Annotated in this window: 103 protein-coding genes (2 of these 103 cut by a window edge); 53 read left to right on the forward strand and 50 right to left on the reverse strand. The window is 72.8% G+C overall.

Features of this window, described 5'->3' with window-relative positions; genetic code table 11:
• A protein-coding gene (locus tag ACZ7LV_RS12275; RefSeq protein ID WP_471939200.1) for a magnesium and cobalt transport protein CorA crosses the window boundary here: on the reverse strand, positions 1 to 719 show its 5' portion. The gene continues 412 nt to the left of window position 1, outside the view; the window shows 719 of its 1131 coding nt (coding positions 1–719); the start codon lies at positions 717 to 719; its stop codon lies beyond the left edge, outside the window.
• Positions 720 to 889: 170 nt separating this feature from the next.
• Between ACZ7LV_RS12275 and ACZ7LV_RS12280 the strand changes: the two genes are divergently transcribed.
• Positions 890 to 1984, forward strand: a complete 1095-nt coding sequence (locus ACZ7LV_RS12280; RefSeq protein ID WP_471938448.1) for a winged helix DNA-binding domain-containing protein — start codon at positions 890 to 892, stop codon at positions 1982 to 1984.
• 125 nt (positions 1985 to 2109) lie between these two features.
• Here the strand turns inward: ACZ7LV_RS12280 and ACZ7LV_RS12285 are convergent, their stop codons facing one another.
• Both ACZ7LV_RS12285 and ACZ7LV_RS12290 read right to left on the reverse strand, forming a co-directional pair.
• Positions 2110 to 2901, reverse strand: coding sequence for a S1 family peptidase (locus tag ACZ7LV_RS12285; protein ID WP_471938450.1), 792 nt, complete (start codon positions 2899 to 2901; stop codon positions 2110 to 2112).
• Positions 2902 to 3126: 225 nt separating this feature from the next.
• Positions 3127 to 5943 carry a helix-turn-helix transcriptional regulator gene (locus ACZ7LV_RS12290; RefSeq protein ID WP_471938452.1) on the reverse strand — a complete coding sequence of 939 codons (2817 nt, stop codon included), beginning with the start codon at positions 5941 to 5943 and terminating at the stop codon, positions 3127 to 3129.
• A gap of 254 nt (positions 5944 to 6197) precedes the next feature.
• On the opposite strand from ACZ7LV_RS12290, the gene ACZ7LV_RS12295 reads away from it, so the two are divergent.
• A complete protein-coding gene (locus ACZ7LV_RS12295; protein ID WP_471938454.1) occupies positions 6198 to 7868 on the forward strand; it encodes an AMP-binding protein in 1671 nt (556 codons plus the stop codon).
• Between the two features lie 25 nt (positions 7869 to 7893).
• Here the strand turns inward: ACZ7LV_RS12295 and ACZ7LV_RS12300 are convergent, their stop codons facing one another.
• Positions 7894 to 8820: an AraC family transcriptional regulator gene (locus ACZ7LV_RS12300; protein WP_471938456.1), complete on the reverse strand. Its 927-nt coding sequence runs from the start codon at positions 8818 to 8820 to the stop codon at positions 7894 to 7896.
• Positions 8821 to 8968: 148 nt separating this feature from the next.
• Between ACZ7LV_RS12300 and ACZ7LV_RS12305 the strand changes: the two genes are divergently transcribed.
• Complete coding sequence (locus ACZ7LV_RS12305) at positions 8969 to 9730, forward strand: SDR family NAD(P)-dependent oxidoreductase (protein WP_471938458.1); 762 nt, start codon at positions 8969 to 8971, stop codon at positions 9728 to 9730.
• Between the two features lie 21 nt (positions 9731 to 9751).
• Here the strand turns inward: ACZ7LV_RS12305 and ACZ7LV_RS12310 are convergent, their stop codons facing one another.
• Entirely contained in the window at positions 9752 to 10399 is a 648-nt protein-coding gene (locus tag ACZ7LV_RS12310) for a hypothetical protein (protein WP_471938460.1), read from the reverse strand.
• A gap of 167 nt (positions 10400 to 10566) precedes the next feature.
• On the opposite strand from ACZ7LV_RS12310, the gene gcl reads away from it, so the two are divergent.
• Positions 10567 to 12351 (forward strand): glyoxylate carboligase, encoded by a 1785-nt coding sequence (gcl, locus tag ACZ7LV_RS12315; protein ID WP_471938462.1) that lies wholly within the window; start codon positions 10567 to 10569, stop codon positions 12349 to 12351.
• Between the two features lie 349 nt (positions 12352 to 12700).
• On the opposite strand, the gene ACZ7LV_RS12320 is transcribed toward gcl, so the two are convergent.
• From ACZ7LV_RS12320 to ACZ7LV_RS12340, 5 genes are all read right to left on the reverse strand, one after another.
• The gene (locus tag ACZ7LV_RS12320) at positions 12701 to 13336 is read right to left on the reverse strand and encodes a TIGR04222 domain-containing membrane protein (protein ID WP_471938464.1); all 636 of its coding nucleotides are present in this window, start codon (positions 13334 to 13336) and stop codon (positions 12701 to 12703) included.
• A gap of 113 nt (positions 13337 to 13449) precedes the next feature.
• On the reverse strand, positions 13450 to 13716 hold the full coding sequence (locus ACZ7LV_RS12325; protein ID WP_401665362.1) for a hypothetical protein: 267 nt from the start codon (positions 13714 to 13716) through the stop codon (positions 13450 to 13452).
• Between the two features lie 402 nt (positions 13717 to 14118).
• Complete coding sequence (locus ACZ7LV_RS12330; protein WP_471938466.1) at positions 14119 to 15576, reverse strand: catalase; 1458 nt, start codon at positions 15574 to 15576, stop codon at positions 14119 to 14121.
• A 191-nt stretch (positions 15577 to 15767) separates the two neighbouring features.
• Complete coding sequence (locus ACZ7LV_RS12335) at positions 15768 to 16661, reverse strand: 2-hydroxy-3-oxopropionate reductase (RefSeq protein WP_471938468.1); 894 nt, start codon at positions 16659 to 16661, stop codon at positions 15768 to 15770.
• Positions 16662 to 16686: 25 nt separating this feature from the next.
• The gene (locus ACZ7LV_RS12340) at positions 16687 to 17508 is read right to left on the reverse strand and encodes a TIM barrel protein (protein ID WP_471938470.1); all 822 of its coding nucleotides are present in this window, start codon (positions 17506 to 17508) and stop codon (positions 16687 to 16689) included.
• 162 nt (positions 17509 to 17670) lie between these two features.
• Here ACZ7LV_RS12340 and ACZ7LV_RS12345 point away from each other — a divergent pair, with 162 nt between their 5' ends.
• The 7 genes from ACZ7LV_RS12345 (at position 17671) to ACZ7LV_RS12375 (ending at position 23461) form a co-directional block, all read left to right on the forward strand.
• The gene (locus tag ACZ7LV_RS12345; RefSeq protein ID WP_471938472.1) at positions 17671 to 17922 is read left to right on the forward strand and encodes a YkoF family thiamine-binding protein; all 252 of its coding nucleotides are present in this window, start codon (positions 17671 to 17673) and stop codon (positions 17920 to 17922) included.
• Positions 17919 to 18281, forward strand: a complete 363-nt coding sequence (locus tag ACZ7LV_RS12350) for a helix-turn-helix domain-containing protein (RefSeq protein ID WP_471938474.1) — start codon at positions 17919 to 17921, stop codon at positions 18279 to 18281. The genes ACZ7LV_RS12345 and ACZ7LV_RS12350 overlap by 4 nt, the downstream gene beginning before the upstream one ends.
• A 164-nt stretch (positions 18282 to 18445) precedes the next feature.
• The gene (gene uraD, locus ACZ7LV_RS12355) at positions 18446 to 18958 is read left to right on the forward strand and encodes a 2-oxo-4-hydroxy-4-carboxy-5-ureidoimidazoline decarboxylase (protein WP_471938476.1); all 513 of its coding nucleotides are present in this window, start codon (positions 18446 to 18448) and stop codon (positions 18956 to 18958) included.
• Positions 18959 to 18962: 4 nt separating this feature from the next.
• Positions 18963 to 19358, forward strand: coding sequence for a hydroxyisourate hydrolase (uraH, locus tag ACZ7LV_RS12360; RefSeq protein WP_471938478.1), 396 nt, complete (start codon positions 18963 to 18965; stop codon positions 19356 to 19358).
• Between the two features lie 5 nt (positions 19359 to 19363).
• Positions 19364 to 20311, forward strand: coding sequence for a factor-independent urate hydroxylase (pucL, locus tag ACZ7LV_RS12365; protein WP_471938480.1), 948 nt, complete (start codon positions 19364 to 19366; stop codon positions 20309 to 20311).
• A gap of 126 nt (positions 20312 to 20437) precedes the next feature.
• Positions 20438 to 21817 carry an 8-oxoguanine deaminase gene (locus tag ACZ7LV_RS12370; RefSeq protein ID WP_471938482.1) on the forward strand — a complete coding sequence of 460 codons (1380 nt, stop codon included), beginning with the start codon at positions 20438 to 20440 and terminating at the stop codon, positions 21815 to 21817.
• 297 nt (positions 21818 to 22114) lie between these two features.
• Complete coding sequence (locus ACZ7LV_RS12375; RefSeq protein ID WP_471939202.1) at positions 22115 to 23461, forward strand: nucleobase:cation symporter-2 family protein; 1347 nt, start codon at positions 22115 to 22117, stop codon at positions 23459 to 23461.
• 233 nt (positions 23462 to 23694) lie between these two features.
• Here ACZ7LV_RS12375 and ACZ7LV_RS12380 read toward each other — a convergent pair whose 3' ends face one another.
• The 4 genes from ACZ7LV_RS12380 to ACZ7LV_RS12395 form a co-directional block, all read right to left on the reverse strand.
• Entirely contained in the window at positions 23695 to 24117 is a 423-nt protein-coding gene (locus ACZ7LV_RS12380) for an acyl-CoA thioesterase (RefSeq protein WP_401665386.1), read from the reverse strand.
• A gap of 62 nt (positions 24118 to 24179) precedes the next feature.
• Positions 24180 to 24797, reverse strand: a complete 618-nt coding sequence (locus ACZ7LV_RS12385; RefSeq protein ID WP_471938484.1) for a hypothetical protein — start codon at positions 24795 to 24797, stop codon at positions 24180 to 24182.
• 47 nt (positions 24798 to 24844) lie between these two features.
• On the reverse strand, positions 24845 to 25447 hold the full coding sequence (locus ACZ7LV_RS12390) for a histidine phosphatase family protein (RefSeq protein ID WP_471938486.1): 603 nt from the start codon (positions 25445 to 25447) through the stop codon (positions 24845 to 24847).
• 21 nt (positions 25448 to 25468) lie between these two features.
• On the reverse strand, positions 25469 to 26677 hold the full coding sequence (locus ACZ7LV_RS12395) for a pyridoxal phosphate-dependent aminotransferase (protein ID WP_471938488.1): 1209 nt from the start codon (positions 26675 to 26677) through the stop codon (positions 25469 to 25471).
• Between the two features lie 85 nt (positions 26678 to 26762).
• On the opposite strand from ACZ7LV_RS12395, the gene ACZ7LV_RS12400 reads away from it, so the two are divergent.
• Positions 26763 to 27389 carry a winged helix-turn-helix transcriptional regulator gene (locus ACZ7LV_RS12400; RefSeq protein ID WP_471938490.1) on the forward strand — a complete coding sequence of 209 codons (627 nt, stop codon included), beginning with the start codon at positions 26763 to 26765 and terminating at the stop codon, positions 27387 to 27389.
• Between the two features lie 73 nt (positions 27390 to 27462).
• Here the strand turns inward: ACZ7LV_RS12400 and ACZ7LV_RS12405 are convergent, their stop codons facing one another.
• The 3 genes from ACZ7LV_RS12405 to ACZ7LV_RS12415 all read right to left on the reverse strand — a co-directional run bounded on the left by ACZ7LV_RS12405 (position 27463) and on the right by ACZ7LV_RS12415 (position 31111).
• Positions 27463 to 28245 carry a hypothetical protein gene (locus ACZ7LV_RS12405; RefSeq protein WP_471938492.1) on the reverse strand — a complete coding sequence of 261 codons (783 nt, stop codon included), beginning with the start codon at positions 28243 to 28245 and terminating at the stop codon, positions 27463 to 27465.
• Positions 28245 to 29507: a VWA domain-containing protein gene (locus ACZ7LV_RS12410; protein ID WP_471938494.1), complete on the reverse strand. Its 1263-nt coding sequence runs from the start codon at positions 29505 to 29507 to the stop codon at positions 28245 to 28247. The genes ACZ7LV_RS12405 and ACZ7LV_RS12410 overlap by 1 nt, the downstream gene beginning before the upstream one ends.
• 110 nt (positions 29508 to 29617) lie before the next feature.
• On the reverse strand, positions 29618 to 31111 hold the full coding sequence (locus ACZ7LV_RS12415; protein WP_471938496.1) for an IucA/IucC family protein: 1494 nt from the start codon (positions 31109 to 31111) through the stop codon (positions 29618 to 29620).
• Between the two features lie 113 nt (positions 31112 to 31224).
• On the opposite strand from ACZ7LV_RS12415, the gene ACZ7LV_RS12420 reads away from it, so the two are divergent.
• Both ACZ7LV_RS12420 and ACZ7LV_RS12425 read left to right on the forward strand, forming a co-directional pair.
• Positions 31225 to 32739: an IucA/IucC family protein gene (locus ACZ7LV_RS12420; RefSeq protein ID WP_471938498.1), complete on the forward strand. Its 1515-nt coding sequence runs from the start codon at positions 31225 to 31227 to the stop codon at positions 32737 to 32739.
• 81 nt (positions 32740 to 32820) lie between these two features.
• Entirely contained in the window at positions 32821 to 33822 is a 1002-nt protein-coding gene (locus tag ACZ7LV_RS12425; RefSeq protein ID WP_471938500.1) for a helix-turn-helix domain-containing protein, read from the forward strand.
• Between the two features lie 37 nt (positions 33823 to 33859).
• On the opposite strand, the gene ACZ7LV_RS12430 is transcribed toward ACZ7LV_RS12425, so the two are convergent.
• From ACZ7LV_RS12430 to ACZ7LV_RS12465, 8 genes are read right to left on the reverse strand one after another with little or no spacing between them, the layout of a single operon-like run.
• Positions 33860 to 34687, reverse strand: a complete 828-nt coding sequence (locus ACZ7LV_RS12430; RefSeq protein WP_471938502.1) for an SDR family NAD(P)-dependent oxidoreductase — start codon at positions 34685 to 34687, stop codon at positions 33860 to 33862.
• 14 nt (positions 34688 to 34701) lie between these two features.
• Positions 34702 to 35328 carry an SDR family oxidoreductase gene (locus ACZ7LV_RS12435; RefSeq protein ID WP_471938504.1) on the reverse strand — a complete coding sequence of 209 codons (627 nt, stop codon included), beginning with the start codon at positions 35326 to 35328 and terminating at the stop codon, positions 34702 to 34704.
• Positions 35329 to 35351: 23 nt separating this feature from the next.
• Positions 35352 to 36494 carry a thiolase family protein gene (locus ACZ7LV_RS12440; RefSeq protein WP_471938506.1) on the reverse strand — a complete coding sequence of 381 codons (1143 nt, stop codon included), beginning with the start codon at positions 36492 to 36494 and terminating at the stop codon, positions 35352 to 35354.
• The gene (locus tag ACZ7LV_RS12445; RefSeq protein WP_471938507.1) at positions 36491 to 36931 is read right to left on the reverse strand and encodes a Zn-ribbon domain-containing OB-fold protein; all 441 of its coding nucleotides are present in this window, start codon (positions 36929 to 36931) and stop codon (positions 36491 to 36493) included. Before ACZ7LV_RS12445 ends, ACZ7LV_RS12440 begins: the two co-directional genes overlap by 4 nt.
• 28 nt (positions 36932 to 36959) lie before the next feature.
• A complete protein-coding gene (locus ACZ7LV_RS12450; RefSeq protein WP_471938509.1) occupies positions 36960 to 37763 on the reverse strand; it encodes an enoyl-CoA hydratase/isomerase family protein in 804 nt (267 codons plus the stop codon).
• Positions 37764 to 37765: 2 nt separating this feature from the next.
• The gene (locus ACZ7LV_RS12455; protein WP_471938511.1) at positions 37766 to 38983 is read right to left on the reverse strand and encodes a CaiB/BaiF CoA transferase family protein; all 1218 of its coding nucleotides are present in this window, start codon (positions 38981 to 38983) and stop codon (positions 37766 to 37768) included.
• Between the two features lie 7 nt (positions 38984 to 38990).
• Complete coding sequence (locus ACZ7LV_RS12460; RefSeq protein WP_471938513.1) at positions 38991 to 40217, reverse strand: CaiB/BaiF CoA transferase family protein; 1227 nt, start codon at positions 40215 to 40217, stop codon at positions 38991 to 38993.
• Between the two features lie 2 nt (positions 40218 to 40219).
• The gene (locus tag ACZ7LV_RS12465) at positions 40220 to 41548 is read right to left on the reverse strand and encodes an SLC13 family permease (RefSeq protein ID WP_471938515.1); all 1329 of its coding nucleotides are present in this window, start codon (positions 41546 to 41548) and stop codon (positions 40220 to 40222) included.
• A 270-nt stretch (positions 41549 to 41818) separates the two neighbouring features.
• Here ACZ7LV_RS12465 and ACZ7LV_RS12470 point away from each other — a divergent pair, with 270 nt between their 5' ends.
• The gene (locus tag ACZ7LV_RS12470) at positions 41819 to 42637 is read left to right on the forward strand and encodes an IclR family transcriptional regulator (RefSeq protein ID WP_471938517.1); all 819 of its coding nucleotides are present in this window, start codon (positions 41819 to 41821) and stop codon (positions 42635 to 42637) included.
• 138 nt (positions 42638 to 42775) lie between these two features.
• On the opposite strand, the gene ACZ7LV_RS12475 is transcribed toward ACZ7LV_RS12470, so the two are convergent.
• From ACZ7LV_RS12475 to ACZ7LV_RS12485, 3 genes are all read right to left on the reverse strand, one after another.
• Positions 42776 to 42949 (reverse strand): hypothetical protein, encoded by a 174-nt coding sequence (locus tag ACZ7LV_RS12475; protein WP_471938519.1) that lies wholly within the window; start codon positions 42947 to 42949, stop codon positions 42776 to 42778.
• 184 nt (positions 42950 to 43133) lie between these two features.
• A complete protein-coding gene (locus ACZ7LV_RS12480; protein WP_471938521.1) occupies positions 43134 to 43775 on the reverse strand; it encodes a TetR/AcrR family transcriptional regulator in 642 nt (213 codons plus the stop codon).
• A 431-nt stretch (positions 43776 to 44206) separates the two neighbouring features.
• Positions 44207 to 44560, reverse strand: coding sequence for a DoxX family protein (locus tag ACZ7LV_RS12485; RefSeq protein ID WP_471938523.1), 354 nt, complete (start codon positions 44558 to 44560; stop codon positions 44207 to 44209).
• 123 nt (positions 44561 to 44683) lie between these two features.
• Here ACZ7LV_RS12485 and ACZ7LV_RS12490 point away from each other — a divergent pair, with 123 nt between their 5' ends.
• A complete protein-coding gene (locus ACZ7LV_RS12490; RefSeq protein WP_471938525.1) occupies positions 44684 to 45160 on the forward strand; it encodes a MarR family winged helix-turn-helix transcriptional regulator in 477 nt (158 codons plus the stop codon).
• A gap of 37 nt (positions 45161 to 45197) precedes the next feature.
• Here the strand turns inward: ACZ7LV_RS12490 and ACZ7LV_RS12495 are convergent, their stop codons facing one another.
• Positions 45198 to 45671 (reverse strand): MarR family winged helix-turn-helix transcriptional regulator, encoded by a 474-nt coding sequence (locus tag ACZ7LV_RS12495; RefSeq protein ID WP_471938527.1) that lies wholly within the window; start codon positions 45669 to 45671, stop codon positions 45198 to 45200.
• A gap of 183 nt (positions 45672 to 45854) precedes the next feature.
• Here ACZ7LV_RS12495 and ACZ7LV_RS12500 point away from each other — a divergent pair, with 183 nt between their 5' ends.
• The 3 genes from ACZ7LV_RS12500 to ACZ7LV_RS12510 all read left to right on the forward strand — a co-directional run bounded on the left by ACZ7LV_RS12500 (position 45855) and on the right by ACZ7LV_RS12510 (position 50659).
• Positions 45855 to 46535 carry an alpha/beta fold hydrolase gene (locus tag ACZ7LV_RS12500; protein WP_471938529.1) on the forward strand — a complete coding sequence of 227 codons (681 nt, stop codon included), beginning with the start codon at positions 45855 to 45857 and terminating at the stop codon, positions 46533 to 46535.
• Complete coding sequence (locus ACZ7LV_RS12505; protein ID WP_471938531.1) at positions 46528 to 47988, forward strand: acyl-CoA dehydrogenase family protein; 1461 nt, start codon at positions 46528 to 46530, stop codon at positions 47986 to 47988. The genes ACZ7LV_RS12500 and ACZ7LV_RS12505 overlap by 8 nt, the downstream gene beginning before the upstream one ends.
• Before the next feature lie 82 nt (positions 47989 to 48070).
• Complete coding sequence (locus tag ACZ7LV_RS12510; protein WP_471938533.1) at positions 48071 to 50659, forward strand: SpoIIE family protein phosphatase; 2589 nt, start codon at positions 48071 to 48073, stop codon at positions 50657 to 50659.
• 13 nt (positions 50660 to 50672) lie between these two features.
• Here ACZ7LV_RS12510 and ACZ7LV_RS12515 read toward each other — a convergent pair whose 3' ends face one another.
• The gene (locus ACZ7LV_RS12515) at positions 50673 to 51014 is read right to left on the reverse strand and encodes a winged helix-turn-helix transcriptional regulator (RefSeq protein ID WP_471938535.1); all 342 of its coding nucleotides are present in this window, start codon (positions 51012 to 51014) and stop codon (positions 50673 to 50675) included.
• 125 nt (positions 51015 to 51139) lie between these two features.
• Between ACZ7LV_RS12515 and ACZ7LV_RS12520 the strand changes: the two genes are divergently transcribed.
• A complete protein-coding gene (locus tag ACZ7LV_RS12520; RefSeq protein WP_471938537.1) occupies positions 51140 to 51790 on the forward strand; it encodes an FMN-dependent NADH-azoreductase in 651 nt (216 codons plus the stop codon).
• 124 nt (positions 51791 to 51914) lie between these two features.
• On the forward strand, positions 51915 to 52988 hold the full coding sequence (locus ACZ7LV_RS12525; RefSeq protein ID WP_471938539.1) for an NAD(+)/NADH kinase: 1074 nt from the start codon (positions 51915 to 51917) through the stop codon (positions 52986 to 52988).
• 11 nt (positions 52989 to 52999) lie between these two features.
• Here the strand turns inward: ACZ7LV_RS12525 and ACZ7LV_RS12530 are convergent, their stop codons facing one another.
• Positions 53000 to 53275, reverse strand: a complete 276-nt coding sequence (locus tag ACZ7LV_RS12530) for a hypothetical protein (protein WP_471938541.1) — start codon at positions 53273 to 53275, stop codon at positions 53000 to 53002.
• A gap of 185 nt (positions 53276 to 53460) precedes the next feature.
• Between ACZ7LV_RS12530 and ACZ7LV_RS12535 the strand changes: the two genes are divergently transcribed.
• Both ACZ7LV_RS12535 and ACZ7LV_RS12540 read left to right on the forward strand, forming a co-directional pair.
• A complete protein-coding gene (locus ACZ7LV_RS12535) occupies positions 53461 to 54303 on the forward strand; it encodes a helix-turn-helix domain-containing protein (protein WP_471938543.1) in 843 nt (280 codons plus the stop codon).
• Entirely contained in the window at positions 54285 to 54497 is a 213-nt protein-coding gene (locus ACZ7LV_RS12540; protein ID WP_471938545.1) for a DUF397 domain-containing protein, read from the forward strand. Before ACZ7LV_RS12535 ends, ACZ7LV_RS12540 begins: the two co-directional genes overlap by 19 nt.
• Here ACZ7LV_RS12540 and ACZ7LV_RS12545 read toward each other — a convergent pair.
• From ACZ7LV_RS12545 to ACZ7LV_RS12580, 8 genes are all read right to left on the reverse strand, one after another.
• Positions 54484 to 55947 (reverse strand): catalase, encoded by a 1464-nt coding sequence (locus ACZ7LV_RS12545; protein WP_471938547.1) that lies wholly within the window; start codon positions 55945 to 55947, stop codon positions 54484 to 54486. The two genes, ACZ7LV_RS12540 and ACZ7LV_RS12545, sit on opposite strands and share 14 nt — an antisense overlap.
• A gap of 167 nt (positions 55948 to 56114) precedes the next feature.
• Complete coding sequence (locus ACZ7LV_RS12550; RefSeq protein WP_471938549.1) at positions 56115 to 58388, reverse strand: catalase; 2274 nt, start codon at positions 58386 to 58388, stop codon at positions 56115 to 56117.
• A gap of 124 nt (positions 58389 to 58512) precedes the next feature.
• A complete protein-coding gene (locus ACZ7LV_RS12555) occupies positions 58513 to 59187 on the reverse strand; it encodes a DUF6766 family protein (RefSeq protein WP_471938551.1) in 675 nt (224 codons plus the stop codon).
• Between the two features lie 106 nt (positions 59188 to 59293).
• Positions 59294 to 59704 carry a hypothetical protein gene (locus tag ACZ7LV_RS12560; protein WP_471938553.1) on the reverse strand — a complete coding sequence of 137 codons (411 nt, stop codon included), beginning with the start codon at positions 59702 to 59704 and terminating at the stop codon, positions 59294 to 59296.
• 123 nt (positions 59705 to 59827) lie between these two features.
• Positions 59828 to 60709, reverse strand: coding sequence for an SDR family oxidoreductase (locus ACZ7LV_RS12565; RefSeq protein WP_471938555.1), 882 nt, complete (start codon positions 60707 to 60709; stop codon positions 59828 to 59830).
• Between the two features lie 88 nt (positions 60710 to 60797).
• The gene (locus ACZ7LV_RS12570; RefSeq protein WP_471938557.1) at positions 60798 to 61253 is read right to left on the reverse strand and encodes a hypothetical protein; all 456 of its coding nucleotides are present in this window, start codon (positions 61251 to 61253) and stop codon (positions 60798 to 60800) included.
• Between the two features lie 58 nt (positions 61254 to 61311).
• On the reverse strand, positions 61312 to 62940 hold the full coding sequence (locus ACZ7LV_RS12575; protein WP_471938559.1) for a phytoene desaturase family protein: 1629 nt from the start codon (positions 62938 to 62940) through the stop codon (positions 61312 to 61314).
• Positions 62933 to 63382: an SRPBCC family protein gene (locus tag ACZ7LV_RS12580; protein WP_471938561.1), complete on the reverse strand. Its 450-nt coding sequence runs from the start codon at positions 63380 to 63382 to the stop codon at positions 62933 to 62935. Before ACZ7LV_RS12580 ends, ACZ7LV_RS12575 begins: the two co-directional genes overlap by 8 nt.
• 198 nt (positions 63383 to 63580) lie before the next feature.
• On the opposite strand from ACZ7LV_RS12580, the gene ACZ7LV_RS12585 reads away from it, so the two are divergent.
• Positions 63581 to 64495 (forward strand): HipA family kinase, encoded by a 915-nt coding sequence (locus ACZ7LV_RS12585; protein ID WP_471938563.1) that lies wholly within the window; start codon positions 63581 to 63583, stop codon positions 64493 to 64495.
• Positions 64492 to 64770: an Rdx family protein gene (locus ACZ7LV_RS12590; protein ID WP_471938565.1), complete on the forward strand. Its 279-nt coding sequence runs from the start codon at positions 64492 to 64494 to the stop codon at positions 64768 to 64770. Before ACZ7LV_RS12585 ends, ACZ7LV_RS12590 begins: the two co-directional genes overlap by 4 nt.
• Position 64771: 1 nt before the next feature.
• Here ACZ7LV_RS12590 and aceB read toward each other — a convergent pair whose 3' ends face one another.
• Together aceB and ACZ7LV_RS12600 are read right to left on the reverse strand one after the other, a co-directional pair.
• Complete coding sequence (gene aceB, locus ACZ7LV_RS12595; RefSeq protein ID WP_471938567.1) at positions 64772 to 66397, reverse strand: malate synthase A; 1626 nt, start codon at positions 66395 to 66397, stop codon at positions 64772 to 64774.
• A gap of 184 nt (positions 66398 to 66581) precedes the next feature.
• Positions 66582 to 67184: a nucleotidyltransferase family protein gene (locus ACZ7LV_RS12600; RefSeq protein ID WP_471938569.1), complete on the reverse strand. Its 603-nt coding sequence runs from the start codon at positions 67182 to 67184 to the stop codon at positions 66582 to 66584.
• Positions 67185 to 67368: 184 nt separating this feature from the next.
• Here ACZ7LV_RS12600 and ACZ7LV_RS12605 point away from each other — a divergent pair, with 184 nt between their 5' ends.
• Complete coding sequence (locus tag ACZ7LV_RS12605) at positions 67369 to 67686, forward strand: DUF5955 family protein (RefSeq protein ID WP_471938571.1); 318 nt, start codon at positions 67369 to 67371, stop codon at positions 67684 to 67686.
• Between the two features lie 31 nt (positions 67687 to 67717).
• On the opposite strand, the gene ACZ7LV_RS12610 is transcribed toward ACZ7LV_RS12605, so the two are convergent.
• Complete coding sequence (locus tag ACZ7LV_RS12610; RefSeq protein WP_471938573.1) at positions 67718 to 68527, reverse strand: IclR family transcriptional regulator; 810 nt, start codon at positions 68525 to 68527, stop codon at positions 67718 to 67720.
• Positions 68528 to 68767: 240 nt separating this feature from the next.
• Here ACZ7LV_RS12610 and allB point away from each other — a divergent pair, with 240 nt between their 5' ends.
• Both allB and alc read left to right on the forward strand, forming a co-directional pair.
• Positions 68768 to 70102, forward strand: coding sequence for an allantoinase AllB (gene allB / locus ACZ7LV_RS12615; RefSeq protein WP_471938575.1), 1335 nt, complete (start codon positions 68768 to 68770; stop codon positions 70100 to 70102).
• A 32-nt stretch (positions 70103 to 70134) separates the two neighbouring features.
• Positions 70135 to 71265: an allantoicase gene (alc, locus tag ACZ7LV_RS12620; protein ID WP_471938577.1), complete on the forward strand. Its 1131-nt coding sequence runs from the start codon at positions 70135 to 70137 to the stop codon at positions 71263 to 71265.
• Between the two features lie 300 nt (positions 71266 to 71565).
• Here the strand turns inward: alc and ACZ7LV_RS12625 are convergent, their stop codons facing one another.
• Positions 71566 to 72351 (reverse strand): SDR family oxidoreductase, encoded by a 786-nt coding sequence (locus ACZ7LV_RS12625; RefSeq protein ID WP_471938579.1) that lies wholly within the window; start codon positions 72349 to 72351, stop codon positions 71566 to 71568.
• Positions 72352 to 72451: 100 nt separating this feature from the next.
• Between ACZ7LV_RS12625 and ACZ7LV_RS12630 the strand changes: the two genes are divergently transcribed.
• Both ACZ7LV_RS12630 and ACZ7LV_RS12635 read left to right on the forward strand, forming a co-directional pair.
• Complete coding sequence (locus tag ACZ7LV_RS12630) at positions 72452 to 73279, forward strand: AIM24 family protein (RefSeq protein WP_471938581.1); 828 nt, start codon at positions 72452 to 72454, stop codon at positions 73277 to 73279.
• Positions 73280 to 73409: 130 nt separating this feature from the next.
• Complete coding sequence (locus tag ACZ7LV_RS12635) at positions 73410 to 73808, forward strand: guanyl-specific ribonuclease (RefSeq protein ID WP_471938583.1); 399 nt, start codon at positions 73410 to 73412, stop codon at positions 73806 to 73808.
• Between the two features lie 124 nt (positions 73809 to 73932).
• Here ACZ7LV_RS12635 and ACZ7LV_RS12640 read toward each other — a convergent pair whose 3' ends face one another.
• Positions 73933 to 74133, reverse strand: coding sequence for a hypothetical protein (locus ACZ7LV_RS12640; protein WP_471938585.1), 201 nt, complete (start codon positions 74131 to 74133; stop codon positions 73933 to 73935).
• A gap of 171 nt (positions 74134 to 74304) precedes the next feature.
• Between ACZ7LV_RS12640 and ACZ7LV_RS12645 the strand changes: the two genes are divergently transcribed.
• The 4 genes from ACZ7LV_RS12645 to ACZ7LV_RS12660 all read left to right on the forward strand — a co-directional run bounded on the left by ACZ7LV_RS12645 (position 74305) and on the right by ACZ7LV_RS12660 (position 78389).
• Entirely contained in the window at positions 74305 to 75573 is a 1269-nt protein-coding gene (locus ACZ7LV_RS12645; RefSeq protein ID WP_471938587.1) for a sensor histidine kinase, read from the forward strand.
• A 128-nt stretch (positions 75574 to 75701) separates the two neighbouring features.
• A complete protein-coding gene (locus ACZ7LV_RS12650; protein ID WP_471938589.1) occupies positions 75702 to 76370 on the forward strand; it encodes a response regulator transcription factor in 669 nt (222 codons plus the stop codon).
• Between the two features lie 109 nt (positions 76371 to 76479).
• On the forward strand, positions 76480 to 77094 hold the full coding sequence (locus tag ACZ7LV_RS12655) for a DUF6197 family protein (RefSeq protein WP_471938591.1): 615 nt from the start codon (positions 76480 to 76482) through the stop codon (positions 77092 to 77094).
• 110 nt (positions 77095 to 77204) lie between these two features.
• Positions 77205 to 78389 carry a cytochrome P450 family protein gene (locus tag ACZ7LV_RS12660; protein WP_471938594.1) on the forward strand — a complete coding sequence of 395 codons (1185 nt, stop codon included), beginning with the start codon at positions 77205 to 77207 and terminating at the stop codon, positions 78387 to 78389.
• A 484-nt stretch (positions 78390 to 78873) separates the two neighbouring features.
• Here ACZ7LV_RS12660 and ACZ7LV_RS12665 read toward each other — a convergent pair whose 3' ends face one another.
• On the reverse strand, positions 78874 to 79896 hold the full coding sequence (locus ACZ7LV_RS12665) for a Gfo/Idh/MocA family protein (RefSeq protein ID WP_471938596.1): 1023 nt from the start codon (positions 79894 to 79896) through the stop codon (positions 78874 to 78876).
• A 130-nt stretch (positions 79897 to 80026) separates the two neighbouring features.
• Here ACZ7LV_RS12665 and ACZ7LV_RS12670 point away from each other — a divergent pair, with 130 nt between their 5' ends.
• The 14 genes from ACZ7LV_RS12670 (at position 80027) to ACZ7LV_RS12735 (ending at position 101274) form a co-directional block, all read left to right on the forward strand.
• Entirely contained in the window at positions 80027 to 80764 is a 738-nt protein-coding gene (locus tag ACZ7LV_RS12670) for a GntR family transcriptional regulator (RefSeq protein WP_471939203.1), read from the forward strand.
• Positions 80765 to 80931: 167 nt separating this feature from the next.
• A complete protein-coding gene (locus tag ACZ7LV_RS12675; protein WP_471938598.1) occupies positions 80932 to 81948 on the forward strand; it encodes a sugar ABC transporter substrate-binding protein in 1017 nt (338 codons plus the stop codon).
• Positions 81945 to 82973 (forward strand): ABC transporter permease, encoded by a 1029-nt coding sequence (locus tag ACZ7LV_RS12680; protein ID WP_471938600.1) that lies wholly within the window; start codon positions 81945 to 81947, stop codon positions 82971 to 82973. Before ACZ7LV_RS12675 ends, ACZ7LV_RS12680 begins: the two co-directional genes overlap by 4 nt.
• Positions 82970 to 83761 (forward strand): ATP-binding cassette domain-containing protein, encoded by a 792-nt coding sequence (locus ACZ7LV_RS12685; protein WP_471938602.1) that lies wholly within the window; start codon positions 82970 to 82972, stop codon positions 83759 to 83761. The genes ACZ7LV_RS12680 and ACZ7LV_RS12685 overlap by 4 nt, the downstream gene beginning before the upstream one ends.
• A 134-nt stretch (positions 83762 to 83895) precedes the next feature.
• Positions 83896 to 85080: an ROK family glucokinase gene (locus tag ACZ7LV_RS12690; RefSeq protein WP_471938604.1), complete on the forward strand. Its 1185-nt coding sequence runs from the start codon at positions 83896 to 83898 to the stop codon at positions 85078 to 85080.
• Positions 85077 to 85670, forward strand: coding sequence for a sugar kinase (locus ACZ7LV_RS12695; RefSeq protein WP_471938606.1), 594 nt, complete (start codon positions 85077 to 85079; stop codon positions 85668 to 85670). Before ACZ7LV_RS12690 ends, ACZ7LV_RS12695 begins: the two co-directional genes overlap by 4 nt.
• 190 nt (positions 85671 to 85860) lie before the next feature.
• The gene (locus ACZ7LV_RS12700; protein WP_471938608.1) at positions 85861 to 88677 is read left to right on the forward strand and encodes a DEAD/DEAH box helicase; all 2817 of its coding nucleotides are present in this window, start codon (positions 85861 to 85863) and stop codon (positions 88675 to 88677) included.
• Positions 88674 to 90968 carry an SWIM zinc finger family protein gene (locus ACZ7LV_RS12705; protein WP_471938610.1) on the forward strand — a complete coding sequence of 765 codons (2295 nt, stop codon included), beginning with the start codon at positions 88674 to 88676 and terminating at the stop codon, positions 90966 to 90968. Before ACZ7LV_RS12700 ends, ACZ7LV_RS12705 begins: the two co-directional genes overlap by 4 nt.
• Positions 90969 to 91297: 329 nt before the next feature.
• The gene (gene zwf / locus ACZ7LV_RS12710) at positions 91298 to 92776 is read left to right on the forward strand and encodes a glucose-6-phosphate dehydrogenase (protein WP_471938612.1); all 1479 of its coding nucleotides are present in this window, start codon (positions 91298 to 91300) and stop codon (positions 92774 to 92776) included.
• A 3-nt stretch (positions 92777 to 92779) separates the two neighbouring features.
• The gene (locus tag ACZ7LV_RS12715; protein WP_471938614.1) at positions 92780 to 93526 is read left to right on the forward strand and encodes a beta-phosphoglucomutase family hydrolase; all 747 of its coding nucleotides are present in this window, start codon (positions 92780 to 92782) and stop codon (positions 93524 to 93526) included.
• The gene (locus tag ACZ7LV_RS12720) at positions 93523 to 95925 is read left to right on the forward strand and encodes a glycoside hydrolase family 65 protein (RefSeq protein ID WP_471938616.1); all 2403 of its coding nucleotides are present in this window, start codon (positions 93523 to 93525) and stop codon (positions 95923 to 95925) included. Before ACZ7LV_RS12715 ends, ACZ7LV_RS12720 begins: the two co-directional genes overlap by 4 nt.
• 121 nt (positions 95926 to 96046) lie before the next feature.
• Positions 96047 to 96907: a hypothetical protein gene (locus tag ACZ7LV_RS12725; protein WP_471938618.1), complete on the forward strand. Its 861-nt coding sequence runs from the start codon at positions 96047 to 96049 to the stop codon at positions 96905 to 96907.
• Positions 96904 to 99114, forward strand: a complete 2211-nt coding sequence (locus tag ACZ7LV_RS12730) for a bifunctional serine/threonine-protein kinase/ABC transporter substrate-binding protein (RefSeq protein WP_471938620.1) — start codon at positions 96904 to 96906, stop codon at positions 99112 to 99114. Before ACZ7LV_RS12725 ends, ACZ7LV_RS12730 begins: the two co-directional genes overlap by 4 nt.
• A 42-nt stretch (positions 99115 to 99156) precedes the next feature.
• Positions 99157 to 101274 carry a bifunctional serine/threonine-protein kinase/ABC transporter substrate-binding protein gene (locus tag ACZ7LV_RS12735; protein ID WP_471938622.1) on the forward strand — a complete coding sequence of 706 codons (2118 nt, stop codon included), beginning with the start codon at positions 99157 to 99159 and terminating at the stop codon, positions 101272 to 101274.
• Between the two features lie 34 nt (positions 101275 to 101308).
• On the opposite strand, the gene ACZ7LV_RS12740 is transcribed toward ACZ7LV_RS12735, so the two are convergent.
• Both ACZ7LV_RS12740 and ACZ7LV_RS12745 read right to left on the reverse strand, forming a co-directional pair.
• Positions 101309 to 101746, reverse strand: a complete 438-nt coding sequence (locus ACZ7LV_RS12740; protein ID WP_471938624.1) for a VOC family protein — start codon at positions 101744 to 101746, stop codon at positions 101309 to 101311.
• 134 nt (positions 101747 to 101880) lie between these two features.
• Positions 101881 to 103203, reverse strand: coding sequence for an MFS transporter (locus tag ACZ7LV_RS12745; RefSeq protein WP_471938626.1), 1323 nt, complete (start codon positions 103201 to 103203; stop codon positions 101881 to 101883).
• A 352-nt stretch (positions 103204 to 103555) separates the two neighbouring features.
• Here ACZ7LV_RS12745 and ACZ7LV_RS12750 point away from each other — a divergent pair, with 352 nt between their 5' ends.
• Complete coding sequence (locus ACZ7LV_RS12750; RefSeq protein WP_471938628.1) at positions 103556 to 106288, forward strand: ATP-binding protein; 2733 nt, start codon at positions 103556 to 103558, stop codon at positions 106286 to 106288.
• 59 nt (positions 106289 to 106347) lie between these two features.
• On the opposite strand, the gene ACZ7LV_RS12755 is transcribed toward ACZ7LV_RS12750, so the two are convergent.
• Positions 106348 to 107112 carry a sigma-70 family RNA polymerase sigma factor gene (locus tag ACZ7LV_RS12755; RefSeq protein ID WP_471938630.1) on the reverse strand — a complete coding sequence of 255 codons (765 nt, stop codon included), beginning with the start codon at positions 107110 to 107112 and terminating at the stop codon, positions 106348 to 106350.
• 43 nt (positions 107113 to 107155) lie between these two features.
• On the reverse strand, positions 107156 to 107842 hold the full coding sequence (locus tag ACZ7LV_RS12760; RefSeq protein ID WP_471938632.1) for an RNA polymerase sigma factor: 687 nt from the start codon (positions 107840 to 107842) through the stop codon (positions 107156 to 107158).
• Positions 107843 to 108266: 424 nt separating this feature from the next.
• On the opposite strand from ACZ7LV_RS12760, the gene ACZ7LV_RS12765 reads away from it, so the two are divergent.
• The 4 genes from ACZ7LV_RS12765 (at position 108267) to ACZ7LV_RS12780 (ending at position 111820) form a co-directional block, all read left to right on the forward strand.
• Positions 108267 to 108755, forward strand: coding sequence for a GNAT family N-acetyltransferase (locus tag ACZ7LV_RS12765; RefSeq protein ID WP_471938634.1), 489 nt, complete (start codon positions 108267 to 108269; stop codon positions 108753 to 108755).
• A gap of 255 nt (positions 108756 to 109010) precedes the next feature.
• A complete protein-coding gene (pcaDC, locus tag ACZ7LV_RS12770; RefSeq protein ID WP_471938636.1) occupies positions 109011 to 110309 on the forward strand; it encodes a bifunctional 3-oxoadipate enol-lactonase/4-carboxymuconolactone decarboxylase PcaDC in 1299 nt (432 codons plus the stop codon).
• Between the two features lie 48 nt (positions 110310 to 110357).
• Positions 110358 to 110990 carry an MBL fold metallo-hydrolase gene (locus ACZ7LV_RS12775; RefSeq protein ID WP_471938638.1) on the forward strand — a complete coding sequence of 211 codons (633 nt, stop codon included), beginning with the start codon at positions 110358 to 110360 and terminating at the stop codon, positions 110988 to 110990.
• A 50-nt stretch (positions 110991 to 111040) separates the two neighbouring features.
• A complete protein-coding gene (locus tag ACZ7LV_RS12780) occupies positions 111041 to 111820 on the forward strand; it encodes an exodeoxyribonuclease III (protein ID WP_471938640.1) in 780 nt (259 codons plus the stop codon).
• A gap of 38 nt (positions 111821 to 111858) precedes the next feature.
• On the opposite strand, the gene ACZ7LV_RS12785 is transcribed toward ACZ7LV_RS12780, so the two are convergent.
• Positions 111859 to 112083: the end of an SGNH/GDSL hydrolase family protein gene (locus ACZ7LV_RS12785; RefSeq protein ID WP_471938642.1), read on the reverse strand. It continues 1509 nt past the right edge of the window; the window shows 225 of its 1734 coding nt (coding positions 1510–1734); its start codon lies off the right edge, out of view; its stop codon occupies positions 111859 to 111861.

The raw sequence follows: 112083 nt of genomic DNA on the forward strand, positions 1-112083 counted from the left end.
CCGACCAGGGGACGGGTCGCGCGCTGGAACTCGACCATCTCGCGCGAGAGTTCGTAGATGCGCCGCGAGACCTCCGGGTCGCCGCGGAACACCTCCGTCTCGATCTCGTCGATGTCGGTCTGGACGCCCTCCACGACCGGTGCGTAGCCGTCGACCACCGCGTCGAGGATGGCGTACAGGACCGCCTCCGGGCCCAGCCTCAGCAGTTCCGGCGTCTCCTCCATGCGCCGGCGGACGGCGGAGAGGTCGGGGGCCGCGCCATGGCGGACCGTGATCAGGAAGTCGGGGCCGACGAACACGTGCAGCTCGCCGAAGTCGACCTCCTCCGGCGCGTCGAGGTAGCGGGCCGCCCGCAGCACCACGAACAGGGTCTCGCCGTAACGTTCCAGCTTCGGTCGCTGGTGTGCCTCCATCGCGTCCTCGATGGACAGCGGGTGCAGGTCGAACTCCTCGGCGAGGGAGTGGAGTTCGCGCTCGGTGGGGCGGGCCAGGCCGATCCAGGCCATGCCGGCCGGCTTCTCGTTCAGCTCGCGGTAGGTGTCGGCGAGGGTCGCGGGGGAGGAGACCCGGACGCCGTCCTCGTACAGCGCGGCCTCGACCACGCTGCCCGTCTCGGCCGGCTGCGCGGGCGGCGTACCGGCCGCGGGCGGCGGGCCGGCGGGTGGCGGCGGCGGGGTGCGGCGCCGGCCGGACCTCTTCGACGCGTTCCTCCAGGCGATGGGGCACCTCCCCGCTCGGTCCACGGCTGATCGGTCGCAAGGATATAGGGGGCAAACGGCCTCGGGCGGGGCGGCGAAGGAGAACGCGGTCCGCACAGGGAGACGCGGGCCGCAATGCAGGCCGGAAATGCGGACCAAAACTGTCCGCAAGCCCCGCTAGCGTGCGGAGCATGACCCAGACGACGGCAGTGCTCGGCACCCGCGCCCTGAACCGCGCCACCCTCGACCGCCAGCTGCTCCTGCGCCGCGCGCCGCTGTCCGCGAAGGCGGCGGTGGAGCACCTCGTCGGACTCCAGGCCCAGGAGGTCAAGCCGCCCTACTACGCGCTCGCCGCCCGCCTCGACGGCTTCCGTCCCGAGCAGCTCTCGGCGCTTCTGGCCGACCGCGCGGCGGTCCGGACGGTCACCCTGCGCTCCACCATCCACCTGCACACCGCCGACGACTCCCTCACCCTGCGCCCGCTGGTGCAGCCCGCCCGCGACCGGGAGCTCAGGATCTTCCGCAAGGGTCTCGCCGGCGTCGACCTGGAGCGGCTGGCCGGGATCGCCCGTGAGCTGGTCGAGGCCGAGCCGCGCACCATGCGCCAGCTGCGCGAGGCGCTGTCCTTCGAGTGGCCCGACGCCGACCCGCAGGCACTGGCCGTCGCCGCCCGCTGCACGCTCCCGCTGGTCCAGATCACCCCGCGCGGACTGTGGGGCAGGAGCGCGCAGGTCCGCCTCACGACCGCCGAGCACTGGCTGGGCCGCCCGAGTGAGCCGGCCGCCACTTCGGACAGCGCCGTGCTGCGCTACCTCGGTGCCTTCGGGCCCGCTTCCGTGAAGGACATGCAGACCTGGTCGGGCCTGACCCGGATGCGCCCGGTGTTCGAACGGCTCCGCCCCCGGCTGATCACCTTCCGGGACGGGGCAGGCACCGAACTCTTCGACCTTCCCGACGCCCCTCGCCCCGACCCGGAGACCGAGGCCCCGCCGCGCTTCCTGCCCGAGTTCGACAACCTGCTGCTCTCGCACGCGGACCGCGCCCGCGTGGTGCCGCCCGCGCACCACGGCCGCACCTGGCAGGTGAACACCTTCCACTGCCCGCTCCTGGTCGACGGCTTCCTGGCCGGCGTCTGGCGGCTGCTCGACGACGCCCTGGTCGTCGAGCCGTTCCGCACCCTCACGCGCACGGAGCGCGACCGGGTGACCGAGGAGGGCGCGCGCGTGCTCCAGGTCCTGCACGAGGGGGCGTCGTACGACGTCCGCTTCGGGACCGTCCTGCCGTGACCGGTCCCGGCGCGGGGAGGACGCCCGCTCGCGGCGCATGGAGAGGGGGCGTTGCGGGCCGCTCGTGGAGGCCCGCAACGCCCCCTGGTCTACTGGCCTGAGGCGCCTTCAGGAATTGTCACCCGTTACGAGTTGACCTGCGCGCCGACCAGGCTGGAGAAGGTCGTCAGCCGGGTGTAGACGCCGGGGTACCCGGCCTGCGCGCAGCCCTCGCCCCAGGAGGTGATCCCCGCGAGGACGCCCCCGATGAGCAGCGGCCCGCCGCTGTCGCCCTGGCAGGTGTCGACGCCGCCGGAGGCGTAGCCGGCGCACACCATGTCGCTCGCCACGAAGTCGGAGCCGTAGGAGGTGCGGCAGCTGGAGTCGGACACGGTCGGGACGGTCGCGGTCCGCAGCTGGTTGGAGGAGCTGCCGCTCTGGGAGGTGGTGCCCCAGCCGACGACACGGGCCGTGGTGCCGGCGGCGTACACCGAGGTCTGCGAGGAGGAGACGTACTTCGCGGTGGTGTACGGCATCGACGTCGACAGCGTCAGGACGGCCACGTCGTCGCCGTGGGTGACGTCCGAGTAGCCGGGGTGGATCCAGATCCTGCTGACCCGGCTCACGGTGCCGTTGGTGCCGTTGAGGTACGTGCGGCCGCCGACCACGCGGACGCTGCCCGTGGTCTCGCCGACCATGCAGTGGGCGGCGGTCACGACCTTCGTCGGCGAGACCAGGGTGCCGCCGCAGAACTGGTTCTGCGAGGCGTCCGTGATCTGCATCATGAACGGGTACGCGGTCGTCGTGGTGGTCGTCCCACCGACGATGGGCTGCGGGGCGGCGACGGCGGCGGGGGAGGCGAGCAGCGCGGTCGCGGCGGCGGCAGCGGTCGCGGCGACGAGGGCCGCGGTCCTTCTCGCACGGGTGAGCCCGAACATGAGACTCCTCAAGGGGTTGCCGGTGGGGGGTCGCGCGGGTGGGGGGTGGAGCACGAGGGACTCGGGTCCGACCCCCGTGTGCCCGGCGAGCGGCACATGCCCAAGCTAGGGCGGGGCACACGTCCGTCCCAATGAGGGAACCCCCTAAGGGGGTTGGGGCAGGGAAAACCCTCGGTACGGGGTGCCTCGACCGGCGCCGCCGGGGCGTGGGGCCCGTCCCCGGCCCTACTTGACGTGCCGGCCCGCCGCGAGCCGGACGATGTCCACGCGGGACCGGATCCCCAGCTTGCGGTAGACCCGGGTGAGCGTCGCCTCGACCGTCTTCACGCTGATGAACAGTCGCCCGGCTATCTCCCGGTTGGTCGCCCCCTCCATCACCAGTTCCGCGACCTGACGCTCCATCGCGGCGAGCCCTTCCAGCACGGCCGTCGCGGGCGGCGGAGGCGGCTGCCGGTCCGGAGTGGCCCCCGCCGCCGCGGCCGCGTCGACCTGCCGCAGCCAGGGCAGCGCCCGGCACCGCCGGAACAGCCGCGCCGCCTCGTCGTACGACGCCGGACCCGGTCCGTGCCCGGACCCGAGCAGGGCCAGTTCGAAGGCGGCCCGCGCCTCCTCCAGCCCGTAGCCCAGCTTGCCGAGCCGGTCCTGCACCGACATCAACTGGACGACCGCCGCCTTGTGTTCGCCGCCCGCCGCGCGCACCAGTGCCTCCGCCCGGTCCAGCACGGCCAGCACGCTCTCCCGCCCCAGCCGCAGGGCCTGCGCGCGCGTCACGTCGATGACGTCCTGGGCCTCGGCCGGCTCGCCGATCCGCACCAGCGCCTCCGCGAGGTCCCCGTGCCAGCGGCCGCGCGCCGGGTCGGTGACACCGAGCCCGTTCTCCAGTTCCCGCACCCGGCGCAGCGACCGGACGGTGCCCTGCGCGTCCCCGGCGACCAACTGGACGTGTCCGAGGGCGGCCAGCGCGCGGGAGACGTAGATCTGGTCGCCGTCCTCCTCGGCGTGCTGCACCGCCTCCCGCGCGAGCGCCAGCGCCTGCTCCACGTTGCCGCCGGAGGCCTCGGCGAGCGAGGCGAGCATCGCGGAGGCCACCTCGCCGATGCCCAAGTCGCGGGCGAGACGCAGGCTCTCGCGGGCCAGGTCCAGGGCGCGTCCGCAGTGCCCGGAGCGCAGCTCGGTCTCCGCCAGCAGCCGCAGGAAGTGCACCTCGCTCTCGACCATGCCGCGGCGCCGGACCTCGCGCAGCAGCGCGGTGACGGTGTTGCGGGCCTCCGGCAGCTGATCGCTCATCAGCAGCCAGCGGAAGCGGGTCGACCCGGCTCCGTTGTGGTGGCATGCCACCTGCGGGTCCTGAGGCTCCTTGAGCGCCCGTTTGATGGTGGCGGGCGCGTCCGGATGACCCATCAGGGTCTCGGCCTGCGCCTGGAGGGCGAGGGCCAGCAGTTCGGTACGCCGGTCCCCGGCCCGCGCCGCCAGGTCCGCGGCGTGCGCGGCCTCCTCCCGGCCCTCGGCGAAGTCGCCGTCCAGGACCAGTGCGCGCCAGGCGAGCTGGTAGTGGACCAGGCCGAGCAGCCGCGGGTCGTCGCCCGCGTCGGCGAGCGCCTGCGGGAAGGCGGCGTCGACCTCCCCGAGCGCCTGTCCGGCCGCCTCGATCACCACCATCCAGGCCCGCACCCGCTCCGCCGCGGCCGTGGCCCGGGTGAGCACCTCACGCGCGATGTCCTGGGCGAGGTCCACCTCGCCGGCCGTGATCGCGTCCTCGGCCGCCTGCAGACGCCGCTCGTCGGGGCCCGGCACGCTGTCGGCCGGTGCGTGCCGCGCGGCCAGCAGTCCGAGGGAGGCCGCCACCGAGGGCGCGCCCCGGTCGCGGGCCAGCATGGCGGCACCGGCGAGCCGCGCCGCCACCTCCGGATCCGTACCGGTGGTCGCCAGTGCCAGGTGCCGGGCCCGCTCGATCGGATCGGAGGCCGCCGTGGAGAGCGCGGCGTGCGCGGCACGCCGCTGGTGCGCGGGCGCCTCCGCGTACAGCGCCGCCGAGACCAGGGGATGCGCGAAGCGCACGGCGGGCCCCTCCGCCTCCGTGGCCAGCAGCCCGAGTTCGGCGGCGCGGGCGGTCTCGGCCTCGGCGTTCTCCCGCCCGGCGGCGTGCAGCAGCGAGAGGGTGGGCCGGGCCCCGGCGCTGGCGACGAGCAGGGTGTGCCGGGCCTGCGCCGAGAGCATCTCCAGCCGGCTCAGGACGAGGGCCCGCAGCGAGGTCGGCACCGGCAGGGGCTCGCCGGGGCGCGGCGGCGTCGGGTTCTCGGCGAGGGCGCGGCCGAGTTCCAGCGCGAAGAGCGGATTGCCGCCGCTGGTGCGGTGGATGTCGCGGACCGTGGAGCGCGGCAGCCCGGTGTAGCCGCGGTGGTCGAGCAGGGCGGAGACCTGGGCGCGGGTGAGCGGGCCGAGCCGGACGGCGAGGGTGTCCGGGGGAGAGGTGCGCAGGTGGTGGTCGTACTCCTGGCCCTCGGTGCGGACCGCGCACAGCATCGTGACCGGGGTGTCGCCGAGGCGGCGGGCGGCGAAGCCGAGCAGCTCGGAGCTGGCGGAGTCCAGCCACTGCACGTCGTCCGCGACGACCAGGACGGGACCCCGGGCGGCGAGCGCGCGCAGCGCGGACAGCACGGCGAGCCGCAGCGCGAGGCCGTCGCGCTGGAGGGTGGACTCGCCGCGGCCGGTGAGCGCCGACTCCAGCGCCGTGCGCTGGGCGGCGGGCAGCGTGCCGGACACCTCCTCCAGCACCAGGCCGAGCAGGTCGGCCAGGGCCAGGAAGGGCAGATGCGATTCGGACTCGGTCGCCGAGCAGCGCAGCACGGTCCGTGCCGCCTCCGCGTAATCCGCGGCCAATGCCCGCAGCACGGTCGACTTTCCTATTCCCGCGGGCCCGTGGAGCAGCACGCTGCCCCCGCGGCCGAGCTGTTCACGGGCCGCCGTGAACAGGTCCTCCTGGCCGATGACCAGCTCGGGGCGGCTTCGGGCAGGCTCCTTGAAGTCCTGTCGCACGGTCACCGCTCCCTCCGTGTGTCGTGTCCGGGCCAAATTCTAGGCAACAACTCATTGAAATCCGGAGCGCCGAGGTGGTGAGGGAAATAACAACAGGGATGCATGGGCAAATTCAGTCGACGGTCAGGTGAATGGTCTGCCCGTGCCGGGGCCCGCCCATGCGTGGCCACGCGCCCCCGTTGCGGGGTGGTGACACCCGCCCCGCGCGGTACACGATGTGAGCGAACCGCCCGGCGACGGTCCGGCACCCAGGAGGACACATGACGACGGCGACGGAGCAGTTCCGCACGGCCCGGGACTTTCTGCTGCACCACCGCGAGGACTACGAGGCCGCCTGCGCGGGATTCAGCTGGCCGCGCCCGGAGTACTTCAACTGGGCGCTGGACTGGTTCGACGTCGTCGCGGCCGGCAACGACCGCACCGCCCTGCACCTCGTCGAGGAGGACGGCACCGAGCGGAAGGTGTCCTTCGCCGCCATGGCCGAGCGCTCGGCCCGTGCCGCGAACTGGCTGCGCGCACAGGGCGTCGGCGCCGGCGACCGGATCCTCGTGATGCTGGGCAACCAGGTCGAGCTGTGGGAGACGGCCCTGGCCGCGATGAAGCTGCGCGCCGTGGTCATCCCGGCCACGCCGCTGCTCGGCCCGGCGGACCTGCGCGACCGGGTGGAGCGCGGGCGGGTCCGGCACGTCCTGGTCCGCGCCGAGGACAGCGGCAAGTTCGCCGAGGTGCCGGGCGACTGGACGCGTATCGCGGTCGGGGGCGCCCCCGAGGGATGGCTGCGCTACGAGGACGCCCGCACGGCCCCGGCGGACTTCGCTCCGGACGGTCCCACCCGCGCCGACGAGACGCTGATGCTCTACTTCACCTCGGGCACGACCGCCCGCCCGAAACTGGTCGAGCACACCCACACGTCGTACCCGATCGGGCACCTGGCGACCATGTACTGGATCGGCCTGAAGCCCGGCGACGTGCATCTGAACATCTCCTCCCCGGGCTGGGCCAAGCACGCCTGGTCCAACCTCTTCGCGCCGTGGAACGCCGAGGCCACCGTCTTCGTCCACAACTACGCCCGTTTCGACGCCCCCCGCCTGATGGCGGAGATGGACCGGGCGGGCGTGACCACGTTCTGCGCCCCGCCCACCGTGTGGCGGATGCTCATCCAGGCCGATCTGACGCAACTGCGCACCGTGCCGCGCGAGGTGGTGGCCGCCGGGGAGCCGCTGAACCCCGAGGTCGTCGAGCAGGTGCGGCGGGCCTGGGGGGTCACCGTGCGCGACGGGTTCGGGCAGACGGAGACCGCGGTGCAGGTGTCCAACAGCCCCGGCCAGCACCTGAAGACGGGCTCCATGGGCCGCCCCAGCCCGGGCTACCGCGTGGCGCTGCTGGATCCGGTCTCCGGTGCGCCGGGTGCCGCCGAGGGCGAGATCGCGCTCGACCTGTCGGGCCGTCCGGTGGGTCTGATGACCGGCTACCACGGCGACGCGGAGCGCACGGCGGAGGCGATGGCGGGGGGCTGGTACCGCACCGGCGACATCGGCTCCCGTGACGAGGACGGCTACATCACCTACGTCGGCCGCGCCGACGACGTCTTCAAGGCATCCGACTACAAGATCTCCCCGTTCGAGCTGGAGAGCGCCCTGCTGGAACACGAGGCGGTGGCCGAAGCGGCCGTCGTGCCCGCACCCGACGAGCTGCGCCTCGCGGTCCCGAAGGCGTACGTCGTCCTCGCCGAGGGCTGGGAGCCGGGGCCCGACACGGCCAAGGTGCTCTTCGAGCACTCCCGCGAGACCCTCGCGCCCTACAAGCGCGTCCGCAGGCTGGAGTTCGGGAGCCTGCCGAAGACCGTCTCCGGCAAGATCCGCCGTATCGAGCTGCGCGAGGCCACCGCCGCGGGCTCGGTGGAGGAGTACCGCGAGGAGGACTTCCGCTGACACGGGCGTCCGGTCAGGGCATCGGTCAGGGCAGGGCCGCCGCCGGGGTGCGCGCGGCGTTCCGCAGCCGGGCGGCGTCCTGGCTGGGGGGCGCGCCGAACTGGCGGCGGTACTCCCGGCTGAACTGCGAGGGGTTGTCGTAGCCGACCCGGTGGCCGACGCCGGTGACGTCGCCGGGGTGGGTCGCGAGCAGCAGCCGGGCCTCCTGCAACCGGATCTGCTTCTGGAACTGGATGGGGCTCATCGCGGTCACCGCCTGGAAGTTGCGGTGGAAGGCGGAGACGCTCATGCCGGACAGCCGCGCCACGTCCTCGACCCTGAAGGGCTGCGCGTAGTGCTCACGGATCCAGCGCACCGCCCGCGAGATGTGGCTCAGCCCGCTGTCGGCGAGACCGAGGGCGCGCACCGTCGCGCCCTGCTCGCCGGTGATCAGGCGCCACAGGATCTCGCGCTTGAACAGCGGGGCCAGCACGGCCCGGTCGCGGGGTGCGTCGAGCAGGCGCAGCAGCCGGACCACGGCGTCGAGCAAGGCGTCCGGGGCGTCGCTGACGACGATCCCCGGCGGCGCGCCGCCGGGGGCCCGGCGTGCGTCCCCGGGCCCCTCCTGGAGCAGCAACTCGGCGACGGCCGACGGCTCCAGGGTGAGCCCGAAGCCCAGCGCGGGCTGCCCGGGCACGTCCTGGAGGAACTGTCCGGTGACGGGCAGGTCGACCGACGCGACCAGATACTGCCCGGCGCGGTACTCGAACACCTTCTCGCCGAGCGCCAGCCGTTTGGCGCCCTGGGCGATGACCGCCAGCACCGTGCCGGTCATCGACGGCGCGGGCGGATCCGGCCGGTCGATCTTCGAGACGAGGACGCCGTCGACGGCGGTCGTCCAGTCGGGCCGGGCGTGCCGGGCCAGCAGGGTGCGGAGCTCTTCCAGACGCGGGCTTCGCTCATCGAGGTGCATACGTCCATTGCAGCACCCCTCGTCTGACACACCACCCCGGATCGAGAGGATCGTGCAAGTCCCGGCGAGGATCGTTGTACGTCTTCGCAGCTCAGGACCGTTGAATGGAGGCAGAAGCCAAACAACCACCACTTTCGGGAGGACGATCATGAAGGTCGCCATCGTCACGGGCGCCAGCTCCGGCATCGGGCGGAGCGCCGCGATCGAGATCGCCGCGCGCGGCTGCGGGGTCATCCTGACCTACGGCCGGAACGCCGAGGGCGGACGGGAGACGGCCGCCGCCATCGAGAAGGCGGGCGGCACCGCCGTCGCCCTGCCGCTGGACGTCGGCGACAGCGCCGGCTTCGAGGCCTTTCGCGACACGGTGGCCGGCGTGCTGCGCGACACCTGGCGGCGCGACACCTTCGACTGCCTGGTCAACAACGCCGGCATCGCGCAGACGGCGTTGATCGAGGACATGTCCGAGGAGATGTTCGACCGGCTGATGCGGGTGCTCCTGAAAGGCCCCTACTTCCTGACGCAACGGCTGCTGCCCCTGATGGCGGACGGCGGGGCCGTCGTCAACACGAGCAGCAACTCGGCGGGGACCACCACCGGACTGGAGCCCGGCTACTCGGTGTACGCCTCGATGAAGGGTGGCCTGGACGTGCTGACCCGCTACATGGCCAAGGAGTTCAGCGCCCGCGGCATCCGGGTCAACGCGATCTCGCCGGGCGCGACCCGCACCCGTCTCGCCGACGACGCCTTCACCCGGTTCCCCGAGGTGATCCCGGCGCTCGCCGCGAAGACCGCGCTGGGCCGGGTCGGCGAGCCCGACGACATCGGCGCGATGATCGCCACCCTCGTCTCCGACGAGAGCCGCTGGGTCACCGCCCAGAACCTGGAGGTGTCGGGCGGCTACAACCTCTGAGCGCCCCCGACCCCACGGACCTCAGGTCAGGGTGGCGTGCAGGGCGTCGGCGGGCTGGTTCACCGGGCGCGGTGTGCCGGTCGGGTCGTCCACGGCGAACAGCGGGACGCCGAGGGAGTCGGCGCGGGCGCGGGCCTCGACGGCGTACCCGGAGAGGGAGAAGTACACGCAGCGCACCGACTCCGTCATGGCCATGAGCCACAGGCACTCGACGTCCCGCACCGTCGCCGGGCGCTCGGACGGATCGACCTGGGCCAGCAGGCCGTCGGCCGAGAGCCCGATGCCGGAGGGGGGCCGCTGGTCGGCGCGGCGCAGGTCGCGGTGGCCGAGCCGGTGCAGATAGAGGGCGGCGGCCGTGACCGCGTCGCGGGCGGTGCGCAGGGCGACGGGCGGTCGCGGGCCGGCGTCCGGGACGGCCACTGGCAGGCGCAGCACGGCTCCGCAGGGGCAGCCCAGCTCCGGGCGCGGCCACTGGTTGAGCCGGCCGCAGGGCGCGCAGGGGACCTCCACCCACTCCTCGTCCCAGCTGCGGTGCGCGACGGCCTCCGGCGCGGCGCGCGGGTCCGGCGCCGGGCCGGAGGGGGCGCCGCAGGCGCAGGGGTAGGACGGCGCGGCGTAGAGGTGCTCGCGTCGGCAGGCCGGGCAGCGCACCGGCAGGCTCTCGGGCATGGCCACATGGTGCTCCTGTCCCGCCCCGCCTGTCCGTGCCTTGACGGCATTTGGCGCCGAGCCGTACATTGCTTCCAGATCGTAGAAGTTACTTTCCGCTATACGGAAGTGCTCACCGGCGGGGCGCGACGGGAGTACGCATCCGACAGCCGAAGCAGGAGTACTCAATGGCTCGTATGACCGCTGCCCGCGCGGCAGTCGAGATCCTCAGGCGCGAGGGCGTCACGGACGCGTTCGGTGTGCCGGGCGCGGCGATCAACCCGTTCTACGCGGCACTCAAGGCGTCCGGCGGCATCAGCCACACCCTCGCCCGCCACGTCGAGGGCGCCTCGCACATGGCCGAGGGCTACACCCGCACCCACCCCGGAAACATCGGCGTGTGCATCGGCACGTCCGGCCCGGCCGGCACCGACATGATCACCGGCCTGTACTCCGCGACCGGGGACTCCATCCCGATCCTGTGCATCACCGGACAGGCGCCGACCGCGGTCATCCACAAAGAGGACTTCCAGGCCGTCGACATCGCCTCGATCGCCAAGCCGGTGACCAAGATGGCGGTCACCGTGCTGGAGGCCGCACAGGTTCCGGGCGTCTTCCAGCAGGCGTTCCACCTGATGCGTTCCGGCCGTCCGGGCCCGGTCCTCATCGACCTGCCGATCGACGTCCAGCTCACCGAGATCGAGTTCGACCCGGAGACGTACGAGCCGCTGCCGGTCTACAAGCCGGCCGCCTCCCGTGCCCAGGTCGAGAAGGCGATCGGGATGCTGAACGCCGCCGAGCGCCCGCTGATCGTGGCCGGCGGCGGCGTCATCAACGCCGACGCCGCCGAACTCCTCGTGGAGTTCGCCGAGCTGACCGGCACTCCGGTCGTGCCGACCCTGATGGGCTGGGGCACCGTCCCCGACGACCACGAGCTGAACGCCGGCATGGTCGGGCTGCAGACCTCGCACCGCTACGGCAACGCGACGTTCCTGGAGTCCGACTTCGTCCTCGGCATCGGCAACCGCTGGGCCAACCGCCACACCGGCAGGATCGACGTCTACACCGCCGGCCGGAAGTTCGTGCACGTCGACATCGAGCCGACCCAGATCGGCAAGATCTTCGCGCCCGACTACGGCATCGCCTCCGACGCCAAGGCCGCGCTGGAGCTGTTCGTCGAGGTGGCCCGGGAGCTCAAGGCGGCCGGCCGACTGCCCGACCGCTCCGCCTGGTCGGCCGCCGCCCAGGAGAAGAAGGCCACCCTCCAGCGGCGTACCCACTTCGACGACATCCCGATCAAGCCGCAGCGCGTCTACGAGGAGATGAACAAGGCCTTCGGCCCGGAGACGCGGTACGTCACCACCATCGGCCTCTCGCAGATCGCCGGTGCCCAGATGCTGCACGTCTACCGTCCGCGGCACTGGATCAACTGCGGCCAGGCGGGCCCCCTCGGCTGGACCGTCCCGGCCGCCCTCGGCGTCGCCAAGGCCGACCCGGAGGCGTCCGTGGTCGCCCTCTCCGGCGACTACGACTTCCAGTTCATGATCGAGGAACTGGCGGTCGGCGCCCAGCACCGCATCCCCTACGTGCACGTCCTGGTCAACAACTCCTACCTGGGCCTGATCCGCCAGGCGCAGCGGGCGTTCGAGATCGACTTCCAGGTCAACCTGGAGTTCGAGAACCTCAACTCGCCGGAGCTCGGCGTCTACGGCGTCGACCACGTCAAGGTCGCCGAGGGCCTCGGCTGCAAGGCGATCCGGGTGACCGACCCGAACGAGCTGGGCGCGGCCTTCGAGCAGGCCAAGAAGCTCGCCGCCGAGTTCCGGGTGCCGGTGGTCGTCGAGGCGATCCTGGAGCGGATCACCAACATCTCCATGTCCGGCACGAACGACATCAGTAACGTCGTGGAGTTCGAGGAACTCGCGACGGAGCCCGGGCACGCGCCGACGTCGATCAAGACACTGAAGGTCTGACACCCGGGCCCGACACCCGGGCCCGACACCCGGGCCCGACACCCGGGCCCGACACCCGGGCCCGACACCCGGGCCCGACACCCGGGTCTGGCACCTGGGTCCGGCACCCGGGCCCGGCAGCCGGGTCCGGCACCCGGGTCCGGCACCCGGGCCCGGCACCCGGGTCTGGCACCCGGGCCCGGCACCTGGGTCCGGCAGCCGGGTCTCACACCCGGGTCTGACACTCCGGGTCCGGCACCCGGGTCTGACACCTGGGTCCGGCACCTGGGTCCGGCACACGGGTCTCTCCCGTGGGGCGGCTGAAGGGTGGCTCACCCGAAGGTGGGCCGCCCTTTCGGCGTGCCGTGGCTCAGTCCCCTCCGCCGCCTCCACCGCCGCCCCCGCACCCGTGTCCGCCGCCCTCGGACGCCTGGCCCTGCTCGGCGCCGAAGGTGCGGCGCAGGTCGGTGCCCCGGCCGAACGGGAAGCGCCCCTCGTCGGCGAGGGTGCCACGGCCGTCCAGCCCCGAGGCGCGGGTGAAGTGCGGCGCGAGGGCCGTCAGGGCGCGCCCGCCGTGGAGGGCGACCGCGAGGAGCATCTCCTCGTCGGTGAGGCCGTCCGGGGCTGGGGGCATGGGGTGTCGGGCGCGCAGGGCGGTGAGGTGCCGGCGCCCCCTGCGCGTCGGGCCCGGCAGCCCCGAACGCAGCAGTCCGTCCGCGACGAGGTCCTCGCGCATCCGGGCGAGGGCCAGGCGTACGGCCGCGCGCGTGGGCAACTCCCTGATCCCGGCCGGGCGGTAGAGGCCGACGCGGACCGCCTTCTCCAGCGGATGGTCGGGTGCGGGGAAGGCGGCGGCCCTGCGCAGGGTGCCGGGCCGTCCCGCCTCGACCAGGCCCCGCAGATGCAGACCCAGCACGGCGACCGTGACGGCGCCCCGCGGACCTCCCCGCAGCATGCCGAGCTCGTGCGGCCCCGGCCGTCGCGTGCGCGCTTCGTGATCGCTCACCACCCACCCCCGTGCCGACGGGTCCCGGCATGTGAGGGGTATGTGCCCGCCCCAGGGCGTACTTGAAGCATGCCGGGACCCGTCGGCCGGCCCGCGCCGGGCGGCCCGTGATGTCAGGGGTGGCCGTGATGCTCGTCGTGGCCGTGATGCTCGTGGTGCTCGGACAGTCCCGGCCAGTCCTCCGGTCCGCCGCCCTGCCACTCGATGAAGTCGGTGTCCTCGACGTCGGTCACATAGAGATCGGCGAGCCGCAGGATCTCGCCGACGTCGTCCAGGTGCGTGGCGACGCCGAGCGTGTCGTCGCCCTCGGTGACCCGCCGGGAGCCGTCCAGGGCCGGCGGATGCACCACCACGTGCGGGTGCTCCGGTGGATGTCCCATGCCTTCAGGGTGCTGCGGCCGGAGCGGTTTCGCACCCCCGTGCCGTACGGTCCCGGACACGGGAAGGCGCCGGGTACGGGACCGTCCGTACCCGGCGCCTTCGCCCGGTGAGGTGTGGCCGTCCGGCGGCGCGAGGCTGGGCGCGACAGGACGTTCGCGCCGCCGGACGGTGTGGGTGTGGCTCGGACCGCGACGGACGGCGACAGCACCGGGTTCCCTCCCCTCAGGTCGAAGAAGGAGTTCCGGGGCCTTCACCACCGCACTGGCTCGCTCGCCGCCGCGGTCCTGGCCGTGCCCGCCCGGCCACCGGTCGACCACCCCTCATCCGGGTCGCCGGTGTCCTGGCGGGCGGTGCGTCCGAAGTCCTGACCTCCCGTCAGAGTCCGGACGCAGCCCTTGGGTTCAGTCCTCGCGCAGGGCGCGGACCGCCTCCTCCACGCGCCTGCCGTACTCGGCGTCGGCGGCGTGGAAGTGGGCCAGGTTCTTCTCGATCACGTCGTCGCGGGAGACCTGCGAGAGGCCGCCGGCGATGTTGGCGATCAGCCGGGACCTCTCCTCGGCGGACATCAGCCGGTACAGCTCGCCCGCCTGGAAGAAGTCGTCGTCCTTGGTGTGCGGCGGCGCCACGTGGGTGCCGGTGTGACCGGACACCGGCAGCGGGGCCGACAGCGGGCGGCCGGTCTCCACCGGGCCGTCGTAGGAGTTCGGCTCGTAGTTCTTGGCGCACCGGCCCTGGGCGTTGCTCGCCATGAGGCCGTCGCGCCCGTAGTTCTGCGCGGTCGTGGCCTTCGGGGCGTTGACCGCGAGCAGGGTGTGGTTGACGCCCAGGCGGTAGCGGTGGGCGTCCGCGTAGGCGAAGAGCCGGCCCTGGAGCATCTTGTCGGGGGAGGGGCCGATGCCCGGCACGAAGTTGTTCGGGGAGAACGCGGCCTGCTCGACCTCGGCGAAGACGTTGTCCGGGTTGCGGTCGAGGACCAGCCGGCCCACGCGCTGCAGCGGGTGGTCACTGTGCGGCCAGACCTTGGTGAGGTCGAACGGGTTGAAGCGGTAGTCCGCCGCCTCGGCCGCCGGCATGACCTGCACGTACAGGGTCCACGACGGGTTGACGCCCCGCTCGATGGCCTGGAGCAGGTCCGTCTGGTGGGAGTTGGGGTCCTGGCCGGCGGTCTCGGCGCCCTGCTCGGCGCTCAGGCAGCGGATGCCCTGGTTCGTCTTGAAGTGGTACTTGACGAAGAAGGCCTCGCCGTCGGCGTTGGTCCACTGGTAGGTGTGCGAGCCGTAGCCGTTCATGTGGCGGTAGGAGGCCGGGATGCCGCGGTCGCCCATCAGCCAGGTCACCTGGTGGGTGGCCTCCGGGGCGTGGGCCCAGAAGTCCCAGACGTTGTCCGGCTCCTGGCGGCCGGTGAACGGGTCGCGCTTCTGCGAGTGGATGAAGTCGGGGAACTTGAGAGGGTCCTTGATGAAGAAGACCGGCGTGTTGTTCCCGACGAGGTCGTAATTGCCCTCTTCCGTATAGAACTTGACGGCGAAGCCGCGCGGGTCGCGCACCGCGTCCGCGCCGCCCAGCGAGTCCGCCACGGTCGAGAAGCGCACGAAGGTCTCGGTGCGCCTGCCGACGGCGCTCAGGAAGTCGGCGTGGGTGAAGCCGGTGACGTCGTCGGTCACCTCGAAGTAGCCGTACGCGCCCGAGCCGCGGGCGTGCACCACGCGCTCCGGGATGCGCTCGCGGTTGAAGCGCGCGAGCTTCTCCAGCAGGTGCTGGTCCTGGAGCAGGAGCGGACCGCCGACGCCGGCGGAGGCGGAGTTCTGGTTGTCGGCGACCGGGGCGCCGGACTCGGTGGTGAGCACGCGCTTCGACATGGTGACCTTCCGTACGAGGGGCAGCGGAAAAAGACTTCCACTTCGTGGAGCATCCGCTTCGTGGAGCCTAGGTTCGGGGCGATCGCGACGTCAACAGTTTGTTGAAGTCGAGGAGGGTTCCGGGCGGCGCCACCGCCTGGGCGCGACAGGACAGGTGTCGGCGGCGGCGCCGCCCGGAGGTCTCGGGGGTGTCAGACCTGGGCGCCGGACAGGCGCTCCACGGCCCGCAGCAGCGCGGAGTGGTCCAGGCCGCCGTCGCCCTGCGCGCGCAGGGAGGCCACCAGTTGGGCGACCACGGCGCCGACCGGCAGGGCCGCGCCGACGTTGCGGGCCGCGTCGGTGACGATGCCCATGTCCTTGTGGTGGAGGTCGATCCGGAAGCCCGGCTTGAAGTCCCGGTTCAGGAAGTTGTCCTTCTTGCGGGTCAGCACGGTCGAGCCGGCGAGCCCGCCGCCCAGGACGTCCAGCGCCGCCTTGAGGTCCACGCCGGACTTCTCCAGGAAGACCACGGCCTCGGCGCACGCCTGGATGTTCACGGCGACGATGAGCTGGTTGGCGGCCTTCACGGTCTGACCCGAGCCGTGCGGACCGCACAGCACGATGGTCCTGCCCAGCGCCTCGAAGATCGGCTTGGCCTGGTCGAAGTCGGCCTGCTCCCCGCCGACCATGATCGACAGCACGGCCTCCACGGCGCCGGCCTCGCCGCCGGACACCGGGGCGTCCAGCACCCGGACGCCCTTGTCGCGGGCGGCGGCGGCCAGGTCGACGGAGGTCTGCGGGGTGATCGAGGACATGTCGATCAGCAGGGCGCCCTGCCGCGCGTTCTCCAGGATGCCGTCCGGGCCGTACGCGATGGCCTCGACCTGCGGCGACGCGGGCACCATCGTGATGATCACGTCGGCGTCCCGGACGGCCTCGGCGACCGAGGGGGCGGCGGTGCCGCCGGCCGCGGTCAGCCGGTCCAGCTTCTCCTGCTCCAGGGTGAAGCCGGTGACGTCGTAGCCGGCCTTGATCAGGTTCTCCGACATGGGGGAGCCCATGATGCCGAGGCCGATCCAGGCGATCTTGGGAAGGGTGTTGCTCATGGTGGGGTGCCTTTCGGTGACGAGATCAGCGGGGCAGCCAGTCGAAGGCCTGGGCGCTCGGGCGGTCGCCCGGCTTGTACTCCAGGCCGACCCAGCCGTCGTAGCCCGCCTTCTTCAGCTGGTCGAGGAGGTCTTCCAGGGGCAGTGAGCCGGTGCCGGGCGCTCCGCGCCCGGGGTTGTCGGCGATCTGGACGTGGCCGGTCTTCGCCGCGTACTCCTCGATCACCGCCGGCAGGTCCTCGCCGTTCATGGACAGGTGGTACAGGTCCATGAGGAACTTGGCGTTGCCCAGCCCCGTCGCCTCGTTGACCTTGTCGACGACGCCGATCGCGGCCGGCGCGGAGACCAGCGGACACCGCGGCGACTCGGGCTTGTTGAGGGCCTCGATCAGCAGGACGGCCCCGATCCGGTCGGCGGCGCGGGCCGCGAGGACCAGGTTCTCCAGGGCGAGCGCGTCCTGCTCGGCCGGGTCGACGCTCTCGACGCGGTTGCCGTAGAGCGCGTTGAGCGCCTTGCACCCGAGGGACGCGGCGAAGTCCGCGACCACGTCGATGTTCGCGCGGAACCGCTCCGACTCCTCGCCGGGGATCGACAGGGCGCCGCGGTCCGGGCCCGGGAGCTCGCCGGCGTAGAAGTTGAGGCCGGTGAGCTGGACGCCCGCCTCCTCGATCGCCCGCTTCAGGGCGTCGAGCTCGGACCGCTCAGGGGTGGGGGAGTCGACCCAGGGCCACCACAGCTCGACCGCGGTGAAGCCGGCCGCGGCCGCGGCGGCCGGGCGCTCCAGGAGCGGGAGTTCCGTGAAGAGGATCGACAGGTTGACGTTGAAGCGCTGGTCTGCGAATCCCATCGGGGTCGGCGCTCCCTTCCTGCTGAGTGTTTCCGTGTGTTTCCGTATTGCGGAAGTTGGTTTCTGCTTAACGGAAGAGTGCCCGCGGTGGGCGGGGACTGTCAAGACCGGCCCGCAAATCGCCCCTGCCCGGGAGGCGGTGGGGCGCGTTAGGTTGTGCGCGTGCGACTGAGAGTGGAATTCACGACCGAACCCTTCGACCTCGACGAGCCGCCCGCGCACGCGCTGGTGGCGCGTGAGGTCATCGAGGGGGCCGCGCTGGACGCCGTGGACGTGGGTCCCTTCGGCAACACCGCCGAGGGCGGCGCCGACGAGGTGCTGACCGCCGTGGACGCCCTGCTGCGCAAGGCGCTCCAGGCCGGCGCCACCCGGGTCTCGCTCCAGGTCAATGTGGTCGGGGAGGGCGACGAGTGACCGGCAACGAGTCCTTCATCGCCGCGGTGAAGCCCTTGGTCGACGCCATGGGCGGGATGCTGATCGCCCCCGACGAGGCGAACGCCGACGACGTGGTGCTGGCGTGGGAGGGCGTCGACGTGGTCGGCGTCCGGCTGCCGCAGCTCGCCGACTCCCTCGACCACATCCTCGCGGCCATGGAGCGCCGCCAGGGCAAGCCGCTGTCCGAGCTGGACCGCAGGTCCAAGCAGGAGGTGGTGCGCATACTGGAGGCGCGGGGCGCCTTCTCGGTACGGCACGGCGTGGAGACGGTGGCCGGTGCGCTCGGCGTCAGCCGGTTCACCGTCTACAACTACCTGAACCGCGACAAGCAGGCCTGACCTGGGCTTCGCCTCCGGTGTGCGACCGCCGTCCCGTGCAGTGCGGGGACGGCGGTTTTTTGTTGCCCCGAATTTTCAACAAACTGTTGACGTGATGTTTCGCAGGGCGTTAGCTATCCGCAGCCCGTTCAGTACGAAGGCCGACAAGGCCAACGGAGGCTCCCGTGACGTCCACTTCCACGCCGCCGGGCCTGGCCCGCTTCAACGCCCTGGAGGAGCGCGCGGCCTCCACCGCGCTGCGGGAGGCGTGCGCCTCCACCGCCTGGGCGGACCGGCTCCTCGCCGCCCGCCCCTACGCCGCCGCCGAGGACCTCTACGGCGCCAGTGACGCCGCGACGGCCGAGCTGACCGACCGGGACCTCGACGAGGCGATGGCCGGACACCCGCCGATCGGCCGCCCCAGGCCGGGCGACCCGACCTCGGCCCGCGAACAGCGCGGCATGGCCGGCGCCTCCGAGGAGCTGAAGGCGGAGATGCTGGAACTGAACCTCGCCTACCAGGAGAGGTTCGGCCATGTCTTCCTGATCTGCGCCACCGGCCGCACCGGTGAGCAGATGCGCGACGCGGTCAAGGAACGGATCGGTCACTCGCCCGAGCAGGAGCGGGAGATCGTCCGCACCGAGCTGGGGAAGATCAACCGCATCCGACTGGCCCGACTCGTCGAAGAGGACGCCTGACACCATGAGCACCAGCACCACCGCCTCCGTGTCCACGCACATCCTGGACACCTCCGCCGGCCGCCCCGCCGAGGGCGTCGCCGTCCAGCTCTCCGCCCGCGCCGGCAGCGCGGCGGACTGGAAGTCGCTCGGCGGTTCCGCGACCGACGCCGACGGCCGGTGCAAGGACCTTCCGGCCCTGCCGGAGGGGACGACCCACGTACGGCTCGACTTCGCCGTCGAGTCGTACTTCGAGAAGAAGCAAGCCGATGCGCAGCAGGACGCCCCCGCGAATCGGGACAGCGGACCCGGTGTGTTCTTCCCGGAGGTGGCGATCACGTTCGCCGTCGTGCCGGGCGAGCACTACCACGTACCGCTGCTGCTCAACCCGTTCGGCTACTCCGTTTACCGAGGGAGCTAGCAGACATGGCAGTGAATCCCCGCCCCGCCCACCCTGTGATGCTGGGACAGAACCAGTACGGCAAGGCCGAGAACCGGGTCGTGAAGATCACGCGGGACGGCGCCACCCACCACATCAAGGACCTGAACGTGTCGGTCGCCCTGAGCGGCGACATGGACGAGGTCCACTACTCCGGCTCCAACGCCAGCGTGCTGCCGACCGACACCACCAAGAACACGGTGTTCGCGTTCGCCAAGGAGTACGGGATCGAGTCCGCCGAGCAGTTCGGCATCCACCTCGCCCGGCACTTCGTCACCTCGCAGGAACCGATCCACCGGGCGCGGATCCGCATCGAGGAGTACGCCTGGGAGCGGATCGCGACCTCCGACGCCAACTCCAGGTTCATCGGCGCCGACGAGGTCAAGCACTCCTTCGTGCGCCAGGGCCAGGAGACCCGGCTGACGCAGATCACCTACGACGGCTCGTCGTGGGAGGTCGTCTCGGGTCTGAAGGACCTGGTCGTGATGAACTCGACCAACTCCGAGTTCTGGGGCTTCGTCAAGGACAAGTACACGACGCTGCCGGAGGCCTACGACCGCATCCTGGCCACCCAGGTCTCCGGCCGCTGGCGGTTCAACTGGACCGACGACGAGCAGAAGATGCCCCAGTGGGAGAAGTCCTACGAGCAGACCAGGAAGCACATGCTCCAGGCCTTCGCCGAGACGTACTCGCTGTCGTTGCAGCAGACGCTGTACCAGATGGGCTCGCGCATCATCCTCAACCGCAGCGAGATCGACGAGGTCCGCTTCTCCCTCCCGAACAAGCACCACTTCCTGGTGGACCTGGAGCCGTTCGGGCTGAAGAACGACAACGAGGTGTACTTCGCCGCCGACCGGCCCTACGGCCTCATCGAGGCCACCATCCTGCGGGACGGCTGCGAGGCCAGGATCCCGACGGACCTCACCAACCTCTGATCGCCCCCTTTTCGGCACCCGCGGCCGGCGGAGACACAGACTCCGGCTCCCCGGCCGCGGCACTCAAAACCCCAGGGTCCTGCCGTGCCCTCTCCTCCGAAGTCCGCTGAGCGAAAAGGACGCACCATGGCAGCAGCCCAGCGCATCGTCATCGAGAACTGTGCGATCGCGACCGTCGACGCCGACGACACCGAGTACGCCTCCGGGTACGTCGTCCTGGCCGGCAACCGCATCGAGGCGCTCGGCTCGGGCAAGGCCCCCGAGAACCTGGAGGACGTCGTACGCCGTATCGACGCCTCCGGCCATCTCGTGACCCCCGGACTGGTCAACACCCACCACCACTTCTACCAGTGGATCACCCGCGGTCTCGCCACGGACCACAACCTCTTCAACTGGCTCGTCGCCCTGTACCCGGTCTGGGCGCGCATCGACGAGCAGATGACGTACGCGGCCGCCCAGGGCTCCCTCGCGATGATGGCCCGCGGCGGCGTGACCACCGCGATGGACCACCACTACGTCTTCCCGCGGGGCTCCGGCGACCTGTCCGGCTCGATCATCCGCGCCGCCCGCGAGACGGGTGTCCGCTTCACCCTCGCCCGTGGCTCGATGGACCGCAGCGAGAAGGACGGCGGCCTGCCGCCGGACTTCGCGGTCGAGACCCTCGACGGCGCGCTCACCGCGACCGAGGAGACCGTCGAGCAGCACCACGACGCCTCCTTCGACGCCATGACCCAGGTCGCCGTCGCGCCCTGCTCCCCGTTCTCCGTCTCCACCGACCTGCTGCGCCAGGGCGCCGAACTGGCCCGCCGGCTCGGGGTTCGCCTGCACACCCACGGCTCGGAGACCGTGGAGGAGGAGAAGTTCTGCCACGAGCTGTTCGGCATGGGCCCGACCGACTACTTCGAGTCCACCGGCTGGCTCGGCGAAGACGTGTGGATGGCCCACTGCGTCCATATGAACGACTCCGACATCGCCGCCTTCGCCCGCACGAGGACCGGCGTCGCCCACTGCCCCTCCTCCAACGCCCGCCTCGCCGCCGGCATCGCCCGCGTCCCCGACATGCTCGCCGCCGGTGTCCCGGTCGGCCTCGGCGTCGACGGCACCGCGTCGAACGAGTCCGGCGAACTCCACACCGAACTGCGCAACGCCCTGCTGATCAACCGTCTCGGCGCCCAGCGCGAAGCAGCCCTGAACGCCCGTCAGGCGCTGCGCCTCGGCACCCACGGCGGCGCCCAGGTGCTCGGCCGTGCCGACCAGATCGGCTCCCTGGAGCCGGGCAAGCTGGCCGACCTCGTGCTGTGGAAGCTGGACACCCTCGCCCACTCCTCCATCGCCGACCCGGTGACCGCGCTGGTCTTCGGCGCGGCGGCCCCGGTCACGGCCGCGTTCGTGAACGGCCGCCAGATCGTCGAGAACGGCCGGCTGCTCACCGTCGACGAGGACGCCATCGCCCGTTCCACCCGGGACGAGGCGCAGCGGCTGGCACGGATCGCCGCCCAGGGCTGACCTGCCCGAGACTCCGGCCGGGAGGGACGGCTCCCGGCCGGCAGCCGTGGACCCGAGCGGGGTCCATGGCGGCCGTGTCCGGGGCGCGCTCGCACGAGTGCGCCCCGGAACGGTCCCCGTCACCCCCGGTCCCGCACGACCGGCGCACCACCTCCCTGAAACCCACGGCAGCCTTCCCGCGCGGCCGTGTACCCGACCGGAGGAGCCGCCGTGGCCGCTCAGCCCGATGCCGTACCGCCCACCGCCCCCGAGCAGCGAGCCGTCCATCCCGTCGACGAGAAGCTTCCCGTCCTGAAGATGGCGACCAGCGGCCTGCAGCACGTGGCCGCCATGTACGCCGGAGTCGTCGCGCCGCCCCTGATCGTCGGCGCCGCGATCGGCCTGACCCCCGCCGAACTGACCTTCCTCACCGGCGCCTGCCTGTTCACCGCCGGCCTCGCCACCTTCCTGCAGACCATCGGCGTCTGGAAGATCGGCGCCAGACTCCCCTTCGTCAACGGCGTCACCTTCGCCGGGGTGGCCCCCATGACGGCGGTCGTCGCCGCCACCGACGACAAGTCCGACGCCCTGCCGATCATCTTCGGCGCCGTGATCGTGGCCGGACTCCTCGGCTTCCTCGCGGCGCCCTTCTTCAGCAAGATGGTCCGCTTCTTCCCGCCGGTGGTCACCGGCACCGTGATCACCCTGATCGGCATATCCCTGCTGCCGGTCGCCTTCGGCTGGGCGCAGGGCGCGAGCCCCACGGCCGACGACTACGGCTCGGCCACCAACCTGGGCCTCGCCGCCGCCACCCTGGTCATCGTCCTGGTGCTGCGCCGCTTCACCCGCGGCTTCGTCAAACAGATCGCTGTCCTGCTCGGCCTCGTCGCGGGCACTTTGGTCGCCGTGCCGTTCGGCGTCACGGACTTCGGGCCGGTCGCCGAGGCGGACGTCGTCGGCTTCCCCACCCCGTTCCACTTCGGCGCCCCCCAGTTCCAGATCGCCGCGATCGTCTCGCTGTGCGTGGTGATGGTGGTGTCGATGACCGAGTCGACGGCCGACATGCTGGCGCTCGGCGAGATCGTGGACCGCCCGGCGGACGAGAAGACCATCGCGGCCGGTTTGCGCGCCGACACCCTGGGCTCGGCGATCAGCCCCCTGTTCAACGGCTTCATGTGCAGCGCCTTCGCCCAGAACATCGGCCTGGTCGCGATGACGAAGATCCGCAGCCGGTACGTCGTCGCGACCGGCGGTGCCTTCCTGGTGCTGATGGGCCTGTGCCCGATGGCGGCCTCGCTGATCGCCGTCGTACCGCGTCCGGTGCTGGGCGGCGCGGGCGTGGTCCTGTTCGGCTCGGTCGCCGCGAGCGGTATCCAGACCCTGGTCCGGGCCGGCCTCGACAAGGACAACAACGTCCTGATCGTCGCCGTCTCCCTCGCGGTCGGCATCATCCCGATCACCGCGCCGGAGTTCTACCACGCCTTCCCGGAGACCGCGAGGATCGTCCTCGACTCGGGCATCTCCACCGGCTGCGTCGCCGCGGTGCTGCTGAACTTCGTCTTCAACCACCTCGGCCGAAGCCATGACGCCCAGGACGTGACCCACCCCATGGAGGCGGGTGAGGAACTCACCGGTCAGCCGGGCCGGGCCCCCGCCACGCCATGAGGTCCGCGAACGACTCCGCCTGCGCGGCATGGTGCCCTTGGCCACCGCCGCAGCGGCAGTCCGGCCTCGGTGGCGTACGGCGTCTTCCCGTCCAGGCAGCCGGAGTTGCCGACGCGTCCCGGTCCAGCCCCCTCACGGCCGGCGCCTGGCTCGGTCTGCTACGTCGTGGGGCCATGGGACCGGAGCCGTGCGGGCCGGGGCGCCGTCCCGCATCCGAGTTCGGGTGCGGCCGGTCAGAGCCCGAACCGGGCGGGGTCGTTCGCCAGCTTCTTGAAGTACGCCTGCGGCTCGGGCAGCAGCCTGCGCTCCTTGAGGTCCAGCAGCCCGCCGACCCCCTCCAGCTCGGCGGCCACCGTGCCGTCGGTCTTGCGGATCGTCTGGCGGATCCGGAACACCTTGCCCTCGCCCCACTCGAAGACGCAGGTGATGTCCACCTCGTCGCCCGCGAGCAGCTCCCGCCGGTAGCGGATCGTCGTCTCCAGGACCACCGGGCCCACACCGGCCGCGGCCAGGCCGGGCTGGGTGATCCCCGCCTCCTGGAGCAGCGTCCAGCGGGCGTGCTCGGCGTAGCTCAGATAGACGGCCTGGTTGAGGTGGCCCTGCACATCGGTCTCGTACCCGCGGACCGTCACCCGGACGGAGAACGGCTCGGTCATGGCTTTCCCCCTGTTCTGGTCGGCGCCGTGGCCCGTGCTCCCCGGCATGCCCGTCACGCCCATCATGCCCTGCGCGGGGAAGCCAGCAGATAGCGCGCCCGCGTCCGTGGCTCGGTGTACTCGCCGACCTGCCAGCCCGCCTCCTCCAGTGTGGCCGCGCACGCCCGCAGCGCCGCCGGGTCCGGCTCGTACACGGCGACGGCCTCCGGCTGCGGGGTCGCCCGCACCCGGTAGCCGGCGAGGTCCTGACCGGCGGGACGATGCTCACCGGCCTCCAGCGCCAGCGCGGCGGCCTGCACCAGATGCGTCCGCTCCCAGCCGCACGGCCGGTCCGTGGCACCGTCGGTGTTCGTCATCCGGCGCAGCTCCAGCAGGCCCTGCCAGGCGCTGCGCACCTCGCGGGCCCGCCCGGGACCGGCGTGCGGCACGCTCTCCTCGCCCCCGATCCGCGCCGCGAACACACCCGTCGCCGCGGGGGCCTCGGGCTGCTCCGGCTCGGCCTCCCGTATCCGGTGCCCGGCGGGCGTCAGGAAGTGGTCGTGCGGCGGCCGGGGGTGCCGGAACGCCAGTCCCCGCTTCACCAGCGCCGCGAGCTGCGCGTCGGTGCCCCGCAGCCGCCCGGTCACCGGATCGGCGGCGTCGATGACACGCCGCTGGGCGGCGGTCGGCGGTCGTGTCACGGCATGCTCCCTCCCGGCGCTGGGCACTGGCCCCACCGCTTCGAAGGCTACGACCCGGCTCTGACATTCCACCCGGCGACGACGGGCCGCCCGTGTTCGGTGCCGAGCCGGCCCAGCGCTCCCGTCGCCAGCTGGAACAGGGCGCCGTCCCGCGGCGGCAGCCCGAGCCGCCGGGCGGTCAGCACCCGCAGGAAGTGCCCGTGCGACACCAGCACCACCACGCCCTCGGTGTCGGCGAGGGCGGCGTCGACCTTGCCGAGCATCCGGTCGGCCCGGGCCCCGACCTGGCGCACGCTCTCCCCGGGGTGCTCCGGCGGTCCGGGCACCACCCCCTCGGTGAACAGGAACCAGCCGGGGCGCTCCCGCTGGATCTCGACGGTGGTGACGCCCTCGTAGCCGCCGTAGTCCCACTCCAGCAGATCGGCGTCGACCCGCACCGGGCCGTGCAGCCCGATGAGCTCGGCCGTCTCGCGGGCCCGTTGCAACGGGCTGACGAAGCAGGCCCCGATCCGGTGCGACCGGATCAGCGGCACCAGCGCGCGTGCCTCCTCGCGGCCGTGCTCGGTCAGCGGGACGTCCGTCAGACCGGTGTGCCGCCCGGAGCGCGACCACTCGGTCTCCCCGTGCCGCACCAGCAGTAGATCACCCATGCGGCACACGCTAAGCGGCCGCTACTGCCGGTACCCGCCGAGGAATCGCCCGATCCGCCCGATCGCCGCCTCCAGATCATCCGCGTGCGGCAACGTCAGGATCCGGAAGTGATCCGGCGCCGGCCAGTTGAAGCCCGTCCCCTGGACGACCTGGATCTTCTCCCGCAGCAGCAGGTCCAGCACGAACTTCTCGTCGTCGTGGATCTTGTGCACCTTGGGGTCGATGCGCGGGAAGGCGTACAGCGCGCCCTTGGGCTTCACGCACGACACACCGGGGATCTCGTTGAGCTTCTCCCATGCCACATTGCGCTGTTCGTGCAGTCGGCCGCCCGGAGCGGTCAGCTCGTGGACGGACTGCCGGCCGCCGAGCGCGGCCTGGATGGCGTACTGCGCGGGCGCGTTGGCGCACAGCCGCATGGAGGCCAGCATGGTCAGGCCCTCCAGATAGTCCTTGGCGTGCTGCCGGGGCCCGGTCACCACCAGCCAGCCGGAGCGGAAGCCCGCTACCCGGTAGGTCTTCGACAGGCCGCAGAAGGTCAGGACCACCAGGTCGGGGGCGAGCGCCGCGGCCGAGTGGTGCACGGCGTCGTCGTACAGGATCTGGTCGTAGATCTCGTCGGCGAAGACCATCAGGCCGTGCCGGCGGGCGAGGTCGAGGACGCCTTCGACGATCTCCTTGGGGTAGACCGCGCCGGTGGGGTTGTTGGGGTTGATGAGGACCACGGCCTTCGTCCGGTCCGTGATCTTCGAGGCCATGTCGTCCAGGTCGGGGTACCAGTCGGCCTGCTCGTCGCACAGGTAGTGGACCGCCTTGCCGCCGGCCAGCGTGGTCACCGCCGTCCAGAGCGGGAAGTCGGGGGCGGGGATCAGGATCTCGTCGCCGTCCTCGACCAGGGCCTGGACGGCCATCGACACCAGTTCGGAGACGCCGTTGCCGAGGAAGACGTCGTCGACGCCGACCTGGAGGCCCAGTGTCTGGTAGCGCTGGGCCACCGCGCGGCGGGCGGAGAGGATGCCGCGCGAGTCGGTGTAACCGTGCGCCTGGGGCAGCATCCGGATCATGTCCTGGAGGATCTCCTCCGGCGCCTCGAAGCCGAAGAGCGCGGGGTTGCCGGTGTTCAGGCGCAGCACGCTGTGGCCCGCCTCCTCCAGCGCGTTGGCGTGCTCGATCACCGGGCCGCGGATCTCGTAACAGACCTCGCTCAGCTTGTTCGACTGCCGGAACTCCATGCGGTGCGCCCCTCCGGTTGTGGTGTTGCTTGGTTTTACCAAGTGCGAGCTTGGAAAGTCCAACGACATGTCTAGACTGCGTCGCATGCCACCTCGTCGAAGTTACGACCAGTACTGCTCCGCCGCCCGTGCGCTCGACGTCGTGGGTGACCGCTGGACCCTGCTGATCGTCCGTGAACTGCTCGCCGGTCCGCGCCGGTACACGGACCTGCACGCGGACCTGCCGGGCGTCAGCACGGACGTACTCGCCTCGCGGCTGAAGGACATGGAGCGCGACGGGCTGACGACCAGGCGCCGGCTGTCGCCGCCCGGTGCGGCGTACGTGTACGAACTCACGCCGCGCGGGCGCGCGTTGCTGCCGGTGCTGCAGGCGCTCGGCGAGTGGGGGCAGCCCGCGCTCGGTGAGCGGCGGCCCACGGACGCCGTCCGGGCGCACTGGTTCGCGCTGCCCCTGCTGCGGGCTCTGGAAGGCGAGGGGCTCGTCGAAGTGCGGCTGGAGGAAGGGGACTTCCATCTGTACGTCGGCGCCGGGTCGGCGGCCGTGTACGGCGACGGGCCGGCGCCCGGTGAGCCCGACGCGCTGCTGGTCCTCGGCACGGAGACCTGCACGGCGGTCGCCCGCGGCGAGGTGGGCGTGGCGGAGGCGGTACGGGACGGCCGGATCACCGTGTCCGGGGACGGCACCCTGGCCAAGGCGCTGCGGGAGGCGTGAGGAAAAGGCGTGAGGAAAAGGCAGGAGGCCCGCACGGGGCGGGCCTCCTGAGCGGGCGTCGGCGCCCAGGGCGTCAGACTCCGGTCGGCCGTCCCGACCCCCGGGTCAGCGCGTACCCTCCGATGCCGGCCAGCGCGGCCAGCGCGCCGCCCACCGCGGTCCACACCCACCGGCTGGACCACCAGCCGGAGGTCCAGCCGTCCTCGGGCTCGATGCTCGACAGCACCGCCGCGTCCTCGTCGTCCTTCTGGGACGTGACGGCGGCTCCCGGCACCAGCGGCTCGGCCAGCGAGCCGTCCACCGCCGCCGCGCCGCCGATCTCCTTGGACTCCACCCGCACCTCGGCGCCCACCGGCAGACCCAGGTCCGACGTCGGCAGGCCCACCGCCGTGAGGCGGAGGTAATACGTGCCCGGCAGCGGGTCGTTCGCCCACGGCTCCGCCCAGGCGCGGACCGTGCGCAGCGTGCAGGCCAGCTCCAGCGAGGCCGCGTCCGCGGCGGCGGTGCGCGACTGCGCCCCGTACTGGCAGGCCTGCCGGCGCCGCAGACCGTCGTACACGTCGATCTGCCAGGTCTCGGCGGCGTGCGTCTGCGGCAGCTTCACCGTCGCCTTGACGGTGGGTCGCTGACCGGCGTCCGCGGGGAACGACCAGTACAGGTAGTCGCCCGCGGAGGCGTCCGCGGTGGCCGTCTGCCCCTGCACGAACTCGGCGGCCGTGCGGAACGACGTGCCCGCCTGGACGGGCGCCGTCGCGCCCTGAGCCGACGGGTCCGGCGACGGCGAGTCGGCCGCGGCCGGTGCGGCGGCCCATCCGAGCGCCAGCAGCGCCACGCCCAAAGCCTTCACGACACGCATCAGTTGGTCCTCCAGACCGCGACCCGCCAGCGTGACAGCCAGCCCCACAGCACGCCGGCGACGAAACCGGTCAGGACGAGGGCGCCGAGCAGCCACCAGCCGCGCCCGAGGCCGAAGGCGGCCACGTCGTGCGACGGCGAGGGGCCGTCGACGACGTCGATCGTCAGCTCCACCGGCAGCCCGGGGGTGGTCTTCACACCGGAGGCCGCCGAGAAGGAGTGGGTGACCTGGAGGCACACGCTCTCGGCCACGGGCTCGTCCTCGTCGCTGTCGCGCTTCGGGTAGCGCAACCCCGTCGAGACCACGTCCGTACGGCCGTTGCCCGCCGCCTCGCCCCGGACGATCTCGCGGCCCTTCGCCGTGACCGCCCGCAGCAGCACGCCGTGGGCCGGGGTGACGTCGCGGTCCGCGGACACGCTCACGGAGGCGCGCAGTTCCTGGCCGGGCAGCACGTCCACCCGGTACCAGCGCTGCTGCCCGAACTCCTCGCGGTCGGTGAACAGGCCGGACTTCAGCGTCGGCGCCTCGCCGCACTGCTGCGCGCCCTCGGTGGCCACCGGCGTCACCACCGGATCGGCCGCCCGGTCCACCAACTGGTTCACCCGGTCGGTGAGTTCGTCCGTGTGCTGCACCGACGTGTAGGTGCCGCCGGTCGCCTCCGCGATGCAGCTCAGCTGCTGCCGCATCTTGGTGTTGGGCACCAGGCCGAGCGTGTCGATGGTCAGTCCGATGCCCTTGGCGGCTATCTCGCGGGCCACCTCGCACGGGTCGAGCGGGGCGCAGGTGTCCTCGCCGTCGCTGATCAGCACGATGCGCTTGGAGCCGGTGCCGCCGTCGAGGTCGCCGGCCGCCTTCAGCAGCGCAGGACCTATCGGGGTCCAGCCGGTCGGCGCCAGCGTGGCCACCGCCGCCTTGGCCTCGGTCCGGTCCAGCGGGCCGACCGGGTAGAGCTGGGCGGTGTCCTTGCAGCCCGTCTTCTGGTCGTCGCCCGGGTAGTTGGCCCCCAGGGTGCGGATACCGAGCTGTACGTCCTCGGGGGTGGCGTCCAGCACCTCGTTGAACGCCTGCTTCGCCGCCGCCATGCGCGACTGGCCGTCGATGTCCCGCGCCCGCATCGAACCGCTGACGTCCAGGACGAGGTCGACCTTGGGCGCGGCGGCCGTGGTCTCGTCGGCGAGCGCCGTCGACGGGAGCGCGATTCCCGCCGCCAGCGCGGCGAGCAGGGCGCAGGCCCCCACCGCCAGCCGTTGTCTTGTGATCATCGGCGGATCCTATTGATCAGAGGTGTCGCCCTCCAAAACGGGAGATCGTCGGGCCCGCACGGCGGACCGTCCGGCTCCGGAACAGCCGGTCAAAGAACCGGAACCACCGGTCAGAGAAGGGGATTGGGCAACTGCGCCCACAGGTCGCCGGCCCGCCCCGGTGACAGCCGCATCAGCGTCAGCGCCTTGGTCGGCAGCGGCTCCTCGCGCAGCGCCGCGAGGTCGGCAGTGCGCGGCAGCTCGCGTACGGCCGTCTCCAGGGCCGCCGCCAGCCTCGGTGCCGATCCCGCGGTCCCGGCCAGCGCGCCCGCCACCAGCGAGCCGAACAACTTGCGCCGCAGCGCCGTCACGTCGTCCGTGACGATCCTGGCGGGCAGACCCGGGTCGGGGATGCCGTGCCGGGCCAGCCGGGCCGGGCTGACCCGGATGTCGGCGAGGTCGCGGTAGACCAGCCGCACCGGCGCGCCGCTCGCCGACAGCACGACCAGGAGGTTCTGGCCGTGCGCCTCCAGCGCCACACCCAGGTCCAGCAGCCGCAGTCCGACGCCGAGCGCGAGCCGCGCGAAGTCGCCGAGCCAGGCCCCGGACCGCGCGAGTCCCGTGGTCCCCAGCGCCGCCACCGGCAGCACCCGCTCACCCGGGCCCTCGTACTCCCGCGGCGACTCGCGCAGCACGGCCGCCAGGTCCGGCGACCCGTCCGTGACCGCGCCCAGCGTGCGCGTGACGTGCAACAGCCCGTCCGTGCGTGCCGCCAGTTGCTCCGCGAACGCCGAGAGGGTCATGGACGCCGCCACCGAAGGCACCGAGATGTCCCGCACCGACGAGGTGAGACGCGCGCTGAGCGCCGTCTTGACGTGGACCCCGTCGTCCAGGGCGAGGGTGCGCAAGGACATCAGCGGGTGCCCGGTGAGCTGCTCCTCGCAGGGCCGCTTCAGCACGTGCGCCGCCTGCCAGGGATGCACCGGGACCAGCACCCGCCCCCCGTCCCGCATACGGTCCGGCCACGCCCCGGTCACCAGACAGGCCTCGGCCGGAACCGGCACCAGCCCGAGCCCCACCAGCGGGCGGTGCTCGGGGGCGAGGGAGAGCTGCTCGGCCACCGAGAAGCCGAGCCGCGAGCGGCAGTTGGGGTGGTACGGATGCCCGTCCACCACCCGCTGCTCCCACTCCCAGTCCTTCTCGGGCCGCTCCTGCGGGTGAGTCGGCTGCGCCGCCCTCGACAGGGCCAGGGACGCGGCGCTGTGGTCGAGTTCCAGGGCGAGTTCCGCGCCGTGCGGTACGGCGAGCTCCGTCATCAGCCGTGCCGGACGGCCGTGACGCACGTCGTCGAGCCGTACGTCGCCGACGTAGGCGGCGGTCGCGTACGGGTCCGGGGCGGGGCCGTGCAGCCGGCGGCCGTCGCGCAGCCGCAGGGTGACGCCCTCCGGCCCCGGCACGCGGCCCTCGATCCAGGGGAGCGGCTCATGGGTGAGCGCACGCCACAGGCGTGTCAGTACGGCCGCCCGGGCGGCGGGCAGTTCGGCCGCGTACCGCGCGGCGAGGTCCGGGCGGACGACGGACAGCTCGTCGGCGACCTCGGCCTCGGCGGTGGGGGGACGGTGCACGGGCGGGCTCCTCGGGAACGAGTCGGGGCAGGCTGGCCTGACCGCGGCGGTCACGGCGGGGGGTGACGACCGCGATACTGATCGTCTCCGCCCGAATGAACCGTAGGGAACGAGTGGAACGCGTGGACCTCATCCCCCCAGCCGGCGGCGCCGACGCCGTGGCACCCGGCGATGTCGCCGATCCGGCCGACACCTACGCGGCCGCACCCCTGCTCAACTGTCTGCTGCGCGAGGTGGCGCGGCCCCTGCCCGGTCGGGACGGCGTCCACCGGCTGCCCGGCACCGACCGGCTGCTACGGGTACGGGGCGGCCGGCGGCCCACCGCACCCGAGGTGTACACGCCCCACGGGTGGCAGCGCCTCGGCCACGCCGAACTCGTCAAGCTCGTCACCGAGGAACTGCGCCGCCACACCGGCCTGTCCAACCACGAACTGCCCGCCGAGATGTCCGACAGCCGTGACGCCGTCGCCGCCGTCCTCGCCGTACGGGCGCGTGCCACCCCACCGGACGATCCCTACCTGCGCTCCGAGCAGTCCCTGATCACGGGCCACCCCCACCACCCCGCGCCCAAGGCGCGCGGCGGCGGACCGGTCGCCGGCTGGCTCCCGTACGCCCCGGAGGCGTACGCCCGCTTCCCGCTCGTCCTGCTCGGCCTGCGCGAGGACACCGTCGTCGAGGAGGGCGACACCTCGGCCCTCGACGCGCTCGGCGAGCCCCCGCCCGGCTACCGGCTGCTGCCCGCCCACCCCTGGCAACTCGACCTGACCGCCCGCGCACTGGCCCCGGCCTTCGCCGACGGCCGGCTGATCCGGCTGGGCACCACCACCGCCCCGGTGCACCCGACGGCCGCGATCCGCACGGTGTACGCCCCGGAGCGCGACCTGTTCCTGAAGTTCAGCCTCGACGTGCGCATCACCAACGACGTGCGGCGGCTGTGGCGGCACGACCTGCTCATGCTGCGCCGTACGGACGCCGCCACGAGCCGGGCCCTGGCGGACGGCACCGCGGCCTGGCTGTCCGACCGGGGCTACCGCACCGCCGGCTTCGCCTTCGAGGAACTGGCCGTCCTGGTCCGCGACGGGCTGCGCGGCCACCTCCTGCCGGACACGACCCCGTACCTGGCCGCCGGGCTGGTCGAGGGCTTCACCGGCAGCCCGCTGGACGGCCCTACGGACCCGGCGCGCTGGTGGGAGGCGTATCTGCGCCACATGGTGCCGCCCGTCCTGGCGGCCTTCGCCGACCACGGCGTCGTCCTGGAGGCACATCTGCAGAACTCGCTGGTGGCCTGCGACGCGGGAGGAACGCCGGTGCAGGCGCTGTTCCGGGACGCGGAAGGCGTCAAACTGCTGCCGGACGTGGAGCGCGCCGCCGGGTGGGAGCGGCTGGTGTACTGCCTGGTCGTCAACCACCTGGTGGAGCTGGCCGAGGCTCTCGCCGAACGGCATCCGGGCCTGGACCCGTGGCCCGCCGTCCGCCGCGAACTGGCCCGGCACGACCTGCCCGAGATCGCCGGGCTGCTGACCGCGCCGACGCTGCCCGCGAAGACGAACCTGCTGCTGCGCTGGACGGGCGCGGACGGGGCCGACGCCCGCTACCGGCCGTTGCCCAACCCGCTGGCCGAGGGATAGGCCCCGGTCACCTGTTCGCACATCTGGCTTAGTCTGACCGGTGTGCCGCGCGGTGGTCGGCCAGGTTCAAAGGGGCGGAGCATGCTGGAGCCGGTGGGTCTCACGGACGCCGAGACCGATGCGTATCGCGCCCTCGTCGTCGCCGTCTCGGCGTCGGTGACGGACGTGTCCTCGGCGACGGGCACGGACGCCGGGGCCGCCCGGCGCCTCCTCGCGGCGCTGGAGGTCAAGGGCCTGGCCCGCGCGGTGGAGGGCGCACCGGGACGGTTCGTCGCCAACCCGCCCGATGTGACCCTGCTGCCTCGGCTCGAACGGCGCGCCGGTGACCTGGACAAGGCCCGCGCCGTCATCTCCGAGCTCATGGAGGCCTACCGCCACCATGCCTGGGCCCGTGACGCGGGTGAGGTCGTCGAGATCATCACGGGCGCCGGGGCGCTGCGCCAGCGCCTCCAGCAGATCCAGTCCACGGCCCGCCGGGAACTCCTGTGGTTCTGCAAGGCGCAGTACGTCGCGATGCCGTCGGGCACCAACCAGGCCGAGTTCGACGCCATGGCCGAAGGGGTCGCCTACCGGGTCCTGTACGAGCAGGCGTTCTTCGACGACGCGGGCGCCGTCGACAACGTCGTCAAGGCGGTGCGGGCGGGTGAGGTGGCGCGCGCCGTGCCCGCCCTGCCGCTGCGGATGGCCATCGCCGACCGGTGCCTGGCCATCTGCCCCCTGGCGCCGGCCGGCCCCGCGGGCGACCCCCGGGACGTCACGGCCGCGGTCATCCGCGGCAGCAGCCTGCTGGGGGCGCTCGTGGCGCTGTTCGAGCGCTACTGGGAGATCGGCGTCCCCCTGCACGTGACCCCGGAGGGCCGGCTCGGCGGATCCGGCGCGAAGCCCGACCCCACCGCGCTCACGGCGGACGACCGGCACCTGCTCTCGCTGATGGTCGCAGGGCTCACCGACCAGGCCATCGCCGGCCAGCTCGGCATCAGCCGCCGCACCGTCCAGCGGCGCATCCAGGGCCTGATGAGCCTCGCGGGCGTCGCCACCAGGATGCAGCTGGGCTGGCACGCCGCCCGCCGCAACTGGATCTGAACCCCCGGTGCGCCGGTCCGCGCACCGGGGGAGCAGCTCAGGCGCGGGCGGGCTGGGCGTACAGGCTCTTGCCGCCGCAGACGTACAGCACCTGGCCGGTGACCGACCTGCTCGCGGGCGAGGCGAAGTACCGGGCGGCCCAGGCCACGTCGGCCGGTTCGCCCAGCGTGCCCATGGGCTGGGCCAGCAGCAGCCGGTCCATCACCTCCTGGGGCTCGCGGCGCAGCAGCGGAGTGTCGATCAGGCCCGGCGCCAGGCAGTTGACGGTGATGCCGTACTTAGCGAGCTCGATGGCGAGCGACCGGGTGGCGGAGACGACACCGCCCTTGGAGGAGGCGTAGGCGAGCTGCCCGTACCAGCCGAGCCAGGCCCGGGACGCCACGTTGACGATGCGCCCGGTCCGCCGCGGGATCATGGAGGCGGCCGCCGCCTGGCTGCACAGGAAGACGCCGGTCTGGTTGACGGCGACGGTCCTCGCCCACTCCTCCTCGGTGATGTTGCGCACGCCGTGGTCGATGCTGATGCCCGCGTTGTTCACGAGGACGTCGACGGGGCCGAGCCGCTCCTCGACGCCGGCGAAGAGCCCCCGCACCGCCTCGCGGGAGGCGACGTCCACCGGCAGCCCGACCGCCGTGGCGCCCAGCTCCGAGAGCTGCCGCGCGGCGAGTTCCGCCCGGTCGGCGTCGATGTCCGCGATGGCCACGCTCGCGCCGGCGGTGGCGAACTCGCGGGCGATCGCCAGCCCGATGCCGCTGCCGGCACCGGTCACCACGGCGACCTGTCCGCCGAGATCCATGGGGTCTCCTTCGTTCGCGTCGTTCGCGTCGTTCGCGTCGTTCTGGTCGCTCTGGTCGTTCTCGTTCATCGTGCTTTCCGGTCTCAGACGGACAGGCTGGACAGCAGACTCGCGCCGCCGCAGACGTACAGGACCTGGCCGGTGACGTAGCCGCTGCGGGCGTCCGCGAGGAACGCGGCGGTCTCGGCGATGTCCCGCGCGGTCACCGGATGCGGGGTGAGTGCCTCGGGCTCGTACAGATGGGTGTTCTCGGGGCGGCCGGAGTCGCGCAGCGGGCTGCCCTCGGGCGGCAGCGCGGCGACCACGTTCACCGTGATGCCGCTGCGGCCGAGCCTCAGCGCCAGGCTGCGGGCCGTGGAGACCAGCGCCCCGCTCTCGGCGGCCAGGTCGGGGCGGCTCGGCCAGCCGAGGCCGTCCCGGCTCGCGACGACCACGACACGACAGCCGCCGTCCTCGCGGGACCGCAGGTGCGGACCCAACTGGTCGAGCGCGGCGAGGAGTTGCTCGGCGGGTCGGCCGCAGACGTCGTCGTCCAGCAGTCCCGGCTCGTAGACCAGGGCGTCGAGGGGACCGGCCGGTTCGGCGGGGGTGTCCACGGCGGTCCGGACGTCGTGTCCGGCGGACGCGAGCCGGTCGGCGATCGCGCGCGCCGTGGCGGTGCCGGCCGGGTCCAGGACCAGGGCGCGGCGCGTAGGGGTGGGGTCGGACATCGGGGGAGGGCCTTTCGGTCGGCTCAGTCGGAGGTGAGGATGTGGACGGAGCACGCCCCGTTGTCGACACCGAAGATGCCGCCGCCGGTGACATGGGTGAGGGCGACGGAGGCGTCCGCCACCTGGAGGTCGCCGGCCTGGCCGGTGAGCTGCCAGTACGCCTCGCAGATCTGGGTGGCTCCGGTGGCGCCCACCGGATGCCCGCGGGACATCAGACCCCCGCTGGGGCTGACGGCGACGCGCCCGTCGCGGTCGAACTCGCCGTCCCGCAGGGCCTGGTGGGCCTTGCCGCGCTCCGCGATACCGAGGGCCTCGGCGTGCAGGAGCTCGGCGATGCTGAAGGCGTCGTGCAGTTCGACCAGATCGAGGTCGCCCGGCATGAGACCGGACATGTCGTAGGCGGCCCGGGCCGCGCGCTCGGTGATGTCCGGCCAGGTCATGTCCCGGTACCCGGTGTGGAAGGTGCCGGACCGCACGACGCTGGCGCGCATCCGCACACTCGGCGTCCCCAGCGCACGGGCGACCTCCTCGGTGCACAGCAGCACCGCGGCGGCGCCGTCGCTGTTGGGGCAGCAGTGCAGCAGCCGCAGCGGGTCGGCGACCGGCCGGGAGTCGGCGACGTCCTGTGCGGTGACCTCGCGCCGGAAGTGCGCGCGCGGGTTCAGGGCGCCGTTGCCGCGGTTCTTGACGGACACCGCGGTCAGGTCGTCCACGGTGGCACCGAAGTCGTGCAGGTACCGCTGGGCACGCATGGCGTACGCGGCCGGCATCACCATGCCCTGCTCGATCTCGATGTCATTGGTCGTCAGCGGCAGCGTGCCGCCGCCGAACGCCGAGAGGTTCTCGGCGCCGAAGGCGATCACCGCGTCCGCGGTCCCGGAGGCCACGGCCTGCCAGCCCAGGTGCACGGCGGAGGCACCGCTCGCGCAGGCGTTCTCGACGGTGAAGACCGGCTGCCCGGACACGCCGACACGCTGCAGGACGCGCTGGGTGAGCAGCGAGCCGCCGTACGTGGAGCCGCCGAAGCCGGCGTCGACCGCGTCGGGGGTGATGCCGGTCCGGTCGAGCAGTTCCTTGACGGCGCGGTGGCCGAGCTCGGCGGCGTTCAGGGTGGGGTGCTTGCCGAACGGCTGGACGGCCGCGCCGGCGACATGGACGGGCCTCATCGGGTACCTCCGGTGGGGTCTGCGCCGCCGTCGACCGGGGTCACGGCGTACGAGGTGAGCACGGATTCGCCGGACCCGGCGAGGGGAGCGACGGTCAGCCGGACCGGGGTGCCCGGCGCCGGTGCCTCCTCGGCTCCCGGGACGTGGGCGAGCAGACGGACGCCGCTGATGTCGACGTAGGTCAGGACGTACGGGGCCCGGAAGCCGCGCGGGGCGATCCGTACGACGGAGGAGGCGTAGACGCGTCCCTCCGGGTCGCTGCGGATGTCCCGCACGTCGTCCGACGCGCATGTCGAGCACGTCCGGCGGGGCGGGAACCAGCGGGCGGCGCAGTTGTCGCAGACGGTGAGGGTCAGCGTCGTGCGCTCCCCGTCCTGGTGGGTCCACTCGGCCCCGACCCGGCGGTCGGCGGGCGGTGGCGGCTGCGTTGACGGCATGGTGTGCGAAGTCCTTTCGGAAGAGGGGTCAGCGGCCGTGGAACTCGGGCGGACGCCGCTCGGCGAAGGCGGTACGGCCCTCCACCCGGTCCTCGGTGTCCCGCAGCACGCCCCACATCAGCTGCTCGACGGCGATCGACTGGGTCAGCGGCAGGTCCTGCGTGCGGTCGGCGAGGGCCTTGAGGCTCCTGATCGCCAGGGGGCCGTTGGCGGCGATGCGGTCGGCGACGTCCAGGGCGGTGGGCAGCAGGTCCTCGGTCGGCACGAGGTCGCTCACCAGGCCGATGCGGTAGGCCTCCTGGGCGTCGACGCGGTCGCCGGTGAGGAGCATCTTCATGGCGACGGCCCGGGGGAGGGCCCGCAGCAGCCGGGACACACCGCCCACGGCGGGGACGCTGCCCACGCGCGGCTCCGGCAGGCCGAAGGTGGCGTTCTCACCGGCGATCCGCAGATCGCACTCGAGGGCGATCTCGGCGCCGCCGCCGAGGGCGTGCCCGTTGACGGCGGCGATCAGCGGCTTGCCGATGTTCAGCTCGCTGAGGGTGAGGGCGCGTACGTACAGACCCTCCTCGACGCTCTGCTCGTACGGGGCGTAGTACGAGCTGGCGAACGGGGTCTTCGGCGGGAGCGTCTTCTTCAGGTCGGCTCCGGCGCAGAAGGCGCGGTCCCCGGCGCCGGTGATGATCCCGACGGCGAGTCCCGGGTCGTCGCGGAACGCGCGCAGGGCTTCGTTCAGCGCGCGCATCGTCTCCACGTCCAGGGCGTTGAGCGCCTCGGGGCGGTTGATGCGCACGATCAGTGTCCTGTCGGTGCGCTCGGTCTCGATGGCCATGGTCAGCCCACCACTCCTTCTTCAGCGAGGCGTTCGTAGGTGTCCGGGTCCAGGCCGAGGAGGTCCTGGCAGACCTCGCGGGTGTCCGCGCCCAGCAGGGGCGCCGGGCCGCGCAGTGCGCCGGGGGTGGCGGACAGCCGGTACGGGATGTTGTCGTAGACGCTGGGGCCCATCTCGGGGTGGTCGAGGACGACCCAGTGGCCCCGGGCTTGCAACTGGGGGTCGGCCAGCACCTGTGCGGCGTCGCTCACCGCCGCGGCCGGAACGCCCGCCGCGGTGAGCGCGTCAGCCAGCTCGCCCGCCTGCCGGGTGGCGGTGGCCGACGCCATGAAGCCCTCCAGCTCCTGCCGGGCGGCCTGGCGCCCCTCGGCGGTCGCGAGGTCCGGCCGGGAGGCCCACCGCGGGTTGCCGAGCGTCCGGGTGAGCGCCGTCCACTGGCGGTCGGTGCTGACACTGACGGCGCACCAGCGGTCCTCGCCGGCGCACGGATACACGCCGTGCGGTGCCGCGACCGTGTCCTCGTTGCCCTGCCGGCCGGCCGGCAGACCGGCGGCCGCCGCGAGGAGCGCGGGACCGACCACGTTGACCGTGGACTCCAGCTGGGCGAGCTCGATGTACTGGCTCTCGCCGGTCCGGCGCCGTCGGCGCAGTGCGGCGAGCACCGCGACCGCGGCGTGCAGCGGGTTGGGCACGTGGTCGGGGTAGTTGGTGCCCGTGCCCACCGGGGGCCGCCCGGAGTGGCCGGTCAGGCCCAGCAGCCCGCCGGCGGCGGCGATGGTCAGGCCGTAGCCCCGGAAGTCGCGGTGCGGTCCGGCGTTGCCCTGCATCGGCATGTCCAGATAGACGACGTCCGGCCGTACTTCGAGGACGTCGTGGTAGCCGAGGCCGAGCCGGTCCATGGTGCCGGGAGTGAAGTTGTTCGCCACGACGTCGCTGCGCGCGATGAGTTGGAGGGCGAGGTCCCTGCCGCGCGGATCCTTCAGGTCCAGGCAGACGGACCGCTTGCTGGTGTTGCGGTTGGCGAAGTAGCCGCTGCGGTCGGTGCCGGGGGAGCCGTCACGGAAGGGGGCCATGGCGCGGATCGGGTCGGTGCGCGTCCGGGACTCGATCTTGATGACGTCGGCGCCGTGGTCGGCGAGCGGTTTGGTCAGGAACGGGCCCGCGCCGACCCAGGTGAAGTCGGCGACGCGTATCCCGTCGAGGGGGAGCCGGGAGGGCATGGTGCTGTTACTCCTTGGTGCCTGCGGGCGTGCGGAGGGGGGCGGCGGCCGGTTCGTCGCCGGACAGGGCGTCCAGCACGGCGCGGGTGTGGGCGCCGGGCACCGCCGGTACGTCGCCCGGGGCGACGGCGAGACCGTCGAAGCGGTACGGCGACCCGGGGAAGGGGAGCGCCGCGCCGCCGACGGCGAGCGTGCGGAAGAAGTCCCGCCCGGTCAGCTGAGGGCTGCTCAGCAGGTCCCGCGGGGTGGAGACGGGCGCGATGCTGATCCCGCGCCGCTGCCCTTCCTCGTAGAGCTCCCGTTTGGTGCGGGGGGCGGCGAACCGCTCGAAGAGCGTCCGGAACTTGTGCACCCCGCTCGCGCTGCGGCGCCAGGCCCGCTGCCGCCAGCGGGGCTCACGCAGTCGGGCGGCCTCGGTCAGGCCGTCGGCCTCCAGCCACTCGGTGATCGCGTCCCAGGCGAGCGGGAGCCCGCCGAGGCCTCCCACCAGGTAGATCCAGCCGTCGGCGCAGGCGAACAGACCCGTGCCGGCCTCGGCGGGGCCCGCGCCGACGCGCGTCCTGACGACGCCTTCGAGGTCGACGTACTGGACGGCGTTCTCCAGCGAGTGGGCGACAGCCTCCTGCGCGGACACGTCCACGACCTGGCCGTGGCCGCCGTCCTCCAGGGCGAGCACGGCGATCAGCGCGGCGGTCGCGGCGTGCACCCCGGCGATCACCGAGCTCTGTTCCCCCCAGGCCCGTACGGGCGGCAGGTCCGGATCGCCGGCCAGCGCGAGCAGCCCGCCCGCCGCGAGCAGGGTCAGGTCGCAGGCCGGGCGGTCGGCCCAGGGCCCGGTGAGGCCGAAGGGGCTGACGGAGACATGGATCAGACCCGGATGCCGGCGGGTGACGTCCTCGGGGTGCAGCCGCCGGGCGCGCAGCTGTGCCGGACCCTCACTCGTGAGCAGGATCTGGGCCGTGGCCAGCAGCCGCTCCAGTTGTTCGGCCTGGCCGGGGTCGTCCAGGTCCAGGACGACGCTGCGCTTGCCGGCCTCGGTGAAGGCGAACGAGAGGCTCGTGCCGTCCCCGGTCAGCGGGGGCACCGCGCGCTCGGGTGCGCCGCCCGGGGGCTCGACGCGGACGACGTCGGCGCCGAGGTCGGCGAACAGGCGGCCGGTGTACGTGCCGAGGCGGGTGCTCAGGTCGACGACGCGCAGACCGTCGAGCGGGCCGGGACTGTTGGGTGCGGTCATGTTCACCAATCCGCCAGAACGGTCAGGCCGGCCCAGCTGACGAGGGGCGCGACGAGGACGAGGCCGAAGCCCCACTTCATGAGCTGCCGGTAGACGACGGCCTGTTTCTCCTCCGGCGCGTTGGCGACGACGATCGCGCCGTTGGTGGAGAAGGGGCTGGAGTCGACCACCGACGAGGAGATGGACAGGGCCGCGATCAGCCCGATCGCGCCCACCTGACCGGTCGCCAGGAGCGGGACGGCCAGCGGGATCAGGGCGCCCAGGATCCCGGTGGTGGAGGCGAAGGCCGAGACGACGGCGGCGATGTAGCAGATGAGCAGCGCGGCGAGCAGCGGCGCGTCCAGCCGCGAGATGGCGTCACCGAGGTAGTCGACGGTGCCGACGGTCTGCATGAGGCCGCTGTAGGTGACGATGCCGCAGACCAGCAGCACGATGCCCCAGCTGATCTGGCCGACGGCCTCCTTGGCGGGCGCGGGTGAGAGCAGCGTGAGCAGGACGGCCGCGGTCAGGGCCATCAGGCCGACGTCGAGGTCGAACACGAGGGCGCCGACCACCATGGCGGCCATGCTCACGAGGGTCACGACGCGGTCCCGGTCCAGCGCGAGGGTCTCGGTCTTCGGCAGGGCCTCGGTCACGACGCCGGTTCCCCCGCGTCCCGCGCCGGATCGCGGTGCGCCGGCGCCGCCGCCGGGTGCGGCCTCCACGACCTGGGCGGCGCGCCCCGCGCGCAGCAGCTTGCGGCCACCGAAGGCGAAGAAGACGCCGAGCCCCAGGAGCACGTTGAAGACGAGGTTGCTCAGGAAGAGTCCGGTGGCGTCGCCCGGGATGCCGCTGCGCGCGACGACACCGTTGGTGACCACGCCGAGGACACCGATCGGGGAGAAGTTCCCCGCCGCGGAGCCGTGGACCACCATGAGGCCCATGAGCAGCGGGTTGATCCCGTAGCGCGCCGCGAACACCATGCCGACCGGGGCGATGATCGCGACGGCGGCGGGGCTGACCGCGCCGAGCGCCACGAGTACGCCGCTGATCACGAACATGACCCAGGGGATGGCCGCCACCCTGCCGCCGACCGCGCGGACCGCGGCCTGGACCAGCCATTCGACGGTGCCGTTGTTCTTGGCCACGGCGAAGAGGTACGTGACGCCGACGAGGATGACGAACAGCTCGGCCGGGAAGCCGGCGAGCACCTCGGAGGTGTCCATCCCCAGCACGCCGACGCCGACCGCGAAGGCCGCGACGAAGGCCAGGGCGCCGAGGTTCACCGAACGGATCGTGCCGATCACGAAGATCGCCAGCAGCGCCGCGATGGATACAAGCTCTGGGGACAAAGGGGATCTCCTCGATCTCACGGATCCGGCTGCCTGACCGGCCCGGCCGTGCGGCTCACCGCGTCGTCCGAAGCGACGCTTCGAGATTCCGAATTTAACTTCGCATTTACGTAGTGCGGGATGCTAGGTCGGTAGAGGGATGCCGTCAAGAGAAGCCCGTATGCCGGGAACCGCTGGAGTCGACGCAGGCAGCACTTCGTGAAACCGAATAGTGTTTCGGAGACGGATGGACGACGCTGGCTGCCACGGCATCGACAGAGGGGGCACGCCATGAACCCGGCACGCATCGACCGGGCGCTGGTGATCCTGGGGTACCTGGCCCAGCACCAGGAGGGCTGCACGCTCAAGCGCCTGTGCGACGACCTCGCCCTGCCCATGAGCAGCGCGCACGACCTGCTGCAGGTGCTGGTCGAACTGGACGCGGTCAAGCTCCTCGGGCAGCGCACGTACGCCCTCGGGCCGCGCTCCGTGGTCCTCGCCCTCTCGATCGTGGACAGCGTCGACATCCGGCACGTCAGCCGGCCCTATCTGGTCGAGCTGTGCGAGGAGATCAACGAGAACACCTACCTCGCCGTGCGCAGCGGCAGCAGCGTCGTCTACGCGGACCGGCAGGAGGCGGGGCAGACCCTGTCCGTCGTCATGAAGCTCGGCGGGCCGCGCCCGCTGCACGGCTCGGCCGTCGGCAAGCTGATGGCCGCCTGCAATGCAGACCTCGAACAACGGGTCCTGCACGCACCCGAGTTGGAGAAGTTCACGCCGTACACGCTCGTGAACCGCGACCGGCTGCGGCACGAGTTCGAGGGCATCCGCGCGTCCGGCTACAGCGTCAGCGACGGAGAGAGCGTCGAGGGGATCCTGGGTGTGGCGACCCCGGTCGTCGACGCGTCCGGCGCCGTGAGCGCCGCGGTGCACGTCTCGGCGCCCCGGGGGCGACTGTCCCCGGACCGCCTGCCGTTCGTCGTCGCCGCGATGTCGCGGGCCGCCGCGCAGATCTCCCGGCAGCTCGGGGCGGCGCAGGACACGGTCACGTCCAGGTCCCTCGACGAGATCCGTGCCTTCGAGGAGAAGCGGGCCGACGCACGGCAGTGAAAGGGGCGGTGTCCAGCACGCTCTCCCCAGGTTCGCGTGTGGACACCGCCCTGTGGCCGCCCGCGCCGCTCAGCGGGACGGCCCCTGCACGCCCATCGCCCACTCGATGTGGTGCAGGTGTCCGGTGGTGCGGGCCTGTCAGTCGCCCGGGGGGAGCTCCGCCTCCCGTACCCGGCGATGCCTGCCGCTGCCCGGCAGTTCCAGGAGGGCGGGGTGCTCGTGGGCGCGTCGGCCGCGGTGGCGGCCGGCGCCGGTGGCGTCACCGGTCGGGTGCAACTGCGTGGCGGCCGGCAGGAAGGTGGTCTTGGGCATTTTGGAACTCCGGAAAAAACACTGTGGTCGAAGCGGTGAGCGCCGGAGCGGTGTGTGATCGGCTCGGCGCCATCGCGCTTGCATTGAACCTAACAGATGATTGATGGAGTTCAATGATTTTCAGAGTGTGATGGTTGCAACGTCAAAGACTGATCCGAGCCGGTCTTCGGTGATTCCCGCGCGCTCAGTCCGCGGTCGTCGCCGGGGTGCGACGGTAGACGCCGTGCCAGTAGCCGTTGGCCAGTTCGCGGGCCACGGCGGGGTCGTCGCCGCCGTCGCTGCCGGCCACCTGCTGGGCGATGACCTGGCCGCCGCCCTGGACGATGATGCGGGCGGTGAGTTCGGCGTCGATGTCCGCGGGCGTCCGGCCGGCCCGCTGTTCCTCCCGCAGCACGGCCACGACGTGGTCGACGAAGCGGCCCTGGTCGGCGGACCATGCCTCGCGCACCACCGGGTCGTACGCGGCCACCTCGTTGATCGCCGACAGCAGTCCCGCGTGCTCGCGGTAGTGGCGCAGGATCAGCTCGTAGGTGCGGGCCAGGCCGTCGACCCCGCCGCCCGGGGCGCAGGGCCACCAGGACGCGGCGATGGCGTGGCTCTCCGTCTTCAGCGAGCCCCCCAGCCGCAGCAGCAGGTCCACCTTGTCGCGGAAGTACAGGTAGAAGGTGGAGCGCGAGATCCCGGCGGCGTGCGCGATCTGCTCGACGCTGAGCTCGGTGAAGGTGGCACCGTCGCGCAGCAACTCGTCGATCGCCGAGAGGATCCGCCGCTCCAGGGCGGACCTCCGATCGGCCGCGCTGGAGCGTCGTCGCGTGGTGGAAGCCATGGACTCATCCTAGGGACCGCCCTGTCGGGGCCGAGTGCCCGGCGGCCCGCACGACTCGCGGGGAGCTTGGGGGCGTCCCGAGCCGTGGGCGTCCAGGAGGCCCGTGGGATGTCAGGGCCCGGCATTCCGAGGGGCGGCCGGGTCGACCCCGGATCGGCTCGCGGCGCGACCGGCCGGGAAGCGTGACGTCGGCGGGGTCCTGACATGGTTTCGCGGGCGCGGCCGAGGGCTGCGCCGGGCCGGCCCGGTCCTGAACGCGGTGCCGCGACCGGCGGTGCGATCTCGACCGAGGCGATCGACGTACCGTGCCGTGAGGGCATCGCGGATGCGCCGCGATCGCCGGGGTTCACCCCAGGGGCGCGCCCTCGGTGCCGACGACCACTGCATCGGCCTGCACGCCATGCCCCTGACCGGCACCAGGTCCGGGCCGGTCAGCCGCCCGCGATGTGCAGGACGGTGACGCCCGCGGCCACGACGGCCGCGGCGAAGGCCGGAGCGGCCGCGGCGAAGCCGTCCTTGACGCGCAGATGGGACGCCACCCCGCCGAGCAGCAGCACCACCAGGCCGGCGGCCGCCGCCACGCCCGCCCAGGTGGCGAAGAGGCCCACCAGCAGTCCGGTGGCCGCGGCGACCTCGGCCAGACCGACGAGGCGGAGCAGCCCGGTCGGCACCCGCAGATGCTCCGCCATGCCCCGGGTCCGCGGGGTGTCCGAGAGCTTGGGTGCGCCGGCGAAGGTCATGAAGGCCGCGAGCAAGCAGGACAGCAGTGCGGTGGCGAGGGACATCGGATTCTCCAGTCGTGCGTGTCCGCACGGCGAGGCCCGTGCGATGCGTTGATCCTCGCAAATAGTAGAGGCGCATCAATCATTTCGAAGTCGTGATGATTATCTCCTTGGTACTGTGAGGGCATGAGCGTGAATGAATCCGTGACCGACGCGGCCGGGGGAGATCCTCTGAACCGGCTCGGATTCCTGCTGGCGCGCAACGGGGCCATCGCGAACAGTCGCGTCCACCGGGCCTTCGAGTCCTGCGGCCTCGCGGCCCGGCCGGGCGCGGCGCTCATGCTGGTGGGGCGAACCGGCTTCATGGGTCAGCAGGCGCTGGCGACGGCCCTGGAGGTGGACCCCAGCATCATGGTCGGCATCCTGAACGAGCTGGAGTCGGCCCACCTCGTGGAGCGCCGGCGCGACCCCGCCGACCGTCGGCGCCACATCGTGGCCATCACCGAGGAGGGCCGCGGTCTCCTGTCCGAGGCCCAGGACGCCGTCGCCGAGGTCGAGCGCGGGCTGTTCGCCGACCTCTCCGCCGAGGAACTCACCACGCTCCGGGACCTGCTGGCCCGCGTCCGCAGCACTCCCGGTGACCCGGCCTGCGCCGAGGACTGATCGGCACTCCGCGCGTACGGACAGCGCGCGGGCGCCGTCACTCGGCGCAGGCCGGGTCGTCCGGAGGTGTCTCGATCCGGCGGAGCAGGCCCCGCAGGGTGGCGATCTCCTCGGGTGACAGGCGTCGGAAGAGATCCCGCTCCACCTCCGTCACGGCCTGATGGGTCTTGGCCATGAGGCAGTCGCCCTCGTCCGTGATGGCCACGATGTGACGCCGCCGGTCGGACCGGTCCCGCCGGCGCTCCACCAGGCCGGCGGCCTCCAGGTCGTTGAGGATGCCCACCATGACGCTCGCGTCGACGCCGAGCGCCGCGGCCAGCGCCTGCTGCCCCATGGAACGGGACCTGCCCAACAGGATCAGCGTCGTGCCCTGCCGGGGGGTCAGCCGGACGTCCTGGAGCGCGCGGCGGATCCGGTTGTCGGCCACGGCGCCGTGGCGCGCCAGGAGGAAACCGAGCCGTTGCAGGAGATCGCTCTCCCCGTCGTCGATCGGGCGCTCGTCCACAGTCACCTCGTGATGCTAACAAGCTTTCAATCATCGACCTGACTATACCGTTGAGATACATCCACTACTTCCTGGCCCGCGCTTGCGATGGACATCACGTTGGACACCATGTCCAATGCGACCTACGCTCCCTCTCGCCAGGCCGTCGCAGCGCTTGGCGTGAGCGAACGACCATGGAAGTGACATCAAGTGACTGCAGATGGGGTCCCCCGCCCGACGCTGCTCCTCGTGCACGGGGCGTGGCACGGCTCCTGGTGCTGGCGCCCGCTGACGGCGGCGCTGAACGCCCGCGGCCTTCGCACCCGCACGGTCGACCTGCCCAGCGCCGGACGGGAGGCCGGGGTCCAGGACGACGCGGGGGCGGTGCTGGAGGAGTTGCGGCGCGTCGACGGCCCGGCCGTGGTGATCGCCCACTCCTACGGGGGTGTCCCCGTCACCCAGGTCGCGGCGCAGGCCGGGAACGTCACGCGGATCGTCTACCTGGCGGCCTACCAACTCGACGTCGGCGAGAGCCTCCTCGGTTTCCACGGCGCCCCTGTGCCGTCCGAGCAGCGCGGCTTCCAGGCGGTACCGGACAACCCCGTACCGATGTTCTACGGAGACGTTCCCGAGGCCGAGGCGAAGGAGGCCGCCGGGCGTCTGGTGCCGCAGAGCACCAGGTCCTTCAGCGACAGCCTCACCCGGGCCGCCTGGCACACCGTCCCCTCGACGTATGTCGTCTGCGCGCACGACCAGGCGCTGCCGCCCGGACATCAGGAAGTGCTGGCGGCCAGGTCAGGAGCGGTCCACCGCATCGCGAGCGGCCACTCGCCCTTCCTGTCGATGCCCGCCGGACTGGGCGCACTGCTCGGGGAGATCGCGGATGCCTGACGACGCGACGACCGCATACGCGACGACCGCATACGCGACGACCGCATACGCGACGACCGCATACGCACCGGCTGGCATCGCACCGGCCGAGAACACACCGGCCGGCAACGCACCGGCCGACATCGCACCGGCCGACATCGCACCGGCCGACATCGCACCGGCCGAGAACACATCGGCCGAGAACACACCGACCGACGACGCGACGAACGACGACGCGACGACCGACCACGAGGAGTACATGGTGGGCACCACCGGACCTGAGGGCGCGACGAGCGTGCCCTCCATCGAGACCGCACGGGACGAACTGGTCGCCCGGGCCGCCGCCCTGCGGCCGCTGCTGCGGGAGTGCGCGGCGCGCGGGGACGCCGACCGGGCCGTGCCGAAGGAGGCCGTCGACGCCTTGGCGCAGGCCGGCGTCTTCCGGCTGCTGACGCCGCGGCGCTTCGGCGGCTACGAGACCGACCTGCGCACGCTCACGGAGGTGTCGGAGGCGCTCGGCGAGGGGGACGGCTCGGCGGCCTGGGTCGGGATGATCATCTCGGTGACGAACTGGCTGGCCTGCCTGTTCCCCGACCAGGCGCAGGAGGACGTGTTCGGCGCCGACCCCGACGCGCGGGTGACCGGAGTGGCCGCCCCGACGGGTGTCGGGGAACGGGTGCCCGGCGGCTGGCGGGTGACGGGCCGCTGGTCCTACAACTCGGGTGCGCCGTACGCGACCTGGGCGGCCGTCGGCGCGCTGCTGCGGGACGCGGACGGCTCGGTGCGGGACCAGGCCCTGGTGCTGATCCCGGCCTCGGAGCTCGTCGTCGAGGACACCTGGCGCATGGCGGGCATGCGCGGCACCGCCAGCAACACGCTGGTCGGACAGAACGTGTTCGTCCCCGGGCACCGGGTGCTGTCGGTGCCGGCGGCCGCGGAGGGCGTGTATCCCCGCTCCGACCGGGACGAGGCCCTGTACGGCGCGGCGTTCGGGCCGATGCTGCTGCTGTGCCTGGTCGGGCCGCTGCTCGGGCTCGGCAAGGCGGCGCTGGACACCGTCGTGGAGGCCGCGGGCACGAAGCCGCTCGCCTTCACCGTGCACGGCCGGCAGGCCGACTCCGTCGGCGTGCAGACCCAGGTCGCGCAGGCCGCGCTGCGGTGGGAGACCGCCCGGCTGCTCGCCTACCAGGCCGTCGACGAGGTCGACCGGGGTGCGGTCGGACCGCTGGAGTACGCCACGCGCGCGCACGTCCGGGCGCGCGCCGGCTACGCGGCCCAGCAGGTGGTCGAGGCCATCGACACGCTGCTCGACGTCCACGGCTCCTCGGCGTTCGCCGACGACGGCCCGCTCCAGCGCATCTGGCGCGACGCCCACACCGCGGCCCGCCACGCCGGCCTCGTCCCCGCCGTCGGCCTGGAGGTCTACGGCAAGAGCCTCCTCGGCGTCCAGGACCGCGTCAGCCTCATGGTCTGAGGCGTCGAGGCCGTGCACGCACGCGGGCCCTGGAGGAGACTGGACGGATGCAGGGCTCTGTGGCGAGTGAGAGCTGATCGTTATGTCTGCGTCGCACACCACCGGTCGCCCGGTTCACGACCCCGTGGTCCGGGAGCGGATCCACGTCATGGTCGACCAGCACGGCATGCTGGCGAGGTGGAGCCCCGCGGCCCAGAAGCTGCTCGGCTACCCGGAGGAGGCCGTACGGGGGCGTCCGGCCATGGACCTGCTGGAGGGCATGGCCGTCGAGGGGCTCCAGGCCCCCGCCGGTGAGGACTTCACCGTCACCCTGCGCCACCGCGACGGTGGGCTGGTGCGCTGCCGGCTGGCCGTCCGGCCGCAGCGCACCGACGTGCAGACCGGGTGGGACGTGCTGCTGGTCCCGGCAGATCCGGACGGCTTGGTCGAGCCGGGCACGACCACGCAGCGGAACGGAACCGCGGACCTGAGCCGGCTGGCGGATCCCGGCGGGTTCGCGCGGCTGGGGGACACCCCGGAACTGGAGCGGGCGCTTCTGGACATGCTCTTCACTCGTGCCCCCACGGGACTGTTCCTGCTCGACCCCGAACTGCGCCTGGTGCGGTTCAACCCCGCGGCCGAGGGCATGCAGGGCACCTCCGTGGAGGAGGCCCTGGGCAGGCGTCCGACGGAGGTGTGGTCCGGCTTCGGGGTGCAGTCGGTGGAGCGGGTCATGGCGGAGGTGCTCGCCACCGGTGAGCCGGCGGTGGGCGTCGAGAAGCGGGTGTACCCCCCGGGCGATCCCGAGCACGAGCACGTCTACTCCGCCTCCGTCTTCCGGATGGAGGACGCCGACGGCAGGGTCCTCGGCATCGCGGACGCCACCGTCGACGTCACCGACCGCCACCTCGCCCATCAGCGGCTGACGGTGCTGGCGCAGGCCAGCACCCGGATCGGTGCCACGCTCGACGCGCTGGACACGGCCCGGGGCCTGGCGGAGGTGTCGGTGCCGGTCGCGGCCGACAGCGTCGCGGTCGAGTTGCTGGAGAGGGTCCTCGCCGGCGAGGACCTGGAGGCGGGGCCCCTGCGGCCGGGCACCGTACTGCGCCGGGCGGCCGCCCGCTCCCGCGACGACGACCCCTCCGGGACGGCCGGTGTGCCCGAGGAGCCGCTGCCTCCCGTGGCCCCGGGCGAGGCCCTGGCATGTCTGGAGCCCACCCTCGTCGATCCCCTCTCCCCGCTCGGGCAGCAGGCGTTGCGGGGCATGAGGACGCCCGCGGGGACCGGGGAGGAGGTGCACTCGCTGATCGTCGCGCCGCTGGTCGCCCAGGACCGGGTGCTCGGGCTCGCGACCTTCTGCCGCTGGGGGGAGCGCCGGCCCTTCGGGGTGGACGACGTCGCCCTCGTCGGCCAGCTCACCCGGCGCACGGCCGAGAGCCTCGACAACGCCCGCCGGCACCTGAGCGAGCACAACTCCCTGGTCGCGTTGCAGCACGCGTTGCGCCCGGCCCGGCTTCCGCACCAGCAGGCGCTGGAGGTGGCGCACGCGTACGTGTCCGCCGGCTCCGGCGGGGACTGGGTCGACGTCGTGCCGCTCTCCGGGGCCAGGGTGGCCCTCGTGGCCGGCCGGGTGCCGGGGCGCGGCATCCAGTCGGCCGCCGCCGCGGGACGGCTGCGGGCCGCCATGCACACGCTGTCCGACCTGGACCTGGAACCGGACGAACTGCTCGCCCGGCTCGACGACATGGTGCGCGGGCCCGTCAGGGTGAGCGGCTCCGGCGACGACGACCGTGCGGCACCGGACGGAGCGAAGTGCGCCCACGGGCGGGAATGCGGGGCCACCTGCCTCTATCTGATCTACGACCCCCTGTCGCGGCGCTGCTCCGCGTCCAGCGCCGGCCACCCCTGGCCGGTGGTCGCGCTCGCGGACGGCACCGTCAGGAGGCTGGGGAACCCGGTCGGCGACACGCTGTGCTGCCCGGGGGCGCCGTTCGGCAGGGAGGACTTCGAGGTCCCCGAGGGCTCGACGCTGGTCCTGTACACCCCTGGTCTGTTCCAGGCGTTCCGGCGGGAGGAGCGGCGGGGGCCGCAGGAGCGGCCGGGACCGGTGGGGCCGTACGGGCCCCAAGGGCCGGACGAGCGGGGGCGGTTGCCCGAGGCCGCTTGCGAGGAGCGCGTGAGCGCGCTGCTCACCGACCCGCCGGGTCCCGTGCAGTCGACGTGCGCCTTGCTGACCGAGGCCCTGGTCCCGGCGCGGCCCCGGGACGACGCCGCCGTCCTGGTCGCGCGCACCCACGAACTGGACCCGGCGCATGTGGCCTCGTGGGACCTGCCGAGCGACCCGGCCACGGTCGCCAAGGCCCGCTCCCTGGCCACCCGGCAGCTCGCCGCGTGGGACATGGAGGAGGCGTCGTTCGTCACCGAACTGATCGTGAGTGAACTCGTCACCAACGCGATCCGGTACGGCAAGCCGCCCGTGACGCTCCGGCTCATCCGCAGCCACGTGCTGACCTGCGAGGTGTCCGACGGCAGCAGCACCTCCCCGCGGCTGCGGCACGCCCGTGCCACCGACGAAGGCGGTCGCGGGCTGCTCCTGGTCGCGCGGGCCTCGGACCGCTGGGGGACCCGCTACACCGACGACGGAAAGATCGTCTGGGTGGAGCAGAGCACCGACGGACAGCGCATCGACTGAGCGGACGAGGGCGTCACTCCGGCAGGTGCTGCTTGGCCCACTCGCCCAGCTCCTGGAGCGCGGGTTCGAGCGCCGCTCCCGCGGGGGTGAGGCGGTAGGAGACCCGCAGCGGCGGCCCCTCGTCGACCTGGCGGACGACGAGCCCCGCCGCGCCCAGTTCGCTCAGCCGGTCGGAGAGCATCCGCTCGCTGATGCCGGGAATCGCCCGGCACAGATCCGCGAAGTGCGCGGGCTGCCCGACGAGCACGGCCACGATCGGGCCGGTCCAGCGCTTTCCCAGCAGCTGGAACACCCGGGTGATGCCCGCGTCCACCCGCTTGCACGCCCCTGCGTCGTGGCTCTGCACGTCCGTCATGCCCCTCAGGGTACTACCCGCCTGTTGGGGGGTGAAAAAAAGTAAGCCCCCGTGTTATCAATAGCTACGTACGAGAAATCAGCCCCTGACGTATCGTCTCGGGCATTGCTCTTCTGGAGACACGCATGGCCACCCTGCTGCACATCGACTCGTCGGTCTTCCCGGGCGAGGCCTCCTCGTCCCGCACGGTCGCGGACGCCTTCCGCAAGGCCTGGCTGGAGCAGCACCCCGACGGCACGGTCGTCTACCGCGACCTCGCCGCGAACCCCGTCGCGCACATCACCGCCGACTCGCACACCGCGGGCTTCGCGGATCCGGACACCCACACCGGCGGGCAGGCCGCCGCCTTCGCCGAGCGGGTGAAGCTGATCGAGGAGGTGGAGCAGGCGGACGCCGTCCTGATCGGCGCGCCGATGTACAACTACTCGATCCCGTCCACCCTCAAGGCGTGGCTGGACAACGTGATCCTCTTCGGCCGCACCGTGGGCGAGAACCCCTCGGCCAAGGGCACCCCGGTCACCGTCGTCGCCAGCCGCGGCGGCTCCTACGCGCCGGGCACGCCGAAGGAGCCCTTCGAGTACGTCCAGAACTACCTGCGCGCGGTGCTCGGCGACACCCTCGCCCTGGAGGTGGACTTCATCGTCCCGGAGCTCACCATGGCTCCGCACAACCCGGCGATGCACCAGCTGATCCCCCTCTTCGAGGCGTCTCGCGACCGCGCCTTCGAGGAGGCGGCCTTCAAGGCCAAGCAGCTCGCCGAGCGCCTGGCCGCCTGAGCGGGCCCGCGGGCGAACCACCGGACCGGCGCGCAGCCTCCGACGGGCGCCGGTCCGGCTCCGAAGGCGCGCGGGCGGGCCGATGAGGCGATCCTGAAACGGGGGAGTCGTCCTGGAGGCAGCGATGGAAGTGAGCCGACTCGGCATGGTCGTGCACGGCGGGCGCACGGAGGCCGCGGACGCCGCCCGCGTGGTGCGTGCGTGGTGCGAGGAGCACGGCGTGCGCTGCACGGACATCGACGTCTGGCACGACGGCGGACGGCGCAGCGCCGGTGAGGAGGTCGCGGCCGCGGGCGATCCCGACCTCATCGTCACCCTCGGCGGCGACGGCACGTTCCTGCGCGGTGCCCGGCTCGCCGCGGAGCACGACGCCCTGGTCCTCGGCGTCAACGTGGGACGGCTGGGCTTCCTCACCGAGGTGCCGGTCGCCGGTGTGCGGGCGGCGCTGGACGCGGTGCGCGAGGACCGGCACCGGATCGACAGCCGCATGCTGCTCGCCCTGCGGGCCTCCCGTCGCCTGGAGGTGCCCACGGGGATGGAGGCCTGGGTGCGGTTCGGCCGCGGGCCCCTGCTGCCGCCGCCCCAGGTGCGCCCCGACTGCACGGTCGACCCGGAGTGGGGCATCCCGCTGGACGTCACCGCGCTCAACGACGTCGTCCTGGAGAAGCTGGCGAGGGACCGGCAGGTGTCGGTCGGCGTCTACGTGTCCGGCCGGCTCCTCGCGTCCTACTCCGCCGACGCGCTGCTGGTGGCCACGCCGACCGGCTCGACCGCCTACAGCTTCGCCGCGGGCGGCCCCGTCGTGTCACCCCGCGCCGAAGCGCTCGTCTTCACGCCGGTCGCCCCGCACATGGCCTTCAACCGCTCGGTCGTCACGGCCCCCGACGAGCCCGTCGGGCTCCGGGTCCTCGAACGGTCGGGCCCCGCCGCGGTCAGCATCGACGGCCAACTGCGGGGCGTGCTGGACCCCGGGGACTGGATCGGTGTGTACGCCGCCTCGCGCCGGCTGCGGGTCGTACGACTGGAGGCGATGGACTTCTACGGCCGGCTGCGGGAGCGCATGAACCTGACCGACGCCCCGGCCGCGGTGGCCGACGGCTCGCCGGCACCCCTGTGGTCGGTGACGAGCCCGCCACCCGGCGACCTCGACCACCTGGCACTGCTCACGCGCGCCGGCGGCACCGCGGCCCTGCGGTGACCCGCGTGGTGTCAACTCCCGCGCCTGCTGCGGGCATTGGCCTCGGCGACCAGGACGCGCAGCAGCTCGTCCCTGTCCAGGAGCCGGAGCTGCTCGGGCGCCACGTCCCACTCCCGTCCGCCCGCGAGCGGGCGCACCTGGACGTACGGGCCCTGGCGCCCCATGACCCGCCCGTACCGGTCCCGGCGCATGTCGTGGACGGCGTCCCCGACACCCGGCGCCCGGCGGTGGCCGAGCGCGGCGTCGGCGCCGGGGGATTCCTGGTTCTCGGGCGGTTCGGCAGACATGGGCGTCCTCGGTGTGATCGTTCCGTCGATCGGCTGAGCGGACCACGCGGCCTCGATTACGCTGCGTAGTCCGGGCGTGACGAGCATGCGCCCGGACGGGCCCGGTCACACCGTGGACGGGGCGCTCCTTCCCCGCCGCCCGGGGCCGGTTCCACACCTTCCACACCAGGAACGGAGCCAGCCGCATGCCACAGCGACGGGTCGTCACCGGTCGGAGCCAGGAGCCGCGGCAGCGTTTCGCGGAGGAGCTCCGCACCCTGCGGGCAGCGAGCGGGACGAGCCTGCGGCAGCTCGGCGAACGGCTCGGCTGGGACTGGTCGTTGTTCGGGAAGATGGAGAAGGGGGAGACGCTCGGCAGCCCCGAGGTGGTGCAGGCCCTCGACACCCACTACGGCACCCCCGGGCTGCTGCTGGCCCTGTGGGAACTCGCCGCCGGGGACCATACGCAGTTCCGCGAGCGCTATCGCCGGTACATGGCGCTGGAGTCGGAGGCGGTGAGCCTGTGGCACTTCGCGGTCAGCGTGCTGCCGGGGCTGTTGCAGACACCGGGTTACGCCCGGGAGGTGCTGGCCGCGGGCGGGTTGCGCGGCAGGGAGCTCGACCAGCAGGTCGACGCGCGGATGGGACGACGCGAACTGCTGGAGGGGGAGGACGCGCCCCCGTTCCGCACGATCCTCTCCGAGGCGGTGCTGCGCACTCCGTTGCGGGATGCGGGGGAGTGGCGGGGGCAGTTGGAGCACATCGTGGGGGTGGCGGAGCGCACGAACGTCACGATGCAGTTGCTCCCGCTGGACGCGGGGCTGCATGGCCTGATGAACGCGACGGTGATGTTCCTGCGGCTGACGAACGGACGTACGGTGGCCTACACGGAGAACGGCTACCGAGGCGATCTCATCGAGGAAAACACCGCCGTCGAGCGCTTGCAGCGTGCGTACGATGCCATGCGCGACTTGGCGCTGGCCCCGGTGGAATCGCGCAAGTTCGTCTTGGCCCTGTTGGAGGATGTGCCGTGCGACCCATCGACCTGACCGCCGCCTCCTGGCGCAGAAGTAGCCGCAGCAATCAGGACGGCGGTGAGTGCGTCGAGGTCAGTCACGACTTCGACGGCGTCGTCCCCGTGCGGGACAGCAAACTCCCGCACGGGGACGTGCTGGTGTTCCCGGCGCCCGGCTGGGCCGCCTTCCTCACCGGCGTCAAGAACGGTGGCCTCAGCCGCCGTTGACCTTCGCGGCGATGCGGTCGCCGATGTTCTTGTCGATGTTCCTCCAGTACTGGAGCGCGCGGTCCATGACCGGGCGGGACACACCTTGAAGCAGGTGGCCGCTGACGTTCGCGACCAGCCGGTCCCGGGCGGCGTCGTCGAGGACCTCGCGGACCTGGGTCCCTGCCTGACCCCAGTCGTCGTCCTCGGCGTGCAGCCTGGTCGCCTCGCGGACCAGCTCACCGGCCGTGTGCCAGCTCGCCGGGTCACCGAAGCGGCCGAAGTCCGCGGCGGGGCCGCCGTAGGAGTTCGGCGCGTACGGCATCGACGCCCGGGACGGCTCGTAGCGCATCGGGCCGTCCTTGGCGTACGAGTTCACCGGGGAGTGCGGGCGGTTCGGCGGGAGCTGCGCGTAGTTCGGGCCGATCCGGTACCGGTGGGTGTCCGGGTAGGAGAACAGGCGGCCCAGCAGCATCTTGTCCGGCGACGGGCCGATGCCCGGCACCATGTTGGACGGTTCGAACGCGGCCTGCTCGATGTGGACGAAGTAGTCCTCGGGGTTGGTGTCGAGGACCATCCGGCCGACGTCGATGAGCGGGTAGTCGCCGTGCGGCCACACCTTGGTGAGGTCGAACGGGTTGAACCGGTAGTCCGCCGCGTCCTCGAACGGCATGATCTGGACCTTCAGGGTCCAGCTCGGCGCGTTCCCGGACTCGATCGCTTCGAACAGGTCACGGCGGTGCTTGTCCGCGTCCGACCCGGCCAGCTCGTCGGCCTCCTCCTGGGTGAGGAAGTCGATGCCCTGGTCGGTCTTGAAGTGGTACTTCACCCAGAACCGCTCGCCGCCACCGTTGATCCACATGTAGGTGTGCGACGAGTAGCCGTTCATGTGGCGGTAGGTCTTCGGGATGCCCCGGTCGCCCATGAGCCAGGTCACCTGGTGCGCGGACTCGGGGGACAGGGTCCAGAAGTCCCACTGCATGTCGTTGCTGCGCAGCCCGGTCACCGGGTGGCGCTTCTGGGACCGGATGAAGTCCTGGAACTTGATCGTGTCGCGCACGAAGAAGACCGGCGTGTTGTTGCCGACCATGTCGTAGTTGCCCTGCTCGGTGTAGAACTTCAGGGCGAAGCCGCGCGGGTCGCGCCAGGTGTCCGGCGAACCCTGCTCACCTGCGACGGTCGAGAACCGGGCCAGCATCGGGGTGCGCTTCCCGGGCTGGAAGAGATCCGCCTTGGTGAACTGGCTGATGTCGTTCGTCACTTCGAAGAATCCGTACGCCCCGCTGCCCTTGGCGTGCACCACCCGCTCGGGGACCCGCTCCCGGTTGAACTGGGCCATTTTCTCGATCAGGTAGTGGTCCTGGAGCAGGATGGGACCGTCGGCACCCACGGTGAGCGAGTGTTCGTCGCTCTCCACCGGGATGCCGGAGTTGTTGGTGGTGTACGGGGCCGTCCGGGGCTCCTGAGTCATGAGCGTCCTCCGTCCTGAGGCGATGTCCAGGTCGCTTCGCTCACCCCAGCCAGTGAACTCCGCTGCCGTGACATCAGCAACTTTTGGACTGAATCCAAATCGAGCCTCGTTCCGGGGTGGCCCCGCACGCGTACCCCGTGCGGGGCCACCGACTCCGGCGAGGGGCGTCAGAGGGCGGTCGGGAAGCGGTCCCAGACGCGGTGCCGGGCGAGCAGCGGCGTGAGGCCGCTGAGGACGGCCGCGCCGTTGTCGGCGAGGACCACTCCCGGGGCACCGGCCGGGATGCCGGCGGCCTCCAGGACGACCTCGGCGTCCGCCCACCCGCCGACGGCCTTCGCGTGCCGGAACGCCTCCGAGACGAGAAGCAGGAGCCTCGGGTCCACCGGGGCGCCCGGCCGGGCCTGCTCGCCGGCCTTGGCGTCCCGGGCGCCGAAGGCGTCGCCGCCCAGAGCGGGCACCCCGGCCAGGACGAGGGCGTCGAACTCGACGGACCGGGCCGTCGCCAGGGTCCGCTGCACCGTGATCGCGTCGTCGCCCGTGCCGAGCTTCCCGCCGGCCGGTGCGATGACCAGCGGCACCATGCCGGCGTCCAGGACGGCCTCGCGCAGCGTGCGCACCCCGTCGGCGTCGGTCGCGCCGTCGGCGACGATGCCGATGATCCTTCCGTCGGCGGGCCATTCCTGACCGATCTGGGACAGCGCCGGGCTGGGCCGCACGTCCACGGGCGACTCGGTGGGCTCCGGGGCGGGCAGACCGAGGCCCTCGGCGACCTGGGCGCACAGCTCGGAGTCGATGTGGGCGAGCGCGCGCAGCTGCCGTTCCTTGATGGCGTTGCTCCAGCACTTGCCGAGCTCGAAGGTGTAGGCGGCGACGATGTGCTCGCGTTCCACCGCGGACATGCTCAGCCAGAACAGCCGGGGCTGGCTGAAGTGATCGGCGAAACTGGCCGGCGCCTCACGGACCTTGCGGGCGGCCGGCACCTCGACGGGTGTCTCGACGAAGGCTCCGGTGTCGGCCCCGGCGAAGAACGGGCAGCCACCGTCCAGCGAGTTCGGCTTGTAGGGCGCCACCCCGCTGTGCACGGCCTGTTGGTGGAAGCCGTCCCGCAGCATGTCGTTGACCGGCGCGTGCGGCCGGTTGATCGGGATCTGGCTGAAGTTGGGGCCGGCCAGGCGCGTGATCTGGGTGTCCAGGTACGAGAAGAGCCGGCCGGCCAGCAGCGGGTCGTCGGTGACGTCGATGCCGGGCACCAGGTGGCCGACGTGGAAGGCGACCTGCTCGGTCTCGGCGAAGAAGTTGCTGGGATTGCGATTGAGCGTGAGGAGGCCGACGGGCTGCACCGGGGCCAGCTCCTCCGGGACGATCTTGGTCGGGTCGAGCAGGTCGATGCCCTCGAAGGTCTGCTCCGGGGTGTCCGGGAAGACCTGCAGGCCCAGCTCCCACTGCGGGAACGCGCCGGCCTCGATGGCGTCGGCGAGGTCGCGGCGGTGGAAGTCGGGATCGACACCGCCGGCGATCTGGGCTTCCTCCCACACCAGGGAGTGCACGCCGAGCTTCGGCTTCCAGTGGAACTTCACCAGTGACGTCCCGCCCTCGGCGTCCACGAGCCGGAAGGTGTGGACGCCGAAGCCCTCCATGGTCCGGTACGAACGCGGGATGCCGCGGTCCGACATGTTCCACATGGTGTGGTGCTGGGCCTCGGTGTGCAGCGAGACGAAGTCCCAGAAGGTGTCGTGCGCGCTCTGCGCCTGCGGGATCTCACGGTCGGGATGGGGCTTTCCGGCATGGATGACGTCGGGGAACTTGATCGCGTCCTGGATGAAGAAGACCGGGATGTTGTTGCCGACGAGGTCGAAGACGCCCTCCTCGGTGTAGAACTTGGTGGCGAATCCGCGGGTGTCGCGGACCGTGTCGGCGGAGCCGCGTGATCCGAGCACCGTGGAGAACCGCACGAACACGGGAGTCTCGCTGCCCTTGCGCAGGAAGGCCGCGCGGGTGACGTTCTCGGCCGTGCCGTAGGCCTGGAACACTCCGTGGGCCGCGCTGCCGCGGGCGTGGACCACGCGCTCGGGGATGCGCTCGTGGTCGAAGTGCATGATCTTCTCGCGCAGGTGGTGGTCCTGGAGCAGGACCGGTCCGCGCGCACCCGACTTGAGCGAGTGGTCGGTGTCGTACAGGCGGGTGCCCTGGGCGGTGGTCAGGTACGGACCGCTCTGTGCCTTGCGGGTGGGCTCCGCGCCGGTCGGCTGACCGGTGGGGCTGACGGTCTCCGGGGTGCCCTGGTCGGGCTTCGGCGGCAGAGGCTCGCGCGGCTCGACCGGCTCCTCCACCGGGACCGGTTCCGGCGACGGCGCGCCGGGAACGCCCTCGGCGGGCCCGTCACCGCCCAGAGCGTCGGTCAGCCTTTCGGCTGCGGCCTTCAGAGGGTTGGAGTGGGACATGGTTCCTCCGGATTCGCTGGAACTGGCGAGGACTCTCCGTGTTCGGCCGCATGTGGCCAGGATCGCCCAGGTACCCCTCGCCACCATTCGGAACCCAACGCTCCGACAGGCGGGACAGGAGCGCTCATCCCTCGACCCCCGTGGCGCCGTGCGGGGCGCCGACCGGTTTGGACTCCGGTGAGCCGCGCTGTCTGAGGAAGACGGCGAACACGGCCATGGAGGCGACGGCCAGCAGCTCGGACTGCCAGTTCTGAAGGGTGCGGCTCCAGAAGTCCGCGCAGGACAGGTAGGCGTCCCAGCCGATGGGGGCCTGGAGCCGGCGCAGCTGCTGTTCGTTGTAGGCGGCCACGCCCGTGACCGACTGGGTCAGCCAGGACAGCAGGAAGATGCCGCCCATCACGAGGCCCAGCGAGCGCGAGTAGACGACCCCGCGCCAGTCCGTCGCCGCGGCCCAGCGGGGGGAGTCGTCCTTGGCGTGTTCGCCGACCATCTGCTCCTCGTCGGACTCGATGCCGGCCTTGCCCAGCTCCTTCGACTCCGGTGAGCCGCGTTGCAGCAACCAGACGGTGGCGAAGATGTAGAGGAAGAACTGCAGGTACTCCGACTGCCAGTTCTCCGTCACGTCGACGGCGAAGTCCGACGAGGTCAGGTAGGCGCCGATGCCGACCGGCGCCATGCCGTCGGCGACCAACTGATTGTTGAAGTCGGCGTGGCCCGCCACGGCCTGCCCCACCAGGGCGAGCAGGAAACCGGTCAGGAAGAAGAGGCCGAGTCCGTTGTGGCGCACAAAACGCCTCATGCGAAGCGATGCGTCACTCACCGTCGCATCAACCCCACCGCCATGAAGTAGGCGAGGCCTACGACGATCACGAGCAGCGTTCCGGCGAACAGCGTCCTCATGACCCTCATCCGCCCTTGATCTCGCACTGGTACGGCTGCCGCGGGCGCGGCGCGCATCCGGCGGCCGTCACCTTCCACCCGGTGGGGAAGTGGGCGAGGAAGACGGTGTCGTGCTCCAGCACGACCCGGGCTTGATCGCCGTACACGTCGACGCCACGTACGGCCCCGGCCACCGGGAGGTCCAGCCCGTCGACGGCCCGCTCGCACCGGCGTTCGGCCGACTGTTCCAGTTCCTCCCTGGTGGCGGGGGCGAGAGCGGCGCAGAGTCGTGCGCGCTGCCCGGCGTCGAGGGCCCCCTCGAACCTGCGGACCTCCTGGGTGACCGCGTCGCTCCGCTCGGAGAGCGAGCCGCAGGCACTGATCGGGACCAGGGTCACCACCGTCGCGACGCCTGCCCGAAACCATGACCCCGACATGCTGCCTCCACGCGCCCGCGGGACGAGTAGCGCCTGGTCGCGAACCTGTCGAGGCGGCTACCCGCACATCGCATCGCCTTCCTCTCCGGCCCGCAACCGGAAGGACGCCGGGTGGTCGACCGTTCAGGGGGCGTGGCGCCGCGCGGTGTCGTCGGCGTCGCCGCCCGCGCCGAGCAGGCCGGTCGGCTCGAAGGGCTCCTCCACCTCCAGGCGGGGCAGACGCCGCCGGGACAGGCGCATGACGAGCGGCGGCAGCGCGGCGCGTACGGGCTGCAGCAGCCGGAGCCAGGGCGGCGCGTAGACGGCCGTACGGCGGTGCTCCACGCCGTGGACGACCCGTTCGGCGACCGCTTGCGCGCTGTGGACGCGCCGCGCGGGCGGCGGCATGTGCAGGCGCAGTTCCCGCAGTACGGCGTACCGGTCGGCGTCGTGCACCATGTCGGTGTCGATCCAGTTCAGGTAGGCGATGCCGACGCTGACACCGTGGTGGGCCACCTCGGCCCGCAGGCTGTGGCAGAAGGCCTCGACGCCGGACTTGGAGGCGCAGTAGGCGCTCATCAGCGGGGCCGCCCCGAGCGAGGCGAGCGACGCGACCTGGCAGAGGTGACCGGCGGTGGCCATCAGATCGGGCAGGAAGGCACGGGCGGTGTACGCGCTGCCCGTGAGGTTCACGTCGACGACGCGGCGCCAGGTCGCCGGGTCCGACGAGAGGAAGGGGCCGCCCTCGGCGACACCGGCGTTCGCGATCACGGCGGAGGCCGGTCCCAGGCGGGCCCGTACGGTGTCCGCGGCGGATTCGAGCGCCGCGAGGTCGGTGATGTCGGCCTCCAGGGCGAGCGCCGGGGTGGGCAGGCTCGCCGCGACCGCCTCGAGCGCGGGCAGTTCGTGCCCGAGCAGGGCCACCCGGGCGCCGCGTCCGGCCACCTCGCGGGCCAGCGCGGCGCCGAGGCCGCGGGCGGCCCCGGTGACCACGACCGTGCGGTTGCCGAGCGGACTGCTGTTCATCGGCACAACCTCCTCACCGGCCCCGGCGCGCGCCGACGCCCCCGGGAACCACTTCCCGCGCTGCCTCGTGCCGGGATGCGCGACGCGCTCACGGGTGCGGCGGCATGGCCGGACCGGCGGTGTGGCCGGGGTGCCCGACCGTTCGGCGGGTCTCCTTCATCTCCGCCTCGTACAGGTGGTCGCGGCCCTGGGCGAGTTCCCGCAGCACGGCGGTCTTCACGTCCAGGAAGGGCCGGTGGTAGCCGGCGTCGTACGCCTCGACGATCTGGAACGTCCAGTGGCCGGGGATCACGTTGCGCCCCACGATCTCCGTGCGGATCCGCTGCGCCCACTGGGGGTGCCCCGCCTCGTCCAGCAGCTCCGCCGCGCGCTCCACCTGGAGGTCCGCGGTGCCGGTGAGCTGGTGGAAGTCGTAGAGGCGGCCCCTGGCACGTTCCGTCGTCTCCCATGCCTTGGACAGCGCGCCGAGCGCCTCCACGGTCCGGTCGCTGACACCGGCGGGGCGCCGGTACCTGCTGTCGGGGGTGTCGCGGTGGTCGTCCATGAGGCCTCCTTCGGATCGCCCCGCGGACCGGCGTGCCGCCCGGCCGCTTCGCGAGGGCTCAGTGCCGGGCGCCGGTGCGGTCGTGCCGGGTCAACATCTTCTGAATCTTCTGAGCGGCGGCCAGCCGGGGCGCCCGGCGACCGCGCAGCGCGGCCCGGGCGGCGTTCGCTCCCGGCGCGCCGTGCACCCCGCCCCCGGGATGCGCGCCCGCGGAGGCGAGGAAGAGACCCGGGACGGCGGTCTCCGGGCGCCCCGTGCCGGGCACCGGGCGGAAGACGAGCTGCTGGTGGAGCGCGGTCGTACCGCCGTTGATGGCGCCGCCGACCAGATTGCCGTCGAGCGCCTGAAGCGTCGGGGGCGCCAGGATGCGCCGAGCGCGGATCAGCCCGCGAAAGCCAGGGGCCATGCGTTCGACCTGGCGCTCGACCCGGTCCGCCATGCGTTCCTGGTCCTCGGCGTCCCACCGCCCGGTGATGCCTTCGTGGCCGGCGTCGGCGCGGATGTCGTGGGGCACATGGGTGTAGGCCCACGCGGACTCGGTGCCGCGCGGGGAGCGGGCCGGATCCGCCGTGGTCATCTGGCCGAACAGCAGGAAGGGCCGGTCCGGTACCTGGCGCATGGCGATCTGGGCGGCGAACCGGGTGAGCTCGTCCGTTCCGTCCGCCACGTGCACGGTCCCGGCCCGATGGGCGGGCTCCGCCCGCCAGGGCACCGGCCCGTCCAGCGCCCAGTCCACCTTGAAGGTGGCGAAGTCCCACTGGAAGCGCCGCAGGTCGGCGGGCACCTGCGCGGGCAGGTGCTCGGCGGCCACCAGTTCGCCGTAGAGGGCGGGCACCGAGACGTCCGCCACCACCGCTCGCTCGGCATCCACCGTGCGCCCGCCCGCGGTGCGTACGCCGACGGCCCGTCCGTCACGGACGACGATCCGCTCCACGCGTTCCCCGCAGTCCAGCAGGGCACCACGCGCGCGCAGCCGTCCGACCAGGGCGTCGGTGAGCGCGCCGGAGCCGCCGACGGGCACGGGAAAGCCGTACGTCTGGCCCAGCATCGCCATCAGCCAGCCGAACCCCCCGCTGCCCGCCGCCTCCGGGGCCAGATCGGCGTGCAGCGCGCTGCCCGCGAGCAGCAGCCGGCCGCCCTCCCCGCCGAACTCCTCCTCGCCGAGCCGGCGCACGGGCAGCACGAGCGAGCGCGCCGCGCGCAGCCCGCCGGCGGCCCGGAGCCGGAGGGCCAGCCTGGCGACGGCGCGGACGGGTGGGAACGGGGTGAACAGGGCGTTCAGCAGATCGGGCTGCAGGCGCTGCCAGAACTCGTGCAGCCGGTGCCACGCGGCCCCGTCGCCGGCCGCGAACGTGTCGAGGGACGCCGCCGTGGTGTCGAGGTTGCGGTCGAGCAGCGCGCAGGTGCCGTCGGTCAACGGGTGGGCGAGGACGCTCGGCGCGTGGCTCCACCGCAGTCCGTGCTCCTCCAGGCGCAGCCCGGCGAGCACGGGGGAGGCCGCGGCCAGCGGGTAGAAGGAGCTGAAGACGTCGCTGACGAAGGCCGGATCGACCCCCCGGTCGTGCCGGACCGCGCCTCCCGGCAGGGGCTGCTCCTCCAGGACGTGCACGCTCCACCCGGCGTCCGCGAGGAGATTGGCGGCCACCAGCCCGTTGGGCCCGGCCCCGACCACGACGGCGTCAGGCATGGTGTGCCGCCTCCTCCTTCTCGCACAGGCGGGCGAGGCGCCGGAGCATGGCGCGGTGCCGCAGCTGGATGAGCACCTCGAAGCCCGCGTTGTGCAGCAGCCCGCCCGCTCCCTGGAGCGGATGCTCGTCCACGCGGACCAGGCAGTGATCTCCCCACGGCCGCAGGTCGATGTCGATGCGCGCGGTGCCCAGCGGGCCCGCGTGCGCCTCCAGCTCCAGCTCGGAGCCCTCCTCGCAGCGGCGCACGACCGTCTCGTTGGACACCCGGAGCGGTCCGAGGGACACCTCGTAGCGGATCGCCGCGCCCGTCCGGGGCCACTGGCCGCGCACCGGCTCGGCGTCGGAGGGCCCGACCACCCACAGCGGGTACTTGTCGCCGTCGGCCAGGACGGCCCACACGGTGTCCGGAGAGGTCTTGATCAGACGATGACGAACGGCCACGTGCACCTCCACGCCCCCCGGCAGCCGGCGGCCGGGCGGGCCACCGCCGAGTGCCCTGCCCCGCAAGGCCCAACCGGCACCCACTCGCCCGCCCGCGCCCGCGGTCACGCCTGGTTACTATGCTCACGGTCCCCGGACCCCACGACATGGGGAGTCGGCCGTGGAATGTAAGGCACACATGCGACGGGATCTTCGAAAGTGCTGAGAGAGGTCACCGCGACCCGCTACGTCGAGCCGCTGCGCTCCGGCGGCTCCGTCCCCGGCCTCGTCGAGGCCGACGATCTCGGCACCTACGTCGTGAAGTTCACCGGCTCGGCGCAGGGCCGCAAGGCGCTGGTCGCCGAGGTGGTCGTCGGCGAACTGGCCCGCGCGCTCGGGCTGCGCTTCCCCGAGCTGGTCCTCGTGCACTTCGACCCGGCGATCGCCGGGCACGAGGAGCATCAGGAGGTCCGCGACCTGCACGCGGCCAGCGGCGGGGTCAATCTCGGCATGGACCACCTGCCGGGGGCGAGGGACTTCACGCCTCAGGTCGCGCAGACGTTCCGGGTCGACCCGCTGGAGGCGGGACGGATCGTCTGGCTCGACGCCCTGACCGTGAACGTCGACCGCACGGTGCACAGCTCCAACCTCATGGTCTGGCCGACCCTGGGCGTCGCACCCCCGCGCCTGTGGCTGATCGACCACGGCGCGGCCCTCGTGTTCCACCACCGCTGGGACACCTCGGCGCCCGACAAGGCCTACGACTTCCGCCACCACGCACTCGGCCACTACGCGCCCGACGTACGCGCCGCCGACGCCGAGCTGGCGCCGCGGGTCACGGAGCGACTGCTGCGCGAGGTGCTCGCCGAGGTGCCCGACGACTGGCTGGCCGACGGCGCCGACTTCGCCACGCCCGACGCGGCCCGGGACGCCTACGTGGCGTACCTGCACGCGCGCGTACGTGCCTCCGGATCCTGGCTGCCCACGGACTTCCCCACCCGCGAGGAGATCGCCGCCGAGGAGGCCGTGCGCGCGGCGAGGACACAGCAGGGGCGGCCGAAATGGCTCAAGCAGGTCCCCGACCTGCACGGCAAACCGCCCGCGGAACAGGATTGGTCGGTGCACCTCGGATGAGCGGCCGGGTCGAGATCGAGTACTGCACCCGGTGCGGATGGCTGCCGCGCGCGGCCTGGCTGGCGCAGGAACTGCTCACCACCTTCGAGGCGGAGCTGTCCGAACTGGCGCTGAAGCCGGGCAAGGGCGGCGTCTTCGTCGTCCGCGTGGACGGCGAGGCGGTCTGGGACCGCCGTGAGCAGGGCTTCCCCGAGCCGACGGCGGTCAAGCGCGCCGTACGCGACCGAGTGGCCCCGGGCAGGTCCCTGGGCCACTCGGACACGGCGCGGGAGTAGGTCAGCCCTTGAGCCGCTCGTAGGCGGGCAGCGTCAGGAAGTCCGCGTAGTCGTCGTCCAGGGAGACCTCCAGGAGCAGGTCGTGGGCCTGCTGCCAGTGGCCGGCCGCGAAGGCCTCCTCGCCGAGCTCGGCGCGGATGTTCGCCAGTTCCTCGGCGGCGATCTTGCGGGCCAGCTCGGGCGTGGCCCGCTCGCCGTTCTCGAACACGACGCCCGCGTTGATCCACTGCCAGATCTGGGAGCGGGAGATCTCGGCGGTGGCCGCGTCCTCCATGAGGTTGAAGATGGCGACCGCGCCGAGCCCGCGCAGCCATGCCTCGATGTAGCGGATGCCGACCTGGACGGCGTTCACCAGGCCCGGATACGTCGGCCTGGCGTCCAGGGAGTCGATCGCGATGAGGTCGGCGGCCTCGACGTGGACGTCCTCGCGCAGCCGGTCCTTCTGGTTCGGCCGGTCGCCGAGGACCTTGTCGAAGGACTCCATGGCGATCGGGACCAGGTCGGGGTGGGCCACCCAGGAGCCGTCGAAGCCGTCGCCGGCCTCACGGTCCTTGTCGGCGCGCACCTTCTCGAAGGCGACCTTGTTGACCTCGGCGTCCCGGCGGGAGGGGATGAACGCGGCCATGCCGCCGATCGCGTGCGCCCCGCGCTTGTGGCAGGTACGCACGAGGAGCTCGGTGTACGCGCGCATGAACGGGGCGGTCATCGTCACCGCGTTGCGGTCCGGCAGCACGAACTTGGCGCCGCCGTCGCGGAAGTTCTTGACGATGGAGAAGAGGTAGTCCCAGCGGCCGGCGTTCAGTCCGGAGGCGTGGTCACGGAGCTCGTAGAGGATCTCCTCCATCTCGTACGCGGCCGTGATCGTCTCGATCAGGACGGTGGCGCGCACGGTGCCCTGCGGGATGCCGACGTAGTCCTGCGCGAAGACGAACACCTCGTTCCACAGCCGGGCCTCCAGGTACGACTCGGTCTTCGGCAGGTAGAAGTACGGGCCCTTGCCGAGGTCGAGCAGACGCTGGGCGTTGTGGAAGAAGTACAGGCCGAAGTCGACCAGGGCGCCGGGCACCGCGGTCCCGTCGGCGTCGGTCAGATGGCGCTCGTTCAGGTGCCAGCCGCGCGGGCGCATGACGACGGTCGCCAGCGCCTCCTCGGCCCCCAGCGCGTACGACTTCCCGGAGCGGTCGTCCGTGAAGTCGATCTTCCGGGAGTAGGCGTCGATCAAATTGACCTGGCCGAGGACGACGTTCTCCCAGGTGGGGGCGGAGGCGTCCTCGAAGTCCGCGAGCCAGACCCGCGCGCCCGAGTTCAGGGCGTTGATGGTCATCTTGCGGTCGGTGGGACCGGTGATCTCTACCCGGCGGTCGTTCAGCGCGGCCGGGGCGGGCGCGACGCGCCAGGTGGGGTCCTCACGGATCTGTGCGGTCTCCGGGAGGAAGTCGAGCGTGGAGGTGCGGGCGATCTCGGCGCGGCGCTCGGCGCGGCGGGCGAGGAGTTCGTCACGCCGGGGCGTGAACCGGCGGTGCAGCTCGGCCACGAAGGCGAGCGCCGCGTCGGTGAGGACCTCCTCCTGCCGGGGCAGGGGCTCGGCGTCGACGATGGCCAGCGGAGACGGCGCTGGTACGGACATGAGCTGTCACTTCCTTCAGCGGTGGCACCGGGTGCCAGAGGGCACTCGTCGGTGATATCGCACCCGCTGTGCGGTCGGGTGCCTCTGGTCAGTGGATATTAGTTTTCTCATCGTGGAAGTTCAATGGTTTGTTGATGTCGAGATTCTCCGGGTCGAGGGAAGGTGGCGCTGAGTGCCACCCCGTTCACTCAAGGTGGCTCAGGTCGGCCGCCGTGTCGATGTCGTAGGGCCGCGCCACGTCCCCGCACTCCACGAGCCGGATCCCTGCGGCGTGTTCCTTCAGGTAGGCACGCGCGCCCCGGTCGCCGGTCGCGGTCGCCGCGACGCCCGCCCAGTGAGCGGCCCCGAACAGCACGGGATGGCCGCGTACACCGTCGTAGGCGGCCGAAACCAGTGCCGACTCGTCCGTGTAGCCGTTCAGTACGCGGGCCACCGCCTCCGGCCCGATCCCCGGCTGGTCGACGAGCGACACCAGTGCGGCCCGCGCGCCCGTTCCGGTGAGCGAGTCCAGTCCGGCGCGCAGCGAGGAACCCATGCCCTGCTCCCACTGCGGGTTGTCCACCAGCACGCAGCCGGACAGGTCCGCCCGCTCTCGTACGGCGTCGGCGCGCGCCCCCAGGACCACGTGCACCCGCGTGCACCCGGCCGTGCGCAGCACCGCCACCGCGTGTTCCACCAGGGGGCGGCCCCGGTGTGCGAGCAGTGCCTTGGGCCGGCCGCCGAGCCGGCGTCCGCCACCGGCGGCGAGCAGCAGGGCGGCGACCGGGGGCTCGTTCTGATCCGTCATGGTTCCTGCTTACCGGACGGCGCGCCGGCGGGACGCTCCCCAGGGGCTGAATTTCGGTCCGCGTGGTGGCGGATCCGCACCCGGTGGCGTTAACTGACCCGCGTCCCCGGCGCACGACCGGCGCCACGGGGCGCACGGGGGAGCAGGGCGGGCAGTGCACCACGGGGTGTCAGGGGGGAGAGCTGTGTTGCGGAGCTTGGGGCAGAGGCCAGTGACCGGCAGCGACGAGGACCCGAGAGTGGCGGGACTGCGGACCGCCGTGTCCCGGCTGCGCCGTGAACTCGCCACGCTCCCCGTGGAGTTCCCCGACCGGGCCGTGGCCGAGGACGAACTGGCGGCCCTCGCCGCGATGACCGTCGACGGCAGGCCCGAGATCCCGCGCCTGCGCCGCTCCCTGCTGCTGATCGCCGGCGCGATCGGATCGGTGAGCGCGCTGTCGCGCGGACTGTCGGAGGTGCGCGCCGCGGTGGACCTCTTCGGCGAGCCACCCCGCAACCCCTAAGACCGGGGACCGGCGCACGGACCCCGGCTCGTCAGGTGGGGTTCTGGCTGGCCAGCGCCTCGGACAGTTCGACGGCGATCTGCTGGAGCACCGGCACGATCCGCTCCGTGGCCGCCTCCGTCACCCGGCCCGCCGGTCCCGAGATGGAGATCGCGGCGGCGGTGGGGGAGTCGGGCACCGAGACCGCCAGGCAGCGGACGCCGATCTCCTGTTCGTTGTCGTCGACGGCGTAGCCGATCCGGCGGACGTCGTCGAGCGCCGCGAGGAAGCCGTCCGGAGTGGTGATCGTCTTCTCCGTCGCGGCGGGCATACCGGTGCGCAGCAGCAGGGAGCGCACCTCCTCGTCGGGGAAGCCGGCGAGCAGTGCCTTGCCCACGCCCGTGGAGTGCGGCAGGACGCGCCGGCCCACCTCCGTGAACATGCGCATCGAGTGCTTCGACGGCACCTGGGCCACGTAGACGATCTCGTCCCCGTCCAGCAGCGCCATGTTGGCCGTCTCGCCGGTCTCCTCGACCAGCCGGGCCAGGTAGGGGCGCGCCCACGTGCCGAGCAGGCGGGAGGCGGACTCGCCGAGCCGGATCAACCGCGGGCCGAGCGCGTAGCGCCTGTTGGACTGCTGGCGGACGTACCCGCAGGCGACCAGGGTGCGCATCAGCCGGTGGATGGTCGGCAGCGGCAGCCCGCTGCTCGCCGACAACTCGCTCAGGCCGACCTCGCCACCCGCGTCGGCCATCCGCTCCAGCAGGTCGAAGGCGCGCTCGAGGGACTGGACGCCACCGCCGTTGGCCGGCTTGGTGGTGCCGACTGCTGCGGGGGCGTCGCTGGCGCTGGACGTCGGCACGGCGTTCCTTTCGGGGCGGGCAGGAGGGCAGAAGCCTACCCGGCGGCCTGGTCGCTGCCCGCTTGTGCGTAGCTACGTTCTGCCTGTTGGAAGTGTAATTCCGCTTTGTGGAAACGTCTAGAGTGCGTCCCCGAGGTGCACTGTGGAGAAGTGTGCCTCTTGACGGTGCGCGGGCGGGAGGCAACACTCCTTCAACAGAACGTTGAATTCCGTGGTGCGGAAGTACGGAGAGGAGTCCGGGTGTCCGACGCTGAACTGGTGCTGCGCTCGACGCGCGTCATCACGCCCGAGGGGACGCGCCCCGCGTCCGTCGCGGTCGCCGACGGCAGGATCACCGCCGTGCTGCCCCACGGCGCCCCGGTGGCGGCCGCCCGGGTGGAGGACCTCGGCGACGACGTCCTGCTGCCCGGCCTGGTCGACACCCACGTGCACGTCAACGACCCCGGCCGCACCGAGTGGGAGGGCTTCTGGACCGCCACGCGCGCCGCGGCGGCCGGCGGCATCACCACCCTCGTCGACATGCCGCTCAATTCCCTGCCGCCGACCACCACGGTCGACCACCTCCTCACCAAGCAGGAGGTGGCCCGCTCCAAGGCACACATCGACGTCGGGTTCTGGGGTGGCGCGCTGCCGGCCAACCTCAAGGACCTGCGCCCGCTGCACGACGCCGGGGTCTTCGGCTTCAAGGCGTTCCTGTCACCGTCCGGCGTGGACGAGTTCCCGCACCTCGACCAGGAGCAGCTGGCCCGGTCCATGGCCGAGATCGCCGGATTCGGCGGACTGCTCGTCGTGCACGCCGAGGACCCGCACCACCTCGCCGCTGCCCCCCAGCAGGGCGGCCCCCGGTACGCCCACTTCCTCGCCAGCCGACCGCGCGACGCCGAGGACACCGCGATCGCGAACCTGGTCGCACAGGCCGGACGACTCGACGCGCGCGTGCACGTGCTGCACCTGTCCTCCAGCGACGCGCTGCCGCTGATCGCCGCCGCCCGCGCCGAGGGGGTGCGCGTCACCGTCGAGACGTGCCCGCACTACCTCACCCTGACCGCCGAGGAAGTCCCGGACGGCGCCAGCGAGTTCAAGTGCTGCCCGCCCATCCGGGAGGCCGCCAACCAGGACCTGCTGTGGCAGGCGCTGGCCGACGGCACGATCGACTGCGTGGTCACCGACCACTCCCCGTCGACCGCCGACCTCAAGACGGACGACTTCGCCACCGCCTGGGGCGGCATATCCGGCCTCCAGCTCAGCCTGCCCGCCGTCTGGACGGAGGCCCGCAGGCGCGACCACACCCTGGAGGACGTCGTCCGCTGGATGTCCACCCGGACGGCGGACCTCGTAGGGCTGGCCCACAAGGGCGCCATCGAAGCCGGCCGGGACGCCGACTTCGCCGTCCTCGCGCCCGACGAGACCTTCACCGTGGACCCGAACGCCCTCCAGCACCGCAACCGCGTCACGGCCTACGCCGGGCGCACCCTCAGCGGCGTCGTGAAGTCGACCTGGCTGCGCGGCGAACGCATCGTGGCGGACGGCGAGTTCACCGAACCGAAGGGGCGACTGCTCACTCGCACCCCCTGATTCCCGACGTCTGAAAGGCAGACCTGATCACCGTGACGGCGCAGCATCCCACTTCCCCGGCCGGCTTCACCGGCGACGCGAGCCCCTACGGAGGCGGCGACCCGTACGCGGACTACCGCACCGCCGACTTCGCGTTCACCCGGTACGCCGACCTGGCCGACCGCAGGCTCGGCGCCGGTGTCGTCGCCGCCAACGACGAGTTCTTCGCCCAGCGCGAGAACCTGCTGGTGCCCGAGCGCGCCGAGTTCGACCCCGAGCACTTCGGGCACAAGGGCAAGATCATGGACGGCTGGGAGACGCGCCGCCGCCGGGGCGCCTCGGCCGGGCACCCGTGGCCCACCGAGGAGGACCACGACTGGGCGCTCGTCCGCCTCGGCGCGCCCGGCGTGATCCGCGGGATCGTCGTCGACACCGCCCACTTCCGGGGCAACTACCCGCAGTCCGTCTCCGTCGAGGGCGCCTCGGTCGCGGGTTCCCCCTCGCCCGAGGAACTGCTCTCCGACGACGTCAAGTGGATGCCCCTGGTGCCGCGCACGCCGGTCGGCGGCCACGCGGCGAACGGCTTCGCCGTCTCGGCCGAGCAGCGCTTCACGCACCTGCGCGTCAACCAGCACCCCGACGGCGGCATCGCGCGCCTGCGCGTGTACGGCGAAGTGGCCCCGGACCCCGCGTGGCTGTCGGCGCTGGGCACCTTCGACGTGGTCGCCCTGGAGAACGGCGGCCAGGTCGAGGACGCCTCCGACCGCTTCTACTCCCCGGCGACCAACACCGTCCAGCCGGGCCGCTCGCGCAAGATGGACGACGGCTGGGAGACCCGCCGACGCCGCGACCAGGGCAACGACTGGATCCGGTACCGGCTGGTGGAGCGGTCCCGCATCCGGGCGATCGAGATCGACACCGCGTACCTGAAGGGCAACAGCGCGGGCTGGGCGTCGGTGTCCGTACGGGACGGCGAGGACGGCGCCTGGACCGAGGTCCTGCCCCGTACCCGTCTCCAGCCCGACACCAACCACCGCTTCGTGCTGCCGGCCGCCGCGGTCGGCACCCACGCGCGCGTGGACATCTTCCCCGACGGCGGCATCTCCCGCCTGCGCCTGTTCGGCTCCCTCACGGAGGAGGGCGCGACCCGTCTGGCGGCCCGCCACCAGGAACTGGGCGGCTGATACCGGTGGCGGGTCGGGCGCCGGTCGCCCCATGACTCGCGGGGCGCGCCGGCCGGACAGCGCCGGTGCGGCCCGCGGGGCCTTTGGGCCGTCGGGTTCGTCGGGCCCCGCGTCCGGCTCAGGCCGCGTGGCCGCCGTCGACCGCGAACTCGGCGCCGGTGACGTAGGCCGCGCCGGCGAGATGGGCGGCTGATACCGGTAGTGGGTGGGGCGCCGGTCGCCCCACGACTCGCGGGGCGCCGGCCGGACAGCGCCGGTGCGGCCCGCGGGGCCCTCGGGCCGTCGGGCCCCGCGTCCGGCTCAGGCCGCGTGGCCGCCGTCGACCGCGAACTCGGCGCCGGTGACGTAGGCCGCGCCGGCGAGGTGGGCGACCGTGGACGCGACCTCCTCGGCCGTCCCGAAGCGGCCGAGCGCCGTCAGGGCCGCCTGACCCGCGGCGTAGGGACCGTCGGCCGGGTTCATGTCGGTGTCGATCGGACCGGGGTGCACGAGGTTCGCGGTGATCCCACGGCCGCCCAGCTCCCTGGCCAGCGCCTTGGTGAGCCCCGTGAGCGCCGCCTTGCTGGTCGCGTAGAGCGTGCCGCCGGGCCCCGGCACCCGCTGGGCCATGCAACTGCCGACGATGACGATCCGGCCGCCGTCCGGCATCAGCGCGGCGGCCGCCTGCGAGGCCAGGAAGACGGCCCGCACGTTCACCGCGAGCACCCGGTCCACGTCGGTGAGCGAGAGGCTGTCCAGCGGTCCGAGCACCCCGATGCCCGCGTTGTTCACCAGCACGTCGAGCCCGCCGAGCGCCGCCGCCGCCCGCTCCACGGCCCCCGCCGCCTCGTCCGCGTCCGCGGAGTCCGCCCGCAGGGCCAAGCCCCGCCGCCCCAGTGCCTCGACGGCCCGTACGACGTCCTCGGCCGCGTCCTTGCCGTTCACGTACGTCACCGCCACGTCGGCGCCCTCGCGTGCCAGGCGCACGGCCGTCGCCGCGCCGATCCCCCGGCTGCCGCCGGTCACCAGGGCCTTCCTGCCGTCGAGGGGGGTCCGGTGCGCCATGGCCCGAGCCGCCTCGGATGTCTGCGTAGCTGAAGAAGTCATGCGTCCATTCCAGCGACGGCCCCACGCGTGTGCTGGCGGCGAACGGACACCGAGGTGGCGCGCCCGGAACTCCAGGCTTCACCTCCCGCGTTCTCCTCACGTGACACTTCAGCAAGAGATCGTCGGCAACGCCATGCAGATGGCGGTCGTCACCCTGCACCCGGGCCAGACCGTCTACTGCGAGGCGGGCAAGTTCCTGTTCAAGACGCCCGGCGTGACGATGGAGACCCGGTTGTCCGGCCCGTCGGGCGGCGGCGCGCCGGGCGGCACGGGAGCGTCCGGCGCCGCGGCGGCCGGCATGGGCGGTCTGCTGCGCCAGGCCATGGGCACCGCCATGCAGGTCGGCCAGCGGGCACTGGCGGGCGAGTCGCTGGCCTTCCAGTACTTCACGGCGCAGGGCGCACAGGGCACCGTGGGCTTCGCGGGCGTCCTGCCCGGCGAGATGCGCGCGCTGGAGCTCGACGGCACGCGCGCGTGGTTCGCGGAGAAGGACGCGTTCGTGGCCGCAGAGTCCACCGTCGAGTTCGGCATCGCCTTCCAGGGCGGCCGGACGGGCACGAAGGGCGGCGAGGGCTTCGTCCTGGAGAAGTTCACCGGCAGGGGCACGGTGATCATCGCCGGCGCGGGCAACTTCATCGACCTCGACCCCGCCGACTTCGGCGGCCGCATCGAGGTCGACACGGGATGCGTGGTGGCCTTCGAGGAGGGCATCCGCTACGGCGTCCAGCGCGTCGGCGGCCTCGACCGCCAGGGCCTGATGAACGCCGTGTTCGGCGGCGAGGGCCTGTCCCTGGCCACCCTGGAGGGCCGCGGCCGCGTCATCCTCCAGTCCATGACCATCGAAGGCCTGGCGAACGCCCTGAAGAAGGCCCAGGGCGGCGACAAGCAGGGCCCGACGGGGGGACTGTTCTCCAGCCATGCCGGGTGAGGTCCGCACCGGCTTCGTCGAAACCCCGGGGGTGCGTCGCGCCAACGCCACGAAACGTCACAGGACTTGACGGCAAACTCCACAGACTTGACATTGACATGCCAGCATCTACGCGCGTCATCATGGATCCATGAGATTCCCCCCACGCAACCTCACCCGCCTCGGTGCCGCGACCGCGCTGCTGTCGGCACTCCTCGTCGGCGGCGCCGTCTCCGCCGCCCCCGCGGGCGCGACCGCCGCGGCGGTCGGCAGCATCTGCTACGGCGACCTGCCCTCGCAGGCGCACACGACGCTGGACCTCATCGAACAGGGCGGCCCCTTCCCCTACCCGCAGGACGGGACGACCTTCCAGAACCGGGAAGGCATCCTGCCCGGCCGGTCGACCGGCTACTACCACGAGTACACGGTCGAGACCCCCGGCAGTGACACCCGCGGCGCCCGCCGCATCGTCACCGGCGAGGAGCACCAGGAGGACTACTACACGGCCGACCACTACGCGTCGTTCGACCTGGTCGACCACGGCTGCTGAACGGTCGCCGCGACGGCCGGCCGAGCGCGCCGCCGCCCGGTTCGGGCCGGCGGATCCGCCCGGTTCGGCCCGGGCGGATCGGCCCGGTTCGGTCCGGCGGCTCAGCCCGGTTCCGTCCGGCGGCTCAGCCGGGCTTGCGGCTCTCGGCCGCGGCGAACAGGGCGAATGCCAGCACGACGAGGGCTACGCTCGCGTAGATCTCGAATCCGTCGAGGAAACCGACCCGCTGCACGAGCCCGATGTGCCAGTCGGTGAACTCGTGCACCAGGCCCATGGCGCCCTGCACGAGCGCGATGAACCCGAGGAACTCCAGGAGCTGCTTCATGCCCCTGACTCTCGCCCCGCGGACCCCCCACGGACAACGGCCGCGGGGCGAGACCCGGCCCACCGAAGTCGCCGATCCCCACCCGGCCGGCGCGCCGAAAGTAGCGGACGCCGCGACTTTGGTCGCCGATCCCGCGCGCGGGGAGGTGGCCCGGCCGGGCCCTGCGTAGATTTGTCGACCGTGAAAGGTGACAGGACGGCGCAGGCGGCGTCGGCGTTCGAGGGGCGCCGGTGGCTGTTCCCGTCCGCCCTGATCCACGCGCTCGACCCGGACGGCGAAGGGGACGCACGGCGGCCCCGGCGCACCGCGCGCGACTGGCTCGTCGACTTCTCGTGCTTCTTCGTGGCCATCCTGGTCGGCCTGCTGGCCGCGGACTCCATGACCCCGGAGAACACCCCGCCCACGCTCCTGGTCCTCGACCAGTGGCTCGGCGGTCTGTCCTGCGCCGCGGTGTGGCTGCGCCGCCGCTGGCCCGTGGGGCTCGCGATCGCGATGATCCCGATCGGATTCCTCTCCAACACGGCGGGCGGCGCCGGCATGGTCGCCTTCTTCACCCTCGCCGTGCACCGTCCCTTCCGGTACGTCGCCTGGATCGGCGGCGTCTCCGCCGCGCTGATCCCGCTCTTCTTCTGGCTGCGCCCCGAACCCGAGCTGCCCTACCTGGTGGCCGTCGCGTTCACCGCGCTGCTCAGCGGCTGCGTCATCGGCTGGGGCATGCTCGTGCGCTCCAAACGGCAGCTGATGTTCAGCCTGCGCGACCGCGCCCGGCGGGCCGAGACGGAGGCCGTGCTGCGCGCCGAACAGGCCCAGCGGCTCGCGCGCGAGGCGATCGCCCGGGAGATGCACGACGTGCTCGCCCACCGGCTGACGCTGCTCAGCGTGCACGCCGGAGCCCTGGAGTTCCGGCCGGACGCGCCCCGCGAGGAGGTCGCGCGGGCCGCCGGTGTCATCCGGGAGAGCGCCCACGAGGCACTGCAGGACCTGCGCGAGATCATCGGCGTCCTGCGGGCCGGCGACGCCGACGAGGGCGGCCGGCCGCAGCCGACCCTCGCGGCACTCGACGCGCTGGTCGCCCAGTCCTGCGAGGCCGGCACCAAGGTGACCCTCGACCTGCGGGTCACCGACCCGGGCGCGGTCCCGGCGTCGGTCGGCCGCACCGCCTACCGGATCGTCCAGGAGGGCCTGACCAACGCCCGCAAGCACGCCCCCGGCACCGCCGTCACCGTGTCCGTCTCCGGCGGGCCCGGCGAGGGCCTCACCGTCCACGTCCACAACCCCGCCCCCGAGGGCGACGTACCGCACGTCCCGGGCTCCGGGCAGGGCCTGATCGGGCTGACCGAGCGCGCCACGCTGGCCGGGGGACGGCTGGAGCACGGCGAACGGGCCGACGGGGGCTTCGAGGTCCGGGCCTGGCTGCCGTGGGCGACACCCGGCCGGTGAGCGAACCCGTATCCTCCCATCTCGCCGCCGCTGTACGGCGGTTGGACGAAGTGGGGGACGGCCGCGGGCCCGCCGGCGGCCCGACCGGGCGGGCGAAGCGGCGGCACAACCGTGATTACGTGAGGGCCATGACTGCGATCAGAGTGCTTCTCGTCGACGACGACCCGCTGGTGCGGGCCGGACTGTCCTTCATGATGGGCGGCGCCGACGACATCAGGATCGTCGGCGAGGCCGCCGACGGCGGCGAGGTCGAGGCGCTCGTCGACCGCACCCGGCCGGACGTCGTCCTGATGGACATCCGGATGCCCGCGGTCGACGGCCTCACCGCCACCGAGCGGCTGCGCGCCCGCCCGGACGCCCCGCAGGTCGTGGTCCTGACCACCTTCCACGCCGACGAACAGGTGCTGCGGGCGCTGCGCGCGGGCGCCGCCGGATTCGTCCTCAAGGACACCCCGCCGGCCGAGATCCTCGACGCGGTACGCCGGGTCGCCGCCGGTGATCCGGTGCTGTCTCCGACCGTCACCCGGCAGCTGATGGAGCACGCCGTCGGCACCGCCGCGGACACCCGGCGGGCCCGCGCGCGGGAGCGCATGACGGGCCTCAACGACCGGGAACGCGAGGTCGCCGTCGCGGTCGGCCGGGGACTCGCCAACGCGGAGATCGCGACGGAGCTGTTCATGAGCGTGGCGACCGTCAAGACCCACGTCTCCCGCGTCCTCGCCAAGCTCGACCTCAACAACCGCGTCCAGATCGCCCTGCTGGCCTACGACGCGGGACTGCTCGACGAGGACGGGTAGCGAGCGGCCGGCCTGACCACCCGTTCGGCGGGGGCGGCACGGGTGCGCGGCGGGGAAACCACTGGTGGCCACCGTCCCGTCGCCCCGCCAGAGACGAGCCCAGTTTCCGATGCCCCGTCCCGCTCCCGCTCCAGCCGCTCCCTTCCCCGCCGCCCCGCCTCCCACCCTCCCCCCGCCCCCGCCCGCGCCCGCGCAGGAACTGTCCCTCGACGCCCGCCTGGCGCTGGTCGACGCGGCGATGACCGTACGGCTGGACGAGGCGGCCGTCGCCCACGAGGTCCGCACCGCGTACCTCCGCACCGGGCCCGCCGAGCCGGCCGACGTCGTCACCGTCCCGTTCGACACGGTCCCGACGGGCACCGCGCCCTCGGGGACCGCCCCGTACGTCACCCCGCCCGGCCCCGCCCCGGCGGACCCGTACCCGACGCCGGTGGCCGCGTTGCTGCAGCGCGCTCATCACCGGCTGCTCTCGGACGGCTGGTGCAGCGGCGCCCTGGCCGACGGTGAAGGCGCCCACTGCATGCAGGGAGCCGTCCGCGCCGAGGCCCGAGGCGACCGGGACCTGGAGAGCAGCGCTCTCGCCGTGCTGCTGGAAGCCGTCCGGCGCGGCTTCGGCGACCACGTCGACTCCGTGCCCGGCTTCAACGACGCCTTCGGCTCCGGCCGCGAACCGATCCGCATGGTGGGGCGGGCGGCCGGTCTCGCCGACGCCCGCGGCCTGTAGGCCGCCGCAGGTCCGCAGTCGGCCGCAGGGGAAGGGCGGCCGCAGGGGAAGGTCGGCCGGGCACTCGCCGCGGGTGCCGTGCGTTCTCGTGGTGACGGAAGGGGTGCCACATGGCGCACGTGGTCGACCTGGGGGAGTTCGGCGCGGAGTTCCTGACGGACCCGCATCCCGTGTACGCGCGGCTGCGGGCCCGAGGGCCGGTGCACAGGGTGCGCCTGCCGCGGCCGGAGTCCCACCGTGAGGCCTGGCTGGTGGTGGGCTACGACGAGGCGCGCGCCGCGCTCGCCGACCCACGGCTGGCCAAGGACACCACCGAACTCGGGGTGAGGTTCCTCGACGAGGAGCTGATCGGGAAGCATCTGCTCGCCGCCGACCCGCCCCAGCACTCGCGGCTGCGCGGCCTGGTCACGCGCGCGTTCACGGCCCGCCGGGTGGAGGCCCTGCGCCCCAGGGTCCAGCAGATCGCCGACGAACTGCTGGACGCGATGCTCCCGCTGGGCCGCGCCGACCTGGTGGACGCGTTCTCGTACCCGCTCCCGATCACGGTCATCTGCGAATTGCTCGGGGTGCCCGAGCTGGACCGCGCCGCGTTCCGGGCGATGTCGACGGAGGTGGTCGCGCCCACCGACGGCGACCGCGAGTACGAGGCCGTGCGGCGTCTCGGGGAGTACCTCACCGAGCTGATCGAGGACAAGCGCTGCGCCGGACCCGCCGACGACCTGCTCAGCGACCTGATCCGCACCACCGCCGAGGACGGCGACCGGCTCTCCCCGACGGAACTGCGCGGTATGGCGTACCTCCTGCTCGTCGCCGGGCACGAGACCACCGTCAACCTCCTGACCAACGGCGTGTACGCCCTGCTCACGCACCCCGCCCAGCTCGCCGCCCTGCGTGCCGACATGAGCCTGCTCGACGGCGCGATCGAGGAGATGCTGCGCTACGAAGGGCCGGTCGAGACAGCGACGTACCGTTTCGCCGCCGAGCCCATGGAGATCGCGGGCACGACCGTCCAGCGGGGCGAGGCGGTGCTGATCGGCCTCACCGCGGCGGGCCGTGACGACGCCCGCTTCTCGGACCCGCACCGCTTCGACATCCACCGCGCCCCCCGCACCCACCTCGCCTTCGGGCACGGCATCCACTACTGCCTGGGCGCTCCCCTCGCCCGCCTGGAGGCCCGCACGGCGCTCGGCGCCCTGCTCCGGCACGCTCCCCGCCTCGCCCTGGACGGGCCGCCCGGCCCCCACCTCCCGGGCATGTTGATGCGCGGCATGCGAACCCTTCCGGTGCGCTGGTGACGCCCTCGCGCCGGTGACGCCGGGCCCCGGCGGTCGAGCGCCGCGCGCCGTCGGCGGGTACCGGGCCCCCGCGGGTGAGTATCGGGGCCCCGCGGGCGAGCGCCGCGCGCTGCGGGCGAGTGCCCGGCGCCGTGGGCGGGTACCGGGCCCCCGTGGGCGAGCGCCGCGCGCTGCGGGCGAGTGCCCGGCGCCGTGGGCGAGTACCAGGCCCCGTGGGCGAGTGCCGGGCCCCGCAGGCGAGTGCCGGGCCCCGCGGGCGAGTGCCGGGCCCCGCGGGCGAGTGCCGGGCCCCGTGGGGCGAGTGCCGGGCCCCGTGGGCAAGCGCCCGGCCCCCGCGGGCGGGCGCCGCGCGCCGCGGGCGGGTACCGGGCCCCCGCGGTCGAGCGCCGGGCCCCGCGGGCGGGCGCCGCGCGCCGCGGGCGGGTACCGGGGCGCCGCGGGCAAGCGCCCGGCCCCCGCGGGCGAGCGTCGCGCCCCCCGTCTCCTACCGCAGCACCGGCTCCTGACCGCCCGCCACCTCGCCGAGCCGGACGGGTCTGTGCTCTCGGCGGGAGAGCTCGCAGGCCTCGGCCACGCGCAGCGCCTGCAACGCCTCCCGGCCGTCGCAGGGGTTGGCGCGCTCGCCCCGGACCACCTCGACGAAGGCGTTCAGCTCGGCCTCGTAGGAGGGCCCGAAGCGCTCCAGGAAGGTGGTCCACGGCTTGCTCGCGGCCGGCGGCCCGCTCGGCTCGGTGGACGCGATCGGCGTACGGTCGTCCAGCCCCACCACGATCTGGTCCAGCTCCCCGGCCAGCTCCATGCGCACGTCGTAACCGGCGCCGTTCAGCCGCGTCGCGGTCGCCGTGGCCAGGGTGCCGTCGTCGAGGGTGAGGAGCACCGCCGCCGTGTCGACGTCCCCGGCCTCGCGGAACATCGGGGGACCGGCGTCGGAGCCGGCGGCGTACACCTCCGTCACCTCGTGCCCGGTCACCCAGCGCAGCGCGTCGAAGTCGTGGATGAGGGTGTCCCGGTACAGCCCACCGGACAGGGGCAGATACGAGGCGGGCGGCGGCGTCCGGTCGGAGGTCGTCGCGCGCACGGTGTGCAGCCGGCCGAGCCGCCCGGCGCGGACGGCCTCGCGGGCTCCGAGGTAGCCCGGGTCGAAGCGCCGCTGGAACCCCATCTGCAGGACGGTCCCGGCCGTCTCGACCTCGGAGATCGCGTGCAGCGAGCCCGGCAGGTCGAGCGCGATCGGCTTCTCGCAGAACACCGGCAGCCCCGAGCGCGCCGCCCGGCCGATCAGATCGGCGTGGGCCGCGGTCGCCGTCGTGATCACCACCGCGTCCACGCCCCAGCGGAAGATCTCGTCCATGCCGGGCGCGGCGGTCTCGCCGAGCCGCTGCGCCAGCTCCTGCGCCCGCGTGGGATCCGCGTCCGTGAGGATCAGGGAGCCCACGTCACGGTGGCGGCTGAGCGTGTTCGCATGAATGGTGCCGATGCGGCCCGTCCCGATGACCCCGATGCGCATGAAGACAAAGTGGAGCCGGACCCACCGCACTGTCAATGCTTATGTCCGGACAATCGGACGACACAACTTCCCGTCAACCCGTCACGGAGCTACGCTCAGGCCCGTGCCGAAACCAGACGTGGACCCGACCGTGCAGCTCGACCTGAGCGTGGACCGCAGCTCGCCCGTCCCGCTGTACTTCCAGCTGTCCCAGCAGCTGGAGGCCGCCATCGAGCACGGCAGGCTCACGCCCGGCAGCCTGCTCGGCAACGAGATCGAGCTCGCCGCGCGGCTCGGTCTGTCCCGGCCGACGGTCCGCCAGGCCATCCAGTCCCTGGTCGACAAGGGTCTGCTGGTCCGCCGTCGGGGGGTGGGCACGCAGGTCGTGCACAGCCAGGTCAAGCGCCCGCTGGAGCTGAGCAGCCTCTACGACGACCTGGAGGCGGCCGGGCAGCGGCCCGCCACGAAGGTGCTGGTCAACACCGTCGGGCCGGCGTCCGCGGAGGCGGCGGCCGCGCTCGGCGTCGCGGAGGGCACCGACGTGCACCGCGTCGAGCGGCTGCGGCTGGCGCACGGGGAGCCGATGGCGTACCTGTGCAACTACCTGCCCGGCGGTCTGCTCGAACTGGACACCGGGCAGCTGGAGGCGACCGGCCTCTACCGGCTGATGCGCTCGGCCGGGATCACGCTGCACAGCGCCCGCCAGTCCATCGGCGCCCGGGCCGCCACCGCCGCCGAGGCCGAGCGGCTCCGCGAGAGCGAGGGCGCCCCGCTGCTGACCATGCAGCGCACGACGTTCGACGACACCGGCCGGGCGGTCGAGTACGGCACGCACACCTACCGCCCGAGCCGCTACTCCTTCGAGTTCCAGTTGCTCGTACGGCCCTGAGAAGCACCCTCACGGGGTGAGGTTCGTCTCAATGTCCGGACAATGCGACCGCCGCGGGCTCCCCGGGCGCGGACCACACCCTCCCTGTGTTTGATACTGGGGCGTTTGGGGCCGGTGGAACGACCGGCTCCGGCTACCGGAGAACACAGCAAGAAGGGCACGGCCTCGTGGCACGGTTTCGGACCGGGTTTCGCACCTGGGTAGGCATCGCGGTGGCAGGGGCGCTCTGCGCGTCCCTCGCGGGCTGCAGCAGCACGGGCGGCAAGCGCGCCGAGGACGCCCGCAAGGCCGCGGCCGCGCAGGGGAAGGCCGCGGTGAACACCCCCCGCTGGACCTTCGCCATGATCACCCACTCGGGCGACGGGGACACCTTCTGGGACATCGTCCAGAGTGGCGCCGAGCAGGCCGCGGTCAAGGACAACATCAAGTTCCTGTACTCCCACGACGACGAGGCGCAGCAGCAGGCACAGCTGGTGGACGCGGCCGTCGACAAGAAGGTCGACGGCATCATCGTCACCCTCGCCAAGCCCGACGCGATGAAGGCCGCCGTCGCCCGCGCGGTCGAGGCGGGGATCCCGGTCGTCACCGTGAACTCGGGCTCGGCGGAGTCGAAGGAGTTCGGCGCGCTCACGCACATCGGCCAGGACGAGACCGTCGCCGGCCAGGCGGTCGGCGAGGAGCTGAACCAACGCGGCCGCAAGAAGGCGCTGTGCATCCTGCACGAGCAGGGCAACGTCGGTCACGAGCAGCGCTGCGCCGGTCTGAAGGAGACCTTCGACGGCACCGTGCAGAACCTCTACGTCACCGGCACGAGCATGCCCGACGTGCAGTCCGCCATCGAGGCCAAGCTCCAGTCGGACAGTTCGGTGGACGCCGTGGTGACCCTCGGTGCCCCGTACGCCGACACCGCCGTGAAGGCCAAGCAGGTCGCGGGCAGCGACGCCGAGATCGACACCTTCGACCTGAACGCCAAGGTCGCCGCCGGCCTGAAGGACGGCACCCTCGGCTTCGCCGTCGACCAGCAGCCCTACCTCCAGGGCTACGAGGCGGTCGACCTGCTGTGGCTGTACCGGTACAACGCCGACGTGCTCGGCGGCGGCAAGCCGGTGCTCACCGGCCCGCAGATCATCACCAAGGACCAGGCGGACGCCCTCGCCGAGTACACCGAGCGGGGCACCCGATGACCGCGCTCGCTGACGAAAGGATTCTGCACAGCTCTCCGCTGCGGAAGCTGCTCAGCCGTCCGGAGCTCGGCTCGGTCGTCGGCGCCGCCGCCGTCTTCCTGTTTTTCGCCCTGGCCGCCGACAGCTTCCTGAAGGCGTCGAGCCTGAGCACGGTCCTGTACGCGTCCTCGACGATCGGCATCATGGCGGTCCCGGTCGCGCTGCTGATGATCGGCGGCGAGTTCGACCTGTCGGCGGGCGTCATGGTGACGTCGTCCGCCCTGGTCTCCTCGATGTTCAGCTTCCAGATGACGGCGAACGTCTGGGTGGGCGTCGGCGTCTCCCTGCTCGTCACCCTCGCCGTCGGCGCCTTCAACGGCTTCATGCTCACCCGCACCAAGCTGCCGAGCTTCATCATCACGCTCGGCACCTTCCTGATGCTGACCGGCATGAACCTCGGCTTCACCAAGCTCATCTCCGGCACGGTCTCCACCAAGTCCATCGCCGACATGGAGGGCTTCCCCAGCGCGCACGACGTCTTCGCCTCCACGCTGACCCTCGGCGGCGTCAACTTCAAGATCACGATCCTCTGGTGGTTCGCGCTGGTCGCCGTCGCCAGCTGGATCCTGCTGCGCACCCGCGCCGGCAACTGGATCTTCGCGGTCGGCGGCAACCAGGACGCCGCCCGCGCGGTCGGCGTCCCGGTGACCCGGACCAAGATCGGCCTCTACATGGGGGTGGCGCTCGGCGCCTGGATCTCCGGCCAGCACCTGCTGTTCTCGTACGACGTCGTCCAGTCCGGCGAGGGCGTCGGCAACGAGCTGATCTACATCATCGCGGCCGTCATCGGGGGCTGTCTGATCACCGGCGGCCACGGCAGCGCGGTCGGCTCGGCGGTCGGCGCGTTCCTGTTCGGCATGACCAGCAAGGGCATCGTCTTCGCCGAGTGGAACCCCGACTGGTTCAAGTTCTTCCTCGGAGCGATGTTGCTCCTCGCGACCCTGCTCAACGCCTGGGTCCGCAAGCGCGCGGAGGCCACCAAGTGACGCGAGCGGCACGACGTACGGCACTCGTGGAGCTGTCCGGCGTCAGCAAGCACTACGGCAACGTCCGCGCCCTCGAAGGCGTCTCCCTGGAGGTGCGCGCGGGCGAGATCACCTGCGTGCTGGGCGACAACGGCGCCGGCAAGTCCACCCTCATCAAGATCATCGCCGGACTGCACCAGCACGACGGCGGCACCCTGCGCGTCGACGGCGAGGAGACCCGCCTCGCCTCGCCCCGCGACGCCCTGGACCGTGGGATCGCGACCGTCTACCAGGACCTGGCCGTCGTCCCGCTGATGCCGGTCTGGCGCAACTTCTTCCTCGGTTCCGAGCCCCGCAAGGGCGCCGGCCCCTTCAAGCGCATGGACGTCGACCTCATGCGCCGCACCACCCACTCCGAACTCCTGCGCATGGGAATCGACCTGCGCGACGTCGACCAGCCCATCGGCACGCTCTCCGGCGGTGAGCGCCAGTGCGTGGCCATCGCCCGGGCCGTCCATTTCGGGGCCAAGGTCCTCGTCCTGGACGAACCGACGGCGGCGCTCGGTGTCAAGCAGTCCGGGGTCGTCCTGAAATATGTGGCGGCGGCACGGGACCAGGGTCTGGGTGTTGTGTTGATCACCCACAACCCGCATCACGCGTACCTCGTCGGCGACCGCTTCGTGCTGCTGAAACGCGGCACCATGGCGGGCAGCCACACCAGCGAATCGATCACGCTCGACGAGCTGACACGGCAGATGGCAGGCGGAAACGAGCTCGACGACCTCCGCCACGAACTCCGGCGCGGCTGAGGAGGCGGGGTCCGCGGGAGAGGCCGGGAACGGCCGCCGCGGCCGGCGGGAACGGCCGCGGCGGCCGGTCGACCCAGGGCCGGGGACGATCCCCTTACCGCACCCTGAGTCACGGTGAGGCAGAATCGGGCCCGATGAGCACCTACCGCGACCTCGCCTTCCCCAAGGCCCTGAGCAACGCCCGGGTGACCGGCGGCGCCCCCATCGGCTCACGGCGCGCGACAGCGCTGCGCACCGTGGGCACCCGGGAGCGCCGTTCCCACCTGACCGCACCCCGCGTGCCCACCGTCGGCATCGACATCGGCGGCACCAAGGTGATGGCGGGTGTCGTGGACGCCGACGGCAACATCCTGGAGAAGCTCCGCACGGAGACCCCGGACAAGTCCAAGAGCCCCCGGGTCGTCGAGGACACCATCGTCGAACTGGTCCTGGACCTGTCCGACCGGCACGACGTGCACGCGGTCGGCATCGGCGCCGCCGGCTGGGTCGACGCCGAGCGCAACCGCGTCCTGTTCGCCCCGCACCTGTCCTGGCGCAACGAGCCGCTGCGCGACCGCCTCGCCGGCCGCCTCTCCGTTCCCGTCCTCGTCGACAACGACGCCAACACGGCCGCCTGGGCCGAGTGGCGCTTCGGCGCCGGCCGCGGCGAGGACCACCTCGTGATGATCACGCTGGGCACCGGCATCGGCGGCGCGATCCTGGAGGACGGCCAGGTCAAGCGCGGCAAGTTCGGCGTGGCCGGCGAGTTCGGGCACATGCAGGTGGTCCCCGGCGGTCACCGCTGCCCGTGCGGCAACCGCGGCTGCTGGGAGCAGTACAGCTCCGGCAACGCGCTGGTCCGCGAGGCGCGCGAGCTGGCCGCCGCCGACTCGCCGGTGGCGTACGGGATCATCGAGCACGTCAAGGGCAGCATCGGCGACATCACCGGCCCCATCATCACCGAGCTGGCCCGCGAGGGCGACGCCATGTGCATCGAGCTGCTCCAGGACATCGGGCAGTGGCTCGGTGTCGGCATCGCCAACCTGGCCGCCGCCCTCGACCCCTCCTGCTTCGTGATCGGCGGCGGGGTCTCGGCCGCCGACGACCTGCTCATCGGCCCCGCCCGGGACGCCTTCAAGCGCCACCTCACCGGCCGCGGCTACCGCCCCGAGGCCCGCATCGTCCGCGCCCAGCTCGGCCCCGAGGCCGGCATGGTCGGCGCCGCCGACCTCGCCCGCCTGGTGGCCCGCCGCTTCCGGCGCGCCAAACGGCGCAGGGTGGAGCGCTACGAACGCTACGAGCGGTACGCCGAGGCCCGCCGCGGTCAGGACTCGCTGTGACGGGCGCGCTGCCGCAGCAGGGCGGCCCCGCCGAGGAGCGGGGGACGCCGGCCGAGGACCGCCGCCATGTGATCCGCCGCCGGGCGCTCACCCTGCTCATCATCGTGCTGCTCATCGGCATCCCCGCCGGCTACCTGGTGATCTCCGCCAACCAGAGCCGCGCCAGCGGCAAGGACAAGGAGGAGAAGTACTCGGCGCGCGGGCTGACCGTGGGCTGGCCCTCCAAGGTGCAGCGGAGGCTGTACCAGGTGCCGATACCGCATCCGGCCAACAAGGTCGCCTGGTACGAGACGAACAACTGGAAGACCAGCCGGCTGTACGTGCAGTTCCAGACCACCCACGCCGGTCTGGACGCCTTCCTCAAGCAGGTGGGCGTCGAGCGGAGCGACCTGATCAAGAGCGACATCACCATCGGCGCGCGCGACCAGCACGTCACGGGCTGGAAGTTCGCGGGCACGGGCGCCCGGCTCGGCGCGAACTGGGGGCTGGTCCACCAGCAGAAGAACCCGAGGCCCACGCAGGACATCGTGGTCAACACGGGCAACCCGACCTACCCGATGGTCTACGTCGTCTCGCGGCTGAATCCCTGATCGGCCAGATTCCCTGATCGGGCTGAACGGCCCGATTCCCTGACCGGCCTGAACGGCCCGATTCCCTGATCGGCTCGACCGGCCTGATGGGCCCGGTCCGCCCTGTCCGTTCGTCAGGGCCGATTGTCGGACCCCGCCCGTAGAGTCGAAGACGACTGATCCGATCCGTGGGCGGGAGGTGGCAAGACGTATGGGCGAATCCGTGTCCGTACCCGTGCGGCTGGCCGCCGTCTTCCTTCCCGCGCCGGTTCCCCGTCAGGGCCGCGTGGCCTTCTGGGACCCGGACGACGAGGGCGGGGCGGCCGTCCCGGGCCGCACCTCCACACCGCTGACGGTGGTACGACCCCATGGGGCCGCGGTCCGCCGCAAGGAGACGCCGGCGCTGACCCTGCCGGTGGGGGAGGCACTCCCGTTCCTCGTCCGGGCCCGGCACGATCCGGCCGCCCACCCCGCCACGGCCTGCTGGGGCGCCGCCGCCCTGCACGCCCTGCGGCTCGCCGCCCGGGGCCGCCTGCTGCCCGGCCTGACACCCACCGGGCACGACGCCTGGCGCGCCGGCCCCCTCGACCCCGACGACATCGCCCACCTGCGCGCGGTGGCCGCCGCGCTGCCCGGCGAAGGGCATGCCGTGCCGCTGCCCGGTCCGGGCCCGCTGCGGCTGCCCGAGCCGGAGACGCTGGTGCGGGCGTTCCTGGACGCGGTCGCGGACACCCTGCCGCGCACCCCCGCCGCCGCGGCCGCCTACGGCAGGCCCTTCGCGGCCCGCGCTCCGCAGCGCCTGCCCGGCGCCCAGGAGTGGGCCGCGGAGGTCGCCGCCGGGATGGACGCGGGCGTGCGGATCTCCTTGCGCCTGGACCTCGCGGCGTACGACCTCTTCGACACCGCCGACGACGGCGACCGGGTGCGCCGGGCGGGCGCCGCGATCGTGCAGGTGCACAGCCTCGCCGACCCCACGCTCGTCGTGGACGCGGCGGCGCTGTGGGCGGGGGACGCCGAGGCCTTCGGGCCCCGCGCGCGGGTGGACGCCGCGCTCGCGGTCCGGCGGGCGGCGCGTGTCTGGGCGCCGCTGGACCGGCTCGCCGAGCAGGACGTGCCCGACGTGCTCGCCCTGTCCGAGTCCGAGCTCGGTGACCTGCTGGGCGCGGCGGCCGCCCGGCTGGCGGCGGCGGGCGTCGCGGTGCACTGGCCCCGGGACCTCGCGCGCGACCTGACGGCGGCCGCGATCGTGCGGCCCGCGCCGGGCTCGGCGACCGACGGCACCGGCTTCTTCGAGAGCGAGGACCTGCTCCAGTTCCGCTGGCAGCTGGCGCTCGGCGGGGAGCCGCTGAGCGAGGCCGAGATGGACGCGCTGGCCGAGGCCCACCGGCCCGTCGTGCGGCTGCGGGACCAGTGGGTGCTCGTCGACCCCGCACTCGTGCGCAAGGCCCGCAAGCGCGAACTAGGCCTGCTCGATCCGGTGGACGCCCTGTCCGTCGCGCTCACCGGCACCGCGGAGGTCGACGGCGAGCAGGTCGAGGCGGTGCCGGTCGGCGCGCTCGCCGCCCTGCGCGACCGCCTCACCGCCGGGATCCGGCCCGCCGAGGCGCCTGCCGGACTCCGAGCCACCCTGCGCGACTACCAGCTGCGGGGCCTGGCCTGGCTCGACCTGATGACCTCCGTCGGCCTCGGCGGCTGCCTCGCCGACGACATGGGACTCGGCAAGACCGTCACCGTCATCGCCCTCCACCTCAAGCGGGCCCGCACCGAACCCACGCTGGTGGTGTGCCCGGCCTCCCTGCTGGGCAACTGGCAGCGCGAGATCGAGCGCTTCGCCCCGGGCGTCCCCGTGCGCCGCCACCACGGAACCGAACGCACCCTGACCGGCCTCGACGGCGGCTTCGTCCTCACCACGTACGGCACCATGCGAGCGGCAGCGGCGACGCTGGCCCAGCAGCGGTGGGGCATGGTCGTCGCCGACGAGGCGCAGCACGTCAAGAACCCGTACTCGGCGACGGCGAAGGCCCTGCGCACGATCCCGACGCCCGCCCGCGTCGCCCTCACCGGCACCCCCGTCGAGAACAACCTCTCCGAGCTGTGGGCGCTGCTGGACTGGACGACACCCGGTCTGCTGGGCCCGCTCAAGTCCTTCCGTGCCCGGCACGCCCGCGCGGTCGAGAACGGCGAGGACGAGGAGGCGGTGGCCCGGCTCGCCCGCCTCGTCCGCCCGTTCCTGCTGCGCCGCAAGAAGTCCGACCCCGGCATCGTCCCGGAGCTGCCGCCCAAGACGGAGACCGACCACCCGGTGCCGCTCACGCGGGAGCAGGGCGCGTTGTACGAGGCGGTGGTGCGGGAGTCGCTGCTCGCGATCGAGACGGCGGAGGGGATCGCGCGGCGCGGCCTGGTGCTCAAGTTGCTGACCTCGCTCAAGCAGATCTGCGACCACCCGGCGCTCTACCTCAAGGAGGAGCACGGCCCCTACGGCGGTGACCGGCTCGCCGCCCGCTCCGGCAAGCTCGCCCTGCTCGACGAGCTGCTGGACACGCTGCTCGCGGAGGACGGTTCGGCGCTGGTCTTCACGCAGTACGTCGGCATGGCCCGCCTGATCACCGCTCACCTGGCCGCCCGTGCCGTCCCGGTGGACCTCCTGCACGGCGGCACTCCCGTGCCCGAGCGCGAGCGCATGGTGGACCGTTTCCAGGACGGTGCCACCCCGGTGCTTGTCCTGTCCCTGAAGGCCGCGGGCACCGGGCTGAACCTGACGCGCGCGGGGCATGTCGTCCACTTCGACCGCTGGTGGAACCCGGCCGTCGAGGAGCAGGCCACCGACCGTGCCTACCGCATCGGCCAGACCCAGCCCGTGCAGGTCCACCGCCTCATCACCGAGGGCACGGTGGAGGACCGCATCGCCGAGATGCTGGAGGCCAAGCGCGCCCTCGCCGACGCGATCCTCGGCTCCGGAGAGGCGGCGCTGACCGAGCTGACGGACCGTGAGCTGTCCGACCTCGTGTCGCTGCGGAGGGCGTCGTGACGGGGGAGGGGCAACGGCCCGACGAGGAACGTCTGCCGGGAGACCCGGGCGACCCGGTTCCGGAGAGGGGGGCGCGGCCCGCAGACGCGGCGCGGCGGGCTCTGCGGGCCGCGCGGGACCTCTCCGGTGAACCCGCCGGGTCCGGCCCTGCACCGAGCGACGCCGCCCGCCCTTCCGCCGCCCGCGAGTCCCGACCGGGCGACGCGGCCCGTGAAGCACTGAGACGCGCGGCCTCGGCGCGGCGGACGGTCGCCGAGTCCGAGGGCGCGGGGAGCGGGGCGGGGCGTCCGATGCCGGGCGGATCGCCCGACGACGGGCTCCCGGTCTCCGACGGCCCGGGTGCGGGCTCGGGTTCCGGTGCGCCGGGGGAGGCTTCGGGTTCGGGTGCTTCGGGGGAGGGCTTGCGTTCCGGTGGTTTGGGGGAGGCTTCGGGTTCGGGTGCTCTGGGGGAGGGCTTGCGTTCTGGTGGCCTGGGGGAGGCTTCGGGTTCGGGCGCTCTGGGGGAGGGCTTGCGTTCCGGTGGCGCGGGGGAGGCTTCGGGTTCGGGGGAGGCCCCGCGTTCCGGTGCGCCGGGGGAGGGCTCGCGATCCGGTGCCTCGGGGGAGGGACGGATCTCCGGTGAGTCCGGCGAGGTGGTGGTCGGCGATGCCTCGGCGAGCCGGCCCGCGGACGTCGCGCGGGACGCGTTGCGGGCCGCGCGGCAGGCGCGCGAGGACGTCGGGACGACGGGCGTCGAGCCGGTGCGGCGGAGCACGCCCCGCCCTCCGGCGGATCGGTCGCGCCGCCCGCGTGCGGTGGGGGAGTTGTTCGCCGACGCCTTCAAGAGGGCGGCCCCGCAGCACGCGTCCGACGACCGGCACACCCCCGATGACGGCCCTCGGCCGACGACCTCGTCCGAGCGCCCCGCCTCCGAGCGACCCTCCTCCGCTTGCCCGCACGAGGGCGACCCCACCGCGGGGTCACCCCTCGACCTGCCCTCGGAGCACGCCCCTCAAGGTGCCGCGCCCCCGCAGGCCCCCCGCTCCATGGCGTCCCCGCATCGTGACGGTGACCTGCGTCGTACGTTCCCCGCGTTCCCGCCCCGCGCGTCCGGCGACGACACCTCCCTCGCCGAGACCTGGTGGGGCAACGCCTGGATCACCGCACTGGAACGGGGCGCGCTGGACGTCGAGCGGCTGGCGCGGGGCCGCGGTTACGCCCAGCAGGGCCGGGTGGACGCCATCACGGTGACCCCGGGCCTCGTCCTGGCCTACGTCCGCGGCAGCCGCCCGCGGCCGTACCGGGTGCAGGTGCGGCTGCGGACGCTTCAGGACGCGGACTGGGAGCGGTTCCTGGACGCCGCCGCCGACCGCCCCGGCCACATCGCCGCGTTGCTGGACAAGGAGATGCCCCAGGCGCTGGCGGACGGCGAGGTGCCGCTGCTGCCCGCCGCCGGTGATCTGGACCCGCGGTGCAGTTGCCCCGATCGCGGTCACCCCTGCAAGCACGCCGCCGCGCTGTGCTACCAGACCGCGCGTCTGCTCGACGCCGACCCCTTCGTGCTGCTTCTGCTGCGCGGGAGGGGCGAGCGCGAGGTGCTCGACGCCCTCTCCCGGCGCAACGCGACCCGGGCGGCCCGCGCCGCCCAGGAGAAGGAACCGGCCCCGCCGCCGGGCATCCGGGCGACCGACGCGCTGTCCCGGCGCGAACTCCCGCCGCTGCCGATGCCGTTGCCCGTCCCGCCGCACCCCGAGCAGCCTCCGGTGTACCCGGGAGCCCCGGGCGGCCCGGACTCCTTCGCGCTGGACCACCTGGCCACGGACGCCGCGGCCCGCGCCCACGCGTTGCTGCTCACCGGCCGCGATCCGGTGGCGGAGCTGACGCCGTGGCACGACGCGGTGCGGCTCGCGGCGGCCCGCCCGGGATCCGGCCTCACCCTCGGCACCCGTGCCCTGTACTCCTCCCTCGCCTCGGCGGTGGGCCGTACTCCGGCCGAGCTGGCGCGTGCGGTCGCCGCCTGGCGGCAGGGCGGGCTCGACGGTCTCGTCGTCCTGGAAGAGCCCTGGGACCCACCGGCCGGCCGTTTCGACCGCGCCCGCCCGCTGCTCCTCGCCGCCGACCTGCCCGCCTTCCGCCCTTCACGCAACCGCCTCACCCACCCGAGCGGCCACGTCCAGCTCCGCCTCGGCCGTGAGGGCCTCTGGTACGCCTACGAGTCGGAGCCGGGCCAGGACGACTGGTGGCCCCGAGGCACGCCCGACCCCGACCCGGTCGGCGCCCTCACGGGCCTGGGCGGCACGGACGACCTCTGAGCCACGCTCCCCTCCCGTCCGCCGTCGAGCTGACCTCCGGCCCCCGACGGCGCCCCGTCGCCGCCCACGGATCCGGGCACCGCATTCCCAGCCAGCGCCGACGCCCCGCCCCCACCCCAAAAGCCCACCACCCCGGCCATCAACCCGAGGCCAATCCCGTCCCGGGGCCGCCCCCCCCACCGACGACCCTCGCCGCCCCGGCACACGCCCCCACCCCCGATCCAGCACTCCCCGGCCCCCACCTGGAGCATTCCCGTTCAGCCGGGTGCCGTCATCGCCGTTAGCGTGCTGTGCAGGACGTTGCGTCGGCGAGGACGGGGAAGCACACGATGGCCACAGACGACCAGCACGACGTCGCCGACCCCTCCGCCCCGGCCGGCCGGGTCCCCGAAGCGCTTGTCGTCGTCATCTGCGGGGCGACCGGCGACCTGGCGCGGCGCAAGCTGCTGCCCGGTCTGTTCCATCTGGCGAAGGCCGGCCTGCTGCCCGCCCGGTACCGCGTCGTCGGCACCTCACCCGCCGCCGACTCCTTCGGCGACGCCGAGTTCCGCGAGCACGCCCGCCAGGCCGTCGCCCAGTTCAGCCGGGCGGCGCCCGAGGGGCCCGACTGGGAGGCGTTCGAGCAGACGCTGTCCTACGGGGCGGCCGACCCCGGCGAGACGGGCCCCCTCATGGCCGCCGTGCAGAAGGCCGAGCGTGCCCTCGGCGGCAGCCCCCGCCGGCTGTTCCACCTCGCCGTGCCGCCGGTCGCGTTCGGATCCGTCGTCACGATGCTCGGCACGTCCGGGCTGGCCGAGAACGCCCGGGTCATCGTGGAGAAGCCGTTCGGCACGGACCTCGCCTCCGCCCGCGCCCTCAACGACACCCTGCACGCCGTCTTCGACGAGTCCCGCGTCTTCCGCATCGACCACTTCCTCGGCAAGGAGTCCGTCGACAACATCCTCGCCCTGCGCTTCGCCAACGGACTGTTCGAGCCGATCTGGAACCGCGACCACATCAGCCATGTCCAGATCGACGTGCCGGAGACCATCGACATCCAGGGCCGCGCCCGGTTCTTCGAGGGCACCGGCACCTTCCGCGACATGATCGTCACCCATCTCTTCCAGCTCCTCGGCTTCGTGGCGATGGAACCCCCGGCGGCGCTCGACGCACGCTCCCTGCGGGAGGAGAAGGACAAGGTCTTCCGCTCGCTGCGGCCCCTGGACCCGGCGCACGTGGTGCGCGGCCAGTACGAGGGCTACCGGAACGAGCAGGGAGTGGCCCCCGCCTCCGACACCGAGACCTTCGCCGCGCTGCGCGTCGACATCGACAACTGGCGCTGGGCCGGGGTGCCTTTCTACCTCCGCTCGGGCAAGGCGCTGGCCGAGGGCCGGCACATGGTGACCCTCACCTTCCGCCAACCACCCCTGCGGATGTTCCCGGCGGACGTCCACGACGACAGCACGGCCTTCGGCTGCAACTCGCTCGCGATCGACTTCGACGACCCCGGCAGCATCACCACACGCTTCCTGGCCAAGGAACCCGGCCCCGAGATGCGCCTCGGACAGACCGAGATGGTCTTCGACTACGCGGGCTCCTTCGTCCAGGACCACGCCCTGGAGGCCTACGAGCACCTGATCCTGGAGGCCATGCTGGGCGACCAGTCGCTGTTCACCAGCGCCGAGGGCATCGCCCGTCTGTGGGAGGTCGCCGAGCCCCTGCTGAAGGACCCGCCGCCGGTGGAACCCTACGCCAGGGGGTCCTGGGGGCCGGAGGGCATCCACCGGCTCGTGCGGCCCCACCAGTGGTATCTGCCGGACGGACGGTGAGTCATGCTGGGCCTTCCCGATCACATCCGAGCCTGCCTGTTCGACCTCGACGGTGTGCTGACGCAGACCGCGAAGGTCCACGCCGCCGCCTGGAAGGAGACGTTCGACGCCTTCCTGCGCCGACGCGCCGACCGGGACGGCAGCGCCTTCGTGCCCTTCGACGCCGGCGAGGACTACGACGACTACGTGGACGGCCGCCCCCGCGAGGACGGCGTCCGCACCTTCCTCGCGTCGCGCGGCATCGAACTGCCCGAGGGCACGCCCGAGGACGGTCCCGACCGCGAGACCGTGCACGGCGTGGGCAACCGCAAGAACGAGCTGGTGCTCCGTCTGATCCGCGAGCAGGGCGTCGAGCCCTACGAGGGCTCGGTGGCCTATCTGCGGGCGGCCCGGGACGCCGGTCTGCGGCGCGCGGTCGTCTCCTCCAGCGCAAACTGCCACGACGTCCTCGTCGCGGCCGGCATCGAGGACCTCCTCGAAGAGCGCGTGGACGGCATCACCCGGCGCGAGCAGGGCCTGCGCGGCAAGCCCGCCCCCGACACCTATCTCGCCGGCGCCCGGCTCCTCGGCGTGGAGCCCGCCGAGGCGGCGGTCTTCGAGGACGCCCTGGCCGGCGTGGAGGCGGGCCACGCCGGGCACTTCGGCGTCGTCGTCGGCGTCGACCGGGTCGGCCAGAGCGCGGAACTGCGCCGGCACGGGGCGGACCTCGTCGTGACCGACCTCGCCCGACTCCTGAAGGAGCAGCGGTGATCAGTCACCCGTCGTTCGCCTGCGAGCCCTGGCTGCTGCGCGAGACCGAGCTGAGCCTTGAGGTCCTCGCCCAGAGCGAGTCCGTCTTCGCCCTGGCCAACGGGCACGTCGGCTGGCGCGGCAACCTCGACGAGGGCGAACCGCACGGGCTGCCCGGCGCCTACCTGAACGGCGTGCACGAGGTGCACCCGCTGCCGTACGGGGAGTCCGGCTACGGCTACCCGGAGTCCGGCGAGACGGCCGTCAACGTCACCGACGGCAAGATCGTCCGGCTGCTCGTCGACGACGAGCCGTTCGACCTGCGCTACGGCGAACTCGTCGCCCACGAGCGCGTGCTGGACTTCCGCACCGGTGTGCTGAGCCGCACCGTCGACTGGATCAGCCCCGCGGGGACGGGGGCCCGCGTGGTCTCCCGGCGCCTGGTCTCCTTCACCCAGCGGTCGATCGCCGCCGTGGAGTACGTGGTGGAGCCGCTCGACACCGCCATCACCGTGGCCGTCCAGTCGGAGCTGGTCGCCAACGAACAGCTCCCGCGCACCTCCGGCGACCCCCGGGTCTCCGCCGTGATCGACACACCGCTGCGCGCCGAGGAGGACTTCGCGCAGGACACCCGGCTGCGCCTGCTGCACTGCACCGGCCACAGCGGCCAGCGGCTGGGCGTCGCGGCCGACCACATCGTGGAGGGGCCCGAGGGCACGTCATGGTCGGCGGAGAGCGAGCCCGACGTCAGCCGCTTCACCGTCACCGCCACCCTGGCCCCCGGACAGCGGCTGCGGCTCGTGAAGTTCGTGGCGTACGGCTGGTCGGCGCAGCGGTCGCTGCCCGCCGTACGGGACCAGGTGGAGGGCGCCGTCGCCGCCGCCCGCAGTTCCGGATGGGAGGGCCTGCTCGCCGAACAGCGCGCGTACCTGGACGACTTCTGGTCCCGGGCGGACGTCGAGGTGGAGGGCGACCGGAAGATCCAGCAGGCCGTCCGCTTCGCCCTGTTCCACGTGCTCCAGGCGGCGGCGCGGGCCGAGCGCCGCGCCGTACCGGCCAAGGGCCTGACCGGCACCGGCTACGACGGGCACGCGTTCTGGGACACGGAGTCGTTCGTGCTGCCCGTCCTCAGCTACACCGCTCCGGACGCCGTGGCGTCGGCCCTGCGCTGGCGACACGAGATGCTGCCCGAGGCGCTGGAGCGGGCCCGCCAGCTCGGCCTGGCCGGCGCGGCGTTCCCCTGGCGCACCATCAGCGGCGCCGAGTGCTCCGCCTACTGGCCCGCCGGTACGGCCGCGTTCCACGTCGACGCGGACATCGCCGACGCCGCGGTGCGGTACGTGGCCGCGACGGGCGACGAGGAGTTCGAGCGCGGGCCGGGTCTCGAACTCCTCATGCACACCGCCCGGTTGTGGCACTCGCTGGGCCGTACGGACGGCGAGGGCGTCTTCCACGTCGACGGGGTGACGGGGCCGGACGAGTACAGCGCGATCGCCCGCGACAACCTCTACACGAACCTGATGGCCCGCCGGAACCTGCGGGCTGCCGCGGCCTGCGTGCTCCGGTTCACCGAGGAGGCCGCGGATCTGGGGGCCACTCCCGAGGAGGCCGCCGCCTGGCAGGAAGCGGCGGACCGGATGGCCGTGCCGTACAACGAAGAGCTCGGTGTGCACGAGCAGTCGGCGGGCTTCACCACGCTGGAGCGCTGGGACTTCGAGGCCACGACGCCGGAGCAGTACCCCCTGCTGCTGCACTTCCCGTACTTCGACCTCTACCGCAAGCAGGTCGTCAAACAGGCCGATCTCGTCCTGGCCATGATGACCTGCCCCGACGCGTTCACCAAGGACGAGAAGGCCCGCAACTTCGCCTACTACGAAGCCCTCACCGTGCGCGACTCCTCCCTCTCCGCCTGCTGCCAGGCCGTCCTGGCGGCCGAGACCGGACATCTCCGGCTCGCCTGGGACTACCTGGGCGAGGCCGCCCTCATGGACCTGGAGGACCTGGAGCACAACACCCGTGACGGTCTGCACATCGCCTCCCTCGCGGGCACCTGGGTCGCGCTCGTCGTGGGCCTCGGAGGCATGCGCCAGTACGGCGGCGCGGGCGCCGGCGAACCGCTGGTGGGCTTCGCGCCGCGCCTCCCCGAGGCGCTGACCCGGCTCGCCTTCACCGTGCTGATCCGTGGCCGCAGGCTGCGCGTCGAGATCCGCGGCGGCGAGGCACGCTACGTCCTCCTGGAGGGCGAGCCCCTGGACCTCCTGCACCACGGCGAACGGTTCACCGTCACCGCCGGTGAACCGATCGGTCACGCCGTGCCGCCCGCCCCCACCCGTCCGGAGCCGCGGCAGCCGCGGGGACGGGAGCCGCTCTCCTGCGCACCGGGCGGGCCGGACGGGCCGGGGGACGCCGTTCACCCTTAAGTCACCGCGGAATCAGCCCAGTTGCTATCCCATCAGCGCCCCCGTACGTCACACTGCCTTCGAGGGGAACATCCGTACGTAGGGGGGCCGGGGCATGGGCATGTCCGGGTGGAGACCAGCCGTGGCCGCGGTGACCGGAACGCTGCTGCTGGCTGGGTGCACCGGTGGGGCGGACGACGCCGCCGATCCGCCGGAGACGTCCGCGCGTCCCACGGCCGACGCGAGCGCCGGGTCGCCGGCGCCGTCCGCGTCGCCCGCGGACGAGCCGTACACCGTCGCGGACGACAGGGCGCCCCGGACACGGGCCGAGGCGGTGGCGTTCGTGCGCGGCCTCGCCGTACGGCCGGACTACTTCGGCGTCGGATTCGGCAAGCGTGAGCCCTACGAGAGCGATCCGGCCGAATGGGCCGTGCTGGGCGAGGACTGCCTGTGGCGTCGCGAGCCCCTGCCGGACGGTGTCCTGGCCAGCCTGACCCGGGGGTTCGTGCTCCCGGAGGCCGACGGCAAGGGGCCGGTGCAGGTCTCGCTGACCGTCACGGTCCACGACGACACCCTCGCCGCGCGCCGCGACATGGCCGCTTCCCTGGAGGACGCCCTGCGCTGTCCGGAGCAGCGGCTGAACGCCACGGTGCGGGTGCGCGGCCTGTACTCCCGGGCCGACCCCTTCAGCGAGCAGCGCAACGCCATCACCGACGACGACCTCACGGAGTCCGGAACGTATGTGGTGGACGGGGAGAAGGGGGCGCACCCCTTCGACTGGTTCAAGTTCCGGCTCGGCCCGGTGACCGTCGCGGCGACCGCCCGTACCGGTGCCGGCCGCACCGAGGAGGAGAAGACCGCCATCTCGTCGGACATCGCCAAGGGGGTGGGCTTCGTCGCCGCCGACATCGACCGGCAGGCGGCGGCGCAGGAACCGGGCGGCAAGTCCGGCGACAGCACGCCAGGAACCGGCACCGCCGGCGGGACGGAGACCGCGCGATGAGTGAGCCGCTGCTGCCTTCCGACCCCTCGCGCATCGCCGCGTTCCGCCTGCTGCGCAGGCTCGGCGCGGGCGGCATGGGCGTGGTCTACCTGGGACGTACCGACGCCGGAAAGCTCGCCGCGGTCAAGGTGATCCACGCCGACGGCGCCGCCGACGACGACTTCAGGACCCGCTTCGCACGGGAGGTGGAGCTGGCCCGGCGGGTGGAGAACCCCTGGGTCGTGCCGGTCCTCGACGCGGACGCCGAGGCGCGCGAGCCGTGGCTGGCCACGGAGTTCGTCCCCGGACCCGCCCTCGCCGAGGCGGTGGCCGCGCACGGACCGCTGCCGCCGCGCGCCGCCCGCGTGCTCGGCGGACGACTGGCCGAGGCGCTGGCGAGCGTGCACGCGGCCGGACTGGTCCACCGGGACGTCAAACCGGGCAACGTCCTGCTGGCCCTGGACGGACCCCGGCTGATCGACTTCGGCATCGCGCGGGCCCTGGACGACACGGCACTGACCGCCTCCGGTGTCGTCGTCGGCACCCCGGGTTTCCTCGCCCCGGAGCAGGCGCGCGGGGAGGACGCCACGGCCGCGAGCGACGTCTTCGCGCTGGGCTGCGTCCTCGCCTACGCGATGACCGGCCGCCCGCCCTTCGGTACCGGGGAGCCGCACGCGCTGCTCTACCGCACTGTCCACGACGAACCCGAACTCGACCGCGTGGACTCCGGATCGCGGGCGCTCGTGACCCGCTGCCTGGCCAAGGACCCCGAGGCGCGCCCGACGGCCGAGGAGGTGCGCGACGGCCTCACCGAGGACCTCCCCGGGGACGCCGACTGGCTCCCTGACCCGGTGGCCCGGATGGTGGCCCTGCGCTCCAGCGAGAGCCTCGCCCTGCCCGGTATCGAGCCGACCGCCGTGGACGCGGGCGCCGCGGACACGGACGGCACGGGCGGGCAGGACGCCCCGCAGGCGCGCCCGGCCCGGCGCCGGCTGCTGCTGGCCGGGGGTGCCCTGCTGCTGGCCGGGGGCGGCGCGGCCACCGCCGCCGCCCTCTCGGGCCGCGACGACGAGCCGGACGGCTCCGGCGGCCCCGCACGCCCCACCTACGTCCTGGGCGTCCACTCCACCAGCGACCCCGCGGCAGCCCCGCTCGCCCGGGCCTGCGAACGTGCCGCGCAGCTGGCCGTGGCGCAGCACAACGCCACCTCCGGCCGCGCCTACGACCTCGCCGTACGCGTCCTGCGGGATCCGGGCACGGTCGTCGGCGGCCGGGACGTCGCCGGCACCTTCACCGCCGACCGCGACGTCGTCGCGGTCCTCGGCCCGGTCACCGAGATCGCGATGCGCACGGCCGCGAACATCTACGGCGACGCGGGCCTCACCCATGTGTCCAGCACCACGGGCCAGCAGGACTACTTCCTCCTGTCGCCCAAGTCGTCCTTCCAGAGCGGCACGCCGCACTCCGCACTGGCCAGCTGGCTCGTGCTCCACGCGCTGCTGCGAAAGGAGACGGGACGAATCGGAGTGGTGGTCGACCGCTCCGGCGGCACGACGATCCAGGACCAGGGCACCCTGGTCGTCCGCCAGTGGCGCCAGACGCTCGGCGGTGAGGTCGCGCCCCGCGTGGTGGCCGAGGAGACCGGCGACGGCCCGGCGGCGGTCCGCTCGCTGCTCGCCTCCGGCATCGACGCCTTCGCGTATCTCGGCCCCCTGGACGCCACCGTGCGCGCGGCCCAGGAGCTGGCCGGAGCCGGTTTCACCGGGACGCGCTGGATGCAACACCAGCTGTACGGCTCGCAGTTCCCGCGGCTGGCGGGCGCGGCCGGCGAGGGGTGGTACGTCGTCACCTCGGCCGTGGACGCCGCCGCGCTCACGACGAAGCGGGCCAGGGACTTCACCGCCGCTTGGCGCCGCCGCTACCGAGCGGCGCCGGAGCCGTACGCCGCCGAGGCGTACGACTCGGCGCGGATGCTGCTCACCGAGTTCGCCCGCACGGTCCCGAAGGGGGCGCGCCGCCGCCCGGCACGGGCCGCGCTCGGCGAGCGGCTGGCGAAGGTCTCCTACCAGGGCATCGCCCGCGGCTACGCCTTCGGCACCTACCACGAGTACACCAGCAGCAACCGGGGCTGGTCGGAGGGCACCTTCGTGCACGAGGTCCGCGGCGGGCGGTTCCGGCAAGTGGGGTCGCTGTCCGACGTGGAGAGCGCCTCGAAGACCACGGGGTAGGGCGGACGCCGCCCGGGCACGGCGGCGAGGAAGGCGATCGGCATGGAACGGCTGCGCCCCTCCGACCCCTCGGAGATCGGCGGCCACCGGCTCGCGGCGCGGCTCGGCGCGGGTGGCATGGGGGTCGTGTACCTGGCGCGTTCCCCGCACGCCGCCTGGTGCGCGGTGAAGGTGATCCGCGCCGAGCACGCCGACGACCCCGGATTCCGTGCCCGCTTCCGCCGCGAGGTGGATCTCGCGTCCCGCCTGACCGGGCGGTGGACCGTGCCGGTGCTCGCGGCCGACGCCGAGAGCCGCTCGCCGTGGCTGGCCACCGCCTACGTGCCGGGCCCGTCCCTCGCGGAGGCCGTCCTCCTGCACGGTCCCTGGCCCGAGGAGCAGCTCAGGGCCCTGGGGGCCGCGCTGGCCGAGGCGCTGGACGACGTGCACACGGCCGGTCTCGTCCACCGGGACGTCAAGCCCGCCAACGTGCTGCTCGCGGCGGACGGACCGCGCCTGATCGACTTCGGGATCGCCCGCAGCGTCGGGGCGACCGCGCTGACCGCGGACGGCGTCGTCGTCGGCTCACCCGGCTACCTCTCGCCGGAGCAGGCCCGCGGCCTGCCGGTCGGCCCGCCGAGCGACGTCTTCTCCCTGGGCTGCGTCCTCGCCCACGCGGCCACCGGACGCGCCGTGTTCGGCACCGGTGGGGCCGCGAGCGTGCTCTACCGCACCGTGCACGAGGAGCCCGACCTGGACGGCGTACCCGCCGGCCTGCGCCGGCTCGTACGACGGTGTCTGGCCAAGGACCCGGCGGCCCGCCCCACGGTGCCCGAACTGCGCGCGGCCCTCGGTGTGTTCGTCGCGGCGGGCTGGCTGCCCGCGGGCCTGCCCCCGCTGGTCGCGGCCCGCGCCTCCCGCGTCCTCGACCTGCCCGTCCCCGAACCCACCGCCCTCGACACCACCCCGGCCGCGCCCGGACCCGCCGCCTCACCCACCCGTCGGCGCCTGCTCACCGCCGCGTCGGTACTCGGCGTCACCTCCGCCGGGGTCGGCGCCTGGTGGTGGTCCCGCCCCGGCGCGTCCGCGGGCCAGGGCGCAGGCCAGGGCGCCGGGCGCCGCCCCCGGCGGGTGATCGGTCTGCTCGGCGACAAGGACGACGCCGTCCTCACCGCCCACGAACGCGGCGCCCGTCTCGCGGTCGAGCAGCACAATCGCGACGACCGCCGCACCTTCGACCTGGCCCTGCGCACCGCCGACGACGGCGGCAGCGCCGAGGGCTCCGGCCGCGCCGCCGCCCGGCTGGTCGCGGACCCCGAGGTCGCCGTGCTCCTCGGCGCCGGGATCAACGCCACCGTGCTCCCGGCCGTGGCCGCGTGCGAGCAGGCGCGCCTCCCGCTGCTCGTCACCCGCGCCGACACCGACCGGCTCGACAGCGCGAACCTGACGACCGCGCTGGTGCTCCGCTCCACCAGGACCGCAGGCCCGCCGGCCATCGTGCGCCACCTCAACCGGGTGGTGCGGCCCGCCAGGACGGTGGTCGTGCACGACCTCGCCGACGCCGCGGAGACGCTGCAGACGGTGCGTTACGTCACCGTCTACGGCAAGCTCGACGGCGAGACCGTGGTGGAGGAGATCGCCGCCGACGAGGACTTCACCGGGGTCGCCCGGCGCATCGCCGCGCGGCCCCGGGACGCCGTCCTGTTCGCGGGCGCCCGCGCCGCCCGCGCCGCCGCCTGCGCCCGCGCCCTGCGCGACGCCGGACACCGCGGGACCTGTGTCGCCGGCGAGTACGTGATCGGCCCTCCGCTGCTCGCCGCGGCGGAGGGCTGGCTGGTCGGCACCGCGTACACCGACGCCGTCGCCGATCCGCGCACCGAGGCGTTCGCCGCCGCCCACCGCGACCGCCACGGCACCGCGCCGGCGCCCTGGGCGGCCGAGGCCTACGACGCCGTCCGCTTCGCCGCGTACGGCCTGAAGGCCGCCGGCGCCGAGGGCCGCTCCGCCCTGCGTGCCGAACTCCTGCGCCGGCCCTGGCAGGGCGTCACGCGCAGGGTCTCCTTCAACGCGGGCGGCCAGTTCTACGACCCTCCCGAGGACGGCGGCGCGTTCCTGTACCGCGTGACAGGCGGCGAGCTCCGCTTCGTCGCCCGCGCCGACGACATCGGCAAGGCGACATGAACCGTCGGTCCGTGCGACGTCGAGGACCGGTGGCTCAGTCGGCGTGGACACCGAGAAGCAGGCCGGTGGACTGGCCCACCTCGATGAGATGACCGTCCGGATCGCGCAGGTAGCAGCGCAGTTCGGAACCGCGGTCGAGGGGCTCGGTGAGAAACTGAGCACCCTTGGCGACCGCGTGTGTGTGGAAGTCGGCCATGTCCGCGACGCGGACGTTGAGGAAGCTCGACACGCGCTCGGTGGTCTGCGGCACCTCAAGCGTGACGCCGGGCTTGTCGGGAGTGGGGCCACCGCCGGGATTCATGATGATCCAGCTGTTGGCCACCTTCACGATGGCCGGGTTCTCCTCCATGACGACCTCGCCGCCGAACACGTCCGCGTAGAAGCGCCGCGATCTCTCCACGTCGCGCACGGTCAGGAAGTGTGTGACCAGGAGCCCTTGTCGCGGGGCGGGCAGATCGTCATGAGCCGTCATGGTGCCTCATCCTCACTGTGCGGCCGTCCTCCGGCCGTGCCTGGATACCCTCGGCGGACGCGCCGCCGCCGAAGTGACCGAGCAGCCCCGGGATCTGTGACACCCTCCGGGCGCGCGTCCCGGATCGTCCCCGACTACTCCAGCGTCTTTCCCTTGGTTTCCGGCGACATGAGAGTGACGACGGCCGTCACCAGCATCAGAGCGATCGTGTAGCCGAGGAAGAGGTGCTCGCGGCCGCTGCCGGCCAGCCACGTCTGGAGGTACGGCGCCGTGCCGCCGCAGAGGGCCACGGCGAGGGAGTACGGGGCGCCGATACCCGAGGCTCGCACATGCGTGGGGAACAGCTCCGCGAGGTAGGCCGGCAGAATCGACGCCCCGAGCGCGAGCAGAAGGCCGGCGACCGACATGGCCAGCGTGAGCTGCCAGGCCTCGTCCTGGATCAAGTGGTTCAGGGGGAAGGTCAGTGCCGCGCCGCCGAGCGTGAACATCAGGAAACACGGCCGTCGCCCCAAACGGTCGGACAGCGCTCCGGCGAGCGGCAGCGCCGCGACCAGGACCGTGAGGGCGATGACGGCGGACCACAGCGCGGCGGAGGCGGGGAGGTGTTTCACCCCGATCGCGTAGGCCGGAGCGGCGGTCACCCAGGTGTAGAAGAAGACCGTGCCACCTGCGGCGAGCCCGACGACCCGCAGCGCCGCGGCACGGTTCGCCCAGAGGTCGCGTGCGACGGAAGTACCTGGTCCGTGCCGTTCCCCCGCGCCCTGTGCGTGTCCGTACGAGGGCGTCTCGCTCAGCGTGCGACGCAGGAGGAGGGTGAGGACGCCGAGCACCCCGCCCAGGAGGAAGGGCACCCGCCACCCCCAACTGCCCATCTGCTGCTCGGTGAGCACGGTGGTCAGAGTGGCGCCGAGGAGGGTCGCGACGATGACGGCCGAGACACCCGAGACGTAGATGGTGCTGCTCCACAGGCCTCGGCGGTGCGGGGGAGCCATCTCCGCGATGTAGGTGTGCGAGGCGGCGATCTCACCGCCGTAGGCGAGGCCCTGGAGCAGGCGGGCGAGCAGGAGCACCACCGACGCGCTCACGCCGACGCTCGAGTACGACGGGGCGACACCGATCAGAAGGCTCCCGGCGGAGGCCAGGGCGATCGACAGCAGCAGGGAGGTCCGTCGGCCACGGCGGTCGGCGAGCCAGCCGAAGAGGATGCCGCCGATCGGCCGCATCCCGAACCCGACAGCGAAGACCGCGAGTGTGGAGAGCAGCCCGGAGAACGAGTCGGTCGGTGTGAAGAACTCCGCGGCCACGAACGGCGCGAAGACCGCGTAGACGTTCCAGTCGTACCACTCGAGCGCATTGCCCCCGCCGGTACCGAGAAGGGTGCGCAAGTGCTGTCTGCGGCTGGGCGCCTCCGGCGTGATGGCTCCGGCCGGCACACCGGGCTCTGTCTTGGGAATCACGATGGACGAGGTCGCTCCTACTCGGTTCGGAACGCAGGATCGGGTCGCTACCCCGTACTGCGACCGGTGAGTTTACGGCGAGCGGGCGCGGGAACGACGGCCCGCTCCTTCCGATGATCGAGAACCCCCGACCCGAGGAACCTTGGGCCGACAGGTAGCATCCCTGGCGCAAGCCCCGTAACCGGAGGAAAGTTTTCATGCTGACCTCGATGCCCGCTGCGCCGACGTGTGACCGTTCGGCGACGCTTGAGCGTCATGCGGCCCTGACGTTCAACGGTGGTGGAGCCGCGGTCACTCGCCTGCGGCCGACGGTTCCCAAGGCCCCGCAAGGACCGGCATCCGCAGGCGCGCGATGATCGGTCGGGACGAGGAGCTGCGGACTCTGCGCCGGCTGGTGACGGACGCGGCGGCGGGGCACGGCGGCACGGTGCTGGTCCACGGGGCCCCCGGCGTCGGCAAGTCGGCCCTGCTGCGCACGATCGCCGCCGACGCCGTCGACAACGGTTTCAGGGTGCTGCGGACCTCCGGAGTGGAGACCGAGCAGTGGCTGCCGTTCGCCGCACTGCAGTTGCTGCTGCAACCCATCGCCCGTGACATCCAGAACCTGCCCGCCGCCCACCGGTCGGCGCTGAGCGACGCGTTCGATCCCACGGAGGCCGAGCCCCAGATATACCGGGTCGCGCTGGCCGTGCTCGAACTCCTCGCCGACGCGGCCGCCCGGCAGCCGCTCCTGATGCTCGTCGACGACCTCCAGTGGACCGATTCGTCCAGCCGGGACGTGCTCAAGTTCGTCGCCCGGCGCAACGGCGACCTCGCCATCGCGCACATCGCCGCCAGCCGTACCCAGTCCGCCGACGCGTACATCTACGCGGACCTCCGTCTGGAGCCCCTCGGCCGGACGGCCGCCGCGGAGTTGCTCGACTCCGGGGCGCCCGAGCTGCCCGAGCCGCTGCGGGCGCTCATCCTGGACCGCGCCGCGGGGAACGCGCTGGCCCTGGTCGAGCTGCCCAAGGCGGCACAGGGCATGTCCGCGCAGATGGACGACCTGCCGCTGACCCAGCGGCTGGAGGACGTCTTCGCCGCACGCACCGACTCGGTGAGCCGGCCGTGCGGGGCGTTCCTGCTGGCTCTGGCCGCCGACCCGACCGCCCCGCTGAACCGGCTGCTGCAGGTGTCGGGTCGCCTCTGCGGTTGCGAGGTCTCCGTGGACGCCCTGCAGGAGGCGGTCGACGCGGGCCTGGTCACCCTGGTCGGCCGTACCCCCGAGTTCGAGCATCCGCTGATGCGCTCGGCCATCTACACCCGGGCCGCGCTGACCGATCGGCTGGCCACCCACCGCGCCCTCGCGGCGGTGATGGACGACATTCCCGAGTGCCGGCTCATCCACGAGGCCGCGGCCGCGATCGGCCCGGACGAGGAACTCGCCGACCGGCTCGAACGCTTCGCCGACGCCTCGCACGCCCGGGGCAAGGTCGCCTCAGCCGTCCCCGTCCTGCGTCAGGCGGCCGACCTCGTCGTCGACCCGCAGCGCCGTACCGGCATCCTGGTCCGGGCAGCCGAGCTGGCCAGCGAGATCAACGACCGCGTCAGCACGCAGATGCTGCTGGACCGCGCCGACATGAGCGCGCTGGGCCCGGTGGAACGGGCCCGCCTCATGATCGTGTCCGACAAGTCCGCCTTCGAGCCGGACAAGCCGCACCGGCGCATCCAGGACATGGTCACCGCGGCGGCCGAAGCGTTCGCGGCGGGGGCCGGCGACGTCGCCGAGGACCTGTTGTGGCGTGCCGGAATACGCTGCTTCTTCCAGGACGGCGACGCGCAGGTGCGCGCCCGGATCGCCGTGGAACTGGACCGGTGGAACCCCGATCCGGACGCCCCTCATGTGCTCGCGGTGCGCGGGTACGCCCAGCCGTACCGCTACGGGGCCGACGTGATCGCGCGGCTCGACGGTCTCGAGCCGGACCGCGAAGACGCCCGGATCCTGCACTTCTTCGGCACCAGCGCCATGTCCATCGGCGAGTTCGAGCGCGCCGGCCGCTACCTGGAGCTGGCCGCCGCGGCGTGGCGGTCGCAGGGCAAGCTCGGGCTGCTCACCCGCTCTCTGTCCGGCAACTATCCGCGGGTGTTCCTCGGCCAACTCGACCGGGCTCGCGAGGAGTCCGCCGAGGGGCTGGCCCTGGCCGAGGAGACCGGGGAGCGGATGCAATGGCTGGGGCTGCAGGCGACGGCGGGCCTGGTGGCGGCGCTGCGCGGTGAGACGGAGGAAGCCGAGCGGTCGGTCCGCGAACTGCGCTCGCACAGCCTCTTCGCCGGTATGCGGTACGTCACGGTGGTGGCGCAACAGGTCGACGGCCTGCTCGCTCTCCTCGACGGCCGCGCAACGGAGGCCTACGACATTCTCGCGCGTGCCTTCGATCCGGCCGACCTGCACTACCACTCGATGCGTCGCTGGCTGCTCGCGCTGGACCTGGCGGACGCCGCGGTGGCCGCGGGCACCGTGGAGCAGGCCCGGGAACTGCTGACCGACCTGCCCGAGCTGGCCGGACGGCTGCCCTCACAAGCGATGGTGGTCGCGCACGCCTACACCGACGCGGTACTGGCGGGGGACGACACGGCCGAGGAGCGCTATGCAGCGGCCCTCGACAGGCTCCCGGCCGGCTGGACGCCGGCACGTGCCCGGCTGCACCTGCACCACGGCCGCTGGCTGCGCCGGCAGCGCCGCAACGTGGACGCCCGCACCCCGCTGCGACTGGCCCGCGACATGTTCGACCGGATCGGGGCGCAGCCCTGGGCCGAGATGGCCCGCGAGCAGCTGCGTGCCACCGGCGAGTCCAGCGGCCGACGGCACGCGAACACCAGCGAGCAACTGTCGGCCCAGGAGATGCAGATAGCCGTACTGGCGGCACAAGGGCTGAGCAACAGGGAGATCGGCCAGCGCCTGTTCATCTCCCACCGCACGGTCGGAGCCCACCTGTACCGGGTCTACCCGCGCCTGGGCATCACCAGCCGGGGCAAGCTCCCCGCCGCGCTTGCCGCCCTCCACGACGAACAGCCCGCGGCCGCCCTGTCCGGCGGGACGAACTGAACTGTCGGTGTCCGGCCCCGGGCGGACAGCCTGCCGCATCGAAGGGCGCCGACTCGACGTCAAGCGGCCTGGAGGTGGGCCGGGCGGTTCTGGTGCGACCGGACCAGCTGGTGGGGCGCCGCTCCGCGGGGTGCCGCGCAGCGCGGCCGGACGCTCGTCTGTGCGGGCGAGTTGCCGGCGGGAAGCGCATCCGACGCGAGGAGGGCCTTCAGTGAGGCGACATCACCGGTCCGGGCCGCCGCGCTGAAGGACGCGACGAGCCGGCGGTGCGCCGCCGTGTTCACGGTCACCTGCCGCGCGGTCGAAAGGTGCTTGCGGGCACGGGTCAGGATCTGCCGTGCGTTGACGATGCTGACCTGCAGGGTCTCGGCCAGCTCGCGATAGTCGTAGTCGAATGCCTCGCGCAGTACGTAGGCCGCACGCTCCGTGGGGTTCAGTCGTTCCATGACGAGCAGGAGAGCGACCTCGAGGTCCTCCGTCCGCTCGGTGTCCGCCTCCAGGTCCGAGCCCGCGTCGACGGGTTCGGGAAGCCGGGGCCCGACGTAGGTCTCCCGGCATATCCGCGCGGATCGAGCGACGTTGATGGCCAGGCGGGTCGTCGCCGTGACGAGGAAGGCCTGCGGATTGACGACCTTGGAGCGATCGGTCCTCTGCCAGCGCAGCCATACGTCCTGGACCACGTCCTCGGCCTCGACCCTGCTACCGAGCACGCGATACGCGACGCTCATCAGACGTGGTCTGACCTTCCAGAAGGAATACGCGGTTTCCTCGAGGGTGCTCGCAGTGGGACAGGTGTCGGGATTCATGGGTGCTGACGTTTCCATTTCTGTCGTTGCCGATATTCCGCCCTGCCGTCCGAGAAAAGGTTCAGGACGCCGTCAGCGAGACATCCGGCACCTGCCGTCTCGGCGCGATCGAGTCCTCGACGGACCCATGGACCGTACGGAACAGAAGCCCGCGCTGGCGGGCGGGATCGGTGAGCAGTCCGTGCAGACAGCGTCGCCCGTAGTGCAGACGGGATTTCGCGGTGCTGGGAGGGATGCTCAGGATCTCCGCGATCTCCGTGGGGGAGAAGTCTTCGACATAGGCCAGGTACACGACGATGGCGAGTTTGCGCGGGAGTTGCTGCAGCGCGAGGTTCAGCGCGTCCTGCGACAGTCGGCCCACGGGCTGCGCGTCGGTGGTCTCGGGAGTGTGCGACGTAGGGCGCCGTCGCTCATCGCGGGCATCGAGCGCGGCCTCGGCCAGGAACCGGAACATCCACATCCGGGCATCCGTCTGCCAGGTCAGTGACCCGAAGGAGTCGAAGGCCCTGAGGTAGGTCTCCTCGATCAAGGCCTCGGCGTCGCTACGATCGCGGGTCATCCGCAGGGCGGCCGCGTACAACCGGTCGATGAACGGCATGGCCACCTGGTGGAAGAGTGCGAAGAGTTCGGCCGGGTCCGCCGCGGCCGCGGCGGGGCCGGCCCCGTCCGCGGCGCCGGTGTTCGCCGGGGCGGCCGGCCCTGGGTCCGTACTGTCGGCGACAGGGAGGCGTCGATGCTTGTGCGGCAAGACGTCTCGTCGTGTGCGGACACTGCTCGCGCGGCCCGGAACCCTCGGGGCAGGACCGCGCTCCGCCCGGGTGCGAACGACGTTTCCTTCGAGGGCTCCGGTTCCGCCTGTGACGACGGTGACCCTGTGTCCGGTGGATCGGGATGAGGTGTCGGGCATGGGGAGCTCCAGTACCGGTGCGGAGGGCAGGTGAGTCGTGCTTGGCGGTGCGGGCATACCGGCGTACCGGCTGCACCGGCGCATCGTTGGCCTGTGCGCCGGAACGCGTTGCCAGTCTGGCCGCAAGGCCGTCACCGATGCCTCGGTCACACGACTGCACAGTCGGGCCGGAGGCATAGGTAGAGGCATGAGTAAGGGTGTCTGTCGCCGTAGGTACGCGCAGGCAGTGCGCGGTTCGCGGACGCCGGTGCGAGATACTCCCGAGATGGGTACACGCACATCCCCGACCAGCCCGCCGGTCACGATACGGAGGGCCGTCGCGCGGGATGCGAAGCGGCTCACGCGGCTCGTGCGGGGCTCCGGCGCTTACCGGGGTGAGTACGCGGCCGCGGTCGAGGGCTACCGGGTCGGTCCTGATTACATCGAGGCCCATCGCACCTTCGTGGCCGTCGGCGCCGACGAGCAGGGAGGCCGGGTCCTCGGGTTCTACTCGCTCGTCCTCGAGCCTCCGGAGCTCGACCTGCTGTTCGTCGCCGACGAAGCGCAAGGACGGGGTATCGGACGGCTGCTCGTGTCGCACATGCGGTCCGAGGCCCGTGCCGCCGGGCTCGACCGTCTCAAGGTCGTGTCGCATGTTCCCGCCGAGGACTTCTACCACCGCGTCGGTGCGGTGCGGACCGGGACCGCGCTCGCGAACCCGCCCGCCGTGCCGTGGGACCGTCCCGAATTCGAGTTTCGGATTCCTCCGGAATGACGCGCCGTGCCACCCGAAACCGGCAGGTGGTACGGGACGCCGGACGTCGTGGCACGCACGGTTACGGCACCGTGGCCCACCAGGGGACGACCGTTTCGTTCACCGTGTGGTGTTCGAGGTGCTGGTTGGGGAGATCCCGGAGAGCTTTCAGGTGAGTCACCGGTCCCGTGCCGGGCCCGTCCTGGGGAGGGGGCAGGAGCCGTTAGGTTGGGACCGGGAATGTGAGCGCTCGTGGGAGATGAGAGGGTCTGACGGGTGAGCGAGACACCACTGAACACCCTGCAGTACCGCTTCGACGGGCCAGAAGACGCTCCGGTCCTGATCCTGGGGCCGTCCCTGGGTACCACCTGGCACATGTGGGACCGGCAGGTCCCCGAGCTGATCAAGCAGTGGCGCGTCTTCCGGTTCGACCTGCCCGGACACGGCGGCGCCCCCGCCTACCCCGCGGGCTCCGTCGGCGACCTCACCGCCCGGCTGCTCGCCACCCTCGACGGCCTGGGCGTGCACCGCTTCGGGTACGCGGGCTGCGCCCTCGGCGGCGCCGTCGGGGCGGAGCTCGCCCTGCGCCACCCCCAGCGCGTCGCCTCGCTCGCCCTGATCGCGACCTCGCCCCGCTTCGGCACCGCCGACGAGTTCCGCCAGCGCGGCGTGATCGTGCGGTCGAACGGTCTGGACCCGATCGCCCGCAGCGCGCCGGACCGCTGGTTCACCGGCGGGTTCGCCGCCGCCCAGCCCGCGATCACCGAGTGGGCCGTGCAGATGGTGCGCACCACCGACCCCGGCTGCTACATCGCCAACTGCGAGGCGCTCGCCGGCTTCGACATGCGGCACGAACTCGGCCGCATCGGCGTGCCCACGCTGGTCCTGGTCGGCTCGGAGGACCAGATCACCGGCCCCGCGCAGGCCCGCACACTGGTCGCCGGGATCCCGGACGCCCGCCTCGCGGTCGTACCCGGCGCCTCCCACCTGGTGCCCGTCGAGCAGCCCGCCGCCGTCACGGACCTGCTGGTCACGCACTTCTCCACGGCATGGCAGCCGGCGTTCGACGCCACCGGCCAGATGGCCATCCAGGCCGCTCCGGTCAAGCCGGTCCTCGCCGCGCCGCCGCCCCCGCAGATCACCCCCGTCGCCGAGATCGCCGCGCCGCTGGTGGACCCGCAGGCGAACGGCCGGCCGGACCCCTACGAGGCCGGGATCAAGGTGCGCCGCGAGGTGCTCGGCGACGCGCACGTGGACCGGGCGCTCGCGCAGGCCGACGAGTTCTCCGGCGACTTCCAGGAGTTCGTGACCCGCTACGCCTGGGGCGAGGTCTGGAACCGGCCGGGCCTGGACCGCCGTACCCGCAGCTGCGTCACCCTGACCGCCCTGGTCGCGGGCGGACACCTGGACGAGCTGGCCTTCCACACCCGCGCCGCGCTGCGCAACGGCCTCACCCCGGCCGAGATCAAGGAGGTGCTGCTCCAGGCCGCCGTCTACTGCGGCGTCCCCGCGGCGAACAGCGCGTTCAAGGTCGCCCAGAAGGTCATCCGGGAGGAGACCACGCCCCACGAGTGAGCCGCCCCCCACGCGCACCTGTCGTGGACCTTGGGCAGGATGGATGGCATGAAGCTCACCAAGAAGACGCACTCCTGCGTCCGGCTGGAGAAGGACGGCCGGACGCTCGTCATCGACCCGGGCGGATTCAGCGAGCCGGACGCCGCGGCCGGCGCCGAGGCGATCCTCGTCACACACGAGCACACCGACCACTTCGACGAGGAGCGGCTGCGCACGGCGCTGGACGCCGACCCGGCCGCCGCGATCTGGACCCTGAAGTCCGTCGCGGACAAGGTCGCGGCGGCCTTCCCCGGCCGGGTGCACACCGTCGGGCACGGCGACACCTTCACCGCCGCGGGCTTCGAGGTCCAGGTGCACGGCGAGCTGCACGCCGTGATCCACCCGGACATCCCGCGCATCACCAACGTGGGGTTCCTGGTCGACGGCAGCGTCTTCCACCCCGGCGACGCGCTCACCGTCCCGGACCGGCCGGTGGAGACCCTGATGCTGCCGGTCATGGCCCCCTGGAACAAGATCTCCGAGGTCATCGACTACGTCCGCGAGGTCCGGCCGCAGCGCGCCTACGACGTCCACGACGCCCTGCTCACCGACCTCGCCCGCCCGATCTACGACAGGCAGGTCGGCGCCCTGGGCGGCTCCGAGCACCTGCGGCTGACGCCGGGGGAGTCCGCGCGACTGTGACGGGGACGGGCCGGGACGCGTTGTCGGACCCGCCGGGTAGGTTGTGAAGCATGCGCATCGCGACCTGGAACGTGAACTCGATCACCGCCCGCCTGCCCCGCCTGCTGGCCTGGCTGGAGAGCAGCGGCACGGACGTGCTGTGCCTCCAGGAGGCCAAGGTCGCCGAGGAGCAGTTCCCCGTCGACCAGCTGCGTGAGCTGGGCTACGAGGCCGCGGTGCACGCCACCGGCCGGTGGAACGGCGTCGCGGTGCTCTCCCGGGTCGGCATCGAGGACGTGGTCAAGGGCCTGCCCGGCGACACCGGGTACGACGGCTCGACGGAGCCCCGCGCCCTCGCCGCGACCTGCGGTCCGGTCCGCGTCTGGTCGGTCTACGTGCCGAACGGGCGTGAGGTCGACCACGCCCACTACGCGTACAAGCTCCACTGGCTGGAGGCGCTGAAGGCGACCGTCGCCGGCGACGCGGGTGGCAGCCGCCCCTTCGCGGTGCTCGGCGACTTCAACGTGGCGCCGACCGACGACGACGTCTACGACGTGGCCGCCTTCGAGGGCCTCACCCACGTCACCCCCGCCGAGCGCGCCGCGCTGGCCTCCCTGCGCGAGACGGGCCTGTCCGACGTCGTCCCGCGCCCCCTGAAGTACGACCACCCGTACACCTACTGGGACTACCGCCAGCTCGCCTTCCCCAAGAACCGCGGCATGCGGATCGACCTGGTCTACGGCAACAAGCCCTTCGCGAAGGCCGTCAAGGACGCGTACGTGGACCGTGAGGAGCGCAAGGGCAAGGGCGCCTCGGACCACGCGCCGGTCGTGGTGGACCTGGAGGTCTAGGGTCCGCGCGAAGGCGGCGGGGCGGCGCGCCCCGGCCGTCACAGCAGCGTCAGGTCCACCGCGTCGGCCATCGCCGCCAGGCCCGCGTCGCCCGGGTGCAGATGGTCGCCGCTGTCGTACGCGGGCAGTATCCGCGACGGCTGCGCCGGGTCCCGTACGGCCGCGTCGAAGTCCAGCACGCCGTCGAAGACGTCGTCGTCGTTCCGCCGGATCCAGTCGTTGGCGGCGGTCCGCTCGGTCTCCAGGGCCGCAGTGCAGCGCGG

The organism is Streptomyces sp. NPDC107562, from assembly GCF_055657325.1.

What these genes read in the sequence shown, in the direction of transcription:
- ACZ7LV_RS12280 (WP_471938448.1), top strand. Translation starts at nt 890, where the DNA reads ATGACCCAGACGACGGCAGTGCTCGGCACCCGCGCCCTGAACCGCGCC.
- ACZ7LV_RS12285 (WP_471938450.1), bottom strand. Translation starts at nt 2,901, where the DNA reads ATGTTCGGGCTCACCCGTGCGAGAAGGACCGCGGCCCTCGTCGCCGCG.
- ACZ7LV_RS12295 (WP_471938454.1), top strand. Translation starts at nt 6,198, where the DNA reads ATGACGACGGCGACGGAGCAGTTCCGCACGGCCCGGGACTTTCTGCTG.
- ACZ7LV_RS12300 (WP_471938456.1), bottom strand. Translation starts at nt 8,820, where the DNA reads ATGCACCTCGATGAGCGAAGCCCGCGTCTGGAAGAGCTCCGCACCCTG.
- ACZ7LV_RS12305 (WP_471938458.1), top strand. Translation starts at nt 8,969, where the DNA reads ATGAAGGTCGCCATCGTCACGGGCGCCAGCTCCGGCATCGGGCGGAGC.
- ACZ7LV_RS12310 (WP_471938460.1), bottom strand. Translation starts at nt 10,399, where the DNA reads ATGCCCGAGAGCCTGCCGGTGCGCTGCCCGGCCTGCCGACGCGAGCAC.
- gcl (WP_471938462.1), top strand. Translation starts at nt 10,567, where the DNA reads ATGGCTCGTATGACCGCTGCCCGCGCGGCAGTCGAGATCCTCAGGCGC.
- ACZ7LV_RS12325 (WP_401665362.1), bottom strand. Translation starts at nt 13,716, where the DNA reads ATGGGACATCCACCGGAGCACCCGCACGTGGTGGTGCATCCGCCGGCC.
- ACZ7LV_RS12330 (WP_471938466.1), bottom strand. Translation starts at nt 15,576, where the DNA reads ATGTCGAAGCGCGTGCTCACCACCGAGTCCGGCGCCCCGGTCGCCGAC.
- ACZ7LV_RS12335 (WP_471938468.1), bottom strand. Translation starts at nt 16,661, where the DNA reads ATGAGCAACACCCTTCCCAAGATCGCCTGGATCGGCCTCGGCATCATG.
- ACZ7LV_RS12340 (WP_471938470.1), bottom strand. Translation starts at nt 17,508, where the DNA reads ATGGGATTCGCAGACCAGCGCTTCAACGTCAACCTGTCGATCCTCTTC.
- uraH (WP_471938478.1), top strand. Translation starts at nt 18,963, where the DNA reads ATGAGCACCAGCACCACCGCCTCCGTGTCCACGCACATCCTGGACACC.
- pucL (WP_471938480.1), top strand. Translation starts at nt 19,364, where the DNA reads ATGGCAGTGAATCCCCGCCCCGCCCACCCTGTGATGCTGGGACAGAAC.
- ACZ7LV_RS12370 (WP_471938482.1), top strand. Translation starts at nt 20,438, where the DNA reads ATGGCAGCAGCCCAGCGCATCGTCATCGAGAACTGTGCGATCGCGACC.
- ACZ7LV_RS12375 (WP_471939202.1), top strand. Translation starts at nt 22,115, where the DNA reads ATGGCGACCAGCGGCCTGCAGCACGTGGCCGCCATGTACGCCGGAGTC.
- ACZ7LV_RS12380 (WP_401665386.1), bottom strand. Translation starts at nt 24,117, where the DNA reads ATGACCGAGCCGTTCTCCGTCCGGGTGACGGTCCGCGGGTACGAGACC.
- ACZ7LV_RS12390 (WP_471938486.1), bottom strand. Translation starts at nt 25,447, where the DNA reads ATGGGTGATCTACTGCTGGTGCGGCACGGGGAGACCGAGTGGTCGCGC.
- ACZ7LV_RS12395 (WP_471938488.1), bottom strand. Translation starts at nt 26,677, where the DNA reads ATGGAGTTCCGGCAGTCGAACAAGCTGAGCGAGGTCTGTTACGAGATC.
- ACZ7LV_RS12400 (WP_471938490.1), top strand. Translation starts at nt 26,763, where the DNA reads ATGCCACCTCGTCGAAGTTACGACCAGTACTGCTCCGCCGCCCGTGCG.
- ACZ7LV_RS12405 (WP_471938492.1), bottom strand. Translation starts at nt 28,245, where the DNA reads ATGCGTGTCGTGAAGGCTTTGGGCGTGGCGCTGCTGGCGCTCGGATGG.
- ACZ7LV_RS12410 (WP_471938494.1), bottom strand. Translation starts at nt 29,507, where the DNA reads ATGATCACAAGACAACGGCTGGCGGTGGGGGCCTGCGCCCTGCTCGCC.
- ACZ7LV_RS12425 (WP_471938500.1), top strand. Translation starts at nt 32,821, where the DNA reads ATGCTGGAGCCGGTGGGTCTCACGGACGCCGAGACCGATGCGTATCGC.
- ACZ7LV_RS12430 (WP_471938502.1), bottom strand. Translation starts at nt 34,687, where the DNA reads ATGAACGAGAACGACCAGAGCGACCAGAACGACGCGAACGACGCGAAC.
- ACZ7LV_RS12435 (WP_471938504.1), bottom strand. Translation starts at nt 35,328, where the DNA reads ATGTCCGACCCCACCCCTACGCGCCGCGCCCTGGTCCTGGACCCGGCC.
- ACZ7LV_RS12440 (WP_471938506.1), bottom strand. Translation starts at nt 36,494, where the DNA reads ATGAGGCCCGTCCATGTCGCCGGCGCGGCCGTCCAGCCGTTCGGCAAG.
- ACZ7LV_RS12445 (WP_471938507.1), bottom strand. Translation starts at nt 36,931, where the DNA reads ATGCCGTCAACGCAGCCGCCACCGCCCGCCGACCGCCGGGTCGGGGCC.
- ACZ7LV_RS12450 (WP_471938509.1), bottom strand. Translation starts at nt 37,763, where the DNA reads ATGGCCATCGAGACCGAGCGCACCGACAGGACACTGATCGTGCGCATC.
- ACZ7LV_RS12455 (WP_471938511.1), bottom strand. Translation starts at nt 38,983, where the DNA reads ATGCCCTCCCGGCTCCCCCTCGACGGGATACGCGTCGCCGACTTCACC.
- ACZ7LV_RS12460 (WP_471938513.1), bottom strand. Translation starts at nt 40,217, where the DNA reads ATGACCGCACCCAACAGTCCCGGCCCGCTCGACGGTCTGCGCGTCGTC.
- ACZ7LV_RS12470 (WP_471938517.1), top strand. Translation starts at nt 41,819, where the DNA reads ATGAACCCGGCACGCATCGACCGGGCGCTGGTGATCCTGGGGTACCTG.
- ACZ7LV_RS12475 (WP_471938519.1), bottom strand. Translation starts at nt 42,949, where the DNA reads ATGCCCAAGACCACCTTCCTGCCGGCCGCCACGCAGTTGCACCCGACC.
- ACZ7LV_RS12480 (WP_471938521.1), bottom strand. Translation starts at nt 43,775, where the DNA reads ATGGCTTCCACCACGCGACGACGCTCCAGCGCGGCCGATCGGAGGTCC.
- ACZ7LV_RS12485 (WP_471938523.1), bottom strand. Translation starts at nt 44,560, where the DNA reads ATGTCCCTCGCCACCGCACTGCTGTCCTGCTTGCTCGCGGCCTTCATG.
- ACZ7LV_RS12490 (WP_471938525.1), top strand. Translation starts at nt 44,684, where the DNA reads ATGAGCGTGAATGAATCCGTGACCGACGCGGCCGGGGGAGATCCTCTG.
- ACZ7LV_RS12505 (WP_471938531.1), top strand. Translation starts at nt 46,528, where the DNA reads ATGCCTGACGACGCGACGACCGCATACGCGACGACCGCATACGCGACG.
- ACZ7LV_RS12510 (WP_471938533.1), top strand. Translation starts at nt 48,071, where the DNA reads ATGTCTGCGTCGCACACCACCGGTCGCCCGGTTCACGACCCCGTGGTC.
- ACZ7LV_RS12515 (WP_471938535.1), bottom strand. Translation starts at nt 51,014, where the DNA reads ATGACGGACGTGCAGAGCCACGACGCAGGGGCGTGCAAGCGGGTGGAC.
- ACZ7LV_RS12520 (WP_471938537.1), top strand. Translation starts at nt 51,140, where the DNA reads ATGGCCACCCTGCTGCACATCGACTCGTCGGTCTTCCCGGGCGAGGCC.
- ACZ7LV_RS12525 (WP_471938539.1), top strand. Translation starts at nt 51,915, where the DNA reads ATGGAAGTGAGCCGACTCGGCATGGTCGTGCACGGCGGGCGCACGGAG.
- ACZ7LV_RS12530 (WP_471938541.1), bottom strand. Translation starts at nt 53,275, where the DNA reads ATGTCTGCCGAACCGCCCGAGAACCAGGAATCCCCCGGCGCCGACGCC.
- ACZ7LV_RS12535 (WP_471938543.1), top strand. Translation starts at nt 53,461, where the DNA reads ATGCCACAGCGACGGGTCGTCACCGGTCGGAGCCAGGAGCCGCGGCAG.
- ACZ7LV_RS12545 (WP_471938547.1), bottom strand. Translation starts at nt 55,947, where the DNA reads ATGACTCAGGAGCCCCGGACGGCCCCGTACACCACCAACAACTCCGGC.
- ACZ7LV_RS12550 (WP_471938549.1), bottom strand. Translation starts at nt 58,388, where the DNA reads ATGTCCCACTCCAACCCTCTGAAGGCCGCAGCCGAAAGGCTGACCGAC.
- ACZ7LV_RS12555 (WP_471938551.1), bottom strand. Translation starts at nt 59,187, where the DNA reads ATGAGGCGTTTTGTGCGCCACAACGGACTCGGCCTCTTCTTCCTGACC.
- ACZ7LV_RS12560 (WP_471938553.1), bottom strand. Translation starts at nt 59,704, where the DNA reads ATGTCGGGGTCATGGTTTCGGGCAGGCGTCGCGACGGTGGTGACCCTG.
- ACZ7LV_RS12565 (WP_471938555.1), bottom strand. Translation starts at nt 60,709, where the DNA reads ATGAACAGCAGTCCGCTCGGCAACCGCACGGTCGTGGTCACCGGGGCC.
- ACZ7LV_RS12570 (WP_471938557.1), bottom strand. Translation starts at nt 61,253, where the DNA reads ATGGACGACCACCGCGACACCCCCGACAGCAGGTACCGGCGCCCCGCC.
- ACZ7LV_RS12575 (WP_471938559.1), bottom strand. Translation starts at nt 62,940, where the DNA reads ATGCCTGACGCCGTCGTGGTCGGGGCCGGGCCCAACGGGCTGGTGGCC.
- ACZ7LV_RS12590 (WP_471938565.1), top strand. Translation starts at nt 64,492, where the DNA reads ATGAGCGGCCGGGTCGAGATCGAGTACTGCACCCGGTGCGGATGGCTG.
- aceB (WP_471938567.1), bottom strand. Translation starts at nt 66,397, where the DNA reads ATGTCCGTACCAGCGCCGTCTCCGCTGGCCATCGTCGACGCCGAGCCC.
- ACZ7LV_RS12600 (WP_471938569.1), bottom strand. Translation starts at nt 67,184, where the DNA reads ATGACGGATCAGAACGAGCCCCCGGTCGCCGCCCTGCTGCTCGCCGCC.
- ACZ7LV_RS12625 (WP_471938579.1), bottom strand. Translation starts at nt 72,351, where the DNA reads ATGACTTCTTCAGCTACGCAGACATCCGAGGCGGCTCGGGCCATGGCG.
- ACZ7LV_RS12635 (WP_471938583.1), top strand. Translation starts at nt 73,410, where the DNA reads ATGAGATTCCCCCCACGCAACCTCACCCGCCTCGGTGCCGCGACCGCG.
- ACZ7LV_RS12640 (WP_471938585.1), bottom strand. Translation starts at nt 74,133, where the DNA reads ATGAAGCAGCTCCTGGAGTTCCTCGGGTTCATCGCGCTCGTGCAGGGC.
- ACZ7LV_RS12650 (WP_471938589.1), top strand. Translation starts at nt 75,702, where the DNA reads ATGACTGCGATCAGAGTGCTTCTCGTCGACGACGACCCGCTGGTGCGG.
- ACZ7LV_RS12655 (WP_471938591.1), top strand. Translation starts at nt 76,480, where the DNA reads ATGCCCCGTCCCGCTCCCGCTCCAGCCGCTCCCTTCCCCGCCGCCCCG.
- ACZ7LV_RS12660 (WP_471938594.1), top strand. Translation starts at nt 77,205, where the DNA reads ATGGCGCACGTGGTCGACCTGGGGGAGTTCGGCGCGGAGTTCCTGACG.
- ACZ7LV_RS12665 (WP_471938596.1), bottom strand. Translation starts at nt 79,896, where the DNA reads ATGCGCATCGGGGTCATCGGGACGGGCCGCATCGGCACCATTCATGCG.
- ACZ7LV_RS12680 (WP_471938600.1), top strand. Translation starts at nt 81,945, where the DNA reads ATGACCGCGCTCGCTGACGAAAGGATTCTGCACAGCTCTCCGCTGCGG.
- ACZ7LV_RS12690 (WP_471938604.1), top strand. Translation starts at nt 83,896, where the DNA reads ATGAGCACCTACCGCGACCTCGCCTTCCCCAAGGCCCTGAGCAACGCC.
- ACZ7LV_RS12700 (WP_471938608.1), top strand. Translation starts at nt 85,861, where the DNA reads ATGGGCGAATCCGTGTCCGTACCCGTGCGGCTGGCCGCCGTCTTCCTT.
- zwf (WP_471938612.1), top strand. Translation starts at nt 91,298, where the DNA reads ATGGCCACAGACGACCAGCACGACGTCGCCGACCCCTCCGCCCCGGCC.
- ACZ7LV_RS12715 (WP_471938614.1), top strand. Translation starts at nt 92,780, where the DNA reads ATGCTGGGCCTTCCCGATCACATCCGAGCCTGCCTGTTCGACCTCGAC.
- ACZ7LV_RS12730 (WP_471938620.1), top strand. Translation starts at nt 96,904, where the DNA reads ATGAGTGAGCCGCTGCTGCCTTCCGACCCCTCGCGCATCGCCGCGTTC.
- ACZ7LV_RS12735 (WP_471938622.1), top strand. Translation starts at nt 99,157, where the DNA reads ATGGAACGGCTGCGCCCCTCCGACCCCTCGGAGATCGGCGGCCACCGG.
- ACZ7LV_RS12740 (WP_471938624.1), bottom strand. Translation starts at nt 101,746, where the DNA reads ATGACGGCTCATGACGATCTGCCCGCCCCGCGACAAGGGCTCCTGGTC.
- ACZ7LV_RS12750 (WP_471938628.1), top strand. Translation starts at nt 103,556, where the DNA reads ATGATCGGTCGGGACGAGGAGCTGCGGACTCTGCGCCGGCTGGTGACG.
- ACZ7LV_RS12755 (WP_471938630.1), bottom strand. Translation starts at nt 107,112, where the DNA reads ATGGAAACGTCAGCACCCATGAATCCCGACACCTGTCCCACTGCGAGC.
- ACZ7LV_RS12765 (WP_471938634.1), top strand. Translation starts at nt 108,267, where the DNA reads ATGGGTACACGCACATCCCCGACCAGCCCGCCGGTCACGATACGGAGG.
- ACZ7LV_RS12775 (WP_471938638.1), top strand. Translation starts at nt 110,358, where the DNA reads ATGAAGCTCACCAAGAAGACGCACTCCTGCGTCCGGCTGGAGAAGGAC.
- ACZ7LV_RS12780 (WP_471938640.1), top strand. Translation starts at nt 111,041, where the DNA reads ATGCGCATCGCGACCTGGAACGTGAACTCGATCACCGCCCGCCTGCCC.